General features: G+C 73.3%; 109 protein-coding genes, 1 pseudogene and 1 riboswitch. Of the genes and pseudogenes, 69 read left to right on the top strand and 41 right to left on the bottom strand.

Annotated elements, in window-relative coordinates; genetic code table 11:
* Positions 1-99 precede the first annotated feature (99 nt).
* Positions 100-906 (top strand): helix-turn-helix domain-containing protein, encoded by an 807-nt coding sequence (locus BMX74_RS16880; RefSeq protein WP_177227374.1) that lies wholly within the window; start codon positions 100-102, stop codon positions 904-906.
* A 30-nt stretch (positions 907-936) separates the two neighbouring features.
* On the opposite strand, the gene BMX74_RS16875 is transcribed toward BMX74_RS16880, so the two are convergent.
* Positions 937-2,004: a globin domain-containing protein gene (locus tag BMX74_RS16875; RefSeq protein ID WP_337959850.1), complete on the bottom strand. Its 1,068-nt coding sequence runs from the start codon at positions 2,002-2,004 to the stop codon at positions 937-939.
* Between the two features lie 454 nt (positions 2,005-2,458).
* Here BMX74_RS16875 and BMX74_RS16870 point away from each other — a divergent pair, with 454 nt between their 5' ends.
* From BMX74_RS16870 to BMX74_RS16860, 3 genes are read left to right on the top strand one after another with little or no spacing between them, the layout of a single operon-like run.
* Positions 2,459-3,145 carry a gamma-glutamyl-gamma-aminobutyrate hydrolase family protein gene (locus BMX74_RS16870; RefSeq protein WP_091101327.1) on the top strand — a complete coding sequence of 229 codons (687 nt, stop codon included), beginning with the start codon at positions 2,459-2,461 and terminating at the stop codon, positions 3,143-3,145.
* 10 nt (positions 3,146-3,155) lie between these two features.
* Positions 3,156-4,100: an alpha/beta hydrolase gene (locus BMX74_RS16865; RefSeq protein WP_055502504.1), complete on the top strand. Its 945-nt coding sequence runs from the start codon at positions 3,156-3,158 to the stop codon at positions 4,098-4,100.
* Positions 4,097-4,876 carry an enoyl-CoA hydratase/isomerase family protein gene (locus BMX74_RS16860; protein WP_055502503.1) on the top strand — a complete coding sequence of 260 codons (780 nt, stop codon included), beginning with the start codon at positions 4,097-4,099 and terminating at the stop codon, positions 4,874-4,876. Before BMX74_RS16865 ends, BMX74_RS16860 begins: the two co-directional genes overlap by 4 nt.
* A gap of 385 nt (positions 4,877-5,261) precedes the next feature.
* Here BMX74_RS16860 and BMX74_RS16855 read toward each other — a convergent pair whose 3' ends face one another.
* Positions 5,262-6,443: an acyl-CoA dehydrogenase family protein gene (locus BMX74_RS16855; RefSeq protein ID WP_091101324.1), complete on the bottom strand. Its 1,182-nt coding sequence runs from the start codon at positions 6,441-6,443 to the stop codon at positions 5,262-5,264.
* Positions 6,444-6,469: 26 nt separating this feature from the next.
* Positions 6,470-7,060, bottom strand: coding sequence for a class I SAM-dependent methyltransferase (locus BMX74_RS16850; RefSeq protein WP_055502501.1), 591 nt, complete (start codon positions 7,058-7,060; stop codon positions 6,470-6,472).
* Between the two features lie 129 nt (positions 7,061-7,189).
* Here BMX74_RS16850 and BMX74_RS16845 point away from each other — a divergent pair, with 129 nt between their 5' ends.
* The 12 genes from BMX74_RS16845 (at position 7,190) to BMX74_RS16790 (ending at position 20,811) form a co-directional block, all read left to right on the top strand.
* The gene (locus BMX74_RS16845; RefSeq protein WP_236714635.1) at positions 7,190-8,788 is read left to right on the top strand and encodes a sensor histidine kinase; all 1,599 of its coding nucleotides are present in this window, start codon (positions 7,190-7,192) and stop codon (positions 8,786-8,788) included.
* Positions 8,785-9,483 carry a response regulator gene (locus BMX74_RS16840; RefSeq protein ID WP_055502500.1) on the top strand — a complete coding sequence of 233 codons (699 nt, stop codon included), beginning with the start codon at positions 8,785-8,787 and terminating at the stop codon, positions 9,481-9,483. Before BMX74_RS16845 ends, BMX74_RS16840 begins: the two co-directional genes overlap by 4 nt.
* 60 nt (positions 9,484-9,543) lie before the next feature.
* Entirely contained in the window at positions 9,544-9,954 is a 411-nt protein-coding gene (locus BMX74_RS16835) for a hypothetical protein (RefSeq protein ID WP_055502499.1), read from the top strand.
* Between the two features lie 10 nt (positions 9,955-9,964).
* On the top strand, positions 9,965-10,558 hold the full coding sequence (locus tag BMX74_RS16830; protein ID WP_055502498.1) for a phosphoribosylanthranilate isomerase: 594 nt from the start codon (positions 9,965-9,967) through the stop codon (positions 10,556-10,558).
* A gap of 135 nt (positions 10,559-10,693) precedes the next feature.
* The gene (gene clsA, locus BMX74_RS16825) at positions 10,694-11,275 is read left to right on the top strand and encodes a cardiolipin synthase ClsA (protein WP_055502497.1); all 582 of its coding nucleotides are present in this window, start codon (positions 10,694-10,696) and stop codon (positions 11,273-11,275) included.
* A gap of 4 nt (positions 11,276-11,279) precedes the next feature.
* The gene (locus tag BMX74_RS16820) at positions 11,280-13,784 is read left to right on the top strand and encodes a mannose-1-phosphate guanyltransferase (RefSeq protein ID WP_055502496.1); all 2,505 of its coding nucleotides are present in this window, start codon (positions 11,280-11,282) and stop codon (positions 13,782-13,784) included.
* 296 nt (positions 13,785-14,080) lie between these two features.
* Positions 14,081-14,593, top strand: a complete 513-nt coding sequence (locus BMX74_RS16815; RefSeq protein ID WP_055502495.1) for an FHA domain-containing protein — start codon at positions 14,081-14,083, stop codon at positions 14,591-14,593.
* A 23-nt stretch (positions 14,594-14,616) separates the two neighbouring features.
* Complete coding sequence (ftsR, locus tag BMX74_RS16810; protein WP_055502494.1) at positions 14,617-15,243, top strand: transcriptional regulator FtsR; 627 nt, start codon at positions 14,617-14,619, stop codon at positions 15,241-15,243.
* A gap of 120 nt (positions 15,244-15,363) precedes the next feature.
* Entirely contained in the window at positions 15,364-15,834 is a 471-nt protein-coding gene (locus tag BMX74_RS16805; RefSeq protein ID WP_020539830.1) for a bifunctional nuclease family protein, read from the top strand.
* A gap of 146 nt (positions 15,835-15,980) precedes the next feature.
* On the top strand, positions 15,981-16,601 hold the full coding sequence (locus BMX74_RS16800) for a MerR family transcriptional regulator (protein ID WP_055502492.1): 621 nt from the start codon (positions 15,981-15,983) through the stop codon (positions 16,599-16,601).
* Positions 16,602-16,679: 78 nt separating this feature from the next.
* Positions 16,680-16,773, top strand: a riboswitch (glycine riboswitch).
* A gap of 164 nt (positions 16,774-16,937) precedes the next feature.
* A complete protein-coding gene (gene gcvP, locus BMX74_RS16795) occupies positions 16,938-19,772 on the top strand; it encodes an aminomethyl-transferring glycine dehydrogenase (protein WP_055502491.1) in 2,835 nt (944 codons plus the stop codon).
* A gap of 199 nt (positions 19,773-19,971) precedes the next feature.
* A complete protein-coding gene (locus BMX74_RS16790) occupies positions 19,972-20,811 on the top strand; it encodes a tetratricopeptide repeat protein (protein WP_055502490.1) in 840 nt (279 codons plus the stop codon).
* Positions 20,812-20,846: 35 nt separating this feature from the next.
* Here BMX74_RS16790 and BMX74_RS16785 read toward each other — a convergent pair whose 3' ends face one another.
* Complete coding sequence (locus BMX74_RS16785; protein WP_218153975.1) at positions 20,847-21,206, bottom strand: hypothetical protein; 360 nt, start codon at positions 21,204-21,206, stop codon at positions 20,847-20,849.
* Between the two features lie 83 nt (positions 21,207-21,289).
* On the opposite strand from BMX74_RS16785, the gene BMX74_RS16780 reads away from it, so the two are divergent.
* Entirely contained in the window at positions 21,290-21,892 is a 603-nt protein-coding gene (locus BMX74_RS16780; RefSeq protein ID WP_091101320.1) for an alpha/beta hydrolase family protein, read from the top strand.
* Positions 21,893-22,133: 241 nt separating this feature from the next.
* Here the strand turns inward: BMX74_RS16780 and BMX74_RS16775 are convergent, their stop codons facing one another.
* Together BMX74_RS16775 and BMX74_RS16770 are read right to left on the bottom strand one after the other, a co-directional pair.
* A complete protein-coding gene (locus BMX74_RS16775) occupies positions 22,134-22,331 on the bottom strand; it encodes a DUF5999 family protein (RefSeq protein WP_055502487.1) in 198 nt (65 codons plus the stop codon).
* A 196-nt stretch (positions 22,332-22,527) separates the two neighbouring features.
* The gene (locus BMX74_RS16770; protein ID WP_055503927.1) at positions 22,528-23,088 is read right to left on the bottom strand and encodes a TetR/AcrR family transcriptional regulator C-terminal domain-containing protein; all 561 of its coding nucleotides are present in this window, start codon (positions 23,086-23,088) and stop codon (positions 22,528-22,530) included.
* A gap of 112 nt (positions 23,089-23,200) precedes the next feature.
* Here BMX74_RS16770 and BMX74_RS16765 point away from each other — a divergent pair, with 112 nt between their 5' ends.
* The gene (locus BMX74_RS16765) at positions 23,201-23,599 is read left to right on the top strand and encodes a hypothetical protein (protein WP_055502486.1); all 399 of its coding nucleotides are present in this window, start codon (positions 23,201-23,203) and stop codon (positions 23,597-23,599) included.
* A 218-nt stretch (positions 23,600-23,817) separates the two neighbouring features.
* Here the strand turns inward: BMX74_RS16765 and BMX74_RS16760 are convergent, their stop codons facing one another.
* The 3 genes from BMX74_RS16760 to BMX74_RS16750 form a co-directional block, all read right to left on the bottom strand.
* Positions 23,818-25,146: an RNA polymerase sigma factor gene (locus BMX74_RS16760; protein WP_091101318.1), complete on the bottom strand. Its 1,329-nt coding sequence runs from the start codon at positions 25,144-25,146 to the stop codon at positions 23,818-23,820.
* Positions 25,147-25,444: 298 nt separating this feature from the next.
* Positions 25,445-25,774 (bottom strand): hypothetical protein, encoded by a 330-nt coding sequence (locus tag BMX74_RS16755; RefSeq protein ID WP_055502484.1) that lies wholly within the window; start codon positions 25,772-25,774, stop codon positions 25,445-25,447.
* 46 nt (positions 25,775-25,820) lie between these two features.
* Entirely contained in the window at positions 25,821-26,966 is a 1,146-nt protein-coding gene (locus BMX74_RS16750; RefSeq protein ID WP_091101315.1) for an AMP-binding protein, read from the bottom strand.
* 64 nt (positions 26,967-27,030) lie between these two features.
* On the opposite strand from BMX74_RS16750, the gene BMX74_RS16745 reads away from it, so the two are divergent.
* Positions 27,031-27,942, top strand: coding sequence for an o-succinylbenzoate synthase (locus tag BMX74_RS16745; protein ID WP_256257009.1), 912 nt, complete (start codon positions 27,031-27,033; stop codon positions 27,940-27,942).
* Complete coding sequence (menD, locus tag BMX74_RS16740; protein WP_055502482.1) at positions 27,939-29,597, top strand: 2-succinyl-5-enolpyruvyl-6-hydroxy-3-cyclohexene-1-carboxylic-acid synthase; 1,659 nt, start codon at positions 27,939-27,941, stop codon at positions 29,595-29,597. The genes BMX74_RS16745 and menD overlap by 4 nt, the downstream gene beginning before the upstream one ends.
* 63 nt (positions 29,598-29,660) lie before the next feature.
* Here the strand turns inward: menD and BMX74_RS16735 are convergent, their stop codons facing one another.
* Positions 29,661-30,554, bottom strand: coding sequence for a 5'-3' exonuclease (locus tag BMX74_RS16735; RefSeq protein ID WP_091101619.1), 894 nt, complete (start codon positions 30,552-30,554; stop codon positions 29,661-29,663).
* On the bottom strand, positions 30,554-31,750 hold the full coding sequence (locus tag BMX74_RS16730; RefSeq protein ID WP_055502481.1) for a PP2C family protein-serine/threonine phosphatase: 1,197 nt from the start codon (positions 31,748-31,750) through the stop codon (positions 30,554-30,556). Before BMX74_RS16730 ends, BMX74_RS16735 begins: the two co-directional genes overlap by 1 nt.
* A 144-nt stretch (positions 31,751-31,894) precedes the next feature.
* Here BMX74_RS16730 and BMX74_RS16725 point away from each other — a divergent pair, with 144 nt between their 5' ends.
* From BMX74_RS16725 to BMX74_RS16710, 4 genes are all read left to right on the top strand, one after another.
* Positions 31,895-33,004 carry a M24 family metallopeptidase gene (locus tag BMX74_RS16725; protein ID WP_177227372.1) on the top strand — a complete coding sequence of 370 codons (1,110 nt, stop codon included), beginning with the start codon at positions 31,895-31,897 and terminating at the stop codon, positions 33,002-33,004.
* 22 nt (positions 33,005-33,026) lie between these two features.
* Positions 33,027-33,797 (top strand): protein phosphatase 2C domain-containing protein, encoded by a 771-nt coding sequence (locus tag BMX74_RS16720; protein ID WP_091101311.1) that lies wholly within the window; start codon positions 33,027-33,029, stop codon positions 33,795-33,797.
* 540 nt (positions 33,798-34,337) lie between these two features.
* Complete coding sequence (locus BMX74_RS16715; RefSeq protein ID WP_055503924.1) at positions 34,338-34,931, top strand: GTP-binding protein; 594 nt, start codon at positions 34,338-34,340, stop codon at positions 34,929-34,931.
* Between the two features lie 23 nt (positions 34,932-34,954).
* On the top strand, positions 34,955-35,431 hold the full coding sequence (locus BMX74_RS16710) for an Lrp/AsnC family transcriptional regulator (protein ID WP_055502478.1): 477 nt from the start codon (positions 34,955-34,957) through the stop codon (positions 35,429-35,431).
* A gap of 114 nt (positions 35,432-35,545) precedes the next feature.
* Here the strand turns inward: BMX74_RS16710 and BMX74_RS45675 are convergent, their stop codons facing one another.
* Positions 35,546-35,728, bottom strand: a complete 183-nt coding sequence (locus BMX74_RS45675; RefSeq protein ID WP_256256989.1) for a hypothetical protein — start codon at positions 35,726-35,728, stop codon at positions 35,546-35,548.
* A gap of 370 nt (positions 35,729-36,098) precedes the next feature.
* On the opposite strand from BMX74_RS45675, the gene BMX74_RS44985 reads away from it, so the two are divergent.
* From BMX74_RS44985 to BMX74_RS16695, 3 genes are read left to right on the top strand one after another with little or no spacing between them, the layout of a single operon-like run.
* Positions 36,099-36,353, top strand: coding sequence for an MBL fold metallo-hydrolase (locus BMX74_RS44985; RefSeq protein WP_218153974.1), 255 nt, complete (start codon positions 36,099-36,101; stop codon positions 36,351-36,353).
* Positions 36,350-36,997: an MBL fold metallo-hydrolase gene (locus tag BMX74_RS45665; RefSeq protein ID WP_256256987.1), complete on the top strand. Its 648-nt coding sequence runs from the start codon at positions 36,350-36,352 to the stop codon at positions 36,995-36,997. The genes BMX74_RS44985 and BMX74_RS45665 overlap by 4 nt, the downstream gene beginning before the upstream one ends.
* A complete protein-coding gene (locus BMX74_RS16695; RefSeq protein ID WP_256256986.1) occupies positions 36,934-38,457 on the top strand; it encodes a glycosyltransferase 87 family protein in 1,524 nt (507 codons plus the stop codon). The genes BMX74_RS45665 and BMX74_RS16695 overlap by 64 nt, the downstream gene beginning before the upstream one ends.
* 38 nt (positions 38,458-38,495) lie before the next feature.
* Here BMX74_RS16695 and BMX74_RS16690 read toward each other — a convergent pair whose 3' ends face one another.
* From BMX74_RS16690 to BMX74_RS16665, 6 genes are read right to left on the bottom strand one after another with little or no spacing between them, the layout of a single operon-like run.
* Positions 38,496-39,491, bottom strand: a complete 996-nt coding sequence (locus BMX74_RS16690) for an N-acetylglucosamine kinase (RefSeq protein WP_091101308.1) — start codon at positions 39,489-39,491, stop codon at positions 38,496-38,498.
* The gene (locus tag BMX74_RS16685; RefSeq protein ID WP_091101307.1) at positions 39,491-40,753 is read right to left on the bottom strand and encodes a 6-phospho-beta-glucosidase; all 1,263 of its coding nucleotides are present in this window, start codon (positions 40,751-40,753) and stop codon (positions 39,491-39,493) included. The genes BMX74_RS16690 and BMX74_RS16685 overlap by 1 nt, the downstream gene beginning before the upstream one ends.
* The gene (locus BMX74_RS16680; protein ID WP_055502473.1) at positions 40,750-41,643 is read right to left on the bottom strand and encodes a carbohydrate ABC transporter permease; all 894 of its coding nucleotides are present in this window, start codon (positions 41,641-41,643) and stop codon (positions 40,750-40,752) included. The genes BMX74_RS16685 and BMX74_RS16680 overlap by 4 nt, the downstream gene beginning before the upstream one ends.
* On the bottom strand, positions 41,640-42,581 hold the full coding sequence (locus tag BMX74_RS16675; protein WP_091101304.1) for a carbohydrate ABC transporter permease: 942 nt from the start codon (positions 42,579-42,581) through the stop codon (positions 41,640-41,642). Before BMX74_RS16675 ends, BMX74_RS16680 begins: the two co-directional genes overlap by 4 nt.
* A 4-nt stretch (positions 42,582-42,585) precedes the next feature.
* Positions 42,586-43,929 (bottom strand): ABC transporter substrate-binding protein, encoded by a 1,344-nt coding sequence (locus BMX74_RS16670; RefSeq protein ID WP_055502471.1) that lies wholly within the window; start codon positions 43,927-43,929, stop codon positions 42,586-42,588.
* A gap of 45 nt (positions 43,930-43,974) precedes the next feature.
* Entirely contained in the window at positions 43,975-45,171 is a 1,197-nt protein-coding gene (locus BMX74_RS16665) for an ROK family transcriptional regulator (RefSeq protein ID WP_055502470.1), read from the bottom strand.
* Between the two features lie 221 nt (positions 45,172-45,392).
* Here BMX74_RS16665 and BMX74_RS16660 point away from each other — a divergent pair, with 221 nt between their 5' ends.
* The 3 genes from BMX74_RS16660 to BMX74_RS16650 all read left to right on the top strand — a co-directional run bounded on the left by BMX74_RS16660 (position 45,393) and on the right by BMX74_RS16650 (position 50,542).
* Positions 45,393-47,675 (top strand): HelD family protein, encoded by a 2,283-nt coding sequence (locus tag BMX74_RS16660; protein ID WP_256256985.1) that lies wholly within the window; start codon positions 45,393-45,395, stop codon positions 47,673-47,675.
* A gap of 522 nt (positions 47,676-48,197) precedes the next feature.
* The gene (gene lnt / locus BMX74_RS16655; protein ID WP_177227370.1) at positions 48,198-49,796 is read left to right on the top strand and encodes an apolipoprotein N-acyltransferase; all 1,599 of its coding nucleotides are present in this window, start codon (positions 48,198-48,200) and stop codon (positions 49,794-49,796) included.
* A 2-nt stretch (positions 49,797-49,798) separates the two neighbouring features.
* Entirely contained in the window at positions 49,799-50,542 is a 744-nt protein-coding gene (locus tag BMX74_RS16650) for a polyprenol monophosphomannose synthase (RefSeq protein ID WP_055502468.1), read from the top strand.
* A gap of 69 nt (positions 50,543-50,611) precedes the next feature.
* Here the strand turns inward: BMX74_RS16650 and BMX74_RS16645 are convergent, their stop codons facing one another.
* Entirely contained in the window at positions 50,612-52,045 is a 1,434-nt protein-coding gene (locus BMX74_RS16645; RefSeq protein ID WP_091101303.1) for an APC family permease, read from the bottom strand.
* Between the two features lie 152 nt (positions 52,046-52,197).
* Positions 52,198-53,295, bottom strand: coding sequence for an alcohol dehydrogenase catalytic domain-containing protein (locus BMX74_RS16640; protein ID WP_055502466.1), 1,098 nt, complete (start codon positions 53,293-53,295; stop codon positions 52,198-52,200).
* A gap of 242 nt (positions 53,296-53,537) precedes the next feature.
* Between BMX74_RS16640 and BMX74_RS16635 the strand changes: the two genes are divergently transcribed.
* Together BMX74_RS16635 and BMX74_RS16630 are read left to right on the top strand one after the other, a co-directional pair.
* On the top strand, positions 53,538-55,013 hold the full coding sequence (locus BMX74_RS16635) for a PucR family transcriptional regulator (protein WP_177227368.1): 1,476 nt from the start codon (positions 53,538-53,540) through the stop codon (positions 55,011-55,013).
* Positions 55,014-55,103: 90 nt separating this feature from the next.
* Complete coding sequence (locus tag BMX74_RS16630) at positions 55,104-55,607, top strand: FxsA family protein (protein ID WP_091101298.1); 504 nt, start codon at positions 55,104-55,106, stop codon at positions 55,605-55,607.
* A gap of 84 nt (positions 55,608-55,691) precedes the next feature.
* Here BMX74_RS16630 and BMX74_RS16625 read toward each other — a convergent pair whose 3' ends face one another.
* Positions 55,692-56,036 carry an RNA polymerase-binding protein RbpA gene (locus tag BMX74_RS16625; protein ID WP_055502463.1) on the bottom strand — a complete coding sequence of 115 codons (345 nt, stop codon included), beginning with the start codon at positions 56,034-56,036 and terminating at the stop codon, positions 55,692-55,694.
* Between the two features lie 191 nt (positions 56,037-56,227).
* Complete coding sequence (locus BMX74_RS16620) at positions 56,228-56,857, bottom strand: hypothetical protein (protein ID WP_055502462.1); 630 nt, start codon at positions 56,855-56,857, stop codon at positions 56,228-56,230.
* Positions 56,858-57,017: 160 nt separating this feature from the next.
* On the opposite strand from BMX74_RS16620, the gene BMX74_RS16615 reads away from it, so the two are divergent.
* Positions 57,018-57,956 carry an aminoglycoside phosphotransferase family protein gene (locus BMX74_RS16615; RefSeq protein WP_091101296.1) on the top strand — a complete coding sequence of 313 codons (939 nt, stop codon included), beginning with the start codon at positions 57,018-57,020 and terminating at the stop codon, positions 57,954-57,956.
* Positions 57,957-57,983: 27 nt separating this feature from the next.
* Here the strand turns inward: BMX74_RS16615 and BMX74_RS16610 are convergent, their stop codons facing one another.
* Genes BMX74_RS16610 through BMX74_RS16580 form a run of 7 tightly spaced genes read right to left on the bottom strand, consistent with a single transcriptional unit; the run spans position 57,984 to position 64,286 of the window.
* Positions 57,984-59,417 (bottom strand): MFS transporter, encoded by a 1,434-nt coding sequence (locus tag BMX74_RS16610; protein WP_055502460.1) that lies wholly within the window; start codon positions 59,415-59,417, stop codon positions 57,984-57,986.
* A 16-nt stretch (positions 59,418-59,433) separates the two neighbouring features.
* Positions 59,434-60,231 (bottom strand): glycerophosphodiester phosphodiesterase family protein, encoded by a 798-nt coding sequence (locus BMX74_RS16605; RefSeq protein WP_055503921.1) that lies wholly within the window; start codon positions 60,229-60,231, stop codon positions 59,434-59,436.
* Positions 60,232-60,270: 39 nt separating this feature from the next.
* Positions 60,271-60,810, bottom strand: a complete 540-nt coding sequence (locus BMX74_RS16600; protein WP_091101294.1) for a TrmH family RNA methyltransferase — start codon at positions 60,808-60,810, stop codon at positions 60,271-60,273.
* A complete protein-coding gene (locus BMX74_RS16595; RefSeq protein ID WP_055502458.1) occupies positions 60,807-61,397 on the bottom strand; it encodes a class I SAM-dependent methyltransferase in 591 nt (196 codons plus the stop codon). The genes BMX74_RS16600 and BMX74_RS16595 overlap by 4 nt, the downstream gene beginning before the upstream one ends.
* 11 nt (positions 61,398-61,408) lie before the next feature.
* The gene (locus BMX74_RS16590; RefSeq protein WP_055502457.1) at positions 61,409-62,356 is read right to left on the bottom strand and encodes a VWA domain-containing protein; all 948 of its coding nucleotides are present in this window, start codon (positions 62,354-62,356) and stop codon (positions 61,409-61,411) included.
* The gene (locus BMX74_RS16585) at positions 62,353-63,303 is read right to left on the bottom strand and encodes a DUF58 domain-containing protein (RefSeq protein WP_055502456.1); all 951 of its coding nucleotides are present in this window, start codon (positions 63,301-63,303) and stop codon (positions 62,353-62,355) included. Before BMX74_RS16585 ends, BMX74_RS16590 begins: the two co-directional genes overlap by 4 nt.
* On the bottom strand, positions 63,285-64,286 hold the full coding sequence (locus tag BMX74_RS16580; RefSeq protein WP_091101292.1) for an AAA family ATPase: 1,002 nt from the start codon (positions 64,284-64,286) through the stop codon (positions 63,285-63,287). Before BMX74_RS16580 ends, BMX74_RS16585 begins: the two co-directional genes overlap by 19 nt.
* A gap of 55 nt (positions 64,287-64,341) precedes the next feature.
* On the opposite strand from BMX74_RS16580, the gene BMX74_RS16575 reads away from it, so the two are divergent.
* Both BMX74_RS16575 and BMX74_RS16570 read left to right on the top strand, forming a co-directional pair.
* Entirely contained in the window at positions 64,342-65,118 is a 777-nt protein-coding gene (locus BMX74_RS16575; RefSeq protein ID WP_055502454.1) for a hypothetical protein, read from the top strand.
* 118 nt (positions 65,119-65,236) lie between these two features.
* Positions 65,237-66,103 carry a DUF2268 domain-containing putative Zn-dependent protease gene (locus BMX74_RS16570; protein ID WP_091101289.1) on the top strand — a complete coding sequence of 289 codons (867 nt, stop codon included), beginning with the start codon at positions 65,237-65,239 and terminating at the stop codon, positions 66,101-66,103.
* 124 nt (positions 66,104-66,227) lie between these two features.
* On the opposite strand, the gene BMX74_RS16565 is transcribed toward BMX74_RS16570, so the two are convergent.
* Together BMX74_RS16565 and BMX74_RS16560 are read right to left on the bottom strand one after the other, a co-directional pair.
* Positions 66,228-66,878: a response regulator transcription factor gene (locus BMX74_RS16565; protein WP_055502452.1), complete on the bottom strand. Its 651-nt coding sequence runs from the start codon at positions 66,876-66,878 to the stop codon at positions 66,228-66,230.
* A complete protein-coding gene (locus BMX74_RS16560) occupies positions 66,875-68,368 on the bottom strand; it encodes a sensor histidine kinase (protein ID WP_091101287.1) in 1,494 nt (497 codons plus the stop codon). The genes BMX74_RS16565 and BMX74_RS16560 overlap by 4 nt, the downstream gene beginning before the upstream one ends.
* Positions 68,369-68,509: 141 nt before the next feature.
* Between BMX74_RS16560 and BMX74_RS16555 the strand changes: the two genes are divergently transcribed.
* From BMX74_RS16555 to BMX74_RS16520, 8 genes are all read left to right on the top strand, one after another.
* Positions 68,510-69,073 carry a ClpP family protease gene (locus BMX74_RS16555; RefSeq protein ID WP_055502450.1) on the top strand — a complete coding sequence of 188 codons (564 nt, stop codon included), beginning with the start codon at positions 68,510-68,512 and terminating at the stop codon, positions 69,071-69,073.
* 1 nt (position 69,074) lies between these two features.
* A complete protein-coding gene (locus tag BMX74_RS16550; RefSeq protein WP_055502449.1) occupies positions 69,075-69,692 on the top strand; it encodes an ATP-dependent Clp protease proteolytic subunit in 618 nt (205 codons plus the stop codon).
* A 766-nt stretch (positions 69,693-70,458) separates the two neighbouring features.
* Positions 70,459-71,223 carry a TSUP family transporter gene (locus BMX74_RS16545; RefSeq protein ID WP_055502448.1) on the top strand — a complete coding sequence of 255 codons (765 nt, stop codon included), beginning with the start codon at positions 70,459-70,461 and terminating at the stop codon, positions 71,221-71,223.
* A 236-nt stretch (positions 71,224-71,459) separates the two neighbouring features.
* Positions 71,460-72,431 carry a helix-turn-helix transcriptional regulator gene (locus BMX74_RS16540; RefSeq protein ID WP_055502447.1) on the top strand — a complete coding sequence of 324 codons (972 nt, stop codon included), beginning with the start codon at positions 71,460-71,462 and terminating at the stop codon, positions 72,429-72,431.
* Positions 72,432-72,605: 174 nt separating this feature from the next.
* On the top strand, positions 72,606-73,220 hold the full coding sequence (locus BMX74_RS16535) for a LysE family translocator (RefSeq protein WP_055503920.1): 615 nt from the start codon (positions 72,606-72,608) through the stop codon (positions 73,218-73,220).
* The gene (locus tag BMX74_RS16530; protein WP_055502446.1) at positions 73,217-73,951 is read left to right on the top strand and encodes an alpha/beta fold hydrolase; all 735 of its coding nucleotides are present in this window, start codon (positions 73,217-73,219) and stop codon (positions 73,949-73,951) included. Before BMX74_RS16535 ends, BMX74_RS16530 begins: the two co-directional genes overlap by 4 nt.
* Positions 73,952-73,954: 3 nt before the next feature.
* A complete protein-coding gene (locus BMX74_RS16525; protein WP_055502445.1) occupies positions 73,955-74,167 on the top strand; it encodes a hypothetical protein in 213 nt (70 codons plus the stop codon).
* 85 nt (positions 74,168-74,252) lie between these two features.
* On the top strand, positions 74,253-75,359 hold the full coding sequence (locus BMX74_RS16520; RefSeq protein ID WP_091101285.1) for a DNA glycosylase AlkZ-like family protein: 1,107 nt from the start codon (positions 74,253-74,255) through the stop codon (positions 75,357-75,359).
* Between the two features lie 143 nt (positions 75,360-75,502).
* Here BMX74_RS16520 and BMX74_RS16515 read toward each other — a convergent pair whose 3' ends face one another.
* Entirely contained in the window at positions 75,503-75,970 is a 468-nt protein-coding gene (locus BMX74_RS16515; RefSeq protein ID WP_055502443.1) for a nuclear transport factor 2 family protein, read from the bottom strand.
* Positions 75,971-76,182: 212 nt separating this feature from the next.
* Here BMX74_RS16515 and BMX74_RS16510 point away from each other — a divergent pair, with 212 nt between their 5' ends.
* Positions 76,183-76,935: a hypothetical protein gene (locus BMX74_RS16510; RefSeq protein ID WP_091101282.1), complete on the top strand. Its 753-nt coding sequence runs from the start codon at positions 76,183-76,185 to the stop codon at positions 76,933-76,935.
* An 81-nt stretch (positions 76,936-77,016) separates the two neighbouring features.
* Positions 77,017-77,769 carry an SDR family oxidoreductase gene (locus BMX74_RS16505; protein ID WP_091101279.1) on the top strand — a complete coding sequence of 251 codons (753 nt, stop codon included), beginning with the start codon at positions 77,017-77,019 and terminating at the stop codon, positions 77,767-77,769.
* Positions 77,770-78,009: 240 nt separating this feature from the next.
* Here BMX74_RS16505 and BMX74_RS46645 read toward each other — a convergent pair.
* Both BMX74_RS46645 and BMX74_RS16495 read right to left on the bottom strand, forming a co-directional pair.
* Positions 78,010-78,129, bottom strand: a pseudogene (locus tag BMX74_RS46645) (hypothetical protein); the annotation flags it as partial.
* A gap of 209 nt (positions 78,130-78,338) precedes the next feature.
* Positions 78,339-79,433 carry a sigma-70 family RNA polymerase sigma factor gene (locus tag BMX74_RS16495; protein ID WP_256256983.1) on the bottom strand — a complete coding sequence of 365 codons (1,095 nt, stop codon included), beginning with the start codon at positions 79,431-79,433 and terminating at the stop codon, positions 78,339-78,341.
* A gap of 61 nt (positions 79,434-79,494) precedes the next feature.
* Here BMX74_RS16495 and BMX74_RS16490 point away from each other — a divergent pair, with 61 nt between their 5' ends.
* Complete coding sequence (locus BMX74_RS16490; RefSeq protein WP_055502439.1) at positions 79,495-79,857, top strand: VOC family protein; 363 nt, start codon at positions 79,495-79,497, stop codon at positions 79,855-79,857.
* Positions 79,858-79,868: 11 nt separating this feature from the next.
* A complete protein-coding gene (locus BMX74_RS16485; RefSeq protein WP_176573310.1) occupies positions 79,869-80,501 on the top strand; it encodes a DinB family protein in 633 nt (210 codons plus the stop codon).
* 20 nt (positions 80,502-80,521) lie between these two features.
* On the opposite strand, the gene BMX74_RS16480 is transcribed toward BMX74_RS16485, so the two are convergent.
* Positions 80,522-81,169 carry a GntR family transcriptional regulator gene (locus tag BMX74_RS16480; RefSeq protein ID WP_055502437.1) on the bottom strand — a complete coding sequence of 216 codons (648 nt, stop codon included), beginning with the start codon at positions 81,167-81,169 and terminating at the stop codon, positions 80,522-80,524.
* A gap of 112 nt (positions 81,170-81,281) precedes the next feature.
* On the opposite strand from BMX74_RS16480, the gene BMX74_RS16475 reads away from it, so the two are divergent.
* The 18 genes from BMX74_RS16475 (at position 81,282) to BMX74_RS16390 (ending at position 101,422) form a co-directional block, all read left to right on the top strand.
* The gene (locus BMX74_RS16475; protein WP_091101274.1) at positions 81,282-83,264 is read left to right on the top strand and encodes a beta-galactosidase; all 1,983 of its coding nucleotides are present in this window, start codon (positions 81,282-81,284) and stop codon (positions 83,262-83,264) included.
* A complete protein-coding gene (gene gcvPA, locus BMX74_RS16470; protein ID WP_091101271.1) occupies positions 83,261-84,640 on the top strand; it encodes an aminomethyl-transferring glycine dehydrogenase subunit GcvPA in 1,380 nt (459 codons plus the stop codon). Before BMX74_RS16475 ends, gcvPA begins: the two co-directional genes overlap by 4 nt.
* Positions 84,637-86,178, top strand: coding sequence for an aminomethyl-transferring glycine dehydrogenase subunit GcvPB (gcvPB, locus tag BMX74_RS16465; RefSeq protein WP_091101268.1), 1,542 nt, complete (start codon positions 84,637-84,639; stop codon positions 86,176-86,178). The genes gcvPA and gcvPB overlap by 4 nt, the downstream gene beginning before the upstream one ends.
* Complete coding sequence (locus tag BMX74_RS16460) at positions 86,175-87,401, top strand: ATP-NAD kinase family protein (protein ID WP_063791980.1); 1,227 nt, start codon at positions 86,175-86,177, stop codon at positions 87,399-87,401. Before gcvPB ends, BMX74_RS16460 begins: the two co-directional genes overlap by 4 nt.
* On the top strand, positions 87,398-88,153 hold the full coding sequence (locus tag BMX74_RS16455) for an SDR family NAD(P)-dependent oxidoreductase (RefSeq protein ID WP_055502433.1): 756 nt from the start codon (positions 87,398-87,400) through the stop codon (positions 88,151-88,153). Before BMX74_RS16460 ends, BMX74_RS16455 begins: the two co-directional genes overlap by 4 nt.
* 60 nt (positions 88,154-88,213) lie before the next feature.
* Positions 88,214-89,500, top strand: coding sequence for an ABC transporter substrate-binding protein (locus BMX74_RS16450; RefSeq protein ID WP_091101266.1), 1,287 nt, complete (start codon positions 88,214-88,216; stop codon positions 89,498-89,500).
* A gap of 2 nt (positions 89,501-89,502) precedes the next feature.
* Positions 89,503-90,429, top strand: coding sequence for a carbohydrate ABC transporter permease (locus BMX74_RS16445; protein ID WP_091101264.1), 927 nt, complete (start codon positions 89,503-89,505; stop codon positions 90,427-90,429).
* Between the two features lie 10 nt (positions 90,430-90,439).
* Entirely contained in the window at positions 90,440-91,261 is an 822-nt protein-coding gene (locus tag BMX74_RS16440) for a carbohydrate ABC transporter permease (RefSeq protein WP_091101261.1), read from the top strand.
* On the top strand, positions 91,261-92,811 hold the full coding sequence (locus tag BMX74_RS16435) for an amylo-alpha-1,6-glucosidase (RefSeq protein ID WP_091101259.1): 1,551 nt from the start codon (positions 91,261-91,263) through the stop codon (positions 92,809-92,811). The genes BMX74_RS16440 and BMX74_RS16435 overlap by 1 nt, the downstream gene beginning before the upstream one ends.
* A gap of 135 nt (positions 92,812-92,946) precedes the next feature.
* On the top strand, positions 92,947-94,587 hold the full coding sequence (locus BMX74_RS16430) for a TIGR04028 family ABC transporter substrate-binding protein (RefSeq protein ID WP_091101256.1): 1,641 nt from the start codon (positions 92,947-92,949) through the stop codon (positions 94,585-94,587).
* Positions 94,584-95,513 carry an ABC transporter permease gene (locus BMX74_RS16425; protein WP_091101254.1) on the top strand — a complete coding sequence of 310 codons (930 nt, stop codon included), beginning with the start codon at positions 94,584-94,586 and terminating at the stop codon, positions 95,511-95,513. The genes BMX74_RS16430 and BMX74_RS16425 overlap by 4 nt, the downstream gene beginning before the upstream one ends.
* Positions 95,510-96,373, top strand: a complete 864-nt coding sequence (locus BMX74_RS16420) for an ABC transporter permease (protein ID WP_091101252.1) — start codon at positions 95,510-95,512, stop codon at positions 96,371-96,373. Before BMX74_RS16425 ends, BMX74_RS16420 begins: the two co-directional genes overlap by 4 nt.
* Positions 96,370-97,920: a dipeptide ABC transporter ATP-binding protein gene (locus BMX74_RS16415; RefSeq protein ID WP_055502425.1), complete on the top strand. Its 1,551-nt coding sequence runs from the start codon at positions 96,370-96,372 to the stop codon at positions 97,918-97,920. The genes BMX74_RS16420 and BMX74_RS16415 overlap by 4 nt, the downstream gene beginning before the upstream one ends.
* Positions 97,917-98,909 carry a putative FMN-dependent luciferase-like monooxygenase gene (locus BMX74_RS16410; RefSeq protein WP_055502424.1) on the top strand — a complete coding sequence of 331 codons (993 nt, stop codon included), beginning with the start codon at positions 97,917-97,919 and terminating at the stop codon, positions 98,907-98,909. The genes BMX74_RS16415 and BMX74_RS16410 overlap by 4 nt, the downstream gene beginning before the upstream one ends.
* Positions 98,906-99,499, top strand: a complete 594-nt coding sequence (locus BMX74_RS45655; protein ID WP_055502423.1) for a CMD domain protein — start codon at positions 98,906-98,908, stop codon at positions 99,497-99,499. The genes BMX74_RS16410 and BMX74_RS45655 overlap by 4 nt, the downstream gene beginning before the upstream one ends.
* Positions 99,496-100,065 (top strand): alkylhydroperoxidase domain protein, encoded by a 570-nt coding sequence (locus tag BMX74_RS45650; protein ID WP_091101249.1) that lies wholly within the window; start codon positions 99,496-99,498, stop codon positions 100,063-100,065. Before BMX74_RS45655 ends, BMX74_RS45650 begins: the two co-directional genes overlap by 4 nt.
* Positions 100,062-100,841, top strand: coding sequence for a VOC family protein (locus BMX74_RS16395; protein ID WP_091101246.1), 780 nt, complete (start codon positions 100,062-100,064; stop codon positions 100,839-100,841). Before BMX74_RS45650 ends, BMX74_RS16395 begins: the two co-directional genes overlap by 4 nt.
* A gap of 14 nt (positions 100,842-100,855) precedes the next feature.
* Complete coding sequence (locus BMX74_RS16390; protein WP_055502421.1) at positions 100,856-101,422, top strand: OsmC family protein; 567 nt, start codon at positions 100,856-100,858, stop codon at positions 101,420-101,422.
* A gap of 155 nt (positions 101,423-101,577) precedes the next feature.
* Here the strand turns inward: BMX74_RS16390 and BMX74_RS16385 are convergent, their stop codons facing one another.
* Complete coding sequence (locus BMX74_RS16385; protein WP_055502420.1) at positions 101,578-102,471, bottom strand: sigma-70 family RNA polymerase sigma factor; 894 nt, start codon at positions 102,469-102,471, stop codon at positions 101,578-101,580.
* Positions 102,472-102,795: 324 nt separating this feature from the next.
* On the opposite strand from BMX74_RS16385, the gene BMX74_RS16380 reads away from it, so the two are divergent.
* Positions 102,796-103,122, top strand: coding sequence for an antibiotic biosynthesis monooxygenase family protein (locus BMX74_RS16380; protein ID WP_218153972.1), 327 nt, complete (start codon positions 102,796-102,798; stop codon positions 103,120-103,122).
* A 71-nt stretch (positions 103,123-103,193) separates the two neighbouring features.
* Here the strand turns inward: BMX74_RS16380 and BMX74_RS16375 are convergent, their stop codons facing one another.
* Complete coding sequence (locus tag BMX74_RS16375; protein ID WP_055502418.1) at positions 103,194-104,054, bottom strand: alpha/beta fold hydrolase; 861 nt, start codon at positions 104,052-104,054, stop codon at positions 103,194-103,196.
* A 186-nt stretch (positions 104,055-104,240) separates the two neighbouring features.
* Here BMX74_RS16375 and BMX74_RS16370 point away from each other — a divergent pair, with 186 nt between their 5' ends.
* Positions 104,241-104,834, top strand: a complete 594-nt coding sequence (locus tag BMX74_RS16370) for a TetR/AcrR family transcriptional regulator (RefSeq protein ID WP_055502417.1) — start codon at positions 104,241-104,243, stop codon at positions 104,832-104,834.
* A gap of 576 nt (positions 104,835-105,410) precedes the next feature.
* On the opposite strand, the gene BMX74_RS16365 is transcribed toward BMX74_RS16370, so the two are convergent.
* From BMX74_RS16365 to BMX74_RS16350, 4 genes are read right to left on the bottom strand one after another with little or no spacing between them, the layout of a single operon-like run.
* Positions 105,411-106,232, bottom strand: a complete 822-nt coding sequence (locus tag BMX74_RS16365) for an SDR family NAD(P)-dependent oxidoreductase (protein WP_055502416.1) — start codon at positions 106,230-106,232, stop codon at positions 105,411-105,413.
* Positions 106,229-107,071, bottom strand: a complete 843-nt coding sequence (locus BMX74_RS16360) for an amidohydrolase family protein (RefSeq protein ID WP_055502415.1) — start codon at positions 107,069-107,071, stop codon at positions 106,229-106,231. Before BMX74_RS16360 ends, BMX74_RS16365 begins: the two co-directional genes overlap by 4 nt.
* Complete coding sequence (locus tag BMX74_RS16355) at positions 107,068-108,255, bottom strand: mandelate racemase/muconate lactonizing enzyme family protein (protein WP_055502414.1); 1,188 nt, start codon at positions 108,253-108,255, stop codon at positions 107,068-107,070. Before BMX74_RS16355 ends, BMX74_RS16360 begins: the two co-directional genes overlap by 4 nt.
* On the bottom strand, positions 108,255-109,610 hold the full coding sequence (locus BMX74_RS16350) for an aspartate aminotransferase family protein (RefSeq protein ID WP_091101240.1): 1,356 nt from the start codon (positions 109,608-109,610) through the stop codon (positions 108,255-108,257). Before BMX74_RS16350 ends, BMX74_RS16355 begins: the two co-directional genes overlap by 1 nt.
* A gap of 194 nt (positions 109,611-109,804) precedes the next feature.
* Between BMX74_RS16350 and BMX74_RS16345 the strand changes: the two genes are divergently transcribed.
* Both BMX74_RS16345 and BMX74_RS46295 read left to right on the top strand, forming a co-directional pair.
* Positions 109,805-110,602: an IclR family transcriptional regulator gene (locus BMX74_RS16345; RefSeq protein WP_082534766.1), complete on the top strand. Its 798-nt coding sequence runs from the start codon at positions 109,805-109,807 to the stop codon at positions 110,600-110,602.
* A gap of 199 nt (positions 110,603-110,801) precedes the next feature.
* Positions 110,802-111,279, top strand: a 478-nt coding sequence (locus tag BMX74_RS46295) for a hypothetical protein (protein WP_218153971.1), incomplete at its 3' end; no start/stop codon positions are given.

Below are 111,279 nucleotides of genomic sequence, written 5' to 3'. Positions count from 1 at the left end.
CACGCCCCCGCGTACGCCGCCGGGGAGTGCGCGATTTGCCGCCCGATGACCTCCGAGGTAATCGTGCTGCTTCCCTGCCCACAGCTAACGTGTTCTGACATGGGAGCACTCGCCGTACAAGAAGAGACTTTTGGAGAACTGCTGCGGTCGTGGCGGCAGCGCCGCCGGGTGAGCCAGCTCGACCTCGCCATCGAGGCGGACGTGTCGGCCCGGCACGTCAGCTTCCTCGAGACCGGGCGCGCCCGGCCGAGCCGCGAGATGGTGATGAGACTGGCCGAGGAGCTGGACGTGCCGCTGCGGCACCGCAACAGGCTGATGATGGCGGCGGGCTTCGCGCCCGTGTACCCCGAGCGGGAGGTGCTCGCCCCGGAGATGGACGTCGTCCGCCGGGCGCTGGACAAGATCCTGGCCGGGCACGAGCCGTACCCGGCGGTCGTCGTGGACGCGGTGTGGAACCTCGTCGCGGCCAACTCCGCGGCGGCCATGTTCATGGAGGGGGTGCCCGCCGAGCTGCTGCAGGAGCCGATCAACGTGATGCGCCTGTCGCTGCACCCGCAGGCGATGGGCGGGCGGCTGCTCAACCTGGCCGAGGTGCGCGCCCACCTGCTGCAGCAGCTGCGCAGGCAGGCGGAGCTGTCGGCCGACGGGCGCCTGGCCGAGCTGCACGACGAGCTGTCCTCCTACACCTACCCGGGCGTGGACCTCAACGTCGCCCACGTGCCCGGCCCCGGCGACATCCTGCTGCCGCTGCGCGTCGCGTACGGCGACCGGGTGCTGTCGATGTTCACGACGATCGCCACCTTCGGCACGCCGGTGGACGTGACGGTCTCCGAGCTGGCCATCGAGACGTTCTGGCCCGGAGACGAGGAGACGGCCGCCGCGCTGCGCGAGCGGTCCCGCCCCTGAGCCGCGCCCAGGGCGGGGCGCGCGGGGCGGTCAGCAGGTCGTCACGGCGGCGTCGAGGCGGATGCGGGCGGGCGGCACGCCGTCCTCCTGCAGGGCGCGGACCGTCTCGTCCACCATCCCGGAGGGGCCGCACACGTAGACGTCGTGATCCGACCACGAGCGGAAGCGCCGCACCACCTCCGGCAGGCGGCCGCGCATGCCGCGGAACGACCCGTCGTCGGAGACCACCGGCAGCACCCGCAGCCAGGGGAACGACGACTGCAGGCGCATGAGGTCCGGCAGGTCGTACAGCTCGGGCTGGGTGCGGGCGCCGAACAGCAGGTGGATGTCCGGTCTGCGGCCCGAGGCGACGACGTCCTCGACGATCGCCTTGAGCGGCGCCAGGCCGGTGCCGCCCGCCACGCAGAGCAGGTCGCGCGTGTCCTCCTCGCCCCGGGTCATCATGCCGGTGGCGCGGCCCAGCATCACCGTGTCGCCGACGCGGGTGTCGCGGGTCAGCGTCGTGGACACCCAGCCGCCGGGCACCGAACGGACGTGCAGCGTGATCGTGTTGTCCTCGCGCGGCGCGTTCGCGATGGAGAACGTCCGCCACACGCGCGGCCAGCGCGGCGTCTGCACCGTGACGTGCTGCCCCGGCAGGTAGGGGAACGGCTGCGAGGGCCGCAGCGTCAGGACCGCGATGTCGCGGTGGCGTAGTTCGTGGCCGACCACCTCGGCCGTCCACCAGGCGGGCGTGACGGTCGCGTCGGCCCGTGCCGCGTCGAGCATGAGCCCGGCGGCGACGCCGTAGGCCGACACCCAGGCGGCCTCCACCTCGTCGTCCCAGACCTCGGCGGCGAAGCGCCTGACGGTCGCCACCAGCGCCCTGCCGACGGCGCCGTAGTGCTCGGGCGCGACGCCGTACTTGCGGTGGTCCCTGCCGAGCTGGCCGAGGTAGCCGGCCATGCCCTCCGGGCTGTCCACGCTCCAGACCATCCGGGCGAGGGCTCCGAACAGCCGCTCGCGCTGGATGTCCATGGCGGGCGGGAACATGCTCCGCAGGTGCGGGTTCTCCGCGAACAGCCGCCCGTAGAAGTAGGCCGCGGCCTTGGAGGCCACGGGTTCGAGGTGAGAGAAACTCTCCTTCACCAGACGCGGATTCAACGACATATGCCCAACCCCACCTTTTCACCGGAATCCGATTCCGGTTGTTGTCGTTCACCTCCCTGACGGCTCCGGGTCCCGAGCGGCCGGCGGCCCCGGCACATCCGATCGCTCATCTCGCAGTGTTCCATCGTGCCCACACCGTCACAACCGGTTCACCCCAATACGCGGGGAAGCCGAAGTATGAAGGGCTGCGCGGTGCATTCTCCGCATTGACCAACCCGGCCCTTTTAAGTTGATAAATGCGAAAACATTTCTATTTTTCGAGTGACGCCTGCAGGCGGAGAAGGACGCCCGCCGTCCCGCATGCGGCGGCCCCGCGGCTGCGCCATGATGGCCCTGTGCCCGCCCCGGGCGCGGACGCGCAGGCGAGCCAGGCGGCGGCGGGCCCGCGCACCCTGGAGATCGCATGTCCCGACCCCTGATCGGCATCACCGCCTACCTCGAGGCAGCCCGCTGGAGCGACTGGGTACGGGAGGCCGTCCTGTCGCCACCCGCCTACGCCAAGGCCGTCGAGCGGGCGGGCGGCGCTCCCGTGGTGCTGCCGCCGCTCTCCCCGCACGCCGCCCCCGACCAGGTGCGCGGGCTGCGCGGCGTCGTCCTCGCCGGCGGGCCCGAGCTCGGAGCCGCCGCGTACGGCGGCGAGCAGCACCCGCGCGCGGCCGCCCCGCAGGAGCACCGCGACCGCTTCGAGCTGGCCGTCGCCAGGGCCGCCGTCGAGGCGGGCGTCCCGATCCTCGCCGTCGCCCGCGGCATGCACGTCCTCAACGTCGCGCAGGGCGGCACCATCATCCCGTGGCTGCCCGACGTGCTCGGCGACGACAGGCACGCCGAGCCCGGACGCCCCCACGTCGTCCAGGTCAGCATCTCCAGCAGGCTGGGCAAGGCGGTGGGCGACCGGGTCGAGGTCACCGCGCCGCACCGCCAGTCCGTACGCCGCCTGGGCGCGGGCCTGCTCGCCGTGGCCTGGGCGGAGGACCAGGTCGTCGAGGGCGTCGAGCTGCAGGGCCACAGGTTCGCGGTGGGCGTCCAGTGGCACCCGGAGCGCGGGGCGGACAACCGGCTGTTCGATGCGCTCGTGGAGGCGGCCCGCTAGGCTGCGGCACATGCCGCTGCACCCTCAGGCCCAGGAGTACGTCGCGCTCTACCCGTCGGACCTGAACACCGACCTCGCCGCGCTCGACCTGGCCGGGATCCAGGAGCTGCGTGCCCAGGACGCCCTGGCGCCCCACCGGGGGCCGCTGCCGCCGCTGCCGTCCGTCCGCGACGAGACGGCGGTGCGCGACGACGGGCCCGGCGTGCCCGTCCGCATCTACCGCGCCGACCGCGGCGACGGCCCGCTGCCGGTGGTCGTGTACTTCCACGGCGGCGGCTGGGTGTTCGGCAGCGTCAGGCGCAACGACGCGGTCGGCCGCGACCTCGCCGTCAGGACCGGCGCGGTCGTGGTGTCCGTCGACTACCGGCTGGCGCCCGAGCACGCCTTCCCCGCCGCCGCCGACGACGCCTGGACGGTCGTGCGCGACATCTTCGCCCGTCCCGCCTTCTACCAGTGCAACGGCGCCGTGGCCGTGGTCGGCGACAGCGCGGGCGGCAACCTCGCCGCCGTCGCCGCCTGGCAGGCCCGCGACGCCGGGCTGCGGCTGGCGCACCAGGCGCTCGTCTACCCGGTGCTCGACGTCGCCATGGACACCCCGAGCTACCTCGAGTTCGCCAAGGGCTTCGGCCTCGACGCCGAGGAGATGGCCTGGTTCGCCCGCCAGTACGCGCCCGGCGCCGACCCTGCCGACCCGCGGCTGTCGCCGCTGCGCCTGCCCGACCTCTCGGGCCTGCCCGCCGCGACGGTGGTGACGGCCGAGTGCGACGTCCTCAGGGACGAGGGCGAGCGGTACGCCGTCCGCCTGGCGCACGCCGGGGTCCCGGCCGAGCTGCGCAGGTTCGAGGGCGCGGTGCACGGCTTCTTCTGCCTGCCCGGCCTGTTCGACCAGGCGTCCGAGGCGCGCGAGTACGTCGCCGCCCGGCTGCGCGGCGCGCTGTTCGGGGAGGGCGCGTGACGTACGGCACGCTCAGGCTCGACACCCCGGCCGACGGGGTGCTGCGCGTCACCATCAGCGCCCCCGGCAGGCTCAACGCCGTCGACATGGCGGGGCACCGCGAGCTCGCCGAGGTCTGGCGCGACGCCGACCGCGACGACTCCGTCCGCGCGGTCCTCGTCAGGGGCGAGGGCGAGGCGTTCTCCGCGGGCGGCGACCTGGCGATGATCGAGGAGATGACGCGCGACCACGCCACGCGGCTGCGCGTGTTCGGCGAGGCCCGCGACATCGTCTACAACGTGCTCAACTGCTCCAAGCCGATCGTCTCGGCCATCCAGGGGCCGGCCGTCGGCGCGGGGCTCGCGGTGGCGCTGCTCGCCGACATCTCGGTCGCCGGCCGCACCGCCCGCATCATCGACGGCCACACCAGGCTCGGCGTGGCCGCAGGCGACCACGCGGCGATCGTCTGGCCGCTGCTGTGCGGCATGGCCAAGGCCAAGTACCACCTGCTGCTGTGCGAGCAGGTCACCGGCGAGGAGGCCGAGCGCATGGGCCTCGTCAGCCTCTGCGTCGGCGACGACGAGGTCCACGAGCGGGCCATGGAGATCGCGGTCCGGCTCGCGGCCGGCTCGCAGGAGGCGATCAGGCTCACCAAGTACGCGCTCAACAACTGGCTGCGCCTGGCCGGGCCCGCCTTCGACGCCTCGCTGGCCATGGAGTTCCTCGGCTTCACCGGCCCCGACGTCGCCGAGGGCGTGCGCGCGCTGCGCGAGAAGCGGCCCCCGTCGTTCGGCTGACGACGGCACGGTGAAAGGCGCTGTGGAGGGCACGGTGGAGAACGCCGTGAAGGACGCGGGGAAGAAGGCGTGCTTCCCCCGACGGTGGGTAGGCGCAGCCTGGTGAGGGACGAGGACGCGATCGATCCGCCGCCGCGCCGGAACGAGGAGGTCAAGGCCGGTTCGCCGAGGCCGAGAACGCTGCTCCGGGGGACGAAGCAGAGGCCGCTCCGACACCCGGCGCGGCGGCGGGCCGTCCACGAGACCAGTGGAGGGCGCGATCGTCGTCCCACGCCTCGCCTGTGGGGCCACCACGTCCCATGACGGGGGCGGCGTGGTGGACGAGCGCGGGCGCGCGCCCGCCTGACGTGCGGCCCGCGGGGCCGGCCGGCGCCGGCGGGGCCGTTCAGAAGCTGCGCGGCAGCCCGAGCACCTGGGTCGCGAGGTAGTTGAGCAGGAGCTCCTCCGTCACGGGTGCGACCTTGCCGATGCGCGCGTCGGCCAGCAGCCTGGCCACCGGGTACTCCAGCGAGTACGCCATGCCGCCGTGCGTCTGGAAGGCGGCGTCCGCCGCCTCCCAGGCCGCCTGCGAGGCGGTCAGCTTGGCGATGTTGGCCTCCGTGCCGCACGGCAGGTGCCGGTCGAAGCTCCACGCCGCCTTGTGCAGCATGAGGCGGGCCAGTTCGATCTTGGCCTTGACCTGCGCCAGCGGGAAGGCGATGGCCTGGTTGGCGCCGATCGGCCGGCCGAAGACCTCGCGCTGGCGCGCGTAGTCGACGGCCACCCGCAGCGCGACCTCGGCCCCTCCCAGGGCGGAGGCGGCGAGCAGGACGCGCTCCGGGTTGAGGATGTCCCACAGCACCGCGGCGCCCTCGTCGGGCCTGCCGACGACGTTCGCGGCGGGCACCCGCAGGTCGTCGAGGAACACCGTGTTCGACGGCGTGGTGTTGGCGCCGAGCTTCGGGATGGGCCGGTACGACAGCTGCCCGGCCGCGACGGCCTCGGGCACGTTGACGAGGAGCACCGTCAGCCCGTGGGTGCGCGGCCGGGCCTCGGCCGCGGGCACCGTCCTCGTGACCAGCAGCATCCAGGTGGCCCGCTGCACGCCGGTGATCCAGATCTTCTGCCCGTTGACGACGTAGTCGCCGCCGTCGCGCCTGGCCGACGTGGTGATCGCCAGAGAGTTCGACCCGGCGTCCGGCTCGGTCAGGGCGAAGCACGTCTCCACCTCGCCCGTCGCCAGCTTCGGCAGCAGCGCGGCCCGCTGCTCGGGCGAGCCGTGCCGGTCGAGCGTGAGCGCCCCGAACCCGGGCGTCAGCACGTACGTGAAGGCGGAGCCGCCCGCCGCCCCTGACGCGGCCAGCGTCTCGGTGGCCACGGCCAGCTCCAGCAGCCCCTGGCCGCCGCCGCCGAACTCCTCGGGTACGGCCAGCCCCAGCCAGCCGCCCTTGGCCAGCTCCTCCCACACCTCCTCGGGCCAGCGCTTGTCCGCCTCGCACCGCTGCCAGTAGTCGAGGTCGTAGCGGGAGCAGATGGCGCCGACGCCGCGCCGTACGGCCTCGGCGCTCTCGGGGAGGGTGAAATCCATCACAGCATCGTAGAATCAGATTCTGTTCAGGGTCGAGGTCTGCGGGCGTGGAACACGAAGGCCGGGGGAGCGTTGCGCCACACCGTGCGTCCCGTCACGACCTCCTCGAACCGCTCGGTCAGCAGCGCGCGGAAACGCCGCGCCGGCGCCAGCGGGATGGCGTGGATGTACGAGAACGTGGTGAACGCGCCGCCCGGGCTCATCGACGACGTCACCGCGTCCATCAGCCGGTGCTGCAGCCCCTGCGGGAAGGCCGCCCACGGCAGGCCGCTCACCACCACGTCCGCCTGGCTGAGCCCCCGCGCCGCCAGCAGCTCGCCCAGCCCCGTCGCGTCGGCGTGCGCCACGTCCACCGCCGGGAAGCGCTTGGCCAGCAGCTCCGCGAGCTTGTCGTTGACCTCCACCGCCAGGTGGTGGCCGCGCCCTCCCAGCCGGTCCTGGATCTCGGCTGTGAACGGCCCCGTGCCGGGACCCAGTTCGACGACGATCGGCTCGCCCCGCTCCGGCACGGGCGCGCACACGGCCGCGGCGAGCCGGCGCGAACTCGGCGCGACGGCGCCGATCACGGTCGGGGCGCGCAGGAACTGGCCGAGGAAGACTGCGGTGTCGTTGGACATGCCATGAAACCTACGGGCATCGGAGCCCTGCTGGCTCCGTCCTCAGGACGGTGATCCGGCCAGTCGGAGGAGACGGGCTCCTCCCCGCGGAGGACCGAGCCGCCCGTCCGGGCTCGCTACCGTGAGTGCATGCGTTGGCGTGGTGCACCGGTGGACGTCCTGCTCGCGGCGTCGGCCGTCGGGCTCGACCTGTTGACGACCTGGGACGCGGGCGGCACCGGATACCTGCCCGCGTGGATGAACATCCCGATGGCCCTGCTCGTCGGGCTGCCCATGGGGCTGGTCAGGCGGTGGCCGCTGCCCGTCAACCTCTACCTGGCCGTCTTCCTCATCCTCACCGACCAGCTCGGCTCGTTCACCTCCAACACCGCGCAGATCCTGTCGGCCGTCGCGGTCGGCGTCGCCGGGTACGCCTGCGGCTGGCGCTCCACCGTCCTGGCGGCGGCCGCCGCGAGCGTCGCCTTCGCCGTGAACATCGCCGACCCCGGCATCGCCCTCACCGCCAACACCTGGATGTACTCCCTGCTCGTCCCCACCTTCCCCGCCGTGCTCGGCGCGTACCTGCGCAGCTCGGCGGGGCGGCTGGAGGAGCGCGAGGTCACCCCCGACGCGCTGCTCGCCGCCGCCGGCGTCGCCATCACCGTGCTCAGCACCTGGACCACCTGGCACTCGGGCACGCTGCCGGTCTGGGCGGTCGGGCTGCTCGCCGTGGTCGGCGGCCTGTCGCTGGGCATCGCCAGACGGCTGCCCGGCCTCGTCTTCCTCTTCCAGGGCGTGCTGCTGGTCTTCGCCGACACCTACCTCAACCAGGCCGTCAACACCTGCCTCATCCTCACGCTCATCGCGATCGGCGTGTTCGCCATGCGGGTGGCGTCCTGGGCCTGGACGCTCGCCGCGTACGGCACCGGCTGCCTGCTCGCCGCCATCGCGGTCGTCGGCCCCGGCACGGACGTCACCGCCCTCCGCGTCGGCGTGCTCATGACGCTGGTCGCCACCCCCATCGCCATCGGCCGTTACCTCGGCGTCCGGCGGGCCGCCGCGGCGGCCGAGCGGCTGCGCGCCGACGAGTCGGCCCGGCTGGCGGTGGCGCAGGTGCGCGCCGACCAGCTCGCCGAGCGCGAACGCATCGCCCGCGACGTCCACGACATCGTCGCCCACCACGTCGGAGCCATGGTGCTGCGTGCCAGCGCCGCCCGCTACGCCGCCCCCGAGGGGCCGGTCGCCGACGCGCTCGCCGACATCCGCGAGACCGGCCACCAGGTGCTGGAGGACCTGCGCGGCCTGCTTGACCTGCTGCGCGACCCGGAACGCCAGCCCGGCCTGCTGGCCGACCCCGCCGACGTCGTCCGCGAGTCGGCCGAGCGGATGGCCGCCGCCGGGCTCGTCGTGGACCTCGACCTCGACCCCGCCACCGACCAGGCGCCCCTGGTCGCCCGCGCCTCCGCCGCCCGCATCGTCCAGGAAGGCCTCACCAACGTGCTCAAACACGCAGGACCCGGCACCCGCGTCCGCGTCACCGTCGCCCCCGCCGCCGAGGGGCTGGCCGTGGAGATCCGCAACGGCCGCCCGCCCACCGCCATCGAGCGCCTGCCGTCGTCGGGCCGAGGGCTCGCCGGCATGCGCGAGCGCGTGCGCGCGCTCGGCGGCACGCTCAGCGCCGGGCCCGACGAGGACGGCGGCTGGCGGCTGTTCGCCAGCCTGCCCGGCACCGCGAGGGGGGCGGCGTGATCCGCGTCCTGGTGGCCGACGACCAGGCGCTCGTCCGCGCGGGCGTGCGCATGCTGCTGCAGGCCGCCGGCGACATGGAGGTCGTGGGCGAGGCCGGGGACGGCGCCGAGGCCGTGCGGCTGGCCGAGCGCCACCTGCCCGACGTGATCCTCATGGACCTGCGCATGCCGCGGGTCGACGGCCTGGAGGCCATCAGGCGCGTCCTGGCGGCCCGTCCCGGCGCCCGCATCGTGGTGCTCACCACGTTCGCCGAGGACGCCAACGTCCATGCCGCGCTGCGCGCGGGCGCGGTGGGCTTCCTCGTCAAGGACGACGACCCCGAGCGCATGGTCGAGGCCGTGCGCAGGGCGGCGGCCGGCGAGCAGCTGCTCGCCCCCTCCGTGCTGCGCCGCGTCGTCGAGCGCTTCCTCGCCGCGGAGGAGCAGGCCGCCGCGCCCCCGCCCGCCGGGCTCACCGAACGCGAGCTGGAGGTGCTCGCCCTCGTCGGCACCGGGCTGTCCAACGCCGAGATCGCCGAGGAGCTGCACGTCGGCGTCACCACGGTGAAGACCCACATCGCGGCCGCCATGGAGAAGCTCGGCCTGCGCAACAGGATCCAGGCCGCGGTCGTCGCCCACCGCGTGGGCCTCGTGGACGCCTCCTTCCGCCCCGTGCGTACGCCCCGCGGCGGACCGCCCAGTCATCCGGCAGGGTGACGACCGCGAGCGCGCCCGGCTCCGATCATGTGTCCTTCGCCGACGTCGAAAGGACTCACCATGCAAGAAACCCTGACCGCGCCCGCGCCGGCCAGGCAGGTCCCGGCGGGCCTGCTCTACAGCCTGCGCATCGTCGTCGCCGCCCAGGCGGCCGCGCTCGTCGTGGCCGCCTCGTTCGCCGGGCAGGCCGTGCAGTCGCAGGGCGCGCTGGGCGAGACCCACGTGATGGCGGGGATGGTCGTCCACCTCGTGGCGCTCGTGCAGATCGTGCTCGCCGTCCTCGTGTGGCGGCCGGGACGCGGGGCGGGCTGGCCCGCCCTGGCCAGCGTCGGCCTGCTCGTCGTCGGGATGGCGCAGCACTTCACCTGGGACACCCTGGGCGCCCACGTGCCCAACGGCGTGGTGCTGTTCGGCCTCGTCACGGCGGTGCTCGTCTGGGCCTGGTCGCCGCGGGCCGCCAGACGCCGCTAGGGTCGTAGATGTGTACGTGAAGATCTGCGGGCTGAGCGAACCCGGGCATGTGGCCGCCGCCGTCGAGGCGGGCGCCGACGCCATCGGCTTCGTCATGACCAGGAGCCCGCGCCAGGTGACCCCCGAACGGGCCGCGGAGCTGGCGGCCGCGGTGCCGGGCCACGTCCTGACCGTGGGGGTGTTCAGGGGCGAGACGCCTGAGGCCGTGCGCGCGGCGGCCCTCGTCTCCGGCGTGCGGGCCGTGCAGCTCCACGGCAGGCACCCGCACGCCGACTTCACCGCGCTGAAGGACCTCGGGCTGACCCTCGTCAGGGCGGTCGCCGCCGACGCCGACCTGCGCTGCGGCGCCTACGACGAGGACCTCCTCATCGTCGACGCGCCGCGTCCCGGCTCGGGGGAGCCGTGGCAGTGGGCCGCCGTGCGCGGCCGGCCGACGGGCCGGTGGATGCTGGCGGGCGGCCTCGACCCGGCGAACGTCGCCGAGGCGGTGGCGGCGGCGCGCCCGTGGGGCGTCGACGTCTCCAGCGGCGTCGAGACGGCGCCCGGCGTCAAGGACCCCGACCTCATCCGCGCCTTCCTGACGGCCGCCCGCCGCGCCGCCTGACCCTGCGCGAGACGCTCCCCGCGCCGCCTCCGCGCCGCCCCGGGCTTCGAGGAGGCCGGCCGAACCCACGCCTTCCTGCGGATCTGACCGGCCACCCCCGGCCCGCTCCCGTGACGACGCAGTAGGGTCTGCTGCGTGAGCGAAACTTCCGCCGAGGACCGGATCTGGACGGTTCCCAACCTCTTGAGCTTCCTGCGCCTCCTCGGCGTGCCGGTGTTCCTTTGGCTGGTTCTCGGCCCGCGGGCGGACGGGTGGGCGATCCTCATCCTCGCGGTCGCCGGCCTGACCGACTGGCTCGACGGGAAGATCGCTCGCGCGTTCAACCAGACGAGCAGGCTGGGACGCCTCATCGACCCGGCGGCGGACAAGCTGTACGTGTTCGCCACGATCCTGGCGCTGCTGGTGCGCGAGGTCATCCCGTGGTGGCTGGTCGGCGTCATCCTCGCGAGGGAACTCTTCGTCGCGAGTTTCATCCCCGTCCTTCGCAAACATGGCTACAAGGCACTTCAGGTGCATTTCCTGGGCAAGGCAGCCATGTTCAACCTCATGTACGCCTTCCCGCTGCTCTTCCTCGCCTCGCACTCTGGGTGGTATGCCGATATAGCCCGAATTGTCGGATGGGCTTTCGCTTTGTGGGGAACGGGCCTGTACTGGTGGGCCGGTGTGCTGTATGTGATACAGGTGCGACAACTCGTAACTTCGGCTAAAAAGGGGTGATCGGGTGAAGGCGGTCGTCATGGCGGGCGGGGAGGGCACACGGCTGCGTCCGATGACCGCCAACCAGCCCAAACCCCTGCTCCCCGTGGTCAACCGCCCGATCATGGAGCACGTCCTGCGCCTGCTCAAGCGGCACGGCGTCACCGACACGGTCGTGACGTTGCAGTTCCTCGCGGCGCTCGTGCGCAACTACTTCGGCGACGGCGACGAGCTCGGGATGAGCCTGCAGTACGCCACCGAGGACCTGCCGCTCGGCACGGCGGGAAGCGTCAAGAACGCGGCCGACCGCCTCCGCGACGACCGTTTTCTCGTCATCTCCGGCGACGCCCTTACAGATATCGATTTGTCCGACATGATCCGGTTTCATCAGGAAAAATCGGCTCTTGTCACGATCGGTTTGAAACGCGTCCCCAACCCGCTGGAGTTCGGGATCATCATCGTGGACGAGGCGGGCCGCGTGCAGCGCTTCCTGGAGAAGCCCACCTGGGGCCAGGTCTTCTCCGACACCGTCAACACCGGCGTCTACGTCATGGAGCCAGAGGTCCTCGACGCCGTCGCGGACGGCCAGGCCGTCGACTGGGCCGCCGACGTCTTCCCCCGGCTGCTGGAGCGCGGCGCCCCCATCTACGGCTACGTCGCCGACGGCTACTGGGAGGACGTCGGCACCCACGCCAGCTATCTCAAGGCCCAGGCCGACGCCCTGTCCGGCAAGGTCAAGCTGGACATCGACGGCTTCGAGCTCTCGCCGGGCGTCTGGGTGGCGGAGTCCGCCTCCGTCGACACCGACGCCGTGCTCAAGGGCCCGCTGCTCATCGGCGACTACGCCAAGGTCGAGGGCGGGGCCGAACTGCGCGAGTTCACCGTCCTCGGCAACAACGCGGTGGTGCGCGAGGGCGCCTTCCTGCACCGCGCCGTCGTCCACGGCAACGTCTACCTCGGGCCCGGCGCGCACCTGCGCGGCTGCGTCATCGGCAAGAACACCGACATCATGGCCGGGGCCCGCGTCGAGGAGAACGCCGTCGTCGGCGACGAGTGCCTCATCGAGGCCGAGGCGTACGTCTCCAGCGGGGTCAAGGTCTACCCGTTCAAGACGATCGAGGCCGGCGCGGTGGTCAACACCAGCGTGATCTGGGAGTCGCGCGGCCAGCGCAGCCTGTTCGGGCCGAGGGGCGTCAGCGGGCTGGTCAACGTCGAGATCACCCCGGAGCTGTGCGTGCGCCTGGCCGGCGCGTACGCCACCACGCTGAAGAAGGGCGTCAGCGTCGTCACCTCGCGCGACGCCTCGCTCGCGGCCAGGGCGCTGAAGCGGGCGGTGATCAGCGGGCTGACCGCGAGCGCGATCGACGTCCTCGACCTGGAGGCGGCGCCGCTGCCGGTGGCCCGCTTCCACACCGCGCGCGAGTCGGCGGCGGGCGGCATCGCCCTGCGCACGACGCCCGGCGACCCGCAGAGCGTGGACATCGTCATCATGGACGACCGCGGCGCCGACCTGCCCCCGTCGGCGCAGCGCAAGCTGGAGCGGGTGGTGTCGCGCCAGGAGTTCCGGCGCGCGTTCCCGGGCGAGATCGCCGAGCTGACGTACCCGGCCAGGGTGGTCGAGGACTACGCGCAGGAGCTGCTGCGCCAGGTGGACATGTCGGGCGTGCGGGACATGAAGGTGGTCGTGGACTGCGCGGGCGGCACCTCCTCGCTGGTGTTGCCCACGCTGCTCGGCCGGGTCGGCGTGGACGTCCTCACGGTCAACGCCAGGCTCGACCACGTCTCGCCCACCGAGACCATCGCCGAGCGCCGCCGCGACCTGCAGCGCCTGTCGGAGCTGGTCGGCTCGTCGCGGGCGGCGTTCGGGGTGCGCTTCGACCCGGTGGGCGAGCGCATCGCCCTGGTGGACGAGAAGGGCCAGCTCATCAGCGAGGAGCGGGCCCTGCTGGTGGTGCTCGACCTGGTGGCGGCCGAGCGCAGGCGCGGCAGGGTGGCGCTGCCCGTCACCGCCACGCGCGTGGCCGAACAGGTCTGCCGCTTCCACGGCGTGCAGGTGGAGTGGACCTCGACCGCGCTCGACGCCCTCACCTCCGCGGCGGCGGGCCCCGACATGATCTTCGCCGCCGACGGGCGCGGCGGCTTCGTGGTGCCGGAGTTCAGCCCCGCGATCGACGGCCTGGCCGTCTTCGTGCGCCTGCTGGGCCTGGTCGCCCGCACCCGCCTGTCGCTCAGCCAGATCGACGCCCGCATCCCCGACGTCAAGCTCCTCAGGCGCACGGTGCCCACCCCCTGGGCGGCCAAGGGCGCCGTCATGCGCTCGGTCATCGAGGCGGCCGAGCAGGGCCGTCGCGGGCACCGGCTCGACACCACCGACGGGGTGCGGGTGGTGTTCGACGACGGCAGCTGGGTGCTCATCATCCCCGCCGCCACCGAGCCGGTCACCGACCTGTGGGCCGAGGCCGCCGACGTCGACGCCGCGCAGGCCCTCATCGAGCACTGGGCGCGGGTGGTCGAACAGGCCGCCGTGTGAGATCGGGTACCATGATCGCCGAACCTGTCCGGGGGGACGCGGTGCGATGCCGGGGAAAGGTTTTGTTCATGATGTGCGCGCGGACCGTCGCAAGATCGTAATGTGGAAACGCGCGGCGGCATGGACCAATGGCAGACACGACGGTAACTTTGTCACCGTCCGACCTGTCAACCAGCGCCCCGCCTTGACCTTTGCCGCTGATCAGCGTAAGTTGCGGCATTCGCAAACGTGAAAGAGCGAAGCGAGGCGCCCGAGCACCGTCGCCGCGTCTTCGCGGTAGGAGGCCGAGCCGATCGATGCCGAGCGTCTACTGCACGCAGTGCGGGCACGCCAACCCCGAGGATGCCCGTTTCTGTTCCCGCTGTGGGTCACCGCTGACCAGATACGAGGTCTCCGGGGACACCACATCGACGATCTCCGTCGCGGGAATCGAGGCGTACGAGGCTGAGACCGGCGACATGCTGCTGGCCGAGCGGGCGCTGGTGGAGCAGCTCCCGCCGGGCACGGCGCTGCTCTCGGTCACCAGGGGGCCCAACCAGGGCAGCCGGTTCCGCCTCGACAAGGACCTCACCACCACGGGGCGCCACCCCGAGAGCGACATCTTCCTCGACGACATCACGGTTTCGCGCCGCCACGTCGAGTTCTACCGCCACCCCGGCGGCCAGTTCTCGGTGCGCGACGTCGGCAGCCTCAACGGCACGTACGTCAACAGGGAGCGCATCGAGGAGGTCCCGCTGCACTCCGGGGACGAAGTGCAGATCGGCAAGTTCCGCCTCCTCTTCCTGACGCGGGGCAACGCCGGCGCATGAGCTCGCAGGCGGCACGCTCGCACATGAGCATCGGGGAGGTGCTCGCGCTGCTCCAGGGCGAGTTCCCCGACGTGACGATCTCCAAGATCCGGTTCTTGGAGGGCGAGGGGCTGATCGAGCCCGAGCGCAGCCCCTCCGGCTACCGCAAGTTCACCCACCTGCACGTGGAGCAGCTCCGCTTCATCCTCACCGAGCAGCGCGACCACTACCTGCCGCTGCGGGTGATCAAGGACAGGATGGCGGAGAACTTCGGCCGTCCCCGGGCCGTCCAGACCAAGCAGGAGGTGCGGCTGAGCCGGGCCGAGCTGCTGGAGGCCGCCGGCATCGACGAGGAGGCCCTCGACGAGCTGGAGGACTACGGCCTGCTCGCCCCGGTGGCCAGGCGCTACGACGAGGAGGCGCTGAAGGTGGCCCGCAGCGTCGGCGCGCTGGCCCGCTTCGGCCTGCACGCCCGGCACCTGCGGGCCGTCAAGGCGGCGGCGGAGCGCGAGTGCGGCCTGGTGGAGCAGGCGGTCGCCCCCATCCTCAAGCGCCGCGCCCCCGGAGCCATCGGAGAGGCCGACGAGGCGGCCAGAGAGCTGTCGAAACTCCTGCTGGACCTGCACGAAGCCCTTGTACGTACCGGAATCAGGTCGGTCCTGGGCCGATGAGGGCGTAGCCACCCCACAGCCGGGGCGCATTCCACCCGCCTCGGGTGTTACGTTGAAATGCAGAAGCTGACCGGCAAATAGCTGAGCCGGGTCACCGGCCAGCCGATCATGGAGCAGCCCGTGTTGCAGATGGAGGTCGTGGGCGTTCGCGTAGAAATGCCCACAAATCAGCCGATCGTCTTGCTCAAGGAGGCACACGGGGAGCGGTTCCTTCCGATTTGGATTGGCATGACCGAGGCGACGGCCATCGCCCTGGCCCAGGCGGAGGAGCCGCCGCCGCGGCCGCTCACCCACGACCTGTTCAGGGACGTGCTGAGCGCTCTCGGCGTGGGCCTGCGCGCCGTCAACATCGTCGCCCTGCGCGACGGCATCTTCTTCGCCGACCTCGTGTTCTCCAACGGCGTCGAGGTGAGCGCCCGCCCGTCCGACTCGATCGCGCTCGCGCTGCGCACGGGCGCGCGCATCTTCGCCAGCGAGGAGGTCGTCCAGGAGGCGGGCGTCGTCATCCCCGACGACCAGGAGGACGAGGTGGAGAAGTTCAGGGAGTTCCTTGACACGATCACTCCCGAGGACTTCGGCCGGGCGGGGTAGGTATTTCAGTGCATTTACGCTTCACGACGCGCCGAGCCGGATCGTTGACTGCGCATGGTCACGGTCCTACGGTGCAAGTGAAACCCGTGGTCGCCCTTTACGAACCCCCAGATCAGGCCGCGGGATGAGAGAAGCCGGAGGTCCGCGTGGCGGTCAGCAGCGGCGAGGGAAGAACGGCCGGCCAGGAAGATCCGGTGCGGCGCGAGAGCGCCCGGCAGCGTGCCGGGGAGCAGGGTCTGCTCTTCGACGAGCAGCCCAAGGCGCTGCCGGAGGACATCGGCTACCGCGGCCCCACGGCGTGCGCGGCGGCCGGCATCACGTACAGGCAGCTCGACTACTGGGCGCGCACCGGCCTGGTCGAGCCGACGATAAGGGCGGCCCACGGCTCGGGCTCCCAGAGGCTCTACAGCTTCCGCGACATCCTGGTGCTCAAGGTCGTCAAGCGCCTGCTCGACACCGGGGTCTCGCTCCAGCAGATCCGCACCGCCGTCCAGCATCTGCGTGACCGCGGCGTCGCCGACCTCGCGCAGATCACGCTCATGAGCGACGGGGTCAGCGTGTACGAGTGCACCTCGGCCGACGAGGTGATCGACCTCCTGCAGGGCGGCCAGGGCGTGTTCGGCATCGCGCTGGGCCGCGTCTGGCGCGAGGTCGAGGGATCCCTGGCGGAGCTGCCGGGGGAACGGGCGGCGGTCGAGGACGACGTCCCGGCCGACCACCCCGCTGACGAACTGGCCCGCAGGCGGCGCGCCCGCCGCATCGGCTGAGCAGGGCTCACCCGGCCCGTCGCCCGGGGTGAGGCGCTGGAAGAGGGCACAGCATAGTAATCTAGGACGTAAGGCTGACGACCCCGTGCGGGAGAGTCCCCGGGGTCACCCGGGGCGCCGAAGGAGCAACCCTCCCCGGAATCTCTCAGGCAGCCGGTACCGCTCGGGTGAGGCAACTCTGGAAAGCAGGTGCGCCCGCCAGGCGCACCTCACCGACGGTGCAAGCCCCCCAGGGGGTGAAGCTCTCAGGTCGCGACGACGTCGCGATGACAGAGGGGGAGATCCGGCACTCGTCCGCGCTCTGGCGCCGGTCTCCAGCCTCGGGAGGCACACTCCATGTCCGACCTGTCCGCACTGCCGTTCTCGTCCCGGCACATCGGCCCCTCCGAGTCCGAGCAGCAGCGCATGCTCGAAACCGTCGGGTTCGCCTCCGTGGCCGATCTGGTGGCCGTGGCCGTCCCCGAGGCCATCAGGGCCAAGGACCACCTCACGCTCCCCGCCGCCGCCGGCGAGAGCGAGGCCATCGCCGACCTGCGCGCCCTGGCCGGGCGCAACCGCGTGCTCACCTCCATGATCGGCCTGGGCTACTACGACACGGTGACCCCGGCCGTCATCCGGCGCAACCTGCTGGAGAACCCGGGCTGGTACACCGCCTACACGCCGTACCAGCCGGAGATCTCGCAGGGCCGCCTGGAGGCGCTGCTCAACTTCCAGACCATGGTGTCCGACCTGACCGGCCTCGACGTGGCCGGCTCCTCCCTGCTGGACGAGGCCACCGCCGTGGCCGAGGCCATGACGCTGGCCCGCCGCGCGAGCAAGGCCAAGAGCGACGTGTTCGTGGTCGACGCCGACGCGCTGCCGCAGACCAAGCGGGTGCTCGCCACCCGCGCCGAGCCGCTCGGCATCACCCTCGTCGAGCACCCGCTCGACGACGGCGAGCTGCCCGAGTGCTTCGGCGTGCTCGTCCAGTACCCGGGCGCCTCCGGCCGGCTGCGCGACTTCCGCGACCTGGCCGCCCGCGCCCACGAGGCCGGCGCGCTCGTCGTGGCCTCCGCCGACCTGCTCGCGCTCACCCTCGTCGCCGCGCCGGGCGAGCTCGGCGCCGACATCGCCGTCGGCTCGTCGCAGCGGTTCGGCGTGCCGTTCGGCTTCGGCGGCCCGCACGCCGCGTACATGGCCGTACGCGAGGGCCTGCAGCGGCAGATGCCCGGCCGCCTGGTCGGCGTGTCGGTCGACGCCGACGGCGCCCCCGCCTACCGGCTCGCCCTGCAGACCCGCGAGCAGCACATCCGCCGCGAGAAGGCCACCAGCAACATCTGCACCGCCCAGGTGCTGCTCGCCGTGATCGCCGGCATGTACGCCGTCTACCACGGCCCCGACGGCCTGCGCAGGATCGCCAGGCGCGTGCACCGGCACGCCGTCGCGCTCGCCGAGGGGCTGCGCGAGGGCGGCCTGGAGGTCGTGCACGGCCAGTTCTTCGACACCGTCCTCGTCCGCGTGCCCGGCCGGGCCGCCGAGGTGGTGGCCGCGGCCGCCGAGCGCGGCGTCAACCTGTGGGCGGCCGACACCGACCACGTCCTCGTCGCCTGCGACGAGAAGACCGGCGCCGCCGAGCTGGCCGCCGTGTGGGGCGCGTTCGGCCTCGACCGCGCCGGCGTGGACCTGGAGCAGGGCCACGACGCGCTGCCCGCGGGCCTGCTGCGCGAGTCGGAGTACCTCACCCACCCCGTCTTCCACAGCCACCGCTCCGAGACGGCCATGCTGCGCTACCTGCGCAAGCTGCAGGACAAGGACATCGCGCTCGACCGCTCCATGATCCCGCTCGGCTCCTGCACCATGAAGCTGAACGCGACCACCGAGATGGAGCCCATCACCTGGCCCGAGTTCGCCGGCGTCCACCCGTACGCGCCGGAGGAGCAGGCCGAGGGCTACCGGGAGCTGATCGGCACGCTGGAGGGCTGGCTGGCCGAGGTCACCGGCTACGACGCCGTCTCGCTGCAGCCGAACGCCGGCTCCCAGGGCGAGTTCGCCGGCCTGCTGGCCATCCGCGCCTACCACCAGGCCAACGGCGACACCGGCCGCGACGTCTGCCTCATCCCGTCGTCGGCGCACGGCACCAACGCCGCCAGCGCCGTCATGGCGGGCATGCGCGTCGTCGTCGTCGCCTGCGACGACAACGGCAACGTGGACCTGGCCGACCTCGACGCCAAGATCACCAAGCACCGTGACCAGCTCTCCGCGATCATGGTGACGTACCCCTCGACCCACGGCGTGTACGAGGAGACGATCACCGAGATCTGCGCCAAGGTGCACGAGGCCGGCGGCCAGGTGTACGTCGACGGCGCCAACCTCAACGCGCTCGTCGGCCTGGCCAAGCCCGGCGAGTTCGGCGCGGACGTCTCGCACCTGAACCTGCACAAGACCTTCTGCATCCCGCACGGCGGCGGCGGCCCCGGCGTCGGCCCGGTCGCGGTGCGCGCCCACCTGGCCGAGTACCTTCCCGGCCACCCGCTGCGCGACGGCACCCCGGTCGGCCCGGTGGCCGCCGCGCCGTACGGCTCGGCCGGCATCCTGCCGATCTCGTGGGCCTACATCCGCATGATGGGCGCCGAAGGCCTCACCGCGGCCACCGAGCAGGCGATCCTGTCGGCCAACTACCTGGCCAGGCGGCTCGCCCCGCACTACCCGGTGCTCTACACCGGGCGCGGCGGCCTGGTGGCCCACGAGTGCATCGTGGACCTGCGGGAGATCACCAAGGAGACCGGCGTCACCGTCGACGACGTCGCCAAGCGCCTCATCGACTACGGCTTCCACGCCCCCACCATGTCGTTCCCCGTGGCCGGCACTCTCATGATCGAGCCCACGGAGAGCGAGGACCTCGCGGAGCTCGACCGATTCGCCGACGCCATGATCGCGATCAGGCAGGAGATCGCCAAGGTCGCCTCCGGCGCGTACGACCGCACCGACAACCCGCTGCGCAACGCGCCGCACACGGCCGCCTCGGTCGCCGCGGACGAGTGGAGCCACCCGTACTCCCGCACCGAGGCCGCCTACCCGGTGCACTCGCTGCGCGACGGCAAGTACTGGGTGCCGGTGCGCCGCATCGACCAGGCGTACGGCGACCGCAACCTCGTCTGCGCCTGCCCGCCGCTGGAGGCGTACGAGGACTGACGGCCCCCTCCGACCGGGTTCCCCGCCCGCGGCGTGCCTGCCACGCCGCGGGCGCCGTCGTTCGCGGGGCCGTCCGACGGGCCGGCAGTCGAGGGGAAGAACCGGGCAATCGGGGTGAGTGAGTCCTTCTCCGTCAAGTGAGCAGACATGATCGTCAGAAGTCGTTAGGCTCTGTGCGACCGTGGCAGAAGGAGCCCCCTTGACGTCCTCAGAGCTGGAGACGCCGCCCCTCGACACCGCCCGCCGCCTCGCCGAGCACGGCGACCTCGACGGCGCCGCCGCGATACTGGCCGAGCTCGCCGCCGACCCCGACGCCCCCGACCGGGCGCAGGCCGCCGTCGGGCTGGCCGTGGTGCTGGAAGAACGCGGCGACCTCGAAGGGGCCCGCGCCGCCGCCAGAACCGCCCTGGCCACCGGCCACCCCGAGTACGCCGCCCAGGCGGCCTGCCACCTCGGCCAGGGCTTCGAACGCGAGGGCCGCCCCGAGCAGGCCAGAGCCGCCTGGCAGGCCGTCCTCGGCGTCGGCACGCCCGCGTACATGCCGCTGGCGCACCTCGCGCTCGCCCGCCTCGCCGGGCAGGCGGGCGACCTCGACGAGGCCGAGCACGAGCTGCGCTCCGCCGCGCGGACGGCCGTGGGGTCGGGCGACGAGCCGACGGCCGCGCACGCCGCGCAGCAGCTCGCCGAGCTGCTGATCGAACGGGGCGAGCCGGGGGAGGCCGCCGCCGTGCTCATCGACGCGCTGGAGATCGCCCCCGCCGGGGAGGCGCCCAGGCTGCGGGTCCAGCTCGGCATCGCGCACCTGGAGCTGGCCTGCGCGGAGTTCGCGGCGGCCCTGGAGGAGGGCGCGGGCGACTCCGGTGCGGCCGGCGCCGCCCCCGACCCCGGCATGACCGCCCTGGCCGTGGAACTGCTGGCCCGCACGCTGCCGCTGCGTGGGCGCGACGACGACGCCGGGCGGGTGTGGACGTACGGGCTGGAGCACGAGGACGAGACGCTGGCCGCCGAGGTGCGCCTGCGCTACCACCGCGACACCTGACCCACGCCCCCGGGGCGCGTCGTGGCGGGCCGGGGTCAGTCGCGGCGGGCCACCGCGAGGGCGGCGGCCACGTTGATGACGGCGATCGCCAGCCACGTCACGATGAGGCCGACGAGGCCCGAGTTGCTGGACGCGATCGACGTGAGCGGGACGCCGAGCACCAGCGACCCGATCGCCACGGGGATCATCGTCGCCGCGCCGCTCCTCTGGCCCTTCCCCGGCTTGCGGGACGCCGCGCCCTCGGCCGCGAGCTCGGCCCGCACCCGCGCCGCGATGGTGGCGTCGAGCCGCTCCACGAACGAGTCGATGAGCGCGGCTTCGTACTCGGGGCCGAGGTCGCGGCGGGCGTCGAGGGTGGCCTGCAGGTCCTCACGCAGGGGACGCATGTCTGGCATGGACGTCATCATCCCCTGCCGGGGGACGCGCCGTCATCCACCTTGAGGGCTATGGTCGGGTCATCCCCAGGTACGGTGCTGCCATGGAGATCATCACTCCGCGTGGTCCCGCCCTGGCGCAGGTGGACGAAGCGGCGCGGCCCCGGCTGCTGCTGGTGCTCACGCACGGGTCGGCCGGGGGAGTGGACGCGCCCGACCTGCTGGCGGTGCGCGACGCCGCGCTCGGCGTGGGGGCGACGGTGGCCAGGGTGACGCAGGCGTTCAGGGTGGCCGGGGCCAGGGCGCCGGGCTCGCCCGCCCGTCAGGACGAGGCCTGGGAGGTGGTCGTGGCGGCCCTGCGCGAGCGCCTGCCGGGCCTGCCGCTCGTCCAGGGCGGTCGCAGCAACGGCGCGAGGGTGGCCTGCAGGACGGCGAAGGCTGTGGGGGCCGAGGCCGTGGTGGCGCTGGCGTTCCCCCTGCATCCTCCCGGTCGGCTGGAACGGTCGAGGGCGGAGGAACTGCGCGGGGCCGGGGTGGACGTGCTGGTGGTGAACGGGGACCGCGACCCCTTCGGCGTGCCCGACGCGGCGGACGCCGCGCGGCTGGTCGTGCTGCCGGGGGAGGGGCACGACCTGAAGAAGGACCCCGCCCGGGTGGGCGAGGTCGTGGCCGACTGGATCGCCGGACGGATGGCCCGCCACCCCTGAGAGCCGCCGCCTCGGGGTCGGCGCGTGAGCGGCGACCTGCCTGGGGCTGCGCCTCCGCGGTCGCGGTGCGGCGACCGCGACTGAGGGCCGGGCCTCGGTGATCGCTGCAGTGAGCGGCGACCACGGCTGAGATGTGGGGCTACGCCTCAGCGATCGCTGTGCCTGCCCGACGGCTGTGCCTGCCCGACGGCTGTGCCTGCCCGACGGCTGTGCCTGTGCGACGGCTGTGCCTGTGCGGTGGTTACGCCTGGGCGGCGGCCACGACGGGCCGGTGCGGGGCGATGGCGGCGCCGCTGGGCAGCAGCTCGCCGGTGTCCTCGAACAGGACCACGCCGTTGCAGAGCAGGCTCCAGCCCTGCTCGGGGTGGCAGGCGAGGGTGCGCGCCTTGTCGCGGTCTGGCGCCTCGGCGTCCGGACAGGCCGGGTCGTGCGGGCACATCGGCGTGCCTCCGATATCTCGTGGTGCTCCCGGGCGGAGGGGGTGGGAGCGGCTCGGGTGGTTCTGTGGCAAGTGTGTGCGTGCGACACATCGTCCGACATAGCCCTTTCGGGCTGTTACGTGATGATGTCGGGGCGGTGTGACCTTCGACACAGCGTGCCGTATGCAGGATAACGGGCCAAGCGCGACACGCGCACTAGGTTTGCCATCCCTTGAGCAACGCGTCGAGCCCACGTTCGAAGTCGAGATCCGCTCTTTCGTCGCGTCTGATCCATTCGTCCACTTCTGGGTCGGCCCAGCCTGATTGCTGCACCTCGACGGCGACGCTGCCGAACACGAACGCCCGCAGCGAGCGCACCGCCTCCGCCGCGTTCTCCAGCCCGCCGTCGGCCAGCTGCTCGGTCTGCTCCCTGATCGCCAGCGACGTGGCGCCCTTCGGGGGCTTGGTCATCGCGAGGGCGAGCACGCCGGGATGGTCGCGCAGCAGCTCCCTGCTCGCCCTGCACCACGCCCGCGCGGTGTCCTGCCAGGTGGCGCCCTGCTCCACCTGGACGGCCGTCACGTGCTCGGCCAGGGCGTCCATCAGCGCCTCCTTGCCCCGGGGCAGGTGGTGGTAGATGGCCATGGCCTCGACCTGCAGCGCGTCGCCCAGGCGGCGCATCGTCAGCCTGCGCAGGCCCTGGGTGTCGGCGATGTGGAGCGCGGCCTCGAGGATGCGCTCACGGGACAGGGGGACCGGAGGTCTCTTGGCGGGCATGGTGATCATCTTACTATGTAAAGGGGGGCGCGCCCGGTCCGGTTACGGGGCGTGTCGCGGAAGCGCGTACCCTTGTCCGTTGACAGCAGACGAAGCGTGAAGGGGCAAGTCGATGGCGTTTTTCCGTCCGCGGGTGAGCCGCGAGGCCGAGGTCCGCTACCACGCGGACCTGGAGATCTCCAAGAGCTTCCCCGAGCTGCTCGACAAGGCCAGGGAGGCCGAGCAGACGCTGCGCGAGCTGCAGGCGGCCGACGCGGACGAGATCGAACTGCGCGCCGCCGGCCTGGCGCTCGACAAGGCGCTCACCGAGGCGCTGCGGGCCGCCGAGGCGGGCCAGCGGGGCGCGTTCGGCGTGAAGGCGTACGACGACCGCATCGCCCGCCGCAAGGCCCGCGCCACCCCCGTGGGCGCCATGTGGACCGACGAGGTCAACCGGCTGCGCACCCTGCGCGAGCAGAACCGCCTCTGGGGCATCCCGCGCCTGCCCCGCCCGGTCCCCGCGGCCGGCTGACCGCACCGACACGGAGAAGCCCCGGCACGATGGACGTGCCGGGGCTTCCGTGTGCCATGCCCCCGAATCGGGCGTCGCGAGGTGCGGGGCCGTTCAGGTGAGCGGGCGCCGCGGGGTGCGGGGCCGTTCAGGTGACGTTCAGGTGAGCGGCATCCCGCGCGCGGGTCCGTACGGGTGAGCGCGGTCCGTTCGGGTGAGCGGGCGGCGCGGGGTCCGGGTCAGCTGGCCCAGTCGAGCAGCGGGCGGGTGTTGCTGGGGTGGCGCAGCTTGGACAGCGACTCCTTCTCCAGCTGCCTGATCCGCTCGCGGGTGAGACCCATGTACTTGCCGATCTCGTCCAGCGTGTGCGGCTTGCCGTCCACCAGCCCGAACCGCAGCGCCATGATCTTCGACTCGCGCGGCGACAGGTTGTCGAGGACGCCCCTGAGCTGGTCGCCCAGCAGCTGGCGGTCGACGATCTCCGACGCCTCCGGCGAGTCGACGTCCTCGATGAGGTCGCCGATCGTGGTCTCGCCGTCCTCGCCGATCGTCGCGTTCAGCGAGATCGGCTGGCGGCTCGTGCGCAGCAGCTCCTCGATCTGGTCGGGGGTCTTGTCGAGCTCCACGGCCAGCTCCTCGGGCGTGGGCTCGCGCCCCAGGCGCTGGTGCATGTCGCGCTCGATGCGCGAGAGCTTCGAAAGCATCTCCAGGACGTGCACCGGCAGGCGGATCGTCCGGGCGGAGTCGGCGAAACCGCGCTGGATGGCCTGCCTGATCCACCACATCGCGTACGTGGAGAACTTGAAGCCCTTGGTGTAGTCGAACTTCTCGACCGCCCTGATCAGACCCAGGTTGCCCTCCTGGACCACGTCGAGCAGGGACATGCCGCGGTCGGTGTACTTCTTGGCCACCGACACCACCAGCCGGAGGTTGGCCTCCAGCATGTGGTCCTTGGCGTCCTTGCCGTCGCGTACGACCATCTCCAGGTCCTCGCGGACGGAGTCGGGCAGGTCCTGCTCGCTCTCCAGCTTGTACTCGGCGTACAGGCCGGCCTCGATGCGGCGGGCGAGCTCCACCTCCTGGGCGGCGGTCAGCAGGGTGCGGCGGCCGATGGACTTCAGGTACGTGTGCACCGAGTCGCCCATGACCGACTGGTTGTCGTCGAGGTCGAGCGGCTCGTTCTCGAGCTCGACGTCCTCGGCGGCGAGCTCGGCGTCGTCAGGGACGACGTCCTCGAGGTGCTCGGGCTTGGGGTCTGCGGGAGTTTTTGCCTCGGACGCCTTGCGCCGGGTAGCCTTCGGCGTGGAAGACTTCCTGGGCTTCGGCGTCGCCGTCTTCTTCGCGGGCTTGCTGGGAGTCGTGTGGCCGAGCGTGGGCTCGTTCTCGGCGGCCAGGCTCACACCGGCCTCGGAGAGCTCGCGCAGGATCGTACGGCCCTCGGCGGGGCTGATGCCGGCATCGGCGAACGCGTCACGCAGCTCCGCGAGAGAAAGGTGACCCTGGTCTCGCCCTCGTTCAATCAGCTGGTCGAGAGTCGCGGGTGGGGTCGCCACGGCGGTCTTGGGCATGAGGACACCTCCTCCATACGGAGTCGAAGCGATCAGGCTGTTGTGGCAGACAGGTGGTGGTGGGCCGGTCCGGGCCGCACGCCGCACCGTTATCAATAACGCCGTCTGCCGCCATTTGTTCCCGCCGGATCAAAAAAGGGGCGGATCGCCCAAACGGCCACCGCCCCAGAGGCCCGCACAGGCGCCGCCCGCAGGCTCTGACAAGCGCTGCCCGCAGGTCCGCACGGGCGTCGCCCCGCAGGTCCGCACGGGCGCCGCCTCCCCTGGTCAGCGCGGGCGCCGGCCCTGCGGGAAAGATCTACTCGGCGACCTCGAACTCGCCGGGCTTCACCTCGGGCATCGGCATCGGCTCCGCGCCGTCCATGCGCTCGCCCGTCCAGTAGTCGAGGGTCTTGCCGGGGTCGGGGTTGACCTCGGTGGAGACGACCACGCCGTCGCTCGGCCGCGCAGACGGCTCCGTCGGCTGCCGGTCCGGGCCGGCCGGCGCCCCGCGCTCGACCACGGCCCTCGTCTCCTCACCTGCCCGAGCGAGCCTGCCCGCGGAGGCGGCCGCCGCTACGGACACGCCTGCGACGGTGATGACACCGACGACGGCCGCGGACGCCCACATCTTGCGGGTCTGGTTCATGAAGGCTCCCTTCGCGCTCTTGCCACTATGACGCAGGCGCAAGTCATCAGGTTCCTGCCCGAAGCCGGACCAGGTCGGTCTTGCCGTTCTCCAGCAGAGGCAGCCGGTCGAGCAGCCGCAGCGCGCGCGGCGCCGCGTACGGCGGCAGGCGGTCCTCGCAGTACGCCCGGAGCTGCGCCAGCGTGGGCGGCGTCACCGGGTCGGCGGGCACGACGACGGCGGTCACGACCTCGCCCCACTCCGGGTCGGGCCGCCCGACCACGGCCACGTCGGACACCTCGGGGTGGGCGGCGAGCACCCGGGCCACGGCGCCCGCGACCACCTTCTCGCCGCCCGTGTTGATCACGTCGTCGGCCCTGCCCAGCACGCGCAGCCTGCCCCCGGCCAGCTCGCCCAGGTCGGAGGTGACGAACCAGTCGCCGTCGAACGGCGCGGGCTCGCCCGAGCGGTAGCCGGAGAACAGCACCGGCCCGGCGACCCTGACCCGGCCGTCGTCGCCGATCTTGACGTCGACGTGGTCGAGCGGGCGGCCGTCGTACACGCAGCCGCCGCAGGTCTCGCTCATGCCGTACGTGGTGACGACGCGCGCGCCGAGGTCTCTGGCGCGTTCCAGGAGGCCGGGTGCGGGCGCCGCGCCCCCGAGCAGGATCGTGCGGAACACCGACAGGTCGGCGGCCGCCTCGACCAGCCGGTGGAGCTGCGTGGGCACCAGCGAGACGTGGTCGGCGCCCGAGCCGAGCACGGCGCCCGCGTCGAACCGTTCGTGGACGATCGGCTCGGTCTCCGACAGCAGGGCGCGGACCACCACCTGCAGCCCGGAGACGTGGGAGACGGGCAGGCAGCACAGCCAGCGCTCGCCCTTGGAGGCGCCGAGGCGCCGCAGCGAGGCCGCGGCGGAGGCGCGCAGCGCCCGGGCAGGGAGCATGACGCCCTTGGGCGCGCCGGTGCTGCCGCTCGTGGCGATCACCACGGCCACCTGGCCGGGCACGCCCAGGCCGCCGGGCCGGGGCTCGCCGTCGACGTGGGTGGGACGCAGCGCCGCGAGCACCGGCCCCGCGGACGCGGAGGGCAGGGGGAGCAGCGCGGGACCCTCGCCCGACAGCGCGTCGCGCACCGCCGCGACGACCGCCGGGCCCTGCGGCGCCGTGAGGGCGTTCAGCGGGCGGTCCGGATGCGACGGGTTGCTCCACATGCTCGTAAGGTTAGTGGCGAAACATGGGGCACAGGCGCCAGGGAGGGTCGTGGAACGTTCGCCCGTGGTCTTCCGGATTCCGATGAGCACGCGGTTCCGGGGGCAGACCGTCAGGGAAGGCGTGCTGCTGCGCGGCCCGGCGGGCTGGGGCGAGTTCTCGCCGTTCCCCGAGTACGGCCCGCGCGAGTGCGCCCGCTGGCTGGCGTGCGCCCGCGAGGCCGCCTTCGAGGGCTGGCCCGAGCCGGTGCGCGACAGCGTCCCCGTCAACGCCACCGTCCCCGCCGTCGGCCCCGAGCGGGCCCACGCGATCGTCACGGCCTCCGGCTGCGCCACCGCCAAGGTCAAGGTGGCCGAGCCGGGCCAGACGCTCGACGACGACCTGGCCAGGGTCGAGGCCGTGCGCGACGCCCTCGGCCCGTCGGGGAAACTGCGCGTCGACGCCAACGGCGCCTGGGACGTCGACGAGGCCGTCAGGCGGCTGAAGCTGCTCGACCGCTTCGAGCTCGAATACGCCGAGCAGCCCTGCGCCACCCTCGACGAGCTGGCCGCCGTGCGCCGCGCCTGCGACGTGCCCGTCGCCGCCGACGAGTCCATCCGCCGCGCCGAGGACCCTCTCCGCGTCAGGGCGGCGGAGGCCGCCGACATCGCCGTGGTGAAGGTGCAGCCGCTGGGCGGCGTGCGCGCGGCGCTTCGGGTGGTGGAGGCGTGCGGGCTGCCCGCGGTCGTCTCCAGCGCCGTGGAGACCTCCGTGGGGCTGGCCGCCGGGCTGGCGCTGGCCGCCGCGCTGCCGTCGCTGCCGTACGCGTGCGGCCTGGGCACGCTGGCGCTGCTGACCGGCGACGTCGTGGACGACCCGCTGGTCCCCGTGGACGGCAGGCTGGCCGTCCGCCGTCCCCCCGTCGACCCCGCCCGCCTGGCGGAGTGCACGATCGACTCGCCCGCGTGGCTGCGCAGGATGCAGGAGGCCGCCCAGTGAACCCCGCCACCGCGCTGGCCACCGTGCTGGTCGACGAGCTGGTGCGCTGCGGGCTCACCGACGTGGTGCTCGCGCCCGGCTCCCGCTCGGCCCCCCTGGCGCTCGCGCTGCACGCCGAGTCGCGGGTGCGGCTGCACGTCCGCATCGACGAGCGGTCGGCGTCGTTCCTGGCGCTGGGCCTCGCCAAACGGTCCGAGCGGCCGGTCGCGCTGGTCTGCTCGTCGGGCACGGCCGCGGCCAACTTCCACCCCGCCGTGATCGAGGCCGCCGAGTCGGGCGTGCCGCTGCTCGTCCTCACCGCCGACCGGCCGCCCGAGCTGCGCGGCACCGGCGCGAACCAGACGATCGACCAGCTCAAGCTGTTCGGCACGGCGACGCGGTGGTTCGCCGAGGTGGGGGTGCCCGAGGACCGCCCGGGGCAGGTGGCGTACTGGCGGTCGCTGGCCTGCCGCGCCTACCAGCGCGCGTGGGGGCCCGACGCCGGGCCCGTCCACCTCAACCTGGCCTTCAGGGAGCCGCTCATCCCCGACGGCGACACCTCGTGGTGCGAGCCGCTCGACGGCGGCGCCGACGGCCCGTGGGTGCGCACCAGGGTGGCGCCGCCGCCCGTCGCCCTGCACCTGCCGCCCACCAGGCGCGGCGTGCTGGTGGTCGGCGACGGCGCGGCCAACGTGCGCCGCTACGTCGCCGCCGCCGGCATGGCGGGCTGGCCGGTGCTGTCGGAGCCCAACGGCGGCGGACGCTACGGCGACCACGCGATCTCCACCTACCACTTCCTGCTCGGCATGCCCGAGTTCGCCGAAACGTACCGGCCCGACGTGGTGGTCACGCTCGGCCGTCCCGGGCTGTCGCGCCCGCTCATGTCGTGGCTGAAGCGGGCCGACGAGCACATCGTGGTCGCGCCCGACCTCGGCAGGTGGCCCGACCCGACCAGGTCCGCCACGCAGGTGGCGCAGGCCGTGGAGATCCCGGTCGCGTCCGGCGACGACGCGTGGCTGCACGCCTGGCGGCAGGCCGACCAGGTGGCGAGGGCCGCCGTGGACGACGTGCTCGACGCGTCCGGCATGAGCGAGCCGCGCGTGGCCCGCGACCTGGCCGACGCCCTGCCCAACGGGGCGCTGCTGTTCTGCGGCTCGTCCATGCCGATCCGCGACCTGGAGCAGGCCATGCGGCCCAGGCGCGGCCTGCGGCTGATGGCCAACAGGGGCGCCTCGGGCATCGACGGGCTCGTCTCCACCGCGATGGGGGCGGCGCTGGCGCACAACGGCCCCTCGTACGCGCTGCTCGGCGACCTGTCGTTCCTGCACGACCAGAACGGGCTGGTGCTCGGCCCGCGCGAGCCGCGGCCCGACCTGTGCCTGGTCGTGGTCAACAACGACGGCGGCGGCATCTTCTCGCTGCTGCCGCAGGCGGCGCTGCGCGACCCGTTCGAGCGGGTCTTCGGCACGCCGCACGGCGTGGAGCTCGCGTACGCGGTGGCGGCGAGCGGCACGCCGTACACGCTGGTCGAGGAGATCACCGACCTGCCGAAGGCGCTGCGCGGCAGCGGGCCGCGCGTGGTGGAGGTGCGCACCGGCAGGGAGGCGAACGCCGCCGTGCACGCGCGGCTGCGCGAGGCGGCGCACGACGCCGTCCGCGCGTTCCTCGCCGGCTAGCGGTCCCTGGCCTGCCCGGGGGCCTCGCCGGGTAGCGGCCCCCGACCTGCCCGGGTGGGCGGGTCAGCCGGCGAGCGCCGGCAGCAGGCGGTTCAGCGGGCCGTCGAGGCCCCAGCGGTCGGCCAGCGCCACCAGCGCCTCCGGGTCGCGTGGCGCGGCCGGCAGCGACAGGTCGGCGGCCGGCAGCGGCGCGTCGTGCGCCACCTTCACCACGGCGGGCGCGGCGCGCAGGTAGTCGCGGGCCGCCGCGAGCCGGGTGCGGCTGCCCGCGGGGAAGCCCTCGGTGACGCCCGCGTCGAGCGCCTCCAGCAGCGCCTCCAGCGTGCCGAACCGGGTGATCAGCGCGGCGGCCGTCTTCTCGCCGACGCCCGCCACGCCCGGCAGGCCGTCGCTGGGGTCGCCGCGCAGCACCGCGAAGTCGCCGTACGCGCGGCCCGGGATGCCGTACTTGGCGGTGACGAACGCCTCGTCCACCACCTGGAGGTTGCGCACGCCGCGCGCGGTGTACAGCACGCGCACCGGGCGGCGGTCGTCGACGAGCTGGAACAGGTCGCGGTCGCCGGTGACGATCTCCACCGCGCCCGCCGCCCGGTGGGTGAGCGTGCCGATGACGTCGTCGGCCTCGTAGCCGGGCGCCTCCAGGCGGGCGATGCCCAACGCGTCGAGGACGTCCTGGATGACCGCGATCTGCGGCACCAGCGTGTCGGGCACCTGCTCGGCGTCGCCCTGCGCCACCCGGTGCGCCTTGTACGACGGGATCGCCGCCACCCGGAAGGCGGGCCGCCAGTCGGCGTCCATGGTGGCGACGAGCTCGGCGGGGGAGTGGCCGCGCACCAGCGTGGCGATCATGTCGATCAGGCCCCGCACCGCGTTCACCGGGGTGCCGTCGGGGGCGGTGATCGACTCCGGGACGCCGTAGAAGGCGCGGAAGTACAGCGACGGGGTGTCGAGAAGCATCAGCACCCGCCCAGTATGCCCACCCCCAGCACGCACGCGTCGTCCTCCGGGTTGGGGCCCCCGATCGCGGCGACCAGCCGGTCGAGTCCCGCGTCGAGGTCGCCGCAGGGCAGGTCGCGCGCCGCGCCGAGCAGCAGGTCGAGTCCCACGTCGATGTCGCGCGTGCGCCGCTCGACCAGGCCGTCGGTGAACAGCAGCAGCACGTCGCCCGCCCGCAGCGGCGTGGCGGCGGGCTCGTACGCGCGCCCCGAGGTGGCGCCCAGCAGCACGCCCCGCGGCTGCCGCAGCCGGGTGGCCACGCCGTCGCGCACCAGGATCGGCGCGAGGTGCCCGGCCTGCCCCCAGGTGAACATCCGGGTGCGCGGGTCGAGGTGGCCGATCACGGCGGTGGCGGTGGTGTCCCTGAGCTGGTGCAGGACGAGCTCGTTGAGCCAGCCGAGCAGCCGGTCGGGCGGCTCGCCGGTCATCGACAGGCCGACCAGCGCGTGGCGCAGCTGGGCCATGCGGGCGATGGCGGGCAGGCCGTGGCCGGAGACGTCGCCGATGGCGAGCATCACCCGCCCGTCGGGCGCGCAGGCGGCCTCGAACCAGTCGCCGCCCAGGTTCGCGGTCTTCTCGGCGGGGACGTACCGGACCGCCACCGCGGTGTCGGGCAGGTCGAGGCAGCCGGTCGGGGCGGGCAGGATGGCCTCGCGCAGCGCCAGCATGACGTGGCGTTCCTCGGCGGCCCGCTCGCGCGCCTCCAGCAGCTGGCGGCGCGACTCGGACATCATGCGCTCGGCGCGGCGGCGGCCGGTGATGTCCTGGATGACGCCGTGCAGGCCGGTGTGGCCGCCGGGCGCCGTGAGCGGTTCAAGCACCATGCGCAGGTCGCGCAGCTCCCCGCCGCGCCGGATGCGGAACTCCGCCTGCACCGGCTCGACGCCGCGCAGCGCGTCCCAGACCAGGCGGTCGATCGCGCGGGCGTCGCGCGGCTCGACGTGGCGGGGCAGCTCGGGCAGCGGGATGGGGCCGCGGTCCGGGTCGCGGCCGAAGATGGCGTACACCTGGTCGGACCAGATGGTCTCGCCGGTGCACAGGTTCCACTCCGTCCAGCCCATGTTGCCGAGCCGTTGCGCGTGCGCCAGCCGCACCGCGAGCAGCTCCGCGTCTGACTCGTGCCCGACCAGCTCGGCCGCGCCTGCGACGTCGACCATAAGTCTCACTCTCGGACGTGCGATGGACCCGGACAATTGGCCCCACAATACGTGACCGAACGGGGGCGGAGGGTAGCCGTCCCTTGCCGCGTGGTCAGACCTTTTCATGGATTTTAGGAGGCGGGGTCCGAGTAGATTGGGCCTGTGACGTCCTCAGACCTGTATCCCGTGTCCCGGCTGGCCGCCGTCCAGGAGGCCACCGCCAAGGCCGGCCTCGACGCGCTCCTGCTCACCCCTGGCCCCGACCTGCGCTATGTCACCGGCTACGACGCCAAGCCGCTGGAGCGGCTCACCTGCCTGGTCGTGCCCGCCTCGGGCGAGCCGTACATGATGGTGCCCCGCCTGGAGCTGCCCGCCGCCGAGGCGTCGCCGGCCTCCCGGCTCGGGCTCGAGTTCGTGGCCTGGGACGAGACCGACGACCCTTACGCCGTCGCCGCCAAGCGGCTCGGCCAGGCGGCCAGGGTGGGCCTCGCCGACCGCATGTGGGCCATGTCGTCGCTGCGCTTCCGCGAGGTGCTGCCGGGAGCCGAGCAGGTGCTGGCCGGCACGGTGCTGCGCGACCTGCGCACCCGCAAGTCGCCCGCCGAGGTGGCCGCGCTGCGCGAGGCGGGCGCGGCGATCGACGCCGTGCACCGGCAGGTGCCCGGGTTCCTGCGGGCCGGACGCACCGAGCGCGAGGTCGGCCGCGACATCGCCGAGGCGATCCTCGCGGCCGGGCACGCCACGGTCGACTTCGTCATCGTCGCCTCCGGGCCGAACGGCGCGAGCCCGCACCACGACGTGTCCGACCGCGTCATCCAGGCGGGCGAGCCGGTCGTCGTCGACATCGGCGGCCAGCTGCACAACGGCTACTGCTCCGACTCCACCCGTACGTACTGCGTGGGCGAGCCGCCCGCGGACTTCGCCGCGTACTACGAGGTGCTGCGCCAGGCCCAGGAGGCCGCCTGCGCGGCCGTGCGGCCCGGCGTGCCGTGCGAGTCGATCGACGCGGCGGCCCGCGACGTGATCGCCGAGGCGGGCTACGGCGAGTACTTCATCCACCGCACCGGGCACGGCATCGGCATCGAGACGCACGAGGAGCCGTACATCGTGGCGGGCAACGCCGAGCCGATGCGTCCCGGCTTCGCCTTCTCCGTCGAGCCCGGCATCTACCTGCCCGGCCGGCACGGCGCCAGGATCGAGGACATCGTCGTGTGCACCGAGGACGGCGGCGAGCGGCTCAACGACACGCCGCGCGACCTCGTCATCGTCTAGCACGTCCCGAGGGCGGTGGCGGGTGTTCACACGCGTCTCGTACGCGATCAGAGCGGGGTCGGCCGGGCGTCCCTGCGAGGACCTCGCCGTGGCGGGGCCGTCCTGGGCCGTCGTGATCGACGGCGCGACGGCCCCGCCGGGGCCGGGCGGCGGGTGCGTCCACGGGGTGGCGTGGCTGGCGGCGCGGCTCGGCGGCGCGCTCGCCGCCGGGCTGTCGGCGCGGCCGCAGACCGGGCTGGCCGAGCTCCTGTCCGACGCGGTCACGGCCGTGACGGCCGCGCACGGCGGCGCCTGCGACCTGGACGACCCCGACTCGCCCTCGGCCACCGTGTGCGTGGTGCGCCTGTCCGGGGATCGGCTGCACTACCTCGTCCTCGGTGACTCGCCGGTGGCCTTCCTGCGCCGCGACGGCACGGCCGAGGTGGTCGCCGACGACCGGCTGGAGCGGCTGCCCGGCGGGCGGCCGTACCCGCTGGAGCTGGTGCGCCGGCTGCGCAACGCGCCCGGCGGCTTCTGGGTGGCGGGCAACCGTCCCGAGGCGGCGGGCCAGGCGCTCGCGGGCGCGGTGGACGCGCGGGAGCTGGCCGGGGTGGGCCTGTTCACCGACGGGGTGGCCAGGCTGGCCGACTGGTACGGGTGGAGCTGGGAGTCGGTGCTGACCCGCCTGGCGGGGGAGGGGCCGGAGGCGCTGATCGCGGCGGTGCGGGAGCTGGAGCGCACCCGGGGGCCCGTGTGGGGCAAGCTCCACGACGACGCGACGGCCCTGTGGTGCGGCCTGCCCGACGTCCCCTGAGGCGCGGGGCGGATCGCGGGGGCCTCTGGCCGGATCATCGCGCGGGCCGGTCCGAGGCGGCGCGGGCCCGAGCGGTGGCCGGTCCGAGGTGGGGCGGGGTGGTTCGAGGGGTCCGGCGGTTCGGCGCGGGGTGGTTCGAGGGGTCCGGCGGTTCGGCGCGGGGTGGTTCGAGGGGTCCGGCGGTTCGGCGCGGGGGTGACGGGGTGTGGCCGGCGTGGGGTGGCCGGCGCGGTGGGATATTGCCGACTTTGGGGGCGAATCCTGCTAACTGTCCTGTTGGACGACATGACAGTCTTCTTTACGGTATGACATGAAGTAGACGATTTGGGCAGACAGACCCTACAAACCGTGACATTTTGTTTCTTGCGGATGATCGCGGCTTGAGTGAAAAATGTGGCGTTGCTAGGTTGTCCCGATGCCAGGCATGTGGTCCGGCCCCCCTCACCCGCCCTTGACAGGTCTCCTGACCGTGACGCCGCGTCCGGGAGGCGGGGCGCGGTGTGCGTGGCGCCGGCCGCGCGACACGTACAGGCGGTGCAGATGATCCTCGGTCGCCCCGACCCCCGGCGGGTCCCGACCGCGATCAAGATCTTGGTCGCGGGCGGCTTCGGCGTGGGCAAGACCACCATGGTGAGCGCCGTCTCCGAGACGCGCACCCTGCGTACCGAGGAGACCCTGACGCACGCCGGCGCCGACGTGGACGACCTCGCGGGCGTCGAGGCCAAGCGCACCACCACCGTGGCCATGGACTTCGGCCGCATCACCATCCGCGACGACTACATGCTCTACCTGTTCGGCACCCCCGGCCAGGAGCGGTTCTGGTTCGTCTGGGACGAGCTGGCCATGGGCGCGCTCGGCGCGGTCGTGCTGGCCGACACCCGCCGTCTGGCCGACTGCTTCCCGGCCGTCGACTACTTCGAGAAGCGCGGCCAGCCGTTCGTGGTGGCGCTCAACTGCTTCGACGGTCTCATGCCGTTCACCATCGGCGAGGTACGCGACGCCATCGGCCTGGACCCGGACACCCCCGTCGTCCGCTGCGACGCCCGCAGGCGCGACTCGGGCAAGGAGGTGCTCATCACGCTCGTCGAGCACGCGATGAACCGGGGAGCCACCCCGGTCGGGACGATGTCGTGACCGTTTGCGGCTAGATTTGACCGATGGAGGAGATCGACCGCCGCATCGTCGCGCTGCTGGCCCACGACGGCAGGATGAGTTTCACCGACCTGGCCAGGGAGACCGGGCTCTCGGTCTCCGCCGTGCACCAGCGCGTACGCCGGCTGGAGAAGCGCGGCGTGATCCGCGGTTACGCCGCGATCGTCAACCATGACGCCATCGGCCTGCCGCTGACCGCGTTCGTGTCCATCAAGCCCATCGACCCGGCCGCGCCCGACGACGCGCCCGACCGGCTGGCCCACCTGACCGCGATCGAGGCGTGCCACAGCGTCGCGGGCGATGAGAGCTACATCCTCAAGGTGCGGGTCGCCTCACCCGTGGCCCTGGAGGACCTGCTGCAGCAGATCCGCGCCTCGGCGCACGTCTCGACCCGCACCACGGTGGTGCTCAGCACGCCGTACGAGCACCGCGCCCCGGTGGTCGCGGGCGAGCCCGTCTCCGGCCAGGAGAGCCACGACTGACGCGGCGACCACGGCCGGGCTCTCGGTGTGCGGCGACCTGGCCACGGGCCAGAGGCCGTCCGCGGCCTGTTCGGGGGCGAGGCCGTTGAGCACCGCGAGCGTCACCCGCTCCGCCTAACGGTCGACGTCCTCCGCCCCGTCGAGGCGCATGTGCCCGTCGGCCACGAGCCGCGCCGGCCCTTGCACCGCCGCCCACACCACGAACTCCGCCCCCGGCCGCACGGCCGCGGGCAGGTGGCCGCCCTTCGCCAGCCGGTCCAGCTCGGCCGCGAGCACGTCGTACGGATGCGGCGACACGGCCGCCGCCCGCCGCCCGCGAGGCCGGCGATGGCCGGCTCCTCGACGGCCCACCTCACGTAACTGCGGCCGTACTCGATGACTCCGGACGGCCCGTCGGGCGCCCGGCCGACGTCGCGGGACAGACGCTCGGCGAGCCGGACGAGGAGGCGCTCGTGGAGCGCCGCCATGAGCGAGTCGCGCGAGTCGAAGCGGTGGTGGGCGGCGCTCGGGCTCACCCCGACCCGCACGCTGGCCTCGCGCAGCGACCAGCCGTCGGCGCCCTTCTCGCGGATGAGCTCCTCGGCGGCGTCGAGCAGGGCGGTCCTGAGGTCTCCGTGGTGATGTCGCCTCGGCCCCGGCGCCGCTCGTCCAGGGGGAGCCGGTCGAGGTGGCCGAAGGCGTGCACGTCATCCCCGACCGCCGCGTGCCGCTCGTGCCGAACGTCGGCATCGTCGTCGGCGAGCGCGCCGGACTCGTGATCGACACGGGCCTCGGGCCCAGGAACGGCGCGTACGTGCCGGAGCAGGCCCGCAGCCTGCTGGGCGCGGTACCTGACGGCCACCCGCTTCCACCCCGGGCACGGGTCCGGCGCGCAGGCGTTCAAGGGGGAGGCGACCATCGTGTGCAACCGCTCCCAGAGTGAGGAACTGCGGCGGAAGGGGGCCGCGTACCTGGACATGTTCGCCGGCCTCGGCCCGCGGATCGCGGCCGAGCTCGCGGACGTGGAGCTCGTCGACCCGGACGTCGTCCACGACGCGCCGCCGAGATCGACCTCGGCGGGCGGCGGGCGGCGGGCGGCGGACGGAACTGCGGACGTGGGGCGCCGCGCACACCGGCTCCGACCAGACGGTGCTCGTCGACGGCCGGGTCCTGTTCTGCGGCGACCTGGTCGAGACGCGGATGTTCCCGATCGCGCCGTACTTCCCGCCGTACGACGCCGACGTGGACGCCGACCACTGGATCACCGTGCTCGACCGGCTCCTCGCGCTCGGCCCGGCCGCCGTCGTGCCCGGCCACGGCGAGGTCGCGGACGCCGGCCTGCTCACGGAGGTCGGCGACTACCTCCGCCGCGTACGGTCCAGGACCGCCGAACTGAAGGCGGCCGGCGCGTCGGAGGAGCAGGCCGTGGCCGCGCCCCGGCCACGAGGAGCTCACCGGCCTGGCGTCCGGTCCCGGAGGCGACGACCGGCCCGGGCCCGTGGACGTCGCGCAGGTCTTACGAAGTGCGGAACGATCGGCTGCTCCTGGCCTCCTCCAGGCTGGCGGATGCCAGGCTGCACACCGTGAACCGCCGCACCGTGCCGGCCGTCGCGGTGCTCGCCGCCCTGGTGGCCGTCCTCGTCCTCGCCTTCGTCACGGGCGCGCTTGCCTGGTACGCCGCCGCCTGGGCGCTGTTCGCCGTGGCGCTCGCCGCCCTGCGCGGCGTGCCGTCGCCGGTGGCCGGGCGGCTGGTCCTGGCCGGCGGCCTGGCCGCCGTCGCCACCGGGCTGCTCGCCCCGCCCGCCACCAGCACCGATTCCTTCCGCTACGCCTGGGACGGCCGCGTCCAGTCCGCCGGGCTCTCGCCCTACGACCGCCCGCCGTCCGACCCCGCGCTGGCCGGGCTGCGTGACGGCTGGCTCTTCCCCGGCTGCGCGGAGGGCCGCTTCTACCCGCTGCCGGACGGCGGCTGCACCCGGATCAACAGGCCCACGGTGCACACGATCTATCCGCCGCTGGCGGAGGCGTACTTCTGGCTGGTGGACCGGCTCTCGCCGAGGGACGCCCGGCACAAGCCGTTCCAGGTGGGCGGCGCGCTGGCGGCGACGGCGACGTCGGCCGTGCTGCTGGCGGCGGCGCGCCGGCGCGGGCGTGAGCGCCTGGCGGCGTGCTGGGCATGGTGCCCGGCGGTGCCGATGGAGGCGGTGAACAACGCGCATGTGGACGCCTTGGCGGTCGCGGCGGTCGCGCTGGCCCTCGCCCTCCCGCTCGCACCCCGGTCGCGCCCGCCCGGTGTGCCGGGGCCGGGCGCGGCGGGGGCCGTGCCGGCGGGCGAGGCGGGGGGCCTGTTCCGGGGGCTCGTCCGGGGGGTGGTGCTCGGTGCGGGGATCGCGGTGAAGCTGTCGCCCGCTGTGGTGCTGCCTGCCCTGCTGGCGGGCCGGCTGTCAGACTCGCGGCGGCGCCGCCGCCTCGGGCCCGGTCTCGCCGCCGTGGGCGCGGCCCTGGCGGTGGTGGGGGCGGCCTACCTGCCGTACGTGCTGCTGTCGCACGGCTCCGTGCTCGGCTACCTGCCGGGGTACGCGGCCGAGGAGGGGTACGCCGACGCGGCGGCCCGCGGGCGCTACGCCCTGCTGAGGCTGGTGCTGCCCGACGCGTGGGCGCCGCCCGCCGCGCTCGTGGTGCTGGCGGCGGTGTCGGTCCGGGTGCTCCTGCGGGGCGACCCGGAGCGGCCCTGGCGGGGGGCGCTGGAGGTGTCAGGGGCGGCGTTCCTGGTGCTGACCCCCGGCTACTCCTGGTACGCGCTGCTCGTCGTGGCGCTGGTCGCGCTGGACGGCCGGGTGGAGTGGCTGGGAGTGGCGGCGGCGTCCGCGGCCGCCTATCTGACGGGCGCGGGGACGACCGCGTACGCCGTGGCCGCGGCGGCGGTCGCGGCCGGCATGTGGCTGCGCCGCCCCCGCGACCCCCTGACGCCGCCCCGCGGACCGGTCACACCGCCCCCGCCCCGTGACGACGCCCCGCGGACCGGTCACGCCGCCCCCGCCCCGTGACGACGCCCCCGAGGGCCGTCACGCGGCCCCGTGGGCCTTCAGGCCGGTGCCGGCTGGCCGTAGCGGGAGCGGAGGCGGGCCTTGGCGGCGTCCGGCGCCCCGAGGCGCTCCAGCCCGTTGAGCGCGGCCCCCACGATGGGCGGCACCTCCGCCACCACCGGCTCCGCCATCGGAGCCCGCATCGCGAACCCCGCCTCCAGCAGCGGCGTCAGCAGCGGGTCGCGGGCCGTCAGCAGCCCGCCGCCGAGCACCACCTCGGCGGGCCGGTCAAGCAGGCCGAGCCGGCGCAGGCACACCTCGGCCATGGTGACGACCTCCTCGGCCAGCCGCTCCACGAGCGCGACCGCCACCGCGTCCCCGGCGGACGCCGCCGCGAACACGCCGGGCGCGAGCTCGTGCAGCCGGTCCTCGTCCACCTGGCCGAAGTGCACGGCCAGCACCAGTTCCTGGACGGTGGAGGTGCCGAAGTGGGACGTGATCAGCGAGGTGAGCGCCGTGGGCACGCCCCGCCCGTCCTCGGCGCGCACGGCGTGCCACAGCGCCTCCTCGCCGATCCCCTGGCCGCCGCCCCAGTCGCCGCTCAGCCTGCCGAGCGCGGGGAAACGGGCCATGTCGCCGGTGGGGGAGACGCCGACGGCGTTGATGCCGGCGCCGCACACGACGGCCACCCCCCACGGGGCGGACGCGCCGGCCCGCAGCAGCGCGAACGTGTCGTTGCGCACCAGCACGTCGCGGCCGAGCCCCCTGGCGGCCAGTTCGGCCGCCAGCGCCTCCTCCTCGACCGGCAGGTCCGCCCCCGCCAGGTACGCGGCCACGAGGTCCACGCCGGAGGCGGCAGGCGGGGTGGGGGCGGCGGCCAGGGCCAGGCGGAGGGCGTCCTCGACGACGTCCACGGCGGCGGGCACGCCTGAGCTTTGCGGCGTGAACGGCCCTGACCGGCCCGAGGCGAGCACCTCGCCCTCCTCGGTCACCAGGGCGACGTCGGTCTTGCTGTTGCCGCCGTCGACGGCCAGGACCAGCCTGGGGCGCGACACTAGCCCACCGTCCACGGCAGGAAGCCGCGGTTGGCCTCCAGCAGCAGCCCGGTCAGCTCCTCGGTGACCGCGTCCTGGCCGACCAGCGGGTGGGCGAGCAGCGCGTCGCGCACCCGGTCGGCGCCGCCGTGCAGCGCGGCCCGCAGCGCCAGCTCCTCGTACGCCGACACGTGCGCGATGAGCCCGCGGAACAGCGGCTCGACGGGCGCGACCGGCAGCGGCGCGGCGCCGGAGGCGGTGATGGCGGCGGGCACCTCGATGACGGCGTCGTCGTCGAGGAACGGCAGGGTGCCGCCGTTGCGCACGTTGACCACCTGGGTGTCGCCCCGGTCGCCGAGGAGCGACGAGATCAGCGCCACGGCCGCCTCCGAGTAGAACGCGCCGCCCCGCTGCGACAGCAGGTCGGGCTTGGTCACCACGGCCGGGTCGGCGTACAGGCGCAGCAGTTCCTCCTCCATCGCGGCCACCTCGGCGGCCCGCGACGGCTTCTCCAGCTGCTCCCGCACGACGGCGTCGTGGGCGTAGTAGTAGCGCAGGTAGTACGACGGGATCACGCCCAGCCTGCGCAGCAGCTCCACGCGCAGCCCCAGCGCCGCGGCGATCTCGTCGCCGTGCTCGGAGGCCAGCGCGGCGGGCAGCACGTCCTCGCCGTCGAGGTAGACGGCGCGCTCCCAGGTGAGGTGGTTGAGCCCGACGTGGCCGAGCGTGACGCGCGACGGCTCGACGCCGAGGGCGGCGGCGAAGCGCCGCTGGAAGCCGATGGCGACGTTGCACAGGCCGATGGCGCGGTGGCCGGCGTCGAGCAGCGCCCGGGTCACGATGCCGACGGGGTTGGTGAAGTCGACGATCCAGGCCTCGGGGGCGGCGCGGCGCACCGTCTCGGCGATGTCGAGCACGAGCGGCACGGTGCGCAGGGCCTTGGCCAGGCCGCCCGCCCCGGTGGTCTCCTGGCCGACGCAGCCGCAGCGCAGTGGCAGCGTCTCGTCCACGTCCCTGGCCGCCTGGCCGCCGACGCGGAGCTGGATGAGCACGGCGGAGGCGCCCGCCACGCCTTCCTCCAGGGAGGCGGTGGCCACGACCTTCGCCGGGTGCCCCGCGTGCTCCAGCATGCGGCGCGACACGCCGGCGACCAGGTCGAGCCTGGACGGGTTCGGATCGATGAGGGCGACCTCGGTGACGGGCAGCTCGTCGCGCAGCCGCGCGAACCCGTCGATCAGCTCCGGGGTGTACGTGGAGCCGCCCCCGACCACGGCGAGTTTCAACCTTTCACTCCTGTCAAAGTCACGCCCTCGATGAAGACCTTCTGGGCGAAGAAGAACACGATGATCACCGGGGCGGTCACCAGGAGGGTGGCGGCCATGGTGAGGTTCCACTGGACGCTGTGGAACGCCTTGAACGTGGCCAGGCCGAGGGACAGCGTCCAGCCCTCCTGGGCCACGCCCGCGTACAGCAGCGGGCCGTAGTAGTCGTTCCAGCAGTAGAAGAACTGGAACAGGGCGACGGCGGCGATGGCCGGGCGGGCCATCGGCACGATCACCTTCAGCAGCGTCCTGAGGTCGGAGCAGCCGTCCACGCGCGCCGCGTCGACGTACTCGCGCGGGATCGTGATGAGGAACTGGCGCAGCAGGAAGATCGAGAACGCGTCGCCGAACAGCATCGGCAGGATGAGCGGCCACAGGCTGTCGGTCAGCCCGAGCCGCGCCCACACCAGGTACATCGGCACGGCCACGACCTGCGGCGGCAGCATCATCGCGGTGATCACCAGCAGGAACGCCAGCCGCCTGCCGCGGAAGCGGAAGCGCGCCAGCGCGTACGCCACGGGCACCGACGACAGGATGGTGAGGAGGGTGCCGAGGGCGGCGTACAGCAGGGTGTTGGCCGTCCAGCGCAGCAGCTCGGACTTGGCGAACACGTCGGCGTAGTTGCCCCAGTTCCAGCTGCGCGGCCACAGGTCGCTGGTGAGGGCCTGCTCGTCGCTCATGAGCGAGGTGAGCACCAGGAACGCCACGGGCGCGAGGAACATCAGCGCCAGCGCGATCGCGAGGGCGTGCGTGGCGATCCAGAGCAGCGCGCGCCGTCTGCGGGTGCGCGCGGCGGCGCGTCCGGCCCTGGGCGCGACCGCGCGCGGCGGGGCGGTGACGGCGGCCGTCATGAGTCCTCCTCGGCGCGGCGGAACTGCCGCAGCAGGATCAGCGTGAAGATCATCGACGCGGCGAACAGCAGCAGCGCGAGCACGCACGCGTACCCCATCGCGTAGTCGCGGAAGCCCGCCTGGAACAGCCACTGCGGCAGGGTGAGCAGCGACTCGTCCGGGTAGCCGGGCGCGAACGCGGTGCCGGCGGAGTCGGTCGCGCCCGACGCCACCCGGGAGGCGATCATGGCCTGCGAGAAGTACTGCAGCGCCGAGATCACGGACGTCACCAGCGAGAACATCAGCACCGGGGCGATCGTGGGCAGCGTGATGCTGCGGAACTGCCGCCAGGGGCCGGCGCCGTCGATGGCGGCCGCCTCGTACAGGTGCCTGGGGACGTCCAGCAGGGCCGCCATGAAGATCACCATGGCCTGGCCGCAGCCCCACATGCCGAGCAGCGTGAGGCTGGGCTTGGACCACGCGGGGTCGCCGAACCAGTCGGGGCCGGTGATGCCGAACAGGGCGAGGAACTGGTTCCACGGCCCGTTCGCCGGGTTCATCAGGTAGACGAACATGATCGTGCCGGCGGTCACCGGCACCAGCGACGGCAGGTAGAAGACGGTGCGGAACAGCCCGGCGCCGGCCTTGACCCGCGTGACGAGCTGGGCGAGGGTCAGCGAGAACAGCACGGTCGCGGGCACCATCACCAGCACCAGCCACAGCGTGTTGCGCGCCGAGGTCGCCACCCGCGGGTCGTGCAGCAGGTAGCGGTAGTTGTCCAGGCCGACGAACTCCAGCGAGTACATGTCGTAGCGGTGGAAGGAGAAGTACACCGTGGACAGCAGCGGGTAGACGAAGAAGACCGCGACGCCGACGAGCCAGGGCGACAGCCACAGCAGCGCGCGCGGCCCCTCGCCGCGCCACCGGCGCGGCGGCGCGGCGTGGGTGAGCGAGGCCATCGGATCAGCCCCCGGACAGCTTCAGCTTGTCGTCGATCTGCTTGTCGACGCCCTTGAGCCCGGCGTCGAGGTCGGGGACGCCGCCCTTCTCCCACTTGCCGATGAAGGTGGAGAACGCCTCCTGGTTGAAGACGCTGTTCACGCTGGGCGGCAGCGTGGACGTCTTCGGGTGGGCGAAGATGTCCAGGAAGGTGGCGAAGTTGTCGTCCTTGGAGAGGGCGGGCGACTCCATGGCGGCCTTCGTCGTGGGCACGTTGCGCAGCGCGTTCGACAGGGTCACCAGCGAGTCGGTGTCGGTCGTCAGGTGCTTGACGAGCTCCCACGCCTGCTGGGGGTTCTTGGCGCCCTTCGGCACGCCGATGACGGTGCCCGCGGTGAAGCCGCTGCCGTACAGGTCGGGACGGTCGTCGGCCACCGGCAGGGGAGCGGTGCCGTAGTCCATCTTCTTGGCCTCGGGATCATTGGCGATCATGGCGTTGCGCCACTCGCCGTCGATGATCATGGCGACCTTGCCCTTGAAGAACGGGTGCTCCGCGCTCCACTCGTCGCCCAGGCTCTTGCGGAACTTCTCCAGCTTGTCGTAGCCGTACCAGTCGACGAGCTCCTTCTGCCAGCGCAGCAGCGTCTTCCACGCCGGGTCGGTGCCGATGGCGGAGGTGCCGTCGTCGTTGTACCACTTGGCGCCCACCATGGAGCCGAGGTGCGCGGCGCTGTTCTCGTAGTACTGGGAGGCGGGCACGAACCCGGCCACCTTGATGTCGCCGTTCGCGTCGCGCACGGTGAGCTTCTTGGCCAGCGCGGTGAGCTCCGACAGCGTCTTGGGCGGCTGCTCGCCCTTCATCAGCGCCTTGTTGTAGTAGATGCCGTAGGCGTCGGCGAGCAGCGGCAGCGTGCACTGCCTGCCCTCGAAGGCCGTGTAGGAACGTGCCACGGCGGGCAGCACCGACAGGTCGATGCCGTCCTGCTTGATCACCGGGGTGAGGTCCTGGAACGCTCCCGACCTGCACCACTGGGCGACGTTGTCGGTGGTGAACGAGACGGCGACGTCCGGCGGGTTGCCGCCGCGGATCGACTGGGTGATCTGGTCGTCCTGGACGCCCTTGCGGGCCTTGACGGTGATCTGCGGGTACTTCTTGCTGAAGGCGGCGATGGCCGTCTCGAACGCCTTGACCTCGGCGTCGGTGGAGAACCCGTGCCACAGTTCGATGGTGGCGGCCGGGAGCGCCTGCGAGGCGGAGCCGGACGGTCTCGGCTGGGAGCCGAGCGAGGGTCCCGCCTCTCTGTTCGCGGTGCAGGCGGTCAGCGCGAGGGCCGCGAGGCCCGCGACCGCCAAGGGGACGAAGCGCACGGGGGGTGCCTCCTGCCTGGCGTGGGGATCATGAGGGTCGGAGGATCATGAGGGAACGGTGGAGCCGAAGACCTCGTCACGCACGGTGGCCAGCGCGAGGTCGAGCGCGCCCGCGAGCACGGGGTTGCCCTCCACGCTCGACAGGCGCACCCTGGGGCTCGGCACCGTCAGCGCGTGCAGCTCGTGCTCGACCAGCTCGCGCAGGGTCTCGCCGCCCGGCAGCACGACGCCGCCGGTCAGCACGATGAGCCCGGGATCGACGACGGCGGTGATGGCGGCCAGGCCGACCGCCAGGCGGGCCGCGACGTCGCGCAGCCCGGCCCTGGCGTCGTCGGCCCGCTTGCCCCGCCCTTCCGCCGCGCGTACCGCGTTGGCGACGGCCTGGCGGAAGTCGCCGCCGCGCACGCCGTACGAGCGCAGCAGCTTGAGCACGGCCGCGCCGCCGGTGAGCGCCGTGTAGCCGTGGTTGGCGAGCCTGCCCGCCTCGCGGGCGGTGGGCGCGCCGGGGGTTGGCATGTAGCCGACCTCGCCCGCGCCGCCGGTGGCGCCGCGGTGCATGCGCCCGCCGAGGACGAGGGCCGAGCCGATGCCCTCGTCGGCCCACAGCAGCACGAAGTCGGGGTTGCCGTGCGCGGCGCCGTGCGCCTGCTCGGCCATCGCCACCAGGTTGACGTTGTTCTCCACGTCCACGGGCACGCCGAGGCCGCGGCTGAGGGTCGGGACGAGGTCGGGGATGTGCCAGCCCGGCATGTCCTTGGCGGTGGCGTAGCCGAGCCTGCCGGTGGTCGGGTCGACGGCGGCCTGCACGCCGATGACGACCCGCCGCAGCGGGCCGGGCGGCCGGGTGCCGTCCAGGGCCGCGGCCAGCCGCTCCACCAGGTCGCCCTGCGGGCGGCGCGGCGTCGCCAGCGTGTACGACCCCACGACGGTGCCGGTGAGGTCGGCCACCCTGGCCTCGATCCTGCCGGGAGTGACGTCGAGCGCGCCGGCGTAGGCCGCCGCCGGGTTGATGCGGTAGACCTCGGCCGTACGGCCGGGCAGGCCCTCCCTGACCCCGTCGAGCACGACGAGGCCGGCCTCCTGCAGGCGGGCGAGCAGCTGTGAGGCGGTGGGCTTGGACAGGCCGGTGAGCTGGCCGATCTCGGGTCTCGTCAGCGGCCCGCGCTCCAGGAGGGCCTGCAGGGCGGCGCGGTCGTTGATCGCGCGCAGCAGGCTGGGTGTCCCAGGGACAGGACCGCTCACGTCGGCTCCTTCACATCTCGTTAGGAAACTTTCCTAACTCACGATGAACTTAAGGAGTCGCGATGGCGGCGGTCAAGGAGCGAAACCAAGACGTGACCGAAGGCGGGAGAGGAGAGGATGGGAGTGAGTGCCTCGACGGGCATGCTAATGTCGTCATTTGTTGTAACAACAAGCAGAATGGCCCGGAGTGTCCCATTAACCACATTAATGGTCAGGCGGCAATGCGTCAAACCGAGCTCGCGAAGGAGCAGGAGTACGTCACCCGCCTCTACGACCGCCTCGACACGCTGCGCGAGCGGACCCAGCGCCAGCTGAAGGAGGTGCTGGCCACCGGAGCCGTCGGCACGATGCAGAACAGGTCCGAGCGCGACACCTTCGCCGACATGTACGCCTCCAGGCTCGCCCGGCTGTGGGCCGTCGAGCGCGGCCTGGCCTTCGGCCGCCTCGACCACGTCGAGGAGGGCAGGCTCTACATCGGCAAGCTCGGGCTCACCGACGACGAGCAGCGCCGCCTGCTCATCGACTGGCGGGCCCCGGTCGCCCAGCCTTTCTACCGCGCCACGCCCGCCGCCCCCATGGGCGTCACCAGGCGCCGCCACCTGCAGACCAGGGGCCGCCTCGTCGTCGGCGTGGACGACGACCTGCTCGACCTCGACGCGCTCACCGACGACGACCGCGCCACGCTCAACGGCGAGGCCGCCCTGCTCGCCGCGCTCGACGAGCGGCGCACCGGCCGCATGCGCGACATCGTCGCCACCATCCAGGCCGAGCAGGACCGCGTCATCCGCGCCGACCTGAACGGCGTCCTCGTCGTCCAGGGCGGCCCCGGCACCGGCAAGACCGTCGTCGCCCTGCACCGCGCCGCCTACCTCCTCTACACGCACAGGGAGCGGCTGGAGCGGCGCGGCGTGCTCGTCCTCGGCCCCAACCTCACCTTCCTGCGCTACATCGAGCAGGTCCTGCCCTCGCTCGGCGAGACCGACGTGCTGCTGTCCACCGTCGGCGAGCTCTACCCCGGCGTCACCGCCACCGCCAGGGAGCGGCCCGAGGTGGCCGCGATCAAGGGCGACCCGCGCATGACCGAGGTGATCGCGCGCGCCGTGCGCGACCGGCAGAAGGTGCCGCGCAAGCCCATCGAGCTGCGCCTCGGCCGCGTCACCCTCACCCTCGACAGGTCCATGCTGGAGGCCGCGAGGAACAAGGCCACCCGCTCGCGCCGCCCCCACAACCAGGCCCGCGCCGTGTTCGTCAGGTCGCTGCTCAACGCCCTCGCCAGGCAGCAGGCCAAGAAGATCGGCAAGGGCCTCATCGACGACGACGAACTGGCCGACCTGCGCGAGGAGCTGCGGACCGAGCCCGTGGTCAAGGCCGCGCTGAACAGGCTGTGGCCGTACCTGACGCCGCAGCGGCTCCTCCTCGGCCTGTACGGCTCGCCCGAGCGCCTCGGCCACGCCGCCGCCGCCCTCAGCCCCGAGGAGCGGGCGCTGCTGCGCAGGGACGGCGGCGAGTGGACCGAGTCGGACGTCCCGCTCCTCGACGAGGCCGCCGAACTGCTCGGCGACATCGACGAGCAGGTGCTGCGCGCCACCGCCCTGCAGGCCGAGGAGGAGCTGGCCGCCGCCAGGCGGGCCGAGGAGCACGAGCGCGAGGCCGAGCTGGCCTACGCCCGCGAGGTGCTGGAGCTGACCGGCCTGTCCGACGTGATGGAGGCGGAACGGCTCGCCGAGCGCCAGCGCGGCGAGGGCCCGTACCTCACCACCGCCGAGCGCGCCGCCGCCGACCGCACCTGGGCCTACGGCCACGTCATCGTGGACGAGGCGCAGGAGCTGTCGCCCATGGCCTGGCGGGCCGTCATGCGGCGCTGCCCCACCCGGTCCATGACCATCGTGGGCGACATCGCCCAGACCGGCTCCACCGCGGGCGCGCGGTCCTGGGCCGAGGTGCTCGACCCGTACGTGGCCGGGCGCTGGCGGCAGGAGCGGCTCACCGTGAACTACCGCACACCGGTCGAGCTGATGGCCGTCGCCTCCCGCGTCCTGGCCGCGATCGACCCCTCGCTGAGCGCGCCCACGTCGGTGCGCGAGAGCGGGGCCGAGCCGTGGACGGCGCCGCTGGCCGCGCTGCCCCAGCTCGTCAAGGCCGAGGTGGGCGAGGGCGGCAAGGTCGCGGTCGTGGCGCCCGACGCGCTGCTCGCCCGCGTCGGCGCCGACGTCGCCGCCGCCGTCGAGGGGGCCGCCGTGGTCGCGCCGGGGGCGGGGCGCGCTGCCGGCGCCGCCGCGCTCGACGCGCCGGTCGCCGTCATGACCGTCGCCGACGCCAAGGGGCTGGAGTTCGACTCCGTGATCGTGGCCGAGCCCGAGCTCATCGCGGCCCAGTCGCCGCGCGGCATGAGCGACCTGTACGTGGCGCTCACCCGTGCCACGCGGCGCCTCGGCATCGTGTGCGGGAAACCCCTGTCCGGCGTGCTCGGGGAGGCGTTGCGGGACGTCCCGCAACGCCCCTAGCCTGGGGCTTCGACCCGCTTTGCCACGGCCGGCCGGATGAGTCCCACCTGCGGAAACTTGGTGTTCCCGCTGATCGGGACACGGTTGACATCTGAGGTGGAGTCGGTAGTTTGCTGCGCAGTCCAGCACGGGACTTGGCCGGTTGGCCGTCTCTGACATCGTCGGATCCTGCGTCCGTGACGGAGCGTGACTTCGTCCACACAGCCAGGTGCAGGGCCGTCGGTCCGTCGAGTCGGGGCACCCCAACCGGGCGGGGGGTTGGACCCGGGGCGGGCCCGGGAGCCCAGTAGACAACGGAATTCCGCGCTCGCCGCCGACGAGACGGGTCCGGTCCGAAGGGTTTCCGGGCCCTCTTCCCGTTCCCGTGCACCGGACGGCCATGCGCCGGGTGGTCCCGTCGGCCACGGGATCACCCCGCCGTGGCTTCCTCGTCCACACACGCCGCGCCGCGCGGACGTGGAAGGGGCCGCCAGGCGGTAGCGTTTCCGCAAGCAGGCGCGCACATGGCGAGGAGACCCCGGAGTGGTTCAGGAGCGAACGGACCCGTCGGCCGCCGCCGAGGGCGGGCAGGAGCCCGCCGCCGCGTCCGTCAGCGGGCCCGGCGGCGAGGGGCGACGGCTGACCGCCGCGCGGGTGGCCGCGGGCGCCGCCGGCGGCCTGCTGCTCTACACGGCCTTCCCCCCGCTCGACTGGTGGCTGTGCGCCCCGGCCGGCATCGCCCTGATCGCCGCCTCCCTGTACGGCTCCAGGCCGCGCCGCGCCGCCTGGATCGGCTACCTGGCCGCGGCCGTGTTCCTGTTCCCGACGCTGGCGTGGGTCCGCCCGATCGGCGACGACGCCTGGCTCATGCTCGTCGCCCTGGAGAGCTTCTTCTACGCCGCCATGGCCGCCGCCGCGGCCCTGGTGTTCCGGCTGCGCCTCTGGCCCCTGTGGTTCGCCTGCCTGTGGGTGGCGATGGAGTGGCTGCGCAGCGCGGTGCCGTTCGGCGGCTTCCCGTGGGCGAGGGTGGCCTTCAGCCAGGGCGAGTCCCTGTTCACCTCGTACGCGGCGCTGGGGGGCGCCCCGCTGGTGTCCTTCGCCGTGACGCTGTGCGGCGCCCTGCTGGCCCGCGCGGCCCTCCAGCGGCCCTCCAGGGCGCCGCTGCGGGCCGTCCCCGCGGCGCTGGCCGTCGCGGTGCCGCTGCTGGCCCTGGCGGTGCCCAGGCCCGGCGACGAGGGCCGCACGGTCAACGTCGGCATCGTCCAGGGCAACGTCCCGGGGCGCGGCATGCACGTCATGGGCGACGAGCCGGCCGTCGTGCTGAGGAACCACGCCGACGAGACCAAGCGGCTGGCCCAGGCGGTGCGCGAGGGCAGGCTGCCCAAGCCCGACATCGTGGTGCTGCCGGAGAACTCCACCGACATCGACCCCTACCGCGACCCGTCCGCCAACGCGATCATCTCCGACTCGGTCCGCGACGTGGGCGTGCCGACCCTGGTCGGGGCGGTCGTGTCGATCGGCGACACGCAGCGCGCCACGCGCAGCCTGGTGTGGGACCCCGCCACCGGGCCGGGCGCGTACTACGACAAGCAGCACCTGGTGCCGTTCGGCGAGTACACGCCGATGAAGGACATCGTGCTGGCGCTGTCGGAGCGGGCCAACCTGGTGGGCAGGCAGTCGGTGGCGGGCGACCGCCCCGGCGACCTGAAGATGGGCCCCGTCACCGTCGGCGCGGTCAACTGCTACGAGGTCGCCTACGACGGCACGGTGCGCGGCACGGTCAGGGCCGGGGGCACGCCGCTGGTCGTGCAGACCAACAACGCCACGTACGCGCTGTCGAACCTGCCGCCCCAGCAGCTGGCCATGTCGAAGCTGCGCGCCGTCGAGCACAACCGGGCCGTCGTGACCTCGGCGACCACCGGAATCTCCGCATACGTCACGCCTGACGGTAAAGTCGCCTGGCGAACCCGCGAACTGGTCGCGGACATGACCGTGGTCCAGGTTCCGGTACGCACTCGGGAGACGGTCGCCACGAGGGTCGGCGCCGCCCCCGAGTGGGCATTGATGGTAATGGGAGCGGCGGCCGTCGGAGCCGCCGCATGGCGTGGCAGGCGGCGAGGCGACCGGATGGGGACAGACTGACCATGGACACTCTCGGCCGGGTGCTCATCATCGTCCCGACCTACAACGAGCGCGAGAACCTGCCCGCGATCGCCGAGCGCGTCCGGGCGGCCCTGCCGGAGGCACACCTGCTCGTGGCCGACGACAACAGCCCCGACGGCACCGGCGAGATCGCCGACGCGCTGGCGGCGGCCGACGACCACGTCCACGTCCTGCACCGCCCCGGCAAACAGGGGCTCGGCGCCGCCTACATCGCCGGGTTCCGGTGGGGGCTGGACGAAGGCTACGACGTCCTCGTCGAGATGGACGCCGACGGCTCCCACCAGCCGGAGGAGCTGCCGCGCCTGCTGGAGGCGCTGGCCGAGGGGGCCGACCTGGCGATCGGCTCGCGCTACGTGCCAGGCGGCCAGGTGCTCAACTGGCCGCACCGGCGCGAGCTCCTGTCGAGGGGCGCCAACATCTACACCCGCGTCATGCTGGGCCTGCCGGTGCGCGACGCCACCGCCGGGTTCCGCGCCTACCGGGCCGCCACCCTGGAGAAGGTGGGCCTGGCCGACGTCGAGTCGCAGGGCTACTGCTTCCAGGTCGACCTCACGCTGCGGGCCGCCAGGCACGGGCTGCGCGTGGTCGAGGTGCCGATCACGTTCGTCGAGCGCACCGTCGGCAAGAGCAAGATGAGCGGCAAGGTGATGTCCGAGGCGCTGTGGCGCATCAGCCTGTGGGGCGTCACGGGCCTGCCCAGGCGGGTGCGCGGCCACCGCGACTGACGGCCTCCACGCGGAACGAGCCGTGCCCACCGGGTCTCCCGGTGGGCACGGCTCGTTCCCGGCGAGAGGTCAGGCCATCTCGGCGAAGTCCGTCTCGGTGGTGCCGATCGTCTGCGCGACCGACGGCCGGGTGGTGCGGACGTAGCCGTACCAGCCGAGCGCCACGGCGAAGGTGACGAGGAAGGCGAGCACCACGAAGTTCAGCGGCCAGGCCGGCCACGGCACGACGTTGACGTAGAAGACGTACACCATGCCGATGGCGGAGACGATCGCGCACGGCCAGATGAACGGGACCCGGACGCCCTCGCGGCGCAGGAAGATCGGCGCGGCGAGCGCGACGACGGCGTAGGCCACCATGTAGCCGTACGTGCCGTAGGTGTCGACGTTGACGACGATCTCCATGCCGTCCACGCCGAGCGCGAACAGCAGGGCGGTCAGCGCGACGGCGAGCGGCGCGACCGCGAGGATCGCCCGGTGCGGCGTCTGCTGGGTGCGGTGGGTGTGGCCGAGCGAGCCGGGCAGCACGCCCTCCTTGCCCATGACGAAGACGATGCGGCCGATCACGTTGATCGGGGCCACGACGACGGCGAAGAACGACGCCGTGACGCCGAGGCTGAGCACCGGGCGGAACCAGCCCGGCATGCCGACGGCCACCGCGAGCTCGTCCAGCGGGTTGCCGCTCGTGCCCAGGTCGCCCAGCGCGCGGTAGCCCGCGACCTGGGTGTAGGAGGCGAAGATGTACAGCAGGCCGACGCCGGCGGCGCTCCACATGATGGCCCGGGGGATCGCCTTGAAGGGGTTGCGCGCCTCGCGGCCGAGCGCGTCGGAGCTGGAGAAGCCGACGAACCCGAGGATCGCCAGCACCATGCCGACGGCGATGCCGTGCGGGGTGGCGCCCTCGAGGGTGAGCTGGCTGCTGTCGAAGATCGGGCCCTTCCCGGCGAACAGCACGATGACCAGCATCACCGTGATGATCGTGATGGAGATGACCTCCAGGATGAGCGAGATGCGCGCCGACATCCTGATGCCCCACACGGTGAACAGCGTGGCCAGGCCGCCGATCACCACCGCGAGCACGACGTTCCACACGGTGTTGTGGATGGTCAGCCCGATCCCGGCCAGGAAGGCGTTGAAGTGGTAGACGGCTCCGGCCAGGGAGCCGGACGCGATGCCGAAACAGCCGATGATCAGGGTGACGCCGGTGACGTACGCGCCGAGCGGGCCGAACCCCTGGGCGGCGTAGTTGTACAGCGAGCCGGCCGAGGCGCGGCGCTTGGCGAACTGGGAGATGCAGTAGCCGACGGCGAGGATGACCACGGTGGCGAGGGTGAATGACAGCCAGGACGCGTTGCCGGCGCTGGCGAAGATCCCGGCGACGGAGAACGCGATGACGGCGCTCGGGGCGATGTTGGCGATGGCCTGGGCGACGACCTCGCCGCCGGACATCGCCCCGTGCCGCAATCCGTGCCCGTGCTGCCGTTGGGGGGCGGTGGTCTGTGTCATGGCGGGGTTTCCTTGTCCGAACAGGGGCCTCGGCGGTGCGGGCCGGAGGCGGGGACGGTCGGCGGGCCCGGATCCCGGCAGGGCCGAGGATCCGGGCGGGGGCGCGCGACGGGGGTTCGGCCGTCGGACGCGTGGAGGGTGGGCGGCCCGGGTCAGGGGACGAGCAGGGTGCGCAGCGCCTCGCCGCTGGCCAGGTCGTCCAGGGCGTGCCCGGCCTCGTCGAGGGTGGTGCGCCTGCTGACGAGCTGGTCGAGCTGCAGGTGGCCGTCCATGTAGCGGTCGACCAGCGCCGGGATGTCGATGGCCGGGCGGACGCTGCCGTAGTTGGACCCGAGGATCCGCTGGTCGGCCTCGGCCAGGACGAGCGGGTCGAACCGGGCGAGGGTGCCCTTCGGCGGCAGGCCCACGGCCACCGCCGCGCCGCCCAGGCCGAGCATCTGGATGGCCGCCTCCAGCGTGGCCTGGTGGCCGACCGCGTCGAAGGCGTAGTCGACGCCGTCGGGCAGCAGGTCGCGCAGCGCCTCGGGGGCGGTGGCGTCGGCGCCGGAGAGCTGGTCGGTGGCGCCGAGCGTCATCGCGAGCGCCGTCTTCTCGGCGCGGGTGTCGATCGCGACGATCCGCTCGGCCCCGGCCAGCTTGGCGCCCTGGACGACGGACAGCCCGACCCCGCCGCAGCCGATGACCGCGACCGTGCTGCCGGGCAGGACGGCGGCCGTGTTGGTCACCGCGCCGACGCCGGTGGCGACCGCGCAGCCGACCAGGGCCACGGTGTCCAGCGGGGCGTCCTCGCGGATCTTGACGGCCCCGGACGCGGGCACCACGGCCTCCTCGGCGAAGGACGAGACGCCGAGGTAGTGGTAGACGGTCTCACCGTTCCTGCTGAGCCTGCTGCTGCCGTCCTGCAGGACGCCGCCGGGCGCGACCACGGTCGCGGCGAGCTGGCAGCGGGCCTCGTGCCCGGCCCGGCAGTACCGGCACCGGCCGCACGGCGCGACCCAGGACAGGACGACGTGGTCGCCCTCGGCGAGGCTCGTCACCCCGGGGCCGAGCTCGGTGACCACGCCGGAGCCCTCGTGGCCCATCACCAGGGGGAGCGGGACGTCCCATTCGCCGCGGCGTACGTGGAGGTCCGACCCGCACACCCCGGCGGCGGCGATCCGGACGCGGACCTCGCCGGGACCCGGAGGGGCGAGGTCCACCTGCTCGACCCGGACGGGCCGGTCGGCGGATTCGAAGACCGCGGCGCGCATACTGCTCCCTTCCTCGGCCCGGGAACAGCGTCGCCGTCACCCGGTGTTACTGGAACAGGGTTCAGGTTATGGAGGCGCAGGTCACCGCGGAACCTGACCGAATGTCCATTCACCTGCGATCGGAGTGCCGATCCGATACTTCGCGCCGCGAGCGGGGCCGTGACACGGTGACCCTGCGTCAGATCGCCGGCGAGAGCGGCTCCGGACGCCACGGGCACGCGGGCCGAGAGAGGAGATGCCGGATGCTGGAGACGGCGGGCGACGTCGCGCAGCGGTTCCGGCTGCGCGTGCCCACCGGGACGACCGGCCTGGACCGTCCCATCCGCTGGACGCACATCTCCGAGCTGGCCGACCCGACCCCCTGGCTGCGCGGCGGTGAGATGCTTCTCACACTCGGCCTGGAGCTGGACGACCCCGACGAGCTGGCGGCGTACGCCGAGCGGCTCGCCCGGGCGGGCATCGCCGCGCTCGGCTTCGGCATCGGGGTGCGCCACCCGGCCGTCCCCCCGGCGCTGGTCGCCGGAGCGGGCGCGCACGGCCTGGCCGTGCTGGAGATCCCGCGCGGCGTGTCGTTCCAGGACATCACCTTCCACGTCAACGCCGACCTGCTGCACACGGGAGCCGCGGAGGCGCGGCTGATCGCCGAAGGCGTCTCCAGCATGACGATGGTGGCGCGCAGCGCCGGGACGCAGGGGATCGTCGCCACGCTCGCCGCGCGCATCGACAGCTGGGCCGTGCTGATGGACCGGCACGGCAACGTCCACGCGGCCGTGGGCGCCGCCAGGGTGCACATCGACGACGCCCGCGCCGCCGCGCTGGGCCAGCGCTCCCGCATCAGGCATCCCGGCCTGACCGTCTACGGCGTGGGCGACCCGGTCAGGCCCCGCGCCCACCTCGTGGTCGCGCCCCGCCCCGACCGGATCACGCTCACCCGGGAGCTGGCGCAGCACGCGGCGCTCCTGCTCGACCTCGCGCTCAACCCGCTGAGCGGCGGCGACACCTGGGGCCTGGCCAGGGCCGACGCGGTGGACGCGCTGATGTCGGGCGACCCCGCCCTCGTCTCCCGGGTGTCGGCCCGGTGGAACCTGCTCGCGGGGAACGTCGCCGTCGCGCTGCTGCGTTCGCGGTCGCGGGCGGTGCCGCTGGAGGACAACGCGCTGGAGTGGTGCGCCGACCTGGACCTGCCCCCGCTGGTCAGCTCGGAGTCGTCACTGGTCACCGTCCTGCTCCCCGAGGACGAGCTGGGCCGCTGGACCGCCCGGGTGGCCGAGGCGGTGGAGCGCGAAGGCGTGCCGGCCCGGTGCGGGATCGGCACCGCGCAGCCGCTGCCGTCCTGCCTGCTCAGCCGGCGGCAGGCCGAGCAGGCGCTCGCCGTGGCCGTGGCGGACGCCCGGCCCGTGGTCGAGTTCGCCGGGCTCCCGACCCAGCGGCTCATCCTGCAGCATCTCGACCCGGCCGCGCGCGGGGCGCTCACCACGCCGCTCCTGCCGCTGCTGGAGAACGACTCCACCCGCGTCCTGCTGCGCTCCCTGCGGGTCTTCCTGAGCGAGAACAGCAGCTGGGAGGCGGCGTCCTCGCAGCTCGGCATCCACCGGCACACGCTGCGCCAGCGGATGACGCGGGTGGAGGAGCTGACCGGCCTGTCCATGTCCGTCACCGAGGACCGCGTGATCGCCTGGCTCGCGCTCCAGGCGCTGCAACTGGGCGACGCGCCCTGACACGGGACGCGAACGCGTCGTCCGGGCGGAACGCCGGGCGCCCGCCGGACGTTGTCAGTTGCGTACGCGTGTGTGCGAAACGAGGAAACGATGCGGCTGCTGCTTTTCCTGGCCTTCCTGGTCGTCCCGGTCCTGGAGATCTGGCTGCTGATCCAGGTGGGCTCCGTGATCGGGGGCCCCACGACGGTCGCGCTGCTCATCGCCGACAGCCTGCTCGGCGCCTGGCTGGTGCGGCGTGAGGGCCGCAGGGCCTGGCGGGCGCTGCAGGAGGCGCTGGGATCGGGCCGGATGCCCGACCGCGAGCTGGCCGACGGCGGGCTGGTGCTGATCGGCGGCGCGCTGCTGCTGACCCCCGGCTTCTTCACCGACGTGTTCGGCTTCCTGTGCATCCTGCCGTTCACCAGGCCGCTGATGCGGCGGCTGGGGGCGTGGTTCTTCGACCGCCGGGTCAGGCGGATGGCGGCGGCCTCCCCGTACGCGAACCTGTTCCCGCCGGTCGCGGACGCGGGCGCCCCGTACGGCGCCGCGCAGGGCGGAAGCCGTGGTGGCAGGGTCGTGCACGGCGAGGTCATCCGCGAGGACCGCGAGCCCTGACCCTCGTCCGAGCAGCCCCGCCGGCCCCCGTCACAGCAGAACCCCCGGCCCGCCAGGGCCGGGGGTTCTCACCGTGAGAGGGTGTCAGGCGCTCTTGCGCCGCTGTGCGCGAAGCACCGCGAGCCTCTCGTTGAGCACCTCTTCCAGGTCTTCGATCGATCGCCGCTCCAGGAGCATGTCCCAGTGCGTCCGCGGGGCCTTGGTCTTCTTGGACTCCGGCTGCTCGCCGTCCACCCGGACCGCGTTCGCGCCGCACATGCGGCACTCCCACGTCGCGGGGATCTCGGCTTCGGCGGCAAGCGGGACCTCGAACCGATGGCCCTTCGGACAGGTGTAGGACACCTCCTGGCGCGGGGCCAGATCCGTGTTACGGTCGTTCTCGTAGCTGGTTGCCCCGAGCCGGGTGCCACGAAGCGCGCGCTCGCCCATGTCTCAATGCCTCCTACAGGGCCCCCATGCGTGGGGGGTCTGTCTCCCACGGTGTCTAACGCTTGGTACCGTGATGGGATTCCCACCTGCGGCGTGATCCAATCGCGTCGGCGCGCGCGGGTTCTGCCCACCGCCGCCTTCAGCGGCGTCGTCGCAGGTGAGAGCCCGTGAGCCGGCGGGAAGCGCCCGCCTCAGCGGGCCGCGACCGGCGCGGGGGCGGCGCCGCGGGCCGCGCGGGGCCACAGGGCGGCGGCCAGCCACAGCCCGCCCGCCATCAGCAGCGCGCCGTGGGCGACGCGCAGCGGGTAGGCCGTGAAGAACTGCGGGATGAACAGCGCGAACCCCAGCGCCAGCGGCAGGCCGCTCCAGCGGGCCAGGGTGCCCGACCGCCACACCGCCACCGCCGCCATGATCGCGCCCACGCCCAGCAGCACCAGCCCTGCGGCGAACATGGCGACGGCCACGGGGTGGAACCTGAACTGCCCGGCGAGCTCCATCAGGGCGGGCGTGCCGTCACGCAGGGCCCGCACGGCGATCACGTGCAGGCCGAAGTCCTCGGCGCCGTAGTAGGGCAGGGTGAGCCCCGCGCCCGCCCAGGTCACCGCGGCCGCGCGCAGGCTCAGCCGGTCGCCGAGCCGCTGGTGCAGGCCGAGCACGCCCAGGCCGAGCAGCACGAACCCGAGCATCGCGGCCAGGTGGCCCACGACCCAGGGCGCGCCGGCCATGGCGGCGGCGTCGTCGCCCGAGGGGCGGATCGCCGGGTAGGCGAAGAACAGGACGCCGGTGACGGCGAAGGCCGCGGACGTGAGCCGGTTGCTCATCAGTGCTCCCATGTGAGTACGTCGCTCTTTAGCAAGAGCAATGCTCTCGCTTTGGTGCGGCGCTGTCAAGAGCGGTGCTCTCTGTCTGGATCGGTTGTGACGGAAAGTGGGCGGGCGCGCCGCGTTGACACCGCCCCCGGGCACGGAAACGATCGCGGGCATGGCGAGCGCGACGGCGGGGGAGCGGCCGGGCCCGGCGGAACGGGGCGAGCGGGCCGTGCGGGCGGCCACGAGCGCGGCGCGGCGCCTCGGGCTGCGGCCCGGCGAGCCCCGCGTCCTGCACGACGTCTTCAACGTGCTCGTCCACCTCGACCCGGAACCCGTCGTGGTCCGGGTGCCGTCGCTGACGTTCGCCACGGCCGCCGAGCAGGCGGAGCGGCAGCGGCGCGAGCTCGACGTCGTCCGGTGGCTGGCCGGGCAGGGCGCCCCCGTCGTACGGCCCAGCCCGCTCGTGCCGCCGGAACCCGTCGAGAGCGAAGGCCGGTCCCTGACCTTCTGGGAGTACGTCGAGGAGCGCGACCCCGTGCGCGACGTGCCCGCCGAGGAGTGGGAGACCCGCTTCGCCGAGCAGACCGGCTGGACCGCGCCCCTGCACGCGCTGCTGGCCCGCTACCCGGGCCCGCTGCCCACGCTGTCGCCGCTCGTGCCCGGCGCCAGGGCGGCGCTCGACGAACTCGCCAGGCGGCCAGGCGACCTCACCCCGGACGACCTCGACCGGGCCGAGCGCGAGTACGCCGCGCTGGAGGCCCTGCTGCCCGAGCTGCCCGTCCGCTTCCCCGGCACGCGCCCGCAGCCCCTGCACGGCGACGCGCCCGCCTACAACGTGCTGCGCACCGCGGGCGGCCACCTGTTCGCCGACTTCGAGGACGTCACCCGCGGCCCCGTGGAATGGGACCTGGCCGGGTGCGGGCCGCGCGGCGTCGAGGCGTACCTGCGCGCGGGAGGGACGCCCGTGGACTCCCGGCTGCTCGACACCATGGAACGGGCGCGGCTGTTCCAGGCCGTGGCCGCGCTCGCGTACGCGCCGCTCATGCCGGAGCTCGCCGGGCTGCTGGAGCCGCTCGTACGGCAGTGGCGGGACCGGCCGCCGCTCGGCTGAGCCGCGCCCGGGTCAGGTGCGCCCGGGTCAGATGCGCTCAGGCACCTCGTTGCCCGCCGCCCTGATCGCCCTGGGCAGGTTCGTCAGCGCCAGCAGCACGAAACCCGCGACGAAGAAGACGATCATGGAGACGATGGCGATGCGGTAGCTGTTGGTGAGCTGCAGCGCGATCGTCACCGTGAGCGAGCCGATGAACGCCGAGCCCTTGTCGCTGATCTGCAGCAGGCTGAAGTACTCCGCCTCGCGTCCCTTCGGGATGACCTGCGAGAACAGCGAGCGCGACAGCGCCTGCGTGCCGCCCAGCACGATCGCGATGGCGAACGCCATCAGGTAGAACTGCAGCTGCGCGCCCTCCTGCACGAACATCGCCACCACCACGATCACCGTCCACACCACGAGGCTGCCGAGCACCGTCCGCTTCGTGCCGTACGAGCGGGCCAGGCGGCCGAGCAGCAGCGCCCCGAAGAACGCCACGAACTGCACCATCAGGATCGCCGTGATCTGCACGGTCTTGTCCAGCTTGAGCGCCTCGGAGGCGAAGGCCGCGCTGTTGCCGATCACCGTCTGGACGCCGTCGTTGTAGACCAGGTACGCCACCAGGAACAGCAGCGTCAGCGGGTAGCGCCGCAGCTCGGCGAGGGTCCTGCCGAGCTGGCGGAAGCTGCCCCCGACCGAGGCGAGCGCCGTCGTCTCGTGCGCGGGCACCGGCCGGTTGCGCAGCCGCAGCAGCGGCACGACCGTGAACGTCGCCCACCACAGCCCCGCCGACATCATGCAGATGCGCACCGCCATGCCCTCGTCCAGCCCCAGGCTCTCGTGCCGCAGGTAGAGCACCAGGTTGAGCGCCAGCAGCAGGCCGCCGCCGAGGTAGCCGATCGCCCAGCCGCGCGACGAGACCGCGTCGCGCTCCTCCGGGGAGGAGATCTGCGGAAGGAACGAGTCGTACACGACGACCGAGGAGCCGTAGGCGAGGTTGGCCACGACGAACAGGACGCCGCCGAGCAGGTACCTGTCGCCCTCGACGAAGAACAGGCCCATGGTGGCCAGCGCGCCCACGTACGCGAACCCCCCGAGCAGCTCCCGCTTGCGGCCGGTGTGGTCGGCGAGGGCGCCCACCACCGGCAGGAACACGATCTGCAGGAACACCGCGACCGTGAGCGTGAGCCCGAAGAACGCGGCGGGCCTGATGTCGGCGCCGAGCACGTCCACGTAGCCGAGCCCCGGGTTCTCCCCGGCGAGCCTGTCGAAGCCGGCCGAGCAGGCGGCAGCCGGCACCGAGGGGAAGTCCTTGGCGCACGCCGCCGCCTTCGCGACCGGGATGAGGTACGGGCCGAGGAACACCGAGATGATCGTGGTGTAGAAGGCGGAGTTGGCCCAGTCGTAGAGGTACCAGCCGCGCTGTTCGCGGCGGCGCGCCGCAGGGGAGTCGTCCTGGACCGCGGGGGGTGCGGGTACGGGCATGTGTCGAGTCGCTCTCCTAGGCGGCCTGGCGGCCGGGATGCCACAGGCCGCGGCGCTCCAGCACGCCGCGCAGCCCGCTGATGTTGTCGGTCATGATGCCGTCGACCCCCAGGTCGAGCAGCTCCTCCATGCGGGCCGGGTCGTTGACCGTCCACACGTGCACCTGCATGCCGATCGCGTGGGCCGTGCGCACCAGCGGCCCGGTGGCGACCCGCAGCCCGCGGAAGCCCACCGGCACCTGGGCGCACGGCACGCCGGCGCGCGAGAGCCGGGCCAGCAGCCTGCCGTAGCCCGAGGTGGCCGCGGCGGCGCGCAGCGCGGCCACGCCGCGCGGCCCGAGCGACGAGCACACCTCGCGCCCCAGCGCCGCCCTCGCCAGCGCCAGCCGCTCGTCCGAGAACGAGGTCAGGCAGATCCGGTCGTAGGCGTCGGTGCGCCTGACCGCCTCCGCCAGCGGCGCGATGGCCGCCGCCTCCTTCACGTCGACGTTGAACCGGATCTCCGGCCAGGTGCCGAGGAGGTCCTCCAGCAGCGGGATCTCGTGCACGCCGCCGATGCGCGCGCCGCGCACCACCCGGTACGGCAGCTCGGAGATGCGGCCCCGCCGGTCGGTGACCCGGTCGAGGGTGTGGTCGTGGAAGGCGAGCAGCACCCCGTCGGCCGTGGCGTGCGCGTCGGTCTCCAGGTACGCGTACCCCAGCGCGACGGCCCGCTCGAAGGCCGCGAGGGTGTTCTCCGCGCCCTCGGCGGCGCCCCCGCGGTGGGCGAAGGCGAGCGGGCCCGGATGGTCGAGAAAGGCGAAGCGGCGGCTCAGCACGTCCTGAAGTATGCCTCTCGTGAATGAACGACGCGGTTAAGAATCGGGGAGTTTCTGCCATTCCTGGCGGCGGGCCTCGGACAGGGCGATCGCGGCGGCCACCGCCACGTTGAACGAGCCGACCCGGCCCACCTGCGGGATGTAGCAGGCGCCGTCGACGGCGTCGAGCAGGGCGGGGGAGCAGCCGTGGTCCTCGCTGCCCACCACCAGGCACACGTCACGGTCGAGGTCGGCCCGGTGCAGCGGCACGGCCTCGGCGGTCAGCTCGATGGCCAGCACCGCGTAGCCGTCGTCCCTGGCGGCCTTGACCGCCTCGGTCGCCGGCACCGGCTCGTGCCACGTCACCAGGCGCTCGGTGCCGAGCGCGGTCTTGCCCGCCTTCGGGTTCGTCGGCGGCGTGGCGTTGCCGGCCAGCCAGACCTGGTCGACGCCGAACGCGGCGGCGCTGCGGAAGATCGAACCGACGTTGAACGGGCCGGTCACCGACTCGACGATCAGCGCGAGGCGGTTCGCGGTGTTCCTGCGCCAGGTGCGGTTGAGCCGCTTGACGTCGGTGGGGCGCAGCTGCCTTCTCAAGGGGTCACCTTCAATATCCGGTAGGCGGCCCGGGAGGCCTCGCGGGAGACCTGCCAGCCCTGCTCGCCGAGCCAGCGCTGCAGGGAGTCGGAGCCGAGGTGTTTCTGGACGACCAGGTAGGCCACGCCGTCGGGGGTGAGCCGCGACAGCCACCTGGTGAGCATCTCGTGCAGGGCCTGCTTGCCGATGCGGATGGCCGGGTTGGACCAGATGGCGCGGAAGCGCACGTCGGCCGGCATCTCGTCCGCGTGCACCGGCCTGACCCGGGCGAGGCCGTTGGCCTCGGCGTTGCGCCCGGTCAGCTCCAGGCCGCGGCGGTTGACGTCGACGGCCCAGACCGTGGCGCGGGGCGCGCGGGCGGCCATGGTCAGCGCGATCGGGCCGTAGCCGCAGCCCAGGTCGAGCAGGTCGCCCTCCTGCGGGGGCGGCGGGACGGTCTCCAGCAGCACGCGCGTGCCGACGTCGACCTTCTCGGGCGAGAACACGCCCCGGTCGGTCGCCAGCCGCAGGTGCAGGTCGGGCAGCACCAGGGTGACCGAGCCGGGTCTGCTCGCGGTCTCCGGCTGCTCGGAGAAGTAGTGGGCCACGTGGTGAAACGTTACGGGATCCGCGAGCCGAACAGCACCGCGGCGCCCGCCACCAGCAGCCCCGCGACGATGGCGGCCACGATGAACCACTGCGTGACCTCCTCGTTGACCAGCTTGTAGCCGAGCGACGTGCCGATCTGGTCGTAGACGTCGCGCAGCTCGCTGCCCGACTCCGCGGTGTACGCCTTGCCGCTGGTGCCGTCCGACAGCGACTGCAGGGTCTGCTTGTTGACCGGCACGTTCACCGGCCGGCCGTCGATCGAGACCGTGCCCTCCTGCGTGCCGTACGCGATGGTGGAGACCGGCACGCGGGCCTGCTGGGCCGCCTCGACGGCCTCGTTGACCGACCGGCCCGAGGTGTTGTCGCCGTCGGACAGCAGCACCACCGCGGCGGGCGGCGGGTCGGTGGCGGCCTGCTGGTCGAACGAGCGCACCGAGTCGAGCGCGTTGAACACCGCCTCGCCGATCGCCGTCCCCGGGCGGGTGGTGAGACTGCCGATGGCCGTGACCACGGCCTGGTGGTCGGTGGTGGGGGAGATGACGACGTTCGCCGACCTGGCGAAGGAGACCACGCCCACGTTGAACCGCTCGGGCAGCTCCCTGACGAACGCCTGCGCGGCGGCCTTGGCGGCGCTGATCCTGGTCGGCTGGACGTCGTCGGCGTCCATCGACAGCGACACGTCCAGGGCGATCATGATGGTGGCGCGGTCACGCGGCACCCGCACCTGGTCGGCGGGCTTGGCGGCGCCGACCACCAGCAGCGCCATCATCGCCAGGAACAGCGCGGGCGCGACGTGCCTGCGCCAGCCGGGACCCGCGGGGGCGACGAGGTCGAGCAGGGCGAGGTTGGTGAAACGCACCGTGTAGCGGCGCCGGGCGAACTGCGCCGCGACGTACCCGGCCACCAGGAGCAGCAGCAGGACGAACAGCCACAGCCAGCCGGGAGCGAGGAAGGTCACAGGCCGCTCCTGCGGGCGACGTGGCTCATACGGCGCTGGCGCAGCACGAACTGGGCGACGTCGAACACCCAGTCGCGGTCGGTGCGCAGCACGAGGTGGGCCACCCCGGCGCGGCGCAGCGCCACCCGGGTCCCCTCCCGCTGGAGCGCCGCCGCCTCGGCGTACCGCCGGCGGACTTCGGGTGACAGGTGCACTTCGCGTACTTTCCCGGTCTCCGGGTCCGTGAACGCGACACGGCCCACGTCCGGGAGTTCGAGCTCGCGCGGATCGATCACCTCCACCGCCAGCACCTGGTGGCGGGCCGCCAGCCGCCTGATCGGCCGCTCCCACGGCCGCTCCGCCTCAGGGTCCAGCTCGGGCCTGGCGTCCAGGAAGTCCGACACGACCACCCGCAGGCCGCGCCGCCTGCGCGCCGCCGACAGCACGTCGATGCCCTCCGCCAGGTCCGGCGCGTCCGGCACCGGCCGGCCGCGCGGCGCCTCCATCAGCGAGTGCAGCAGCCCGTACAGGGCGGGTCTGCCGGTACGCGCCGGCATGCGGTGCACGTACTCGTCGTGGATCACCAGCGCGCCGAACCTGTCGCCCATCCTGCTCGACAGGAACCCGATCGCGCCCACCGCCGCCACCACCAGGTCCCGCTTGTCGGTCTCCGCCGTGCCGAAGTCCATGCTGGGCGACAGGTCGGCGAGCGCCCACGTCTCCAGCTCGCGGTCGGCGATCAGGTCGCGGACGTGCGGCACCGTCGTACGCGCCGTCACCGCCCAGTCCATCCGCCGCACGTCGTCCTCGCCGGGGACGTACACGCGGCTGTCGCCCGACTCGCTGCCCGTGCCCGGCAGCAGGCCCTGGTGCGCGCCGTGCAGCAGCCCGTCCAGCCGCCGGGTGATCGTCAGCTCCAGCCGCCGCAGCGCCTGCTCGGCGGTGCCGTTCACCGGTTCTGGTTCCACACGACGAGCGGCGGCGGCACGGAGTGGAGGATCTGTCTGACGACCTCCTCCGGATCGACGCCGTCGGCCAGCGCGTCGAAGGTGAGCATCAGCCGGTGCGCCATCACGTCCACGGCCACGTCGCGGATGTCGTCGGGCAGCAGGTAGTCGCGCCCGCGCAGCAGCGCCAGCGCCCGCCCCGCCGCCACCAGGCCCAGCGTGGCGCGCGGGCTCACGCCGATCTCGATCGTCTCCGTCAGGTCGGCCAGCCCGTACTCGGCGGGCGAACGGGTGGCCATGACCAGCCTCACGACGTAGTCGGCGACGAGCTGGTGCACCGACACCTGCTCGGCCGCCTGCTGCAGCGCCAGCAGCCGCTGCGGGTCGAGCACCCGGTCCGGCGCCGGCGGCGTGACGCTCATCCGGTGCAGGATCTCCAGCTCCTCGTGCGCCGTCGGGTGCGGCACCCGCACCCGGAACAGGAACCTGTCCCGCTGCACCTCGGGCAGCGGGTACACGCCCTCGGACTCGATCGGGTTCTGCGTGGCCAGCACGATGAACGGCCTCGGCAGCGGGTGCGTGACCCCCGCCAGCGTCACCTGCCGCTCCGCCATCACCTCCAGCAGCGCCGACTGCACCTTCGCCGGAGCCCGGTTGATCTCGTCGGCCAGCAGGAAGTTGACGAACACCGGCCCCAGCTCCACGTCGAACTTCTCGCTCGACGGGTGGAACACGCGGGTGCCGACGATGTCACTCGGCACCAGGTCCGGCGTGAACTGGATGCGGGCGAACGTCCCGCCCACCACGGTGGCCAGCGTGGAGGCGGCGAGGGTCTTCGCGACGCCTGGGACACCCTCCAGCAGGCAGTGCCCCCGGGCCAGCAGGGCCACGATCAGCCTCTCGACCATGTGCTCCTGCCCGACGATCACCCGCCGGACCTCGTCGAGACTCTGACGCAGCAGTGCCGCGTCGGTTCCGCCTGGCAGCTCTTCGGCGACGCTCATGACGCCATTCCACCAAACACGCCGCAAACGTGCACGACGCCACGTCTGTGCTTTCATGGCAAACGTGGCCACACCGCTGGAGTATGGGGATCCGCCCCGGCTGGGGCCGTACGTCGTGCAGGCGCGCCTGCACGCCGCCCCGGCCGGTTTCGTCTACCTCGGCCAGGCACAGGACGGCCGGGCCGTCTCGCTGGCCCTGCTGACGCGGGGCGCCGCGCTCGACCCGGCGGCCCGCGAGCGGTTCGTCACCGCGGCCAAGGAGGCCTCAGGCGAGCGGTCCGGCGTCCGCGGCTGGTTCGTACGCGCCTCCAGGCAGCAGCGCGCCGCCGTGCTCGACGGCGCGCCCGAGGTGCTGGCCATGGACGACGGCGCCGCCCCCTGGGTGGCGGTGCCCTACGCGCCCGGCCGGCCGGGCGCCGAACGGTTCCTCGACCCCGTGATGGTCGGCGGCACCCTCATCGGGCAGGCGCACGGGCCCGACTTCGTGCCGTACTGGCTGACCGACCGCGCGCCCGCGCTGCCCGGCGGGCCCGCCCGGCGCAGGCCGCTCACCGAGACCCGCAGGCGGGTGCTGCTCGCGGCGCTCGCGCTGGGCCTGCTGCTCCTGATCCTCACCACGATGCTGCTGGTGCTCGTGCTGGCCGACCGCGACGGCGACCCCATGCCGAGGCAGCTGCCGCCCACCAACTTCGTGCCGTCGCCGCCGCCCACCCCCGCCTCGCCCGAGCCCAAGCCGTCGCCCTCGGGGACGTCGCCGTCGCCGAACCGGAGCGGGCAGAGCACACCGGGCCGCTCGCCTGGCGACGACTCCGGGGACCAGTCGGCACTGTGACGCGGCCCGGTGGCACCGTGCCGTGGCACCCGCAGCGGCGCTGTGCTGTGGCGCTGTGCTGTGGCGCGCGGAAAAGCGCTTGAGTCTGACGTTACGTGAGGTTCTAGCGTCCGGCGGTATGGAGTTCATCGTCCACGACACCCTGACCACCACCGCCGACCTGCTGCGGCTGCCCCTGGAGCGGCGGCCCGACGCGCTGCGCGAGCTGTATGAGCCCATCCGCGCCGCGATCCCCTTCCCCGGCGACATCGTCGAGATCCACCAGAGCGGCAACGGCTTCCGCGTCGACGCCGACGACCCCCGCTACCTGCCCGCCGTCGAACGGCTCGCCCAGGCCGACGTCCTCGGCCAGGTGCGGACCGAGCTGGCCCGCGCCTCCGAGCGGCTCTCCGCCGCCCGGCAGGCCGACCTGCTCCAGGTCATGTTCGTCCTCGGCGACCCCGACGACGCGTACCTGATGGACGTCTGCGGCGGCTACTACGGCATGGCCGGCTCGCCCGGCTGGCTCTACCTGCTGGCCTGGCCCACCGACGACAACATCGGCAGGATCGCGCACTGCGCCGTCCACGAGTTCCACCACAACGTCCGCTACACGAACGTCGAGTGGAACCCCGAGACCGTGACCGTGGGCGAGCACGTCGTCGCCGAAGGGCTGGCGGAGGCGTTCGTGCGCGAGCTGTCGGGGGCCGACGCCATGGGGCCGTGGTCCCGGCGGGTGACCGGGGCGGAGTTCGACCGCGCGTACGAGCGGATCACGGCGGACTTCTCCCTTGCGGGGATGCGGAACACGCCGGCGTACGTGCTGGGCGACACCGCCATCCGCAGGTTCGGCGGGGAGCCGCGCGGCATCCCCGACCTGGCGGGATACGCGGTGGGGCTGCGGCTGGTGGACGACGCGCTCGCCGCCACCGGCCTGACCGCCGCCGAGGCCACCCTCCTGCCCGCCGCCGACCTCCTCACCCGCGCCGGCACCCTCACCGGCTGACGCCCCGGCTCACCGGCTGAGACCGGCGCGCTCGGCGGGACCGACCGTCCCTGGGGGACGAGACGAGGCGCGGTGAGGAGAGCGGGCGGTTGGCGGGGCGAGGCGTGATGTGGAGGGCGGGCGGCTAGCGGGGCGAGACGAAGCCGGACTCGTACGCCGCGATCACCGCCTGGGTGCGGTCGCGGGCCCGCAGCTTGGCCAGCACGTTGCCCACGTGCGTCTTCACCGTCTCGTGGCTGACCACCAGCTCGGCGGCGATCTCGTGGTTGGACAGGCCCTTGGCCATCAGCCGCAGCACGTCGCCCTCACGCGCGGTCAGCCGGTCGATCCCCGGCACGCCGCGGGGGTCGGGGACGGACGTCCTCCGCCCCGCCAGCGTCCTGATCGCGGCGGGGAACAGGAGCGACTCGCCCGTGGCGACCAGCCTGATCGCCTGGACCAGCTCGTCCGGCCTGGTCCGCTTCAGCAGGAAACCGCTGGCCCCCGCCCGGAGCGCGTCGTAGACGTGGTCGTCGTTCTCGAACGTGGTCACCACCAGCACCTTCGGCGGCCGGTCCAGCCCGACCAGCCTGCCGGTGGCCTGGATGCCGTCGAGCGCGGGCATCCGGACGTCCATCAGCACCACGTCGGGCCGTTCCCTGCGCACGACCGGCAGCACGGCCGCGCCGTCCGCGGCCTCCCCGACCACGGTCAGGTCGGGCTCGGCGTCGATGATGATCCGCAGCCCGGCCCTGATGAGGTCCTCGTCGTCAGCGATCACGACCTTGAGCGTCATGGGTTCGACCGTAGCGGCAGGCGTACCGCGACCTTCCATCCGCCCTCGTACGGGCCCGCCTCCAGCTCGCCCCGCAGCAGCCCGACCCGCTCGCGCATGCCCGCCACGCCCCTGCCGCCACCGGAGGGGAACCGCCCGGCACGCCCGGCGGCGCGGTGGGCAGCGGCGCGGTGGGCGGCGCCGTCGCCGGCTCGGACGGCGCCCGCCGCGGCGCCCGCCGTGACGCCGGCTGCGGCACTCCCCGTGGCGCTCCCAGTGGCGCTCCCAGTGGCGTTCGCCGTGATGCTCGCCGTGACGTCGGCCGTGGTGGTCGCCGTGGGGTTCGCCACCTCCAGGGTCAGGTGGCCACCGCGTACGGCGGCGGCCAGCCGCACCGGCCCGCGCCCGTGCTTGATCGCGTTCGTCAGCGCCTCCTGCACGATCCGGTACGCCTCCCTGGACACCAGCGCCGGCACCCCCGACAGGTCGCCCACCTCGGCCCGCACCTCGGCCCCCGACGCGGCGATCAGCCGGTCCAGGTCGGCCAGCGTGGCCTGCGGCTCCCGCGGCCCCCGCGGCCGCTCGCCCTCCTGGGGCCAGGCGCCCTCTCGCGGCCCGTCGCTTTCACCCGGCCCGTCGCCTCCTGGGGGGCCTTCGCCTTCCTGGGGCCGGGTGCTCTCCTGCCGCCCGCCGCCTTCCCCGGGCCGGTCGTCCTCGCGCAGCACGCCGAGGACGTGGTCGAGGTCCTCCAGCGCGGCGCGCGCCGACTGCTCGATCGCCGCCAGCGCCGTCCTCGCGGTCTCCGGGTCGCGGTCGAGCACCCGCCCGGCCGCCGCGGCCTGCAGCGTGACGACGCTGAGCGCGTGGCCCACGGAGTCGTGCAGTTCCCGGGCCAGCCGGTTGCGCTCCGCCAGGGCCCTGGCGCGGTGCTCCGCGGCGGCCAGCCGCTCGCCCGGGGTCGGGCCCAGCAGCACCGGGGCCAGCCTGGCCAGCAGCTCGCCCGCCCCCGCCACCGCCGCGACCAGCACCACCAGGGACAGCAGGCCGCCCAGCGCCCACGGCACGCCGCCCCAGCCCGGCGCCACGTCCGAACCCAGCAGCTGCGTCGGCGCGCCGGTGAACGGCACGACGATCGTGAACAGCGCGAACGGCACCGTCGCGAGCGTGAAGCCGCTGGCCAGTCCGCCCACGGCCAGGTGCAACGTGTACCAGGCGGCGGTGCGGCGCCGCTCCTGCCAGGAGCGCCGCTCCTGGCGCGGCGGCGTCTCCACGCGCGCGCCGAGCAGCCCCTGCGCCGCGTTCACCTCCAGCCCGCGCACCGGCAGGAACAGCCCCGTCAGCGCCACCACCGGCAGCACGGCCGCGAACACCCCGAACTGCACCGGCAGCAGCAGTTCGATCTGCTGGGGACGCGAGCCGGCCGCCACCAGCACCCCCGCCATCATGTACGGCATCAGGAGCGCTCCGCCCAGGATGAGGCACGCCCAGCGGCGGAAGAGGTCTCTTCTCACACCCGGGATTCTATGTCCATGGAAATTCGCTCTGGGAATAATGCGCCCTTAGAGAAATGCGCCGCCAGCGAAAACATTCAGAAATTGCCGGCCCGCGGGTCTAGCGTTTTCCTGGTAAAAGCGCGGAAGAAAGGCGACGTCATGACGGAAACAGTCCGTGCGGCCTGGCCGGAGCAGGTGGGTCACCGCCTGCTGAAGGAGCGCATCATCGTGCTCGGGCAGGAGGTCGACGACGAGATTTGCAATCGGCTCTGCGGAGAGCTCCTTTTGCTGGCCGCCGAGGACCCGAAACGCGACATTACTCTCTACATCAATTCACCGGGCGGCTCCGTGCAGGCCGGGCTGGCGCTCTACGACATGATGCAGTTCGTCCCCTGCGACGTCGCGACCGTGGCCATGGGCTTCGCCGCCTCCATGGGCCAGGTCATCCTCGCCGCCGGCGCGCCGGGCAAGCGCTACGCCCTGCCCAACGCCCGCGTCGTCATGCACCAGCCGCTCGGCGGCATCGGCGGCACGGCGAGCGACATCCAGATCCAGGCCGACAACCTCATCTACACCAAGCGCAGGCTCGCCGAGATCATCGCCCACCACACCGGCCAGCCGCTGGAGCGCGTCCAGGCCGACTCCGACCGCGACCGCTGGTTCACCGCGCAGGAGGCCAAGGAGTACGGCATCGTCGACCACATCGCCGAAGGGATGAACTGACATGAGCGGCCGGTACGTGCTGCCCTCGTTCGCCGAGCGCACCTCCTGGGGCGTCAAGGAGACCAACCCGTACACCAAGCTGTTCGAGGACCGCGTCGTGTTCCTCGGCACGCCCATCGACGACACCACGGCCAACGACGTCATGGCGCAGCTGCTGACGCTGGAGTCGCTCGACCCCGACCGTGACATCAGCCTCTACATCAACTCCCCGGGCGGCTCCTTCACCGCCATGACCGCCATCTACGACACGATGCAGTTCATCCGTCCCGAGATCCACACGGTCTGCATCGGCGAGGCGTCGTCGGCGGCCGCCGTGCTGCTGGCGGCCGGCACTCCGGGCAAGCGGGCCGCCCTGCCGCACGCCCGCATCCTGCTGCACGAGCCGGCCACCGAGGGCGGCCGGGGGCAGTCGAGCGACCTGGAGATCCACGCGAGGGAGATCCTGCGCATGCGCGACCAGCAGGAGGAGATCCTCGCCCGGCACACCGGGCGCGGCGTCCTCGACATCAGGCGCGACATCGAACGCGACCGCTTCTTCACGGCGGAGCAGGCGCGCACGTACGGGCTGGTCGACGACATCTACGCCACCCGCAAGCGCACCCCGGCCAGCCTCCGCTGACCGGCCGGAACCGCGGCGCGGGCCCCACGCCCTGCCCGAGGTGGGGCGTGGGGCCGGAGGGCCGGGGCCCGTGGGCGGGCGTTCCGCACGGGTCGAAGGCCCGCACGGCTGGGTACGTCCGTCGTGTTCGACGTACCACCACCAGCGAGGACCTGCCCTGCGAGCCATCACCGTTCGAGACCGCGCCGCCGGTCTGGCAGAGCAAGCCGGACAGCGCCCCCGCCGTGTCGTCAGGAACGACGTCGCGGGACGGATCGCCGCCAACCCCCTCGAACGCCGCTCACCCGCCTGACCGCGCAGGCCGCCAGCCCGCCTGACCGCGGAGGCCGCCCGCCCGCCTGACCGCGTTGGCCGCCCGCCTGACTTCCGAGGTCACCCACCCGCCTGACCGCTGGGGCCGCCCGCCTGACCGCGGAGGCCGCCCGCCCGCCTGACCGCGTTGGCCGCCCGCCTGACTTCCGAGGTCACCCGCCCGCCTGACCTCTGAGGCCACCCGCCTGGCCTCCGGGGCCGCGTGCTCCGCCGTCAGTCCTGCTGGGGAGCGACGGAGTCGGGGCCGTCCGTCCTCGACCCTGCTGGGGAGCGACGGAGTCGGGGCCGGTTCCGTCCTCGACGGCGTCGTGCCCCTCGGCGGGGGCCTGCGGGGCGTCCGAACTGAACAGGCCCGACAGCCTTGTAAAGGCTTGGCCGACGTGCTGCCCGGTGGCTGGGGATTTTGTGGGGGTTATACGCTTCTGGGGTTTGTGCTTGGATCTCGGGGGATGGCGTGCCGCTGGAGCAGATCGTCGTGTTGCTGGCGGCCGCCGCGGCGGCCGGGTGGATCGACGCGGTCGTCGGCGGGGGCGGGCTCGTCCAGCTCCCGGCGATCATGGTGACCGGCATCGTCCCCGTGGAGGCGATGGCCACCAACAAGCTGTCCTCCGTGTTCGGCACGGCCTCGGCCGCGGTGGCGTACGCGCGCAGTTCCAAGGTCGACCGTGAGGTGGCGCTGCCCGGCGCGGCGCTCGCGGTGCTGAGCGCCGGGCTCGGCGCGTCGGCGGCGGCCGCCATCTCGGCCGAGGTGCTGCGTCCGCTCGTGATGGCGGTGCTGCTCGCGGTCGCGCTGATGGTGACGCTGCGCCCGTCGCTGGGCGCGCTGCCGCAGCCGCACCTGCGCACCCGTCGCAGGCTGGTGGCGGCGGTCGCGATCGGCGGGGTGGGCATCGCGTTCTACGACGGCATCATGGGGCCCGGCACCGGGACGTTCCTCATCATCGCCTTCACCACGATCCTCGGGCTCGACTTCGTGTCGGCCTCGGCCTCCGCGAAGATCATCAACGTGGGCACGAACATCGGCGCGCTGGCCGTGTTCGCATGGCAGGGGCATGTGCTGTGGGGGCTGGGGCTCGGCATGGCGGTCTGCAACGTCCTCGGCGCCCAGGTGGGGGCACGGATGGCGCTGCGGCGGGGCGCGGCCTTCGTCCGGGTCGTGCTGCTGTGCGTGGTCGTGGCGATGGTGGGCCGCCTGGCCTGGCAGCAGTTCGCCGGTTGACGCCGGTTGACGCGGGCGGGCGTCCGGCTGGACGTGGCCCGCGGCCCGGCGGACGCGCGGCCCGGCGCTCCCGGCGCGAGGCTCCCTGCCCGGCGGACGCGGCGCGGTGGACGCGGCCCCGCCAAGCGGTGCGCCTCCGGTCCGGCGGATGCGCCCCCGCCCGGGGCTGTGCCTCCGGCCCGGCGTTGCTTTCCCGTGTCCGGGCCGGGGGAGGGCGGGGGCGTAGGATGCGGGGCATGCGCGCCAGTCGCCTGCTCTCCCTTCTGCTGCTCCTGCAGGCGCGCGGTCGCATGACGGCGACGGAGCTCGCCGAGGAGCTGGAGGTGTCGGTCCGCACGGTGTACCGCGACGTCGAGGCGCTCTCGGCGGCCGGGGTCCCGGTGTACGCCGACCGCGGCCCCACCGGCGGCTACCAGCTGCTCGACGGCTACCGCACGCGGCTGACCGGGCTCACCGCGGAGGAGGCGTCGTCGCTGTTCCTCGCGGCGCTGCCGGGGCCCGCCGCCGAGCTGGGCCTGGCCGACCTGGCCGCGAACGCCGAGCTGAAGGTGCTCGCCGCGCTGCCGCCCGAGCCGCGCTCGCACGCCTCGCGCGTGCGCGAACGGTTCCTGCTGGACGTGCCCGGCTGGTACCGCGCGTCCGACGACGTGCCGCACCTGAGCGCGGTGGCCGACGCCGTGTGGGAGCAGCGGCCGCTGCGCATGACGTACCGGCGGTGGGGCCCGCGCGAGGTCGAGCGGGTGATCCATCCGTACGGGCTGGTGCTGAAGGGCGGCTCCTGGTACCTGGTGGCGGCGCCGCCCGACGGCGACCCGCGCACGTACCGGGTGGCGCGCATCCTCACGCTGGAGGCGCTGCCCGGCGCCTTCCAGCGGCCGGAGGGGTTCGACCTGGAGGCGTTCTGGCGGCAGTACGCCAAGGAGTTCCGCGAGCGGATGTACACGGCGGAGGCCGTGGTCAGGCTCGCCCCCGGCATGGACGACCTGCTGGCGTACACGATGGGGGCGGACGTGGTGGCCGGCGCGCTGACGGCGGCGGGCGAGCCGGACGCGGAGGGCTGGCGCACCCTGACGCTGCCGGTCGAGTCGCTGACCCACGCCCGCTGGCTGCTGCTGCGGCTGGGGGCCGGCGTGGAGGTGCTGGAGCCGCCCGAGCTGCGCGCCCTCATGGCGGAGGCCGTCGCCGAGCTGGGCAAACTGTACGGCTGAGAGCCGGCTGAGGTCGCGGGGCGGGAGGCGGCCGGGGTGGGGCCGGGTCGTCCCCTGCCTCCGTCGGTTCCCCTGGCGGTTCCTCCGTCGGTTCCCACGTCGGTTCCTCCGTCGGTTCCCCTGGGGGTGATAACTAGGGGCGGGGATGTGGGGCTTTCTGGGAGTATGCCCGACATGTACTTACTTGCGTTCGTCGGCGCGTGTCTCCTGGTGGCCATGGCCCCCGGGGTGAGCACCGCCGTGATCCTTCGGCAGACCCTGCGCGCCGGCCGGGGCTCGGGCCTGGCCGCCACCCTGGGCAACGAGACCGGCATCCTGCTGTGGGGCCTGTCCGCCGCGTTCGGGCTGTCCGCGCTGCTCGCCGCCTCCCAGCTCGCGTACGACGTCATGCGGGTGGCCGGCGCGTGCGTGCTGCTGGTGATGGGCGTCCAGTCGATCCTGCGGGCGGGCAAGGGGGCCGCGCCCGAGGTGGAGGCGCAGGCGGCGCCCGGCCGGCGCCGGTCGTACCTCGCGGGGCTGGGCACCTGCGCGGCCAACCCGAAGGCGGGGGTGTTCGCGATGTCCTTCCTGCCGCAGTTCGTGCCGCCGGGGCAGAACGTGCCCGTGACCCTCGTGACGCTGGCCGCCGTCTGGGTGCTCGTGGACCTCCTCTGGTACGGGGTGCTCGTCTGGGCGGTGGCGAAGGCCGGTGCCTGGCTGAGCCGGCCGGCCGTCAGGCGGACCCTGGAGCGGATCTCCGGCGTGGTGCTCGTCGGACTCGGCGTGCGGCTGGCGGTGGAGTCCCGATGACGATCTGGTACGAGCACGCGGGATCAGGCGACCCGGTGGTGCTGCTGCACTCGACGGCCGCCGACTCCGGAATGTGGGACGGCCAGTGGGAGACGCTGGCCGAGCGCTTCCACGTGATCAGGGTGGACCTGCGCGGCTTCGGCCGCACCCCCTGGCAGGCCGGCGAGCCGTACAGCGACGCGCGTGACGTGGCCGGGGTGCTGGAGGAACTGGGGCTGCGGGACGCGGCCGTGGTCGGTTCGTCCGGCGGCGCCGAGGTGGCGCTCGAAGTGGGCGCCCTGGGGGTGGCCCGTTCGCTGGTGCTGCTGAACCCGGCCTGCGACCTGACGCCCACCGAGGACGTCGCCGCGTACTGGAAGGAGGAGGGACGCCTGATCGAGCTGGGCGACCTCGACGGCGCGGCCGAGCTGAACGCCCGCCTGCTGCTCGGGCCCGAGGCGGCGCCGGAGGCCCGGCGGCGGCTGGCGGCCATGCAGCTGAACGCGTACCGGGTTCAGCTGGCCGCCGATCCGGAGCCCGAGCGGCTGAAGCCCGCCTACGACCCCCCGGCGCTGGACGTGCCCGCGCTCGTCGTGTCCGGCGCCCACGACCTGTCGTTCTTCCAGAGCTGCGCCCGCCACCTGGCCGCGACGATGCCGCGGGCGCGCGCCCTCCACCTGGACTGGGCGGGGCACCTTCCCGCCATGGAACGCCCGCAGGAGGTCAGCGCGCTGCTGCTGGACTACCTTTAGGGCATGACGAACGACCTGGCGTCCCTCATGCGGCAGGCGCAGGACGACGACCCCCTGACGGCTCTCCAGGCCACCACCGCGCTGCGGCACGAGATCGAGCGGCTGGAGGCCGTCCAGGTGCGGCGCGCCAGGGTGGCGGGGCTGGCCTGGTCGCAGATCGCCGACGCGATCGGAGTCAGCAAGCAGGCCGTGCACAAGAAGTACGGCAAGCGCTGACGGCCGGCACCCGCCGTTCCCGCCCGCGAACTCGCCGGACAGGCGAGGAGCGGGATCTGTCGGCGGCGTCGTCTAGGCTCCGGGCATGCCGCAGATCCACCGTCTCAGCCGCGCCGACGCGCGCAGGGTGGCCGTCCTCGCCCAGCTCCTGCACGGCGAGCGCCCCGGCGGCCTGCTGCCGGCCGCGCGGCGGCTGACGCTGCTCCAGCTCGACCCGGTCAGCGCCGTCGCGCCGAGCGCCGACCTGGTCGCGTGGAGCCGGCTCGGGTCGTCGTACGTGCCCGGCCACCTGCGCGCGGCGCTCGACGAGCGGCGGCTGATCGAGCTGCGCGCCATGGTGCGCCCCGCGGAGGACATCACGCTGTACCGCGCCGAGATGGCCGAGTGGCCCGGGCGGGGCGAGCTCACGGAGTGGCAGCGGCACCGGCGCGACTGGGTCCTCGCCAACGACCGTTGCCGGCGGGAGATCCTCGCCCGTCTGCGCGACGAGGGGCCGCTGCCCTCCCGTCGGCTGCCCGACACGTGCGACAGGCCGTGGAGCTCCACCGGCTGGACCGACAGCAAGAACGTCACGCAACTGCTCGAGTTCATGGTGCAGCGCGGCGAGGTGGCCGTGGCCGGGCGCGCGGGCCGTGACCGGCTGTGGGATCTCGCCGGGCGCGTCTACCCCGATCATCCCCCTGTCCCCACCGGCGAGGCCAGGCGCGAGCGCGACCGCCGGCGGCTGCGCGCCCTCGGCCTCGCCCGGCCGCGCGGCCCCGAGTTCCCGGTGGAGCCCGCCGACGTCGGGGAGGCAGGGGAACCCGCGCTCGTCGAGGGTGTCCGGGGCGAGTGGCGGGTCGATCCCGCGCTCCTCGACGTGCCGTTCCACGGCCGCACGGCCCTGCTGTCGCCGTTCGACCGGCTCGTCCACGACCGCACCCGCACGCAGGAGCTGTTCGAGTACGACTACCAGCTGGAGATGTACAAACCTGCTGCGAAGCGGCGGTGGGGTTACTACGCCCTTCCCGTGCTGCACGGCGACCGGCTGGTGGGCAAGGTCGACGCCAGGGCCGATCGCAAGGGCGGCGTGCTCGTCGTGAACGCCGTCCACCGGGACGTTCCGTTCACCGCCGATCTGGCGGCCGAGGTCGAGCGGGAGATCGCCGACCTGGCCGGCTGGCTCGGGCTGGAGATCTGCCGGGCGGCCTGAGGCGGCGGCCGATCCCGGTACGAAGCCGCATCGGACCCCACAGCGAGGCCACAGCGAGGCCACAGCGAGGCCGCAGCGCGGCGCAGTGGGGCCGCATCAGGGCCGTGCTCACCACAACCTGGATGTCGCGGCCCGGGGCGTGGTCACCAGATCGGGATGTCGTGGCCGGGGCCGCGCTCGTCCGCCGGTCGCGGCCCGAAGTAGCGGCGGTCGGCCTCGTCGATGGCCACGTCGTTGATGCTGGCCTCCCGGCGCCGCATGAGGCCGCGCTCGTCGAACTCCCACAGCTCGTTGCCGTAGCTGCGGAACCACTGCCCTGAGGCGTCGTGCCACTCGTACTGGAAGCGCACGGCCATGCGGTTCCCGCGGAACCCCCACAGGCTCTTGCGCAGCACGTAGTCCCGCTCGCGCTCCCACTTGTCCGTCAGGAACGCGACGATCGCCTCGCGCCCGGTGAGGAAGGTGTCGCGGTTGCGCCACACGGAGTCCTCCGTGTAGGCGAGGCTCACCCGGTGCGGGTCGCGGGTGTTCCAGGCGTCCTCGGCGGCCTGGACCTTCTGGATGGCGCTGTCGAGGTCGAAGGGCGGGAACGGCGGGCGCGGCTCGGACATGCGGAAACTTCCTATCTAACGGCAAAACCAGCTTCTATACGTTAGAAAGCATGGCATGTGCGGGCGGACATCGTCAAACGGATGGAAGCCGCGAAACCCGTTAGAACTGGCGCGGCCCCGTCCCTCCGCCGGGCCTGTCTCCCCTGGGCAGGGGAGGACGTCCCCCTGGTGAGGGAGGTTCCCCCTGGTGGGCGGTCCTAGCCTCGGCGGGCATGAGATCTCCCGCGCGTCTCGCGCTGCTCGTCCTGGGATGGGCCGGGGCGGCCTGGCTCACGCTCGTGGTCCCGGGCAACCTGGTCATGCGGCTCGTGTTCGGGCAGACCGGCGATCCGGCACTGCCCGGGCAGGTCCTCGCGGTGGCGCTGGGCCTGCTGCTCGGCCTGGCGACCCTCCGGTACGGCGCCCGCACGGCACCTCGGCCGCCCCGGCGGCGGGCCGACGGGACGGTGCGGCCCGAGCCCTGGGCCAGGGCGGCGACCTGGGCGGCGGCGGCCGTGCCCGTGCTGGGCTACACGGTTCCGCACCTGCTGTGGGGGCTCGGGGTGCCGTTCGGCGTGGCGGCGGGCTCGCGGGCGGAGCTGGCGGCGCTGGCGGGCTCGGCGACGTACTGGGTGCTGCTCGTCGCGGGACCCGTGGCGGGAGCGGTGCTCACGCTGGGACTGGCCGCCCGGTGGGGGCAGGTGGTCCCGCGCCGGGTGCCGTGGGTGGGCGGGCGGAGGGTGCCGCGCCCGGTCGCGGTCGTCCCGCCGGTGGTGGTCGGCCTGCTGGTCGGCCAGTACGGCGCGATGATGACGACCTGCCTGGCGTTCGGCGTCACCCGGGCGTGCGCCCCCGGCGGCGGCGCGGACGTCCTCGACGGGAGCTGGGCGTTCGCCGGGACGTACCCGGTGTTCCTGCTCTGGGGCGTCTGCCTGCTCGCGGCGGCGGCGGGCCACGTCCGGACCACCACCGTGCGGACGGCGTGAGAAAGAAACCCGCCGGGAGTGTCACACTCCCGGCCTCTGTCCCGTCCAGGTGGTGATCCACGAAACGGCTGGGAGGCGGACATGAGGATCGCAGTGGCAGGAGCGACGGGGATGGTCGGCCGGTACGTCGCAGAGGTGCTGGAGGCCGGGGGACACGACGTGGTCGCGATGTCGCGCTCCGGGGGCGTCGACGTCGTCACCGGCGACGGACTGGACAAGGCGCTCGCGGGCGCCGACTGCGTGGTGGACGTGCTGAACGCCGGCACCGTCGACCAGGAGGCGGCGACCGCCTTCTTCACCGCCGCGACCCGGAACCTGCAGCAGGCGGGTGAGCACGCGGGGGTGCGCCGCCTGGTGCTGCTGTCCATCCTGGGGGTGGACCGGTTCGCCGGCGGCTACCTGGCGGCCAAGGCCGTCCAGGAGCGGGTGGCGCTGGCGGGCCCGGTGCCGGCGCGCGTGCTGCGCGCGGCGCAGTTCCACGAGTTCGCCGCGCAGAACCTCGCATGGGGCAGGCGGGGCGAGGTCAGCCACGTCCCGAGGATGCGGGTCCAGCCGGTGGCGGCCGAGGCGGTGGCCAGGGCGCTCGCCGACCTCGCCACCGGGACCGGCCGTCAGGCGGGCGCCGTCACCGAGATCGCCGGGCCCCGGGAGGAGGAGCTCGTCGACATGGCGGCGCGTCTGGCCGCGCGGCGCGGCGACCCGGTGCGGGTCGAGGCCGTCGAGGGCCCGTCCGACCCGGACCGCGACCTGGTGAGGGGCGGCGTGCTGCTGGCCGGGCCCGGCACCGTCATCGCCGGGCCGACCTTCGAGGAGTGGCTGGACACCGCCTCCTGACCGGACCGGGGGTGCCCGCTCCCTCCGACGGGGGCCGGGGTCGCGTCCACAGACGTGGTGTACGAGCGTCCCGCGCCGTGCGGCGGGGGCGCCGCCCGGCGGGCGGCGGCGTACCAGCGCAGGACGACGTTCCAGGAGGGAGTATCCGCGGCGGATCCGGCCCGCCACGTCCGGCGGCAGGGTGTCGAGGCCGTGGTGCTCCAGTTCCACCCGGGTCCCGTCCCCGTCGGCCGTGAAGGACACCTCGATCTCCGTCCGGCCGCTCTCGTCGAGCAGGTCGGCCCAGACGAGCCGGTGCGGCGGCTCCCAGGTGACGACCCTGCCGAGGTCCACGGGTCCGCCGTCGGATGCCGTGCCCATGGGCTTCGTGCCGGACGGGCCGTCGGCGCAGCCGAACCTGTACACGTCGCCGACGTCGACGCGGCCGTGACGCGGGTGCTGGAGCTGGGCGGCACGGTGGGGGAGATGCCGGAGGCCCGGTCGGGGCGCGGCTGCGCCTGCACCGACGACCAGGGCACCGAGATCAGCATCTGGGAGCCCCTCCCCGGCTACGACTGATCGGGGTGACGTCAGGGCAGGCGGGCGGGGAGGGCGAACCGGGGGAAGTGGTCGCGGCCGAGGAAGGTGGTGATCTCGGCGATGCGTCCGCCGCGCAGCCCCAGCACGGTGATCGACCAGCTCAGGTACGCCCCCGCCGCGTCGTCCCACAGGTAGAAGGCCACGGCGGGCTGGCCGTTCGCGGTGACAGGCAGGTGGCGCCAGGCGCCGCAGGCGGTGATCGGCACCCGCACCGCGAAGTCCATGACGGCCTCCACGCCCCGGTACCAGGCCCGCAGCGGCGGCATCGTCCAGGTGACGTCCTCGGTGAGCAGGGCGACGAGCGCGTCGGGGTCGCCGCGTTCCAGGGCGGAGGCGTACCCGGAGGCGATCTCCCTGACCCGCGCGTCGCCGAGGGCGCGCAGCGTCCGCTGGGTGCCGGGCGAGGGCACCCTGTCGGCGACGACCCGCCTGGCGCGCTGGAGCGCGCTGTTGACCGAGGCGGTGGAGGTGTCCATCATCACGGCGATCTCGGCGGCGGAGAAGCCGAGCACCTCGAACAGCAGCAGCGCCGCCCGCTGGTTGCCGGGCAGGTGCTGCAGGGCGGCGACGAAGGCGATCTCGATCGCCTCGCGCCGCTCGTAGCGGGCCTCGGGCGCGGCGTACCCGGCGGCGACGTCGGCGTCGGGGTACGGCCCGAGCCAGGCGACCTCCGACGACGGCGCGAGGTCGACGACCGCCTCCTCGGCGGCCGGGCCGAGGTCCATCGGCAGGGCCCGCCTGCCGCGCCGCGCGACCAGGTCGAGGCAGGTGCGGGTGGCCACCGTGTACAGCCACGAGCGCAGCGAGCCGCGCCGCTCGAACCCGGCCAGGCCGCGCCAGGCGCGCAGCAGGGCGTCCTGGAGGGCGTCGTCGGCGTCGTGGACGGAGCCGAGCATCCGGTAGCAGTGGGCGTGCAGCTCGGCGCGCAGCGGGCGCACGATCCTGGTGAACGCCGCCCCGTCGCCGGACCGCGCCAGCGCCAGGTCACGCTCGGCGTCACGCTCGGCGCCCTCGCGCGCGTCCCCTCCGGCCGCGGCGCGGCCTCCGGGGCTCCGGTCAGGACGTTCCGGAGATTTCTCGCTCACGAGCGATGATTCTGCCCTACCTCCGAAAGTCCTGTTCACGACAGACTCCAAGGAGGATTCCATGACACTCGACGGACACGACCCCGCACCCGCGTGGTTCGACGTCTCCTCGCCTGACGCCGCCCGTGCCAGGCGCTTCTACCAGGACCTGTTCGGCTGGACGGTGAACGTCCTGGACGACACGTACGCGCTGGTCGGCGCCGACGGCGGCGAGCCGGCGGGCGGCATCGGCCAGGCCGGGCCCGGCAGCCCGTACACGGGGATCGTCGTCTATTTCCGGGTCGCGGACGTGGACGAGGCGCTGGCCCGCGCCGAGGCGCTGGGCGGCAAGCGCAGGCTCGACCCGCGGGCCCTGCCCGGCCAGGGCAGGATGGCCGTCTTCGACGACCCCGACGGCAACCCCGTCGGCCTCCTGGGCGCGTGAGGGGGCCGGCCGTGACGGAAAGGGACGCGGGGCTGAAGGCCGACCTGCACCGCTACCTGCGGGAGGCCCGCGAGGCCGTGCTGGGGAAGCTGGACGGGCTGTCCGAGTACGACGTGCGCAGGCCGCTGACGCCGACCGGCACCAACCTGCTGGGCCTGGTCAAGCACCTGTCCGTCGTCGAGCTGCTGTATCTCGGGTTCGTCTTCGGGCGGCACTACCCGGAGCCGGTGGCGTGGTTCCGTCCTGATCTGGGGCCGGACGCGTTCGAGCCGAACGCCGACATGTGGGCGACGGCCGGGGAGTCCCGCGAGCGGATCGTGGGGACGTACCGGGCGGCCTGCGCGCACGGCGACGCCACCGTGGAGGCGCTGGACCTGGACGCGGCCGGGTACGTGCCGTGGTGGCCGGAGCCGCACGCGGGGGCGACGCTGCACCGCGTCCTGGTGCACCTCGTCGCCGAGACCGGCCGCCACGCGGGTCACGCGGACGTGGTCCGCGAGCTGGTGGACGGCGCGGCGGGCCAGTTCGAGGGCGACCCGCGGCTGCCGGCGCTGGGCGAGGCCGGGTGGAAGGAGCACCGGGCCCGCGTGGAGCGGGCCGCGCAGGAGGCGGGGCGGGCCGCCCGGGAGGCCGCCCGCGGCTGACAGGGGTGCCCGGCGGGCGGTCAGCCGTCCGCCGGGATACGGGACATCATCCGTTCCATGCCGTTGACCCAGTTGTCGCGCAGCGCCTGGGACGCCTTGGCGAGGTCGCCGTCCACCAGCAGCTCGGCCACCCTGCGGTGCTCGGCGGCCTCGCGCTCGAGCGGCGTCTCGTCGCCGGCCAGCAGGTGGGCGTAGCGGCGCATCCCGGCCTTGACGCTGGTGATGAGGTCGAGCAGCCGCTCGTTGCGGCAGCCGCTGAGCAGCAGGTCGTGCCACTCGTCGTCGTGACGCTCTATGACCTGCTGCTCGGCGACCCTGTCGGGGAACTCCTGGGCCAGCCTGAGCAGTTCGGGCGCGATGCCCCGCAGGTGGGCGGCGTCGGAGCAGTCGAGCGCGAGCGACTCCAGCGCCGCGACGATCTCGCACAGCTCGCGGAACTCCTTGCGGCTCACGGGGGCGAACCTGAAGCCGCGCCCCTGGTTGCTCTCCAGCACGCCCTCGCCGGCCAGGGTGATGAGGGCCTCCCGGAGGGGGGTGCGGCTGACGCCCAGCTCGGCCGCGAGCGAGGCCTCGTTGATGTCGGTGCCGGCGGCGAAGTCGCCCCGGTCGAGCCTGCTCAGCAGTTCTTCCCTGATCTGCTCGCGCAGCGGTCGCCGCTCGATGGGCATGACGCTCCTTCGGATTTTCGGCCAGGCCAAATTTTACCGCTTGACGTGATGCAAAATACTGCACTATGAATTCTGCATACAAAATATCACACCTCAGCTGAGAGGAGCGGGCGTGAGCCTGACCCGTGTGCCGGGGCTGCTGTTCGGCGGCGACTACAACCCCGAGCAGTGGCCGGAGGAGGTCTGGGCCGAGGACGCGCGGCTCATGGCCGAGGCCGGGGTCACCATGGCCACCGTCGCGGTGTTCTCGTGGTCGCGGCTGGAGCCGCGGCAGGGCGCGTACGACTTCGGCTGGCTCGACCGCGTGCTCGACCTGCTGCACGAGCACGGCGTCGCCGCCGACCTGGCCACCGCCACCGCGACCCCGCCCCCGTGGCTGGTGCGCGAGCACCCCGAGGTCATGCCGGTCGACGCGCAGGGCGTGCGCCTGGAGTTCGGCTCCCGCCAGGGCTACTGCCCGAGCTCGCCCGTCTACCGCGCGCACGCCGTGCGCCTGGCCAGGGCGATCGCCGAACGGTACGCCGGCCACCCCGCCCTCGCCATGTGGCACGTCGGCAACGAGTACGCCGACCACACCCTCGAATGCTTCTGCCCCGAGTCCGCCCGCCACTTCCGCGCCTGGCTGGGCCACCGCTACGGAGACGTCGAGGCGCTGAACGCCGCCTGGGGCACGTCCTGCTGGGGCCAGCACTACACCGCCCTCGACCAGGTCGAGCCGCCCCGCAAGGCGCCCGGGCCGGTCAACCCGGCGCAGCTGCTCGACTGGCGGCGCTTCTGCAGCGACGCGCTGCTGGAGCTGTTCGCCGCCGAACGCGACGCGCTGCGCGAGGTCACGCCGGACGTCCCCGTCACCACGAACTTCATGAGCATCCTGCACGGCCTCGACTACTGGAAATGGGCCGCCGCCGAGGACCTCGTCAGCGACGACGCCTACCCCGACCCGGCCGACCCCGCCGCGCACGTCGCGGTGGCGCTCAGCTACGACCTCATGCGCTCGCTCAAGCGGCGGCCCTGGCTGCTGCTGGAGTCCGCGCCGTCCGCGGTGTCCTGGCGCGAGGTGAACGTCCCCAAGCCGCCCGGCATGATGCGGCTGCACAGCCTGCAGGCCGTCGCGCACGGCGCCGACGGCGTGATGTTCTTCCAGTGGCGCCAGGCGAGGTACGGCCCGGAGAAGTTCCACTCGGCCCTGCTGCCGCACGGCGGCACCCGTGCGCGGGGCTGGCGCGACACGCTCGCGCTCGGCGCCGACCTGCGCAGGCTGGCCGAGGTGGCGGGCACCGGCACCCCGGCCGAGGTGGCGCTCGTCCTCGGCTGGGACAGCTGGTGGGGCCTGGAGGCCCCCGAGTCGATGCCGTCGAACCGGCTCAAGCTCAAGGACCTGCTGCTCGCCTGGTACGCGCCGCTGCACGCCATGGGCGTCGCCGTGGACCTCGCGCCGCCGGACCGCGACCTGTCCGGCTACCGCGTGGCCATCGTCCCCAACCTCTACCTCTGCACCGAGGAGCAGGCCGAGGCGCTGGCCTCGTTCACGGGCGAGCTGGTCGTGGGCCCGTTCAGCGGCGTCGTGGACGCGTCCGACCAGGTCCACCCCGGCGGGCCGCCCGGGCCGCTGCGCCGCCTGCTCGGCGTCGAGGTGGACGAGTTCTGGCCGCTGCCCGACGGCGCCGTCCAGCGGGTGCGGCACGCGGACGGGGCCGAGGGAACCGCCCGCACCTGGACCGAGTGGCTGCGCCTGCCGGACGACGGCCCCGCGGACGTCGTCGCCGCCTACGAGGGCGGCGAGCTCGACGGCCTGCCCGCCGTCACCCGCAGGGGCCGCGCGACCTACGTGAGCTGCCTGCTCGACGACGTGACCCCCGTGCTCGGCGAGGTGCTCGCCCGCGTGCCGGGCGGCGTCGCCAGGACCGCCGTCCCCGAGGGCGTCGAGGCCGTGCGCCGCGACCGGCACCTGTTCCTGCTCAACCACACGACCACCCCGCAGCGGGTCGCCCTGCCGCAGCCCGGCACGGACCTGCTCACCGGAACCCCCATGCGCGGCGAGATCGAGCTCGCGCCGCGCGACGCCGTAGTGCTCAGGATCGAAGGAGACACGTGACGCACCCGTACATCCCGAACGCCGAACCCGGCGTCCGGGCCGAGATGCTCGCCGCGATCGGCGCGTCGGGCGTCGAGGAGTTCTACGCCGACATCCCCGCCGACCTTCGCCTGGACCGGCCGCTCGACCTGCCGGCGCCCCTGGTGGCGGAGCGGGACCTGGTACGCCACATGGACGGGCTGCTGGGCCGCGTCACCGACACCGAGCAGGCGCTGAGCTTCCTCGGCCACGGCTGCTACCCGCATTACGTCCCGGCCGTCTGCGACGAGGTCAACTCGCGCAGCGAGTTCCTCACGGCGTACGCGGGCGAGCCGTACGAGGACCACGGCCGTTTCCAGGCGCTGTTCGAGTACGTCAGCATGATGGGCGAGCTCCTCGAGATGGACGTGGTCAACGTCCCGACCTACGACGGCTTCCAGGCGGCGGGCACCGCGCTGCGCATGGCCTGCCGGTACACGAAGCGGTCGAAGGTGCTGGTGAGCGGCGCGATCAGCGGCGACAAGGCGAGCAAGCTGCGCGACTTCCTCGCGCCCGACATCGAGATCGTCACGGCCCCGGTGGGGGAGGGCGGCGAGGTCGAGGTGGAGTCGTTCGACGACTCGTACGCCGCGATCTACCTGGAGACGCCGAACGTGTACGGCGTCGTCGAGACGCGCGGGCGCGAGCTGGCCGACCTGGCCCACGCCCACGGCGCGCTGCTCGTCGTCGGCGCCGACCCGATCTCGCTGGGCGTGCTCGCCCCGCCCGCCGCGTACGGGGCCGACATCGCCTGCGGCGACATCCAGTCGCTGGGCATCCACCAGAACCACGGCGGCGGCCAGGCCGGCTACATCGCCACCCAGGACCACGAGCCGCTGGTCGCCGAGTTCCCCTCGCGGCTGTTCGGCATCGCGCCCACCAAGGTGCCCGGCGAGTACGGCTTCGGCGACGTCTTCTACGACCGCACCTCCTTCGCCCACCGCGAGGAGGGCAAGGAGTGGGTGGGCACCGCCGCCGCGCTCTGGGGCATCACCGCCGGGGTGTACCTGGCGCTCATGGGCCCGCAGGGCATGCGCGAGCTGGGCGAGACGATCCTCGCCCGCACCCGCTACGCCATGGACGCCCTCGCCGGGGCGGTCACCGTGCTGCACCGCGACGCGATCCACTTCCGCGAGTTCGCCGTCGAGGTGCCGTCCAGCGCGGCCCTGCTCGCCGCGCTGCGCGAGCAGGGCATCTACGGCGGCGTCCCGCTCGACGACCGCACGGTCCTGGTCTGCGTGACCGAACGCCACTCCATCGCCGACATCGACCGGCTCGCCGCGGCCGTGGCGGAAGCCGTGCGGAACCCCGCGGACGCCGTGCAGAACGCCGACGTGAAGAACCAGGAGACGCTGTGAACAACGCGGAGTCCTTCGCCGAGCTCCCCGTCGCGCCCAAGCCGCCGCTGCGCCGCTTCCACCAGGCCCGCTGGGACGAGCCGATCATCTTCGAGCTGTCCGCGCCAGGCCGCAGGGGCGTCGCGGTGCCCGAGCCGGGCGCGCCGCTCGTCGAGCTGCCCGGCTCGGTGCGCCGCGCCGCGCCGCCGAAGCTGCCCGAGCTGGCGCAGCTGCACGTGCTGCGCCACTACCTGCGCCTGTCGCAGGAGAACCTCGGCGTCGATCTCAACATCGACGTCGGCCAGGGCACCTGCACGATGAAGTACAGCCCCAAGGTCAACGACCGGTTCGCCGCCGCCGTGGCCGAGGTGCACCCGCTGCAGCACGACGACACCGTGCAGGGCGTGCTGGAGATCTACTGGCGGCTCGAACGCATGCTGGCGGAGATCTCCGGCATGTCGCGGGTGTCGCTCCAGCCGGGGTCGGGGTCGGCGGCCATCTACGCCAACATCGCCATGATCCGCGCCTACCACGCGGCACGCGGCGAGGGCCACCGCGACCAGGTCATCACCACGATGTTCTCCCACCCCTCGAACGCGGCCTGCGCCAAGACCGCCGGGTACGAGGTCGTCACCCTGATGCCGGACGCCGACGGCCTGCCCGACATCGAGGCGCTGCGCGCCGCCGTCGGCCCGCGCACCGCCGCCCTGATGATCACCAACCCGGAGGACACCGGCATCTTCAACCCCCGCATCAGGGAGTTCGTGGACCTGGTGCACGAGGCGGGCGGCCTGGCCTGCTACGACCAGGCGAACGCCAACGGCATCCTCGGCATCACCCGCGCCCGCGACGCCGGGTTCGACCTGTGCCACTTCAACCTGCACAAGACGTTCTCCACCCCGCACGCCTGCGGCGGCCCCGCGGCCGGCGCGTGCGGCGTGTCGGAGGACCTGGCGCCGTTCCTGCCCGGCCCGGTCGTCGCCTTCGACGGGGAGTCGTACCGGCTGGAGACGCCGCCCGCGTCGATCGGGAAGGTGCGGCCGTTCCTCGGCGTCACCCCGAACATCGTGCGCGCCTACGCCTGGATCATGGCGCTCGGCGCGGAGGGCCTGCGGCAGGTGGCCGAGACGGCGGTGCTCAACAACAACTACCTCATGCACAAGGTCCTGCAGATCCCCGGCGCGTCGGCGCCGTGGGACAGGCGCAGGGTCGAGCAGGTGCGTTACTCCTGGCAGGAGCTGTCGGAGGAGACCGGCGTCCACTCGGAGGAGATCGGCGTGCGCGCCGCCGACTTCGGCGTGCACTACTGGACCAGCCACCACCCGTACGTGGTGCCCGAGCCGTTCACGCTGGAGCCGACGGAGTCGTACTCGAAGGAGGACCTCGACGAGTACGCCGCCATCCTGGCGCACGTCGCGGACGAGGCACGGCGCGACCCCGAGTTCGTCAAGGGCGCGCCGTACAACCAGACCGTCCACAAGATCGACATGACGCCGCTGGACGACCCCAAGGAGTGGGCGCCCACCTGGCGCGCCTACGTCCGCAAGCATCTGTCATGACCGGCGGGCTGGTCGTCGGGCTCGTCGTCAACCCGGTCGCCGGTCTGGGCGGCGCGGCGGGGCTCAAGGGCAGCGACGGCGCCGACGTCCAGCGCGCCGCCCTGGCCAGGGGCGCGACGCCCAGGGCGGGGGAGCGCGCGGCGCGGGCGGTGCGCACGCTGCTGTCGCGCCGCCCCGGCGTCCGCCTGGTCACCGTGCCCGGGCCGATGGGCGAGGACGGCGTCCGGGCCGCCGGGGCCGGCTGCGACCTCGTCCACCCGCCCCACGCGGGCCCCGGGTCCGTCACCACGGCGGAGGACACCCGGCGGGCGGTCCGCGCGCTCGCCGGGGTGGACCTGCTGCTGTTCGCGGGCGGTGACGGCACCGCCAGGGACGTCCTCGACGCGGTCGCCGGCCTGGGCGGGCAGGCGCCGCCGGTACTCGGCATCCCCGCGGGGGTGAAGGTGTACTCGGGCTGCTTCGCCGTCAGCCCGGCGGCGGCGGGCTTCCTCGCGGCCGGGTTCGACGGGCGGAGCACGGCCGAGGCCGAGGTCGTGGACCTCGACGAGGAGGGCTACCGCCGGGGCGCCGTGGGCCCCCGCCTGTACGGCAGCCTGCGCGTCCCCGCCGCCAGGGCGGCCCTGTCGGGGCGCAAGACCGGGTCGTCGGGCACGGAGCCGGCCACCGCCGAGGGCATCGCGCGGGAGGTCGTGGCGCGGATGCGGCCCGGCGTCCGCTACGTCCTCGGGCCCGGCGCCACCACCCGGGCGGTGGGGCGCGCGCTCGGCCTGGCCACCACCCTGCTCGGCGTGGACGTCGTCGAGCTCGCCCCGGGCGGGACGGCGGAGGCGGCGACCGGCGGCGGGAGCGCGGGTGGCAGGCTGGTGGCCGCCGACGTCTCGGAGGCCGAGCTGCTCGGCCTGGTCACCGGCCGGCCGGCGGTCGTCGTGCTGTCGGTGATCGGCGGCCAGGGCTTCGTGCTCGGCCGCGGCAACCAGCAGGTGTCCCCCCGCGTGCTGGCCGCCGTCCTGGGCGGCCGGCGTGGAGGCGACGCCCTGGGGGAGGTGCTGGTGGTCCTGGCCACGCAGCAGAAGCTCGCCGCGCTGAAGGGACGGCCCCTGCTGGCCGACAGCGGCGACGACGACCTCGACAGGACGCTCCGCGGGCACGTCCGGGTGATCACCGGATACCGCGAGAGCACGATCTATCGCATGTGTGCGGCAAGTGAGGAGTACGACGGATGAACACGCTCGACGGCAAGGTCGCGATCGTCACGGGTGGTGCCTCGGGCATCGGCCGGGCCACGGCCCTGCTCTTCGCCCGCGAGGGCGCCCGGGTGGTCGTGGCCGACCTCGACGAGGCGGGCGCCGCGGCGACGGTCGCCGCCATCGAGGCCGGAGGAGGCCGGGCGACGCCCGTGCGGGCCGACGTGTCCGACACGGCCGACTGCCGCCGCGTCGTCGCGACGGCCGTCGAGACGTACGGCGGCCTGCACGTGCTGTTCAACAACGCCGGCATCATCCGCCGCACCACCGCGCTCGACCTCGACGTGGAGGAGTGGGACCGGGTCATGGCGGTCAACGTCAGGTCGGTGTTCCTCATGTGCAAGCACGCGATCCCCGCCATGACCGAGGGCGGCTCGATCGTCAACACCGGCTCGGGATGGGGGCTCAAGGGCGGCGGGAACGCGATCTCGTACTGCGCGTCCAAGGCGGCCGTCGTCAACATGACCCGCGCGCTGGCCATCGACCACGCCGCCGCCGGGATCCGCGTCAACTCGGTCAACCCCGGCGACACCGACACGCCGATGCTGCGTGACGAGGCCCGTCAGCTCGGCGAGGACTGGGCCGCGTTCGCCTCCGACGCCGCCGACCGCCCGATGGGCCGCGCCGGCACGCCGGACGAGATCGCCCAGGCCGTGCTCTTCCTCGCGAGCGACGCCGCCAGCTACATCACCGGTTCCGCCCTCGTCGTCGACGGCGGCGGCCTCGCCTGACCCCCTGCCAACGCCCTGCCTGCCACACCCCCCAAGCACAACCCCCGTAAGGAGCCGACCATGAAGCGTGCGCTCACCGTCCTGGGCGTCCTGGCCCTCGCGACGACCGCCTGCAGCGGAAGCGGAGGAGGGAACGTCCCCGGAGTGTCCGGCGGCACGGCCCCGGTCACCGTCCGCTGGTCCACGTGGGGATCGGCCGAGGACGTGAAGCTGTACGAGGCGTTCACCGAGGACTTCCACAAGCGCCACCCCGGCATCCGGCTGAAGCTGGAGTCCGTCGCCAAGTACGAGGACTACCACCCCAAGCTGCTCACCCAGCTCACCGGCAAGACGGCCCCCGACGTCTTCTTCGTCGGCGACGACAACATCGGCAAGTTCGTCCAGGCCGGGGTGCTCACGCCGCTCAACGACAAGCTGGCCGGGCCCGACTCCAAGAGCAGGCCGGAGGACTTCTTCGACGGCGTGTACGGCGGAGCCAGGAAGGACGGCCAGATCTACGGCGTCCCCAACGACACCAACCCCGAGGTGCTCTGGTTCGACAAGCAGGCGCTCAAGGACGCCGGCGTCACCGAGGACCCGGCCGCGCTCAACGCGGCCGGGAAGTGGACCATGGCGACGTACCTCGACATGAACGCCAAACTCAAGGCGGCGGGCAAGGCCGGGTCGATCTTCTGGAACTGGTACGGCTCCACGTACTCGATGATCAACGGCTTCGGCGGCAAGACGTGGGACGGCGGGAAGTTCGTCGCCACCACCGACCCGAAGTCGCTGGAGGCGCTGCGCACGCTCGCCAAGGGCTACCAGGACAAGACGTTCCTCAGCGCCGACCTGCTGCCCGACAGCAACGGGCCGTCCACCCAGTTCCTCAAGCACAAGGCCGGCTTCTACGCCGGGGGCCGCTGGGTGATCGACTCGCTGAGGAAGGGCGGCGAGCTGGACAACTACGACATCGTGCCGTTCCCCTCGCAGACCGGGCAGCCGATGCCGGGCGCGGTCGCCGCCTCCTACCTGGCGATCAACAAGGAGACGAAGCTGCCCAAGGAGGCGTTCACCTTCCTCACCGAGTTCGTGAGCAAGGAGGGGCAGCTCCTGCGGCTCAAGGACGGCGGCGCCGTGCCGTCGATCAAGGGCGCCGAGCAGGTCGTGCTGGCGGACGGCTACCCCGCCCACGCCCAGACCTTCCTCGACGTGCGCGACACCGGCTTCGCCAACTACCCCGAGGAGGTGTCCGTGCCCGGGCTCACCGCCGCGATCAACGAGCACCTCATGAAGGTGTGGACCGGCAAGGTCGGCTTCGACCAGGGCATGAGCGAGCTCGGCAAGCTCGTCGAGAGCAAGCTGGGCTAGCCGTGGCCGTCCTCACCCGGGCCCGCGCCCACGCGGCCCGCGCCCCTGAGCGGGTCAGGAACCGCGACGGGCTGTGGGCCGCGTTCTTCCTGGCGCCGCAGGTCGCCGCGCTGACGGTGTTCCTCGTCGCGCCGCTCGGCTTCGCCGTCGTGCTCGCGTTCATGCACTGGGACGGCCTCGGCCAGAAGCAGTGGGCCGGGTTCTCCAACTTCGCCGCGCAGCTGTCCGACCCCGAGTTCGGGCGCGCCGTCTGGAACACCGTCAAGCTGGCGCTGCTGACCGTGCCGTTCGGGCTCGGCCTGGCGCTGCTCATCGCGATCGCGCTGAACAGCGTCAAGGGCAGCGGCTTCTACCGCGTGCTGTACTTCCTGCCGGTGGTGACCAGCTCCGTGGCCGTCGCGCTCATGTGGCAGGTCATCCTCGCCGGCAACGACAACGGCGTGCTGAACACCAGCCTGCACCGGTGGTTCGGCATCAACGCGCCCGACTGGCTCGGCGACCCCGGCTGGGTCGTCGTCGCCATCGCCGTCGTGACGATCTGGTCGTCGCTCGGGCTCAACGTGGTGATCTTCCTGGCCGGGCTGCAGACCATCCCGCCGCAGGTCGTCGAGGCCGCCCGCATGGACGGCGCCGGCCCCGTGCGGATCTTCCGCTCCGTGACGCTGCCCCTGCTGTCGCCCACGATCTTCTTCTCCACGGTGGTCGCGGTGATCAGCTCGTTCCAGGCGTTCGACCAGATCTACGTGCTCGTCGATCCCCAGGACAACGACGGCGCGCGGACCATCGTCTACCAGGTCTACGAGCTGGGCTTCCGCGACTTCCAGTTCGGCATGAGCAGCGCCGCCGCCCTCATCCTGCTGGTGCTGACGCTGCTCGTGACCCTCGTCCAGTTCGCGGCGCAGAAGCGCCTCGTCCACTACGACTCGTGAGGGGGCCAGGATGCGACCCCGGCAGCTAGCCCTGCACGCCGCGCTCACCGCCGGCGGCCTGGCGATGCTGTTCCCGTTCGTCTGGATGCTGCTGACGTCGTTCAAGGGCGTGCGGCAGATGCTCAACGACCCGATCTCCTGGCTGCCCGCCCCGTGGCGCTGGGAGAACTACCCGGACGCCCTCGGCGCGATGCCGTTCGGCACCGCGTACTGGAACAGTTTCTACATCGCCGCGCTCAACGTCACGCTCACCCTGCTCACCTCCGCCATGGCGGCGTACGCGTTCGCGCGGATCAGGTTCAGGGGCTCGGGCGTGCTGTTCGTGGTGTTCCTGGCCACCCAGATGGTGCCGTCGCAGGTGACGGTGGTGCCGCTGTACCTGATGCTGGCGAAGTTCGGCTGGATCGACTCCCACCTGTCGCTCATCGTGCCGACCATCGCCAACCCGTTCGCGGTGTTCCTGCTGCGCCAGTTCATCAGGGCGGTGCCCGTCGAGCTGGAGGAGGCCGCCAGGATCGACGGCGCGGGCCGCTGGCGCTGCTTCTGGAGCGTGGTGCTGCCGAACATCCGGCCCGGGCTGGGCGCGCTCGGCATCATCGCCTTCCTGGCGTCGTGGAACTCGTTCTTCTTCCCGCTGATCTTCCTCAACTCGCCCGAGCTGGCCACGGTGCCGCTGCTGCTCAGCCAGTTCGCCGACGAGCGCGGCGCCGTGGACTACGGGGTCATCCTGGCCGCCTCCGCCATCGCGGTGGTGCCCACGCTGATCGCCTTCCTCATCGGGCAGCGGAGGATCATCAACTCGATGGCCGCGTCCGGGCTGGGAGGCCGCTGATGCTGGACCTGCGCGAGCGCCCCTTCACCGACAGGGGCTCGCGGCTGCTCGTCACGGCCGCCGACGACGGCTCGCTCACCGTGTCGCGGGCCCTGTACGAGACGCGGCTCGCCGACGCGGCCGTCCTGACCGGGCTGCGGGTCGTCGCGGGCGGCGCGGCCCTGCCGGTGCTGCGGGCGCTGCCCGACCGGGTGGAGTTCGCGGGCGGGGTGGCGATGGCCTTCGCCGGGCCCGACACGCTCGTCCTGTGCGGGGAGGACGCCGAGGCCGTATGGGAGGGCGGCCGGGCGCCCGTCGAGGGCTGCCTCACCCTGGTCGGCCCCGGCGGGGTCGCGCCCGGCGGCCCTCGCCACGACGGCGCGGCCGTGCTCGCCGCCGCGGGCGCACGCTGGCGCGACTGGTTCGCCCGCATGCCGGCCGTGCCGGCCGCCCTGCGCGAACGCGCCGAGCAGGCCTGGTGGACCCTCGCCGTGAACCTCGTCACGATCCAGGGCCGCGAGTCGCTCGTCCCCTCCAAGTACGGCTACGTCGGCCTGTGGAACTGGGACTCGTACTTCCACGCCATCGCGCTCAGGCACGCCGACCCGGCGCTGGCCAGGGAGCAGATCCGCATCCTGCTCGACCACCAGCGGCCCGACGGGCTGGTCCCCGACGTGGTGCACGACCACGGCGTCCTCGCCGAGACCACCGACCTGCCCCGCTCCGACCTGGCCAGGCTCGCCGAGCACGTCGGCGGCGAGCCGATCCGGGAGGTCGTCCCCGTCACCAAGCCGCCCCTGACCGCGTGGGCCGTCTGGAAGATCCACGAGCGGGACCCCGACCCGGGCTTCCTGGCCGAGGTGTACGAGCCGATCGCCCGCTCGCAGGAGTGGTGGTTCTCCCGCTCCGACCCCGACGGCGACGGCCTGGCCGAGTACCTCCACCCGTACTCGTCCGGCCTGGACGACAGCCCGGTCTGGGACCACGGCCCGCGCGCCGAGCCGCCCGACCTGAACGCGTACCTGGCGCTGCAGTACGACCGCCTGGGCGACATCGCCGCCGCGCTCGGGAAGGACCCCGCGCCGTGGCGGGCCAGGGCGCGGGCGCTCGTGGACCTCATGCTCGCCCGCCGCTGGAACGGCCGCCGGTTCGTCACCCTCGTCGGCGGGGGCGAGGTGGACGTCCGCACGCCGCTGGAGCTGATGCCGCTGTTCACCGGACGCCTCCCCGCGCCCGTCGCCGACCGGCTCGTGGCCGATCTGCGCTCGCCCGCCTTCTGGGGGGAGCGCCCGGTGCCCACGGTCGCCTTCGACGACCCGCGCTTCGACCCCGACGCGATGTGGCGCGGCCCGGTCTGGCTGAACGTCAACTACCTGCTCATCGACGGCCTGCGCCGCTCGGGTCACGCGGCGACGGCCGCCGAGCTGCGCGAGCGCACCCTGGCGATGGTGCGCGACGGCGGCGGGCTGTACGAGTACTGGAACCCGCTGACCGGCCGCCGAGCCGGCCGCGCCACGACCGGTTTCGGCTGGTCGGCCGCGCTCTTCCTGGATCTCGCGACGGAGTCCTGACGTCCCCCGGTTCGCCGCGCCCCGCTGGGGAACGCGGCGATCCGGGGTGATCCATGGCTATTGCCGACAATTTTGGTAGGTTATGCTGGATTCATTGCTTCACCCCAGCATCACGTACCTGAAGGGCAGTTCCCCATGTCTCCATCCAGACTGCGATCCACCGCCGTGGTGAGCACCGCCATGCTCGCCGTCGTGGGGCTCCTCGGCGCCTGTGGCGGCGGGGACGCTGCCGGCGCCGCCGGGGTGGCGAGGAGCGACGGGCGGCCGGTGTACGGCGGCACCCTGACCTACCTGGAACACCAGCCGCCGACCTGCCTCTACCTGCCGGCCGCCGGCTTCTATCCCAACGGCGGCATCCTCAACCAGATCACCGACAAGCTCACCTGGCAGAACCCCGAGACGCTGGAGATCGAGCCGTGGATCGCCACCAAGTGGGAGATCAACAAGGACGCCACCGCGTACACCTTCCACCTGCGTGACGGGGTGACCTTCAGCGACGGCACCCCCGTGGACGCCGACGCCGTCGCCGCGAACTTCGACGTCTACGGCCTCGGCGACGACAAGCTGAAGCTGCCCGTCGCCGAGTTCGTCAACAACTACGAGCGCAGCGAGGTCGTCGACCGGCTCACCGTGCGCTTCCACTTCAGCAAGCCCTCGCCCGGCTTCCTCCAGGGCACCTCCGTCATCGGCGCCGGCCTGGTGTCGAAGAAGACGCTCAGCCTGCCCTACGAGCAGCAGTGCCAGTTGAAGAACGTCATCGGCTCCGGCCCCTTCACGCTGAAGAACCAGGTCGTGGACAAGGAGGTGGACCTGGTCGCGCGCAAGGACTACGACTGGGCGCCGCCGTCGTCGAAGCACCAGGGCCGCGCGTACCTCGACGAGATCAAGATCATCGTCACGCCCGAGGACAACGTGCGCGTCGGCGCGCTCACCTCCGGCCAGGCCGACATGGTGCGCTACGTCCAGGCGTACGACGAGAAGACCGTGCGGGACGCCGGGTTCCGCGTCTACGCCGAGCCCACCAGAGGCGTCAACAACGGCCTGTACCTGCGGCCCGGCAACAGCATCCTCAAGGACCTCGACGTCCGCAAGGCGCTCCAGGCGGGCACGAACGCCAAGGAGGTCGTCGACACGCTGTTCACCCCCAACTACCCGGTCGCCACGTCCGTGCTCAGCCACCTGGCCAAGGGCTACGTGGACCTGTCCAAGGAGCTCGCCTACGACCCCGCCGAGGCCGGCTCGCTGCTCGACCGGGCCGGCTGGGTCAGGGGCGCCGACGGCGTCAGGGAGAAGGACGGCAGGAAGCTGCGGCTCGGCGTGTTCGTCGCCGGCCCGCAGCCGCTGTCGAAGCAGACGCTGGAGCTGGTCGGCCAGCAGTGGGCGAAACTCGGCGTGCAGCTGGAGATCCGCCCAGCCGACTCCGGCACGCAGGCCGTGGACATCAAGGACGCCGAGAAGACGCCCCTCCAGCACAGCATGGTGGGCCGCGCCGACCAGGACGTCATCAAGAGCCAGTTCCACAGCGAGAACCGCGACGCGATCCTGTCGCACGACGAGAAGCTGGACAGGCTGCTGGAGGAGGAGTCGGCCCAGCCCGACGAGGCCAAGCGCAACGCCAAGGTCGGCGAGATCCAGCGCTACGTCGTCGACCAGGGCTACGTCATCCCGCTGTTCGAGGAGCCGCAGGTGTACGGCGCGGCCCCGTACGTGCAGGGGATCGCCTTCGAGGCGGTGGCCAGGCCGTGGTTCTACTCCGTGTGGAAGTCGCGGCGGTGACCAGATACCTGCTGTCGCGGGTCGGGCAGGCGGCCCTCGTCCTGTGGGCCGCCTTCACCGCCGGCTACCTGCTGCTGCAACTGCTGCCCGGCGACGCGATCCTCATCAAATTCCAGAACCCCGAACTCGGCCTGTCGCCCGGACAGATCGCCGAGATCCGCTCCTACTACGCGCCTGGCAGCCCCTTCCTGGACTACCTGCGCACCCTGACCGGGTTCCTGCACGGCTCGTTCGGCTACTCGATCGACACCGGCACGCCCGTCGTCGAACGGCTCGGCGAGGCGCTGCCCGAGACGGCGCGGCTCGCCTCGGCCGCCTTCCTCCTGGCCCTGGTCATCGCCGTGGTGATCGCCTTCGCGGGCAGCCACAGCCGGACGTCGTGGATCAGGGGCGCGCTGCTGTCGGTGCCGTCGCTGCTCGTCGCCGTGCCCGCGTTCTGGCTCGGCATCCTGCTCATCCAGGTGTTCTCGTTCCGGCTCCGGCTGATGCCCGTCATCGGGGGCTCCGAGCTGCAGCAGCTCGTCCTGCCCGTGCTGACGCTGGCGGTGCCCGTCTCGGCGCCGATCGCGCAGGTGCTGGCCAGCAGCATCGACGAGGTGTCCACGCAGCCGTTCGTGCCGGTCGTCGCGGCCAAGGGCGCGTCGCGGTGGTGGATCCTGTGGCGGCACGTCGCCCGCAACGCCGTGCTGCCCACCATGACCGTGGCCGGCCTGACGTTCGGCGAGCTCGTCGCCGGCTCCGTCGTGACCGAGACCGTGTTCGGCCGCAACGGCATCGGCAGGCTCACCGAGCAGGCGGTCAACGCCCAGGACACGCCGGTGCTGCTGGCCGTCGTGGTGCTCGCCGCCGGTGCGTTCGTGCTCGTCAACCTCGTCGTCGACCTGCTGTTCCCGGTGCTCGACCCGCGCCTGAGGGCGGCCTCGTGAGGCGGCCGAAGGCGCGCGGCGGGCCCGCGTCCAGGGGCCGCGGCGTGCGGCGGCCGAAGGCGCGCGGCGGACCCGTCCTCGCCTGGGCCGTCATCGCCGTGACCCTGCTGTGGGCGCTCGTCCCCGGCCTGTTCACCGGCCACGACCCCCTCGCGGGCGTCCCCGCCGAGAAGCTGCAGCCGCCGGACTGGCACCACCCGTTCGGCACCGACGCCGTCGGCCGCGACCTGTTCGCCCGCGTGGTGCACGGCTCGGTGCACTCGCTGTCGGGCGCGCTCGTCGCCGTCGCGGTCGGCCTGCTCGCCGGCACGCTGCTCGGGCTGCTCGCCGGCTCCGCGGGCGGCGTGCTCGACGAGGCCGTCATGCGCGTCGTGGACGTGCTGCTGTCGGTGCCCGGCCTGCTCCTGGCCCTCACCGTGATCGTCCTGCTCGGCCCAGGCACGGTCAACGCGGCCGTCGCCGTGGGCGTCGGCTCGGTCGCCGCGTTCGCGCGGCTCTCCCGCGCCGAGGTCGTCAGGGTCAGGCGCACCGAGTACGTGGAGGCCGCGTTCGGCAGCGGCGGCGGGTTCGCCGCCGTGCTGTGGCGGCACGTCCTGCCGAACTCGCTCGGCCCCGTCATCGCGCTCGCCGCGCTGCAGTTCGGCGTGGCCATCCTTGCGCTGTCCACGCTCAGCTTCCTCGGCTACGGCGCCGAGCCGCCCACGCCCGAGTGGGGGCTGCTCATCTCCGAGGGGCGCAACTACCTGGCCACCTCGTGGTGGCTGACGACGCTGCCCGGCGCCGTCGTCGTTGCCGTGGTGCTCGCCGCCGGGCGCATCAGCCGCTCCGTCGGCAGGGAGAACGGAAGGGAAGGAGCATGAGCCTGCTGGAGGTCCGCGACCTGGCCGTCTCCTACGACGGCAGGCGCGCCGTGGAGGGCGTCTCGTTCACCGTCGAGCCGGGCGAGGTCGTCGCCGTCGTCGGCGAGTCCGGGTCGGGCAAGTCCACCACCGCGCACGCGATCATCGGCCTGCTGCCCGGCAACGCCGCCGTCGAGTCAGGACGCGTCCTGCTCGGCGACGCCGACCTCGCCACCTGGTCGCAGCGCCGCCTGCGGACGGTGCGCGGCGCCCGCGTCGGCCTGGTGCCGCAGGACCCGTCCACCTCCCTCGACCCGGTCAAGACGGTCGGCGCGCAGATCGGGGAGGTGCTGCGCCTGCACGGGCGGCGCGACCGGCGGGAGGTGCGCGCCCGCGTCCTCGACCTGCTCGCCCGGGTCGGCCTGCCCGACCCGGAGACCCGGGCCCGCCAGTACCCGCACGAGCTGTCCGGCGGCATGCGCCAGCGCGTGCTCATCGCCATCGCCATCGCGCTCGGCCCGAGCCTGATCATCGCGGACGAGCCCACCAGCGCCCTGGACGCCACCGTGCAGCGGCGCATCCTCGACCTCCTCGACGACCTGCGCGCCGAGTCCGGCACCGCCGTGCTCCTGGTGACGCACGACCTCGGCGTCGCCGCCGGGCGCTCCGACCACCTGGTCGTCATGAAGGACGGCGGCATCGTCGAGCAGGGCCGCACCTCCGAGGTGCTGGCCGCGCCCCGGGCGGAGTACACGCGGCGGCTGCTGGCCGACGCGCCCGCCCTGTCGGCGCGGCCCTTCCGCGACCCGCCTGCCGCGGACGAGCCCGCCGTCGTGGTGCGCGACCTGGTCAGGGAGTTCCGCGTCGGACGGCGGCCGTTCCGCGCCGTGGACGGCGTCTCCTTCGAGGTGGCGCGCGGCACCACGCACGCGCTCGTCGGCGAGTCGGGCTCCGGCAAGACCACCACGGCCCGCACGGTGGTGCGCTTCGCCCGGCCCACGTCCGGCACGGTCACCGTCACCGGCGCCCCCGACGGGCGCGGGTTCCGCCGCCACGTCCAGCTCGTCCACCAGAACCCGTACGGCTCGCTCGACCCCCGCCAGACCGTCGGGGAGATCGTGGAGGAGCCGCTGCGCAACTTCGGGGCCGGCGACAGGGCCACCCGGCGCGCCCGCGTCGCCGACCTCGTCGAGCGGGTGGCGCTGCCCGAGGACGTGCTCACGCGCAGGCCGCGCGAGCTGTCCGGCGGCCAGCGCCAGCGCGTCGCCATCGCCCGCGCCCTGGCCGCCGGGCCCGAGCTGCTCGTCCTCGACGAGGCCGTCTCGGCGCTCGACGTCACCGTCCAGGCGCAGATCCTCGACCTGCTCGACGGCCTCCAGCGCGAGCTGGGGCTCACCTACCTGTTCATCTCGCACGACCTGGCCGTCGTACGCCAGATCTCGCACACCGTCTCCGTCATGAACGAAGGACGCATCGTGGAAACCGGAACCACCCGCCAGGTCTTCACCGACCCCCGGCACCCCTACACCCGGGAGCTGCTCGCCGCCATCCCGGAGCCCGTCCGATGAGGCTCGGCTTCTTCACCCGCGTGCTCGACGACGCACCGGCCGGCGAACGCTACCGGCTCGCCGCCGAGCAGATCGCGCACGCCGAGGCGCACGGCTTCGACTCCGCCTGGGTCGCCCAGCACCACTTCGACGGCTCAGAGGGCGGCCTGCCCGCGCCCCTGGTGCTCCTCTCCCACGTCGCCGCCCGCACCAGCAGGATCAGGCTCGGCACCGGCATCATCACGCTGCCGCTGGAGGACCCCGTCCGGGTGGCCGAGGACACCGCCGTGCTCGACCTGCTGACCGGCGGCCGGCTGGAGATCGGCGTCGGCAGCGGCGGCACGCCCTCGTCGTTCGCGCCGTTCGGCCGTGACAGCGCGCGGCGCTCCGCCGACTACGCCGAGCACCTGGCCCTGCTGCTCAAGGCGTGGGCGGGCGGCGACCTCGGCGGCGGCAACCGGCTCTACCCGCCCGCGCCCCGGCTGCCCGGCGCGGTCTGGGAGGCGACGTTCTCCGTCGCCGGGGGCGCCCGCGCCGGCCGGGCCGGACACGGCCTCATGCTGTCGCGCACCCAGCCCAGGCCCGCCGACGACCCGCAGGCGAGCCTCGCCGACATCCAGCGTCCCATCGTGGACGCCTACCTCGACCACCTGCCGCCCGGCGCCGAACCCCGCATCGCGGCCTCGCGCACCGCGTTCGTCGCCGACAGCAGAGCCGAGGCGCTGCGGTACGCCGAGTTGGGGCTCGGCCGCGGCAGGCTGCCGTTCGAGCTGCCGTCCGACGACCTCGACAGCCGCATCGCCGCCTTCGACGTCCACCTCGGCACGCCCGAGGACGTCGTCGAGAGCCTGCGGGCCGACCCGACGCTCGACCGCGCCACCGACCTGGTCCTCCAGGTTCACTCCGTCGACCCGCCCCACCCGCTCATCCTTCGTTCGATCGAGCTGCTCGCGACCGAGGTCGCGCCCGCGCTCGGCTGGCTACCCTCCACGGAATCGAGCACCGCGTGATCACCGACGTCATCGACCACCTGGCCGGCATCACGCCGGGCTCGCCGCTCGACCGGCTGCGCGACCGCAGGCCCGACGCCCGCGAGCACGCCCAGCGCGCCTTCGACGCCCTGTTCAGCCCCGACGAGGAAGGCGAGGTCACGCTCGTCGAGCGCGACGCCGTCGCCGCCTTCGTCGCCGGGCTGCACCAGGACCACGCCGCCGCCGGCTTCTACACCGGACGCCTGGCCGACCTGGCGCCCGGCCTGGTGCCCGCCGTTTCGGCCGAGGTGGCCGCCGGCCGCGTCAAGGGGCCGTACGGGGTCTACCCCGACGGGCCGCTCGCCGCGGAGAGCGAGGTCGGCCCCCGCTACCGCGTCCACGACCCGGAGGCGCTGGGCGAACGGCTGACCGCCGCCTTCGAGCACGCGCACCTGCTCGTGTTCCGCCCGCGCGAGGCGAGCGGCGACGACCTCGACGCGCTCGCCGAGCACGGCTGGGGACCCACGGGCGTCGTCACCCTGTCGCAGCTCGTCGCCTTCCTCAGCTTCCAGACACGGGTGGTCGCGGGCCTGCGGCTGCTCGGCCAGAAGGGAACCGCCACCTCATGACCGGCTTCACCCAGGACCGCCTCGGCTGGACGCCGTGGCTGCCGCCCCTCGCCGAGGAGGAGTTGACCGAGGAGCACCACGAGGCCCTGGTCGACAGGGCCCGCGCCGCCTCGCCGTACTTCCTCCTGCTGGCCCGGGACCCGGCCGTCCTGCACGCCAGGACCAAGACCGACAACGACATCTTCCACAACGCCGACGGCGGGCTGCCGCGCGCCGAGCGCGAACTGGCCGCCACCGCCACCTCGCGCCGCAACGGCTGCGTGTTCTGCGCCTCGGTGCACGCCCGCTTCGCGAGCCACCACTCCAAGCGGCCCGAGGACGTCCAGCGGCTGCTCGACCAGGGCGTCGGCGCGCCGCAGGACGCCCGGTGGCAGGCCGTCGTCGACGCCGCCGCCGCGCTCGCCTCCACCCCGTCCGACCTCGGGCCCGAGCACATCGACGCCCTGCGCGACGCCGGGCTCGACGACCTGGCCGTCAGCGACGTCATCCACGCCGCCGCCTTCTTCAACTGGGCCAACCGCCTCATGCTGTCGCTGGGCGAGCCGGTCGAGGAGGCCACGCGATGACCGCCGAGCAGACCGGCGCGGCGAACGCCGAGACGAACGCCGAGCAGACCGGCGCGGCGAACGCCGAGACGAACGCCGAGCAGACCGGCGCGGCGAACCCCGAGACGAACGCCGCGAGGACCGGCGCGACGACCGACCCGAGCGGCCCGAGGACCGGCGCCGGCCTCGACCACCTCGTCTACGCCGTCCCCGACCTGCTCGCCGGGGTCGCCGCCTTCGCCGGGCGCAGCGGGCTCACCCCGGTCGCGGGCGGCAGCCACCCCGGCGGCACGGCCAACTACCTCGTCCGCCTCGGGCCCGAGTCGTACCTGGAGATCATCGGGCCCGACCCGGACGCCGCGCCCGGCACCCGGCCGCGCGCGTTCGGGCTGGAGACCCTCACCGCGCCGCGCCTGGCCGCCTGGGCCGTGCACCCCCGCGACCTCGACGCCGCCGTACGGACGGCCAGAGAACGCGGGTACGACCCCGGCGACGTGCAGCCGCTGTCGCGGCGCACCCCGGCGGGCACGCTGCTGGAGTGGCGGCTCACCCGGCGCGACGACCCGGCGGCCGTCCGGCCCGTGCCGTTCCTCATCGACTGGGGCGCCACCCCCCACCCGTCCTCCTCCGGCCTGCCGGAGGCCCGGCTGGCGTCGTTCTCCGCCGTCCACCCCGACCCCGCGGCGCTGCGGCGCGAGCTGGACGCCCTCGACGTCGAACTCGACGTGACGCGGGGCCCCGACGTCGCGCTGCGCGCCGTGCTCGACACCCCGCGCGGCCCCCTCACCCTCACCTGACCAGGAGGAACACCATGAGCACCCTTCGCGAGTACCTGGCGCACAAGCGCGCCGCCCTGCTGGCCCGCCGGGAAGCGCCCGCGCCGGGCCCCGTGCCGCTGCACGCCCACGTCACCGCCGAGGGACGCAGCGGCGTCCGGCGCATCAGGATCAGGGACTTCCAGGTCATCAGCGACAGCGGCCCCGACTTCGCCGGCTACGACCTCGGCCCCGGCTCGCCCGAGCTCCAGGCCGGCGTGCTCGGCAGCTGCGTCACCCACATCTTCCTCATCAAGGCCGCCGAGCTGGAGGTGCCGATCGACGCGCTGGAGGTGGACGTGCGCGCCGAGTACGACCCGAGAGCCCAGCAGCCCGGCACGGCGGACGTGCCCGTGCACCCGTACGGCTTCCGCTACGAGGTGCTGCTCGACTCGCCCGCCTCCGACGAGGAGCTGGCGCGGCTGCACGCCGAGGTCGAGCGGGTGTGCCCGATCCTGAACCTGCTCCGCGAACCGCAGGAGGTGAGCGGCACGATCGTCAGGGCCCGCGCCGGGCGGGAGGCGAACGGCGTCGGCGCCCCCGCCGCCGCTGCCGTCTCCTGACCGCCCGCCCCCGCCGCCGCTCCTGTCTCCTGAGCGCCCGCCCGCTTCCCCCGAGGTGACGCCCGGCGGGCTCCCGACCCCACGTCCGGGAGACGGGCGCGGCCGAACACGCACGGCCGGGATCGATCGTGCCGCTCGCCGTGGTGGCCGGCGCGTCAGGCCCCGGGGAAGCCGGGGAGCGACAGCTCAAGGCGGCTGAGACGGTCCGGGTCGCCGATCGCCTCCAGTCTCGTGATCCTGTCGCCCTCCACGGTGAGCAGCAGCACGAGCTCCAGCCGTCCCCGCGGGGCGACGACGATGCCGAGGGCGCCGTCGACGAGGATCGGCTCGGCGTGGCGGGCCCGTCCGGAGTTGGTGAGCGTCTCCTCCGCGACGCGGCGGGCACCCCGGACCTCCAGCGCCTCCCGCGTGGGCGCCGCCACCCGGTCGGCCCTGCGCACCACGCCCGGGTCGAGCACGGCGAGCAGGGCGTCCAGGTCGCCCGCGCGCGACGCGGCGAGGAAGGCGTCGACCACCTCGCGCTGCCTGGCCAGGTCGGGCGTGGGCGCCGGCGCCGCACCGTGGACGCGGTGCCGCGCGCGGCTGGCCAGTTTCTTCGTGGCGGCGAGCGAGCGTTCGACGATCGCCGCGATCTCGTCGAACGGCACGGCGAACAGGTCGTGCAGGACGAAGGCGACCCGCTCGGCGGGGGTGAGGGTGTCGAGGACCACGAGCAGGGCCAGGCCGACCGAGTCGGCGAGCACGGCCTCGTCCTCAGGGCCGGCGCCGCCGCCCGCCGGGGCCAGCTGGTCGAGCTCGGCCACGCCGGCGAACTCCTCGCCGCGGCGCCGCCGCGAACGCAGCATGTCGAGGCAGACGCGGGCGACGATCGTGGTCAGCCACGCCGTCATGTCGGCGACCCTGGACGAATCGGCGCGGGAGGCGCGCAGCCACGCCTCCTGCACCGCGTCGTCGGCCTCGTCCGCTGAGCCGAGCATGCGGTGGGCGACGTCGCGCAGCCGGTCGCGGGATCGGTCGAAGTGCTCGGCCAGCTCGGTGTGAATGTCCATCGGTCACCTTTCGTCGTCGCCGTTCGTCCTGTCAGTGGAGGGCCGGACGACACGGGACGGAGGATCGGCGTGGCCGAACCGATGGGGGTCGAGTGGGAAGACGAAGACCCCGGGCGATTGTCGCGCCCTTCTCCAAAGGGCGGGGCAATCCTTTCGGCGCTGCCCTGAATGATAGCGGGCCGGCATTGTCCCGGCGCCTGAAACCCGCTGTGTCGATCGGCGTCTGCCCAGCTCGGAGGCGAGATCATGCTCTTCTTGAAAGCTCGAACGAATTCGCCGCGAGCGCTTGGCCGTCACGCATTCTGTTTCGAAAGGGTAAGCACCGTGAGTGAGACCGTGATCCGAGTCGACGACGAGGTCGCCACCTTCGTCAACGTCTTCGACGTCGACCCGTCCAGACAGCAGGAGCTCATCGAGATCCTGAAGGAGGGCACGGAGAAGGTCATGCGGAACCGGCCGGGCTTCGTCTCGGTGAACCTCCTCGCCAGCGCCGACGGCACCCGCGTCGTCAACTACGCCCAGTGGCGCAGCCTCGACGACGTCAAGGCCACCATGGCCGACCCCGAGGCGCAGAAGTTCGCGAAGCGCACGGCCGAGATCGCCAAGCCGGCGCCGCATCCGTACGAGGTGGTCGCCACCTACCACGCCTGACCCGCGGGACGACGCAGGACCGCTCCGCCCCGGTGACCCGGCAGGGGTTCGCCGGGGCGGGCGGTGCGAGGTCAGGGGGAGCTCGTCGCGGGGATCTCGGTGTCGCGGATGAACTCACGGATGGCACGGGTGAGCACCTCCGGCTGGTCCTCCGGGATCAGGGTGTAGCTGTCCTCGATCTCGACGAGCCTGGCGTCAGGGAAGAGCTCGGCCAGCCGCCGGCCGTGTTCGCGGGGCATCAGGCGGTCCTCGGTCGCCCACGCGACGAGGACGGGCCGGTCGAAGGACCGCATGCGGCCCGCCAGTTCGAGCAGCTCCGGCCTCGGCGGTATCGAGCCCGTGTACTTGGCGATGTCGCGACGGATCTCCCGCTGGGTGCGGGCGGGGCGGAACCAGGAGTCCATGACGTCACGGGGCACCGGGCGCTTGCTCATCCACCCCCAGCCTCCCGGCATCCGGCGCATCGGTTCCGTCCGGAGCAACTGCATGGTGGACAGGAGCCCGCCGGGGAGCCTGGCGGCGAGCGCGATGGCGCGTCCGGGGATGCCCGGCGGATAGTTGTCGAAAGCCTCGCAGGCGCTGAGGACGAGCCGGCCGACCCGCCCGGCGCGCCCCTCGGCGACCAGCAGCTGCGCGCCGCCCCAGTCGTTGAGCACCAGGGTCACCTCGCGAAGGTCGAGTCGTTCCAGGAACTCGCCCACCAGGAGGGCGAGCCCGCGCAGGGAGAGGTCGGCGTCTGGACGCATGGGACGCCGGTGGCTGCCCAAGGGGAGGGTGGGCAGGACGCAGCGGTGGTCCGCCCGCAGGTCCGCCACGACGTGCCGCCACACCGAACTGTCGATGGTGAGGCCGTGCAGGAGGACGACGACGGGGCCGTCACCGCCGGTGTCCTCGTAGTCGAGGGTTCCCGCGGACAGTTCGATCTCAGGCATGGCCGCACCCACACTTCGTCGCACTTGATAGATCGTTCTATCGGGACGTTATCCTATAGGCGAGAGTGACGCGACAGCCGCAGCCGTGGAGCGTGGATGGCAGGCATCGGAGACAGCGGAGAGCCCGGAAAGTCGAAGGACATGAGAGGCGGTAGAGGGGCGAACAGGGACACCAGAGGCCGGATCATGGAAGCCAGCGGCGACCTCTTCCGCCGCAACGGATACACCGGCACCGGCCTGAAGCAGATCGCGACCGAGGCCGGCGCGCCGTTCGGCTCGATCTACCACTTCTTCCCCGGCGGCAAGGAGCACCTGGGCGCGGAGGTCATCCGCTGGTCCGGTGCGATGTACCTCCGCCTGTTCGAGACGATCATGGACGCCGCCCCCGACGTGCTCACCGGCGTGCACGACTTCTTCGCCGGGGCGGCCGAGACGCTCCGGGAGACCGGTTACGCGGACGCCTGCCCGATCGCCGCCGTCGCGCTGGAGGTCGCCAGCACCAATGAGCCGCTCCGCCAGGTCACCGCGGAGGTCTTCGGAAGCTGGATCGACGCCGGCACCGAGCGGCTCGCCGGGTCGGGCCTGTCGCGCGAGACGGGGCGCATGCTCATGATCTCCATGCTGGCCGGGCTGGAGGGGGCCTTCGTGCTGAGCCGCGCGCTGCGCAGCACGGAACCGGTGGAGGTCGCCGGGGCGACCGCGGTCGCCGCTGTCCGCGAGGCCCTCGGCCGCGTCCAGCCGGACGTCGCGCGTACGCCGTCGTCCGAGGAGATCCGGTAGCCGTGCTCCCAGCCCGGAGCATCCCTCACCCCGGCCGCGACTCCCGCGGAGGGCGCCCCGAACCGGAAGCCCGGTTCCGAGATGTAGTGCCCTCCCGGTGGCAGCATGCTCGACGTCGCCACCGGCACCGGCGTCATCGCCCTCCGTCACGCACGGCTGTCTCCTCCGCGGCGTCGACGCTGCCGAGCGCGTGCTCGCCGAGCAGTACCGCGTGCTCAAGCCGGGAGGCCGGGCCGGCTTCGCCTCCGTCGCGTGGAAGAAGAGGTTCCTCGGCACTCACATGATGATCTCGGCTGGGAAGCGACAGCCTTCAGCGGCTCGCTGATCCTCCGCTCGTCGCGGACGCCCGGTCTCCGCCCGGCTGCGGTCCGCCGCGCGGGCCGGGAGGCGGGGGAGCCGGTGCCATCTTGATCGGACGGCGTCGCGTAGCAAAGCTGTTGGTCTTCACGTCTTCACCGAACCAGCGGAGAACTCCTGGTCAGTGCGGTCGTCATCAGACCGTCACACAACGGTGGAACGCCCGTCATCAGGCTGCCGGCGTCACTTCCGGAGATCTTCCACGGAGATGGACGGGCCCTACCGGTCGAGGCTCGACCGGTAGGGCGTCATGAACCGGTGCCGGGGCATCTGGTCGGCGAGCACGCCGCCGTCCACCACGAGGGTGGCCCCGGTGACGTACCTGGCGGCGCCGGAGGCGAGGTAGACCACCGCGCCCGCGACGTCGTCGGGTTCGCCGTAGCCGCCGGCCAGCGGGATGCGCTCGGCCCAGGCGGACTCGAACGCCTGCCTGTCGAACGGGAACTCCCCGTCGATCGGCGTGGCGATCATGCCGGGGGCCACCGCGTTCACGGTGATGCCGTGGCGGCCCAGCTCGGCCGCGAGCGACCGGGTGACCAGCTCCACCGCGCCCTTGGAGGCGTTGTAGTGGGCCAGCCCCGCCTCGGCCATCAGGCCGTTCTTGGACGACACGTTGACGATCCTGCCGCGCACGCCCGAGGCGATCATGTGCTCGGCGACGCGCTGCGACAGGAAGAACACGGCGTCGAGGTTGACCGCCATGATCTCCCGCCAGCCCGCCACGGTGATCTCGTTGAAGTGCTCGAGGCGGGCGATGCCGGCGTTGTTGACGAGCACGTCCACGGGCCGCTCCGCCCACAGCCGGTCGGCCAGGCCGGCGAGCCCCTCGGTGTCGGCGAGGTCGTACGCGACCGTCTCGCAGGCCCGGCCGTGCGCCTCGACCAGCGCCCTGGTGTCCTCCAGGGGTGGCCCCCCTGGCCGGTCCACGAGCACGAGGTCGGCGCCCGCCTCGGCGAGGGCGGCGGCGATGGCCTGCCCGAGGCCGCGGGCGGCGCCGGTGACGACCGCCCGCCGCCCCTCCAGCCCGAACCGGCCGCTCACGACAGCCCCAGCAGCGGCAGCGCGTCGCGGTGGATCAGGCGCTCGATCTCGTCGCGGTCGAGCGGCGGCAGCCCGGGGATGCCGGGCACGGCGCCGACCGCCCGCAGCCCGTCGATCGAGGCGTCGACCGTCGTGAACGGGTAGTCGCTGCCGAACAGCAGCTTGGGCCACACGCCGTAGTCCTGCACGAGCCGGAGGCTGTGCCAGAGCTGGAACGGCCGGTAGTGCAGCGCCGACACGTCGGCGTAGACGTGGCGGTGCTTGCGGATGACCGCGATGCACTCGCCCTCGAACGGGTGCCCCAGGTGGGCGAGGACCATCCGCAGCTCCGGGTGGCGGATGGCGACCTCGTCCAGGTGCACGGGCAGCGCCCAGCGCAGCGGCGCGGCCGACACGAACGTGGTGCCGGTGTGCACCAGCAGCGGCAGCCCGTGCCGCTCGGCGTAGGCGTACAGGTCGTCGTACTCGGGGGCGGCCGGGTCGAAGCCCGCGTACATCGGCATGAGCTTGATGCCGCGCAGCCCCAGGTCCTGGTGGCCGTGCTCCAGTTCGTCGCGCCAGCCCGGCTGGGTGGGGTCGAGCGACAGGTAGCCGATGAGCCGGTCGGGGTGCTCGGCCGCGTACGCGGCCACGGCGGCGTCGTCCACCCACAGGCCCGACCTGCGGGCCTTGCCGCCCACCACGACGGTACGCGTGTCCTGCGGCGCGGAGGCCGCGTAGTCGGCCCAGCGCACGGAGAGGTCGACGTGACCTCCGTGCGCGCGGGCCGACTCCGCGGCGAAGGGGTCGCCCACGTCGTCCGGACAGGTGAACAGGTGCGAGTGGACGTCCACGATCATCGGCGGTCCCGCTTCTCCCAGCCCTCGGCGAACATGTTCCAGAAGCGGTGGCTCGGCGGGTGCTCCTCGAAGACCTCGTCGGCCAGGTCGATCCCCAGCCCCGGCTTCTCAGGAATACCTATATATCCGGACTCGACGGGGAGTGCGCCCCGGACCGCCTCGAACACGTACGGCTCCAGCAGCCCGTCGAACGTCTCCAGGATGGTGAAGTTCGGGATGCCGAGCACCGCGTGCACCGACGCCGTCGTGCACAGCGGCGAGTTGGAGTTGTGCGGCGCGACCGTCATCGCGTGCAGGTCGGCCAGCGCGGCCAGCTTGCGCACCTCGGTGAAGCCGCCCGCCATCGACAGGTCCGGCTGGATGATGTCCACCGCGTCGGTGGCGAACAGCCTGGCGTACTCGTAGCGGTTGTGGAAGTGCTCACCGCCCGAGATCGGGAAGGCCGCCCGCTGCCGCAGCTCCGCGTACCGCTCGATGTGCGTCCACGGCAGCGGCTCCTCGAACCACCCGATGTCGTACGGCTCCAGCTCCCTGACCAGCCGCGCCGCCGTGTGGAAGGCGAAGCGGGCGTGCCCCTCGACGAACAGGTCCACGTCGGGGCCCACGGCCTCGCGCACGGCCGCCACGATGTCGAGCGACAGCCGCAGCTCGGCGCGCGACAGCTCGCCGAGGCCCGCGCCGAACGGGTCGAACTTCAGCGCCGTGTACCCCTTGGCCACGGTCTCCTTGGCCCGCGCGGCGAACGCGCCCGGCTCCCTGTCGCCGGTGTACCAGCCGTTGGCGTACACCCGCACGCGGTCGCGGCAGGCGCCGCCGGTGAGCCGGTAGGCGGGCACGCCGAGCGCCTTGCCCATGAGGTCGTACAGGGCCTGGTCCACGCCCGAGACGACGATGCCGCCGACGTCGCCGCCGCGCAGGAAGTCGCCCTGGTAGAGCCGCAGCCAGATCTCCTCGACGTCGAAGGGGTCGGCGCCGATCAGGTGCCGCTCCGCCATCGCCTCGGCGAGCTGACAGGTCTCCCTGGCGCGGAACGGGTGGGTGATCTCGCCGACGCCGGTCAGGCCCTCGTCGGTGTGGACGCGCACGTAGCTGAAGTCGCGCCAGGCGGTGCCCAGCGTGAGGGTCTCGACGCGGCTGATGCGCCCGGCGGGGCCCACCGGGCGTGACGTGTCGACCGTCAGCATCAGCGGGCCCCTCCCATCGTGGAGGCGCCGCTGAGGTCGGCGACGGCGTCGCCGGCGGCGAGCTGCTCGCGCACGGCGCGCTCGGTCGCCTCCAGCAGCCGGTCCACGTCGGCGTCGGTGTGCGCGTAGGAGAGGTGGCTGCGCTTGAGGTTGAGCGGCAGCTCGAAGATGCCCTGGTCGACCATGCGGCGACGGTACCCGACGAACATCCCGGTGTCGTTGGCGAGGAGGTCCTCGTAGGTGCGGGGCAGCTCGTCCATGAAGTACGTGACGAACACCGAGCCGTACCCGGTGACGACCGCGGGGACGCCGAGCGGGGCGAGCACGCCGGGCAGCTCGGCGCGCACCCGCTCGCCCAGGCGGAACACGTGCTCGTGCACCGGTTCGGCGCGCAGCTTGCGCAGCGTGGCGAGGGCGGCGGCGACGACCGCGGGGTGGCCGTTGTAGGTGCCGGCGAAGAACACCGGCGCGCCGGGCCTGGAGCTGAACTGGTCCATGAGGTCCGCGCGGCCTCCGAGCGCGCCGACCGGGTAGCCGTTCGCGATGGCCTTGCCCATGGTGGTGAGGTCGGGGACGACGCCGCTGACGCCCTGCCAGCCGGCGAGGCCGTGCCGGATGCCGGTGATCACCTCGTCGAAGACCAGCACGCTGCCGTGGGCGGTGCACTCGTCGCGCAGGGTCTGGAGGAACTCCTGCTCGGGGAGCAGGCATCCGACGTTGTGCGGCACGGGCTCGACGATGACGGCGGCGATGTCGGCGCCGTGCTCGGCGAACGCGGCCCGCACCCCGTCCGGGTCGTTGAAGCGCAGCACGAGGGTGGCGTCGAGCACCTCGGGCAGGATGCCGGTCGAGATGGGGTCCTTGCCGCCGACCCGCTCGGGGGCGGAGATGACGTTCAGGCTGACCGAGTCGTGCCAGCCGTGGTAGCAGCCCTGGAACTTCACCACCAGGCGGCGGCCGGTCACGGCCCGCGCGACGCGCAGGGCGTGGAAGGTCGCCTCCGAGCCGGTGCTGGTGAGCAGCACCCGCTCCATGCTGGGGATGAGCTCGACGAGGGTCTCGGCCAGCTCGATCTCGCCCTCGGTGACGCCCACGCCGCACAGGTCCAGCTTCCGCCCGGCCTCGGCGACTGCGCCGGCGACGTCGGGGTCGTTGTGGCCGAGCAGGGGAGGGCCGAAGGCCGCGTGGTAGTCGGTGTACTGCCGCCCGTCCGAGTCCCAGAAGCTGGCGCCCTGCGCCCGGCTGATCACCAGGTCGGTGAGGCCGGGGACGTTGCGCTGCCCGCTGTTGACGCCGCCGGGGATGACCCGGCGGGCGCGTTCGGGCAGTGACGTGGACGGGGCCGGTTGCTGCATCACATGGTCTCCTTGGCCGCCGCACCGGTACCAGCCCCGTACCGGTGTGACGTTCGTGTTTCCGCCGCAGGTGGATGAGTTACGAACACTATTCGGGAGTACCGAACAGATGTGGGCATCTTAGGCGGCAAGTTTTCCAAGGTCAATGCCGACTCGTGGATAAGTCGCGGTGGAATCCGGTAAGCTGTTCGGTCATGACGAACAGTGATGGGGAGAATTCGCGCTACTGGGTCCGCAGCGTGGCCCGCGCGGCCGAGGTGCTGGAGGCCCTCGCCGGCGGCCCGCCCGGCCAGGGGCTCAGCGTCACCGAGATCGCGGCGGCCTGCGGCCTGTCGAAGAGCTCCGCCTTCGCCACGCTCTACACGCTCCAGCACTACGGCCTCGTCGCCGACGACGGCGAGGGCATGAACCGGCGCTACCGGCTCGGCATGACGCTCGCCCGGCTCGGCGACCGGGCCCGTGACCAGCTCTCGCTGCGGGACGTGGCCCGTCCCATTCTGGTGGAGCTGACCCGCGCCACGGGCATGAACTCGAGGCTCGCCGTCTCCGAGAGCGACCAGGCGGTCGTGATCGACCAGGTGAGCAACGGCGAGCGCATCCAGGTCGACCTGCGCATGGGCGTCAGGGAGCTGCCGCACTGCACCGGCCTGGGCAAGGCGCTGCTCGGTCAGCTCGACGACGGGCAGGTCGCCGAGGTGATCGCGAGGGTCGGCCTGCCCCGGCGCACCTCCCACACCATCACCGACCTCGACCGCCTGCTCGACCACCTGCGCGACGTGCGCGCCGTCGGCTACGCCGTCGACGACGAGGAGGACGCCGACGGCGTCTTCTGCATCGGCAGCGCGCTGCGCGACCACTCGGGGGCCTGCGCGGGCGCCATCAGCATCACCGGTCTCAAACTGGGCCTGTCCATGAGCAGGTACCAGGAACTGGGCCGTCAGGTGCGCGACGCCGCCGACCGGATCTCCCGAGAGCTCGGGTACGGCCCTTGATTTCCCGCCCCGACTCTGTCTAGGGTTCTCCCCACATCGGGCGAACAGCTGGCCCCCGCGATGTCACAGCCCCCGACCGCGGACGGTTCAGGTCAGCAGCTCCGCCGCCTGCGAGCGCCACTCACGCTTACGCCCGGCCTTCATCCACCCGCCTTGCCGTGCCGCATCCCCCCGGCCGGTCCGAAGGTTGAGGCCTTTCGTGAACCACTCACAACAACCACCCCCCAACCGCCGTGCCCTCCTCGCCACCGGCGCCGGCGGTCTCGCCCTGCTCACCCCCGCCCTGCTCGCCTCCGCCGCCTTCGCGGACGAGGTGAGTGAGCTGAAGGACCCCGTGTACGAGGCGGCGACGGTGGCGGAGCTGCTGGCCGTCAGGCCGGAGAAGGTGCCGGCGGGCACGCTGGTGCGGGTCGCCGGGTACGCGGCGGCCGGTGACGGCGGCGGCATGCTGGTGCGCTGGGACGCCGAGTCGGCGGCGGCGGTGAACGGCGGCACGGTGCTGGGGTCGGGGGCCAAGGGCCGCTGGCTCCAGGTGCACCGGGGCGTCGGCGACTTCCGGACGTTCGGCGTCTTCGACGACAAGAAGCCGGCGGACGCCGCGCTCGACGCGATGGTGAACGACCCGTCGATCCACCGGATCGAGGCCCACACCGACCTGCTCTTCGTCAAGCGCCACA

This window comes from Nonomuraea pusilla (assembly GCF_900109355.1).
Classification (GTDB): Bacteria; Actinomycetota; Actinomycetes; order Streptosporangiales; family Streptosporangiaceae; genus Nonomuraea; species Nonomuraea pusilla.
Note: the sequence above shows the minus strand (reverse complement) of the source record. Positions and strands in the feature narration are given on the sequence as shown.

Excerpts from the sequence above, each read along its gene's own strand:
- BMX74_RS16620 (WP_055502462.1), bottom strand. The coding sequence starts at position 56,857 with ATGAGCAACCGGCTCACGTCCGCGGCCTTCGCCGTCACCGGCGTCCTG.
- BMX74_RS16870 (WP_091101327.1), top strand. The coding sequence starts at position 2,459 with ATGTCCCGACCCCTGATCGGCATCACCGCCTACCTCGAGGCAGCCCGC.
- BMX74_RS16785 (WP_218153975.1), bottom strand. The coding sequence starts at position 21,206 with ATGCCAGACATGCGTCCCCTGCGTGAGGACCTGCAGGCCACCCTCGAC.
- BMX74_RS16775 (WP_055502487.1), bottom strand. The coding sequence starts at position 22,331 with ATGTGCCCGCACGACCCGGCCTGTCCGGACGCCGAGGCGCCAGACCGC.
- BMX74_RS16390 (WP_055502421.1), top strand. The coding sequence starts at position 100,856 with ATGAGCACCCTTCGCGAGTACCTGGCGCACAAGCGCGCCGCCCTGCTG.
- BMX74_RS16360 (WP_055502415.1), bottom strand. The coding sequence starts at position 107,071 with ATGATCGTGGACGTCCACTCGCACCTGTTCACCTGTCCGGACGACGTG.
- BMX74_RS16715 (WP_055503924.1), top strand. The coding sequence starts at position 34,338 with ATGATCCTCGGTCGCCCCGACCCCCGGCGGGTCCCGACCGCGATCAAG.
- BMX74_RS16550 (WP_055502449.1), top strand. The coding sequence starts at position 69,075 with ATGAGCGGCCGGTACGTGCTGCCCTCGTTCGCCGAGCGCACCTCCTGG.
- BMX74_RS16880 (WP_177227374.1), top strand. The coding sequence starts at position 100 with ATGGGAGCACTCGCCGTACAAGAAGAGACTTTTGGAGAACTGCTGCGG.
- BMX74_RS16430 (WP_091101256.1), top strand. The coding sequence starts at position 92,947 with ATGTCTCCATCCAGACTGCGATCCACCGCCGTGGTGAGCACCGCCATG.
- BMX74_RS16760 (WP_091101318.1), bottom strand. The coding sequence starts at position 25,146 with ATGCCCAAGACCGCCGTGGCGACCCCACCCGCGACTCTCGACCAGCTG.
- BMX74_RS16555 (WP_055502450.1), top strand. The coding sequence starts at position 68,510 with ATGACGGAAACAGTCCGTGCGGCCTGGCCGGAGCAGGTGGGTCACCGC.
- BMX74_RS16565 (WP_055502452.1), bottom strand. The coding sequence starts at position 66,878 with ATGACGCTCAAGGTCGTGATCGCTGACGACGAGGACCTCATCAGGGCC.
- BMX74_RS16480 (WP_055502437.1), bottom strand. The coding sequence starts at position 81,169 with ATGCCCATCGAGCGGCGACCGCTGCGCGAGCAGATCAGGGAAGAACTG.
- BMX74_RS16520 (WP_091101285.1), top strand. The coding sequence starts at position 74,253 with ATGCCGCAGATCCACCGTCTCAGCCGCGCCGACGCGCGCAGGGTGGCC.
- BMX74_RS16510 (WP_091101282.1), top strand. The coding sequence starts at position 76,183 with ATGAGATCTCCCGCGCGTCTCGCGCTGCTCGTCCTGGGATGGGCCGGG.
- BMX74_RS16845 (WP_236714635.1), top strand. The coding sequence starts at position 7,190 with ATGCGTTGGCGTGGTGCACCGGTGGACGTCCTGCTCGCGGCGTCGGCC.
- BMX74_RS16570 (WP_091101289.1), top strand. The coding sequence starts at position 65,237 with ATGGAGTTCATCGTCCACGACACCCTGACCACCACCGCCGACCTGCTG.
- BMX74_RS16525 (WP_055502445.1), top strand. The coding sequence starts at position 73,955 with ATGACGAACGACCTGGCGTCCCTCATGCGGCAGGCGCAGGACGACGAC.
- BMX74_RS16635 (WP_177227368.1), top strand. The coding sequence starts at position 53,538 with ATGCTGGAGACGGCGGGCGACGTCGCGCAGCGGTTCCGGCTGCGCGTG.
- BMX74_RS16645 (WP_091101303.1), bottom strand. The coding sequence starts at position 52,045 with ATGACACAGACCACCGCCCCCCAACGGCAGCACGGGCACGGATTGCGG.
- BMX74_RS16395 (WP_091101246.1), top strand. The coding sequence starts at position 100,062 with ATGACCGCCGAGCAGACCGGCGCGGCGAACGCCGAGACGAACGCCGAG.
- BMX74_RS16535 (WP_055503920.1), top strand. The coding sequence starts at position 72,606 with ATGTACTTACTTGCGTTCGTCGGCGCGTGTCTCCTGGTGGCCATGGCC.
- BMX74_RS16815 (WP_055502495.1), top strand. The coding sequence starts at position 14,081 with ATGCCGAGCGTCTACTGCACGCAGTGCGGGCACGCCAACCCCGAGGAT.
- BMX74_RS16650 (WP_055502468.1), top strand. The coding sequence starts at position 49,799 with ATGGACACTCTCGGCCGGGTGCTCATCATCGTCCCGACCTACAACGAG.
- BMX74_RS16460 (WP_063791980.1), top strand. The coding sequence starts at position 86,175 with ATGACCGGCGGGCTGGTCGTCGGGCTCGTCGTCAACCCGGTCGCCGGT.
- BMX74_RS16710 (WP_055502478.1), top strand. The coding sequence starts at position 34,955 with ATGGAGGAGATCGACCGCCGCATCGTCGCGCTGCTGGCCCACGACGGC.
- BMX74_RS16515 (WP_055502443.1), bottom strand. The coding sequence starts at position 75,970 with ATGTCCGAGCCGCGCCCGCCGTTCCCGCCCTTCGACCTCGACAGCGCC.
- BMX74_RS16625 (WP_055502463.1), bottom strand. The coding sequence starts at position 56,036 with ATGGGCGAGCGCGCGCTTCGTGGCACCCGGCTCGGGGCAACCAGCTAC.
- BMX74_RS16345 (WP_082534766.1), top strand. The coding sequence starts at position 109,805 with ATGACGAACAGTGATGGGGAGAATTCGCGCTACTGGGTCCGCAGCGTG.
- BMX74_RS16375 (WP_055502418.1), bottom strand. The coding sequence starts at position 104,054 with ATGCCTGAGATCGAACTGTCCGCGGGAACCCTCGACTACGAGGACACC.
- BMX74_RS16640 (WP_055502466.1), bottom strand. The coding sequence starts at position 53,295 with ATGCGCGCCGCGGTCTTCGAATCCGCCGACCGGCCCGTCCGGGTCGAG.
- BMX74_RS16750 (WP_091101315.1), bottom strand. The coding sequence starts at position 26,966 with ATGTGGAGCAACCCGTCGCATCCGGACCGCCCGCTGAACGCCCTCACG.
- BMX74_RS16850 (WP_055502501.1), bottom strand. The coding sequence starts at position 7,060 with ATGTCCAACGACACCGCAGTCTTCCTCGGCCAGTTCCTGCGCGCCCCG.
- BMX74_RS16755 (WP_055502484.1), bottom strand. The coding sequence starts at position 25,774 with ATGAACCAGACCCGCAAGATGTGGGCGTCCGCGGCCGTCGTCGGTGTC.
- BMX74_RS16855 (WP_091101324.1), bottom strand. The coding sequence starts at position 6,443 with ATGGATTTCACCCTCCCCGAGAGCGCCGAGGCCGTACGGCGCGGCGTC.
- BMX74_RS16610 (WP_055502460.1), bottom strand. The coding sequence starts at position 59,417 with ATGCCCGTACCCGCACCCCCCGCGGTCCAGGACGACTCCCCTGCGGCG.
- BMX74_RS16675 (WP_091101304.1), bottom strand. The coding sequence starts at position 42,581 with ATGGCCTCGCTCACCCACGCCGCGCCGCCGCGCCGGTGGCGCGGCGAG.
- BMX74_RS16385 (WP_055502420.1), bottom strand. The coding sequence starts at position 102,471 with ATGGACATTCACACCGAGCTGGCCGAGCACTTCGACCGATCCCGCGAC.
- BMX74_RS16440 (WP_091101261.1), top strand. The coding sequence starts at position 90,440 with ATGCGACCCCGGCAGCTAGCCCTGCACGCCGCGCTCACCGCCGGCGGC.
- BMX74_RS16370 (WP_055502417.1), top strand. The coding sequence starts at position 104,241 with ATGGAAGCCAGCGGCGACCTCTTCCGCCGCAACGGATACACCGGCACC.
- BMX74_RS16865 (WP_055502504.1), top strand. The coding sequence starts at position 3,156 with ATGCCGCTGCACCCTCAGGCCCAGGAGTACGTCGCGCTCTACCCGTCG.
- BMX74_RS16730 (WP_055502481.1), bottom strand. The coding sequence starts at position 31,750 with ATGGTCGACGTCGCAGGCGCGGCCGAGCTGGTCGGGCACGAGTCAGAC.
- BMX74_RS16660 (WP_256256985.1), top strand. The coding sequence starts at position 45,393 with ATGCGTCAAACCGAGCTCGCGAAGGAGCAGGAGTACGTCACCCGCCTC.
- BMX74_RS16455 (WP_055502433.1), top strand. The coding sequence starts at position 87,398 with ATGAACACGCTCGACGGCAAGGTCGCGATCGTCACGGGTGGTGCCTCG.
- BMX74_RS16575 (WP_055502454.1), top strand. The coding sequence starts at position 64,342 with ATGGCAAACGTGGCCACACCGCTGGAGTATGGGGATCCGCCCCGGCTG.
- BMX74_RS16410 (WP_055502424.1), top strand. The coding sequence starts at position 97,917 with ATGAGGCTCGGCTTCTTCACCCGCGTGCTCGACGACGCACCGGCCGGC.
- BMX74_RS16490 (WP_055502439.1), top strand. The coding sequence starts at position 79,495 with ATGACACTCGACGGACACGACCCCGCACCCGCGTGGTTCGACGTCTCC.
- BMX74_RS16355 (WP_055502414.1), bottom strand. The coding sequence starts at position 108,255 with ATGCTGACGGTCGACACGTCACGCCCGGTGGGCCCCGCCGGGCGCATC.
- BMX74_RS16415 (WP_055502425.1), top strand. The coding sequence starts at position 96,370 with ATGAGCCTGCTGGAGGTCCGCGACCTGGCCGTCTCCTACGACGGCAGG.
- gcvP (WP_055502491.1), top strand. The coding sequence starts at position 16,938 with ATGTCCGACCTGTCCGCACTGCCGTTCTCGTCCCGGCACATCGGCCCC.
- BMX74_RS16350 (WP_091101240.1), bottom strand. The coding sequence starts at position 109,610 with ATGCAGCAACCGGCCCCGTCCACGTCACTGCCCGAACGCGCCCGCCGG.
- BMX74_RS16835 (WP_055502499.1), top strand. The coding sequence starts at position 9,544 with ATGCAAGAAACCCTGACCGCGCCCGCGCCGGCCAGGCAGGTCCCGGCG.
- ftsR (WP_055502494.1), top strand. The coding sequence starts at position 14,617 with ATGAGCATCGGGGAGGTGCTCGCGCTGCTCCAGGGCGAGTTCCCCGAC.
- BMX74_RS16770 (WP_055503927.1), bottom strand. The coding sequence starts at position 23,088 with ATGCCCGCCAAGAGACCTCCGGTCCCCCTGTCCCGTGAGCGCATCCTC.
- BMX74_RS16540 (WP_055502447.1), top strand. The coding sequence starts at position 71,460 with ATGCGCGCCAGTCGCCTGCTCTCCCTTCTGCTGCTCCTGCAGGCGCGC.
- BMX74_RS16450 (WP_091101266.1), top strand. The coding sequence starts at position 88,214 with ATGAAGCGTGCGCTCACCGTCCTGGGCGTCCTGGCCCTCGCGACGACC.
- BMX74_RS16435 (WP_091101259.1), top strand. The coding sequence starts at position 91,261 with ATGCTGGACCTGCGCGAGCGCCCCTTCACCGACAGGGGCTCGCGGCTG.
- BMX74_RS16530 (WP_055502446.1), top strand. The coding sequence starts at position 73,217 with ATGACGATCTGGTACGAGCACGCGGGATCAGGCGACCCGGTGGTGCTG.
- BMX74_RS16505 (WP_091101279.1), top strand. The coding sequence starts at position 77,017 with ATGAGGATCGCAGTGGCAGGAGCGACGGGGATGGTCGGCCGGTACGTC.
- BMX74_RS16630 (WP_091101298.1), top strand. The coding sequence starts at position 55,104 with ATGCGGCTGCTGCTTTTCCTGGCCTTCCTGGTCGTCCCGGTCCTGGAG.
- BMX74_RS16680 (WP_055502473.1), bottom strand. The coding sequence starts at position 41,643 with ATGACGGCCGCCGTCACCGCCCCGCCGCGCGCGGTCGCGCCCAGGGCC.
- BMX74_RS16580 (WP_091101292.1), bottom strand. The coding sequence starts at position 64,286 with ATGAGCGTCGCCGAAGAGCTGCCAGGCGGAACCGACGCGGCACTGCTG.
- BMX74_RS45650 (WP_091101249.1), top strand. The coding sequence starts at position 99,496 with ATGACCGGCTTCACCCAGGACCGCCTCGGCTGGACGCCGTGGCTGCCG.
- BMX74_RS16615 (WP_091101296.1), top strand. The coding sequence starts at position 57,018 with ATGGCGAGCGCGACGGCGGGGGAGCGGCCGGGCCCGGCGGAACGGGGC.
- BMX74_RS16765 (WP_055502486.1), top strand. The coding sequence starts at position 23,201 with ATGGCGTTTTTCCGTCCGCGGGTGAGCCGCGAGGCCGAGGTCCGCTAC.
- BMX74_RS16735 (WP_091101619.1), bottom strand. The coding sequence starts at position 30,554 with ATGCTTCTCGACACCCCGTCGCTGTACTTCCGCGCCTTCTACGGCGTC.
- BMX74_RS16780 (WP_091101320.1), top strand. The coding sequence starts at position 21,290 with ATGGAGATCATCACTCCGCGTGGTCCCGCCCTGGCGCAGGTGGACGAA.